The organism is Arcanobacterium wilhelmae (assembly GCF_029632765.1).
GTDB classification, from domain to species: domain Bacteria; phylum Actinomycetota; class Actinomycetes; order Actinomycetales; family Actinomycetaceae; genus Arcanobacterium; species Arcanobacterium wilhelmae.
On sequence record NZ_CP121247.1, the window covers coordinates 1725288 to 1840630 of the forward strand.

The following is a 115343-nucleotide window of genomic DNA, read 5'->3' on the forward strand; positions in this document are numbered from 1 at the left end:
GGCACTCGAGGCGATCGTCGCTGGCGGCGGGGCGAACATGATCGTCACGCATCGCGACCGCCCGTCCGCCACCACACTGCTCGAGCAACACGAGCTGGCGCACCTCATTTCCGATATGGTCTGCGCGCCCGACGGCTTCCCCCGCAAACCCGACCCTGCAATGTTCCGTGAGATGCTCTCGCGCACCGGACTCGCGCCCGAGAAAGCGATCGCCGTTGGCGACCGCGAAATCGACATTACCGCCGCCCGCTCCGCTGGCCTGCGCGCAGCTCTCCTCGCTCCCGCCGGCCGCCGCGTTCGTACCGACGCCGACTGGACGATCCGCTCGCTCGCGGAAGTACCCATGCTCAGCTGAGCCACCGACGTCAACCCACGACCCACCGACGTCGGGCCACTAGTTACGTGCAGAACTCTGTCAGTTCGTCCAGGCGTTGCGCATGCAGCAACGCCTCGCCCGATTGATTGAGTTACGCACAAGCTACGGTTGCGCACCAGAAGCGCCCCACCGACGTCGACCCACGGCCCACCGACGTCGGGCGTGGCAAAGCCGGCGGAAGCGAACGCAACCGCCGGCTTTGATGCGAATAACTTACTTCAGCGCAGCAACGGCGGAATCGTAATCCGGCTCCTCGGTGAGCTCAGCAACCTGCTCGGTGTAGACGACCTTGCCCGCTTCGTCGAGAACGACGACCGCGCGCGAAAGCAGACCAGCGAACGCGCCTCCCTCGAGAGTCACACCGTAATCCTCGCCGAATGTGGAACGGAAAGCCGACGCCGGAAGCACATCCTCCAGCCCCTCAGCCACACAGAAACGCGATGCTGCGAACGGCAGATCCATTGATACGCACAGCACCACAGTGTTATCCAGCGAGGAAGCAAGCTGGTTAAAGCGGCGGACCGACGCCGCACACGTGGACGTATCCAGCGACGGGAAAATATTGAGAACAACACGCTGACCCGCAAAATCCGCAAGCGTCAGATCAGCCAAATCCTGGCCAACCAGCGTGAAATCAGGGGCCGATGAGCCGACCTCGGGAAGAGAACCAACGGTAGTCGCGGCATTGCCGCCAATGGTAATCTGTGTCATAGGTCCTATGGTAGGAGTGCGCCAACCAAGGTGTGAGCCGTGAACGCCAAGAGCGTATTTTCACATCGCTCGCGCAGAAAAAGAGCGTGTCTTATACCATAGGGAGATAGCAGTGGCGCGGAGTGCGCGCGACATTAAGGAGCCTAACGTGACAACCCAAAATAACCCCACGCCCGGTTCGTCCATCGGCGAGCTGGTTGCGAAAATCACCGCACAGTTCTCCGCGCTCGTGCGCGACGAACTCAAGTACGCCACCGTCCAGCTCCAGGCGAAAGTGACCAAACTCGGTGTCGGCGGCGCGATCCTCGCCGTCGTCGGCGTGCTCGCCTTCTACCTGCTCACGCTCCTGTTCGGCGCCGCAGTGGCAGGCTTCGCTACCATCATGCCGGTGTGGGCATCTTTCCTCACCGTGGCAGGCATTTTGCTCCTGATCATGATTATTCTGGCGCTGGTCGCGCTGGCAAAAATTAAGTCGTCGAAGCAAAACGTTGTCGACCCGAAGGCGGGCCTGACAAAAGACGTCGACGCAGTAAAGAAGGGATTTACCAAGTGACTGAAGCAGCGAACAAGGTGCAAGCAGCCGCCGATGCGGCTCGCAAATCCGCCAAGGATTACGAAGTCCACAACGACGCACCGGATAACCGAACGCCCGAGCAGATCGAAAAGGATATGCAGCGCGTGCGCGAGGAAATGACCGCCACCGTGAACGAACTCGCAGCGAAGCTCGATCCGAAGCGTCTCGGCGAAGATGCGAAGGCCGCCGCTTTCGCGAAGGTCGATGAGGCCAAGGCAAAGGCCACCGGGCTCGTGGACGACGCCAAGAACGGCGACCGCAAGGCCATCGCCATCCTCGCTGCCGCCGGCACCGTGGTGCTCGGCCTGGTTGCCCGAGCAATCTTCAAGAAGTAACGCACCGAACGCTACTCATTTCGAGACAGTTCGGCCCTGGCGAACATCCCACGTAGAGTTCACGCGCGGAAACGAGTAAACTGGGGCCGGAAATTGATGTGAAACATTTGGGGTGTGATGCCCCTTCGAGAGTTGAGGGAGGTCGAGCCTATGGGGCGCGGCCGTCAGAGAGCCAAGCAGCGTAAAGTGGCACGCGATCTAAAGTACTTCAGCCCAGAAACCGATTACCAGGCACTCGAGCGCGAACTTACTTCCCACAATGAGAAGGACGAAAGCGCCGACGATTGGGACGAGTACGATCCGGATCGCTACGAGGTTCCCCCAGCAACTGATGACTGGGATGACGACGACTGGAAGTAATTTCCGATCGTGCTGACGTGAGTGGAGGGCGAGGCCTGTTGGCCTCGCCCTCCACTACATTCACATCCGAGAGCCCACATATGCGGTTGAGCATTCAGCCAAGCACGCTCGCGACGCGCCCTAGCTTGCTTCACGTACATGTGGTTGGGCCGGCTAGAACCGGACCAACCACTCAAATTCCGAGCTGTGCCGGGCCGAATAACGGCATGTACGGGCTCAAATCCGCACGATTCCCCGAATGCGAGATCGCGAACTCGTCCACCTCGCGCCCCAGAACCAGATCAAGCCACGTCTGACCGGCCATCTCCACCACATTCGGCGGCGTACCACGGCGATGATTCACACCCTCAATTGCCTGCACAGCGCCAATCCACGGTACGCGGATCTCCACCGCATGCCCCGGATGACGCTCCGCAAACTCCTCGAGAGCAAACCGCACCGCCGTCGCCAGCGTCTGCTTCGACACCTCTCCCCCGCGCACGTACACACGCAAAGCCTCCAGTCCTTCCTCGGAAGAAATCCGGCGCTTCATTACATAACGCCCTGGGCGAGCATCGCGTCCGCAACCTTGATAAACCCGGCAACGTTCGCACCCACCTGGTAATCGCCCGGTGCACCAACCGCATCCGCGGCCTCCAGCGACGCCGAATGAATATCACGCATGATCTGATCGAGCTTGCCCTCGACCTCCTCAAACGACCACTTCGCGAAGCCCGCATTCTGTGCCATCTCCAGCGCCGACGTCGCCACGCCGCCCGCGTTCGCCGCCTTACCCGGCGCATACAACACGCCAGCAGCCTTCGCGGCGTCGATTGCTTCGTTCGTCAACGGCATGTTTGCACCCTCAGCCACGAGCTTCACACCACCCTGGATCAGCGTAGCCATATCAGCCTCGTCGAGCTCGTTCTGGGTAGCGCACGGAAGCGCGACGTCGACGTCGGCCGCTCCCCACGGACGTGCACCCTCGAGATACTGGGCCGAGCCGCCAAGGCGCTGCGCATAATCCAACACGCGCCCGCGCTCGACCTCCTTGACCTGCTTGAGAAGCTCGACGTCGATGCCGGCCGGATCGTAAACAGCACCCGCCGAATCCGACACCGTCACCACGGTGGCGCCCAGCGCCTGCGCCTTCTGCGCCGCATAAATCGCCACGTTCCCCGAACCCGAAATCGCAACCTTCTTGCCGTCCAACGAATCACCCTTCGCTGCGAGCATCTCGCGCGCAAACATCACCAGGCCATAACCCGTGGCCTCCGTACGCGCCAGCGAGCCGCCCCAATCCAGGCCCTTGCCCGTAAGCACGCCCGCCTCGAAACGATTCACAATCCGCTTGTACTGGCCATACAGGTAGCCGATCTCGCGGCCGCCCACACCAATATCGCCCGCGGGAACATCCGTCAGCGCGCCGATGTGGCGATGCAGCTCCGTCATAAACGCCTGGCAAAAACGCATCACCTCGGCATCCGACTTCCCATGCGGATCGAAATCCGAGCCGCCCTTGCCTCCGCCAATCATCTGGCCCGTGAGCGCGTTCTTGAAAATCTGCTCGAAGCCCAGGAACTTCACCACCGACAGGTTCACCGAGGGATGGAAACGCAGGCCGCCCTTGTACGGGCCGAGCGCCGAATTGAACTCGATACGGTAGCCGCGGTTCACCTGGACCTGGCCGGCGTCGTCCACCCAGGCAACACGGAACATGATTTGGCGCTCCGGCTCCACCATACGCTCAAGGAGCGCGCCATCCGCGTACTCCGGGCGCTTGGCCAGCAGGCCGCCAAGCGAATCCACAACCTCGCCCACGGCCTGAACGAACTCCGGCTGCGAGCCGTTGCGGCGCTCGATACCTGCAATGATTTCTTCGCGAATAATCACGCTGTCTCCTTCACTCTTGGGGTGCTGGGTTCAGCCTAAAACATCGCGCCGGCGCGCGCCTGAGCTTCCACATCGTGGAAGCGAAAACCGACCATACATTGCCTACCTAAAATTTTGGTTCGAAAAATGGCGCCTCGAGCCGATATACGGCTCGAGGCGCCAAAAAAGCGACGTAAATTTTAGGAGCCCCAAGTATGCGGCGTTCTGGCCGCCGGCCGCGGGCCAGCACTCACCCGAGGGCAGACGCGATCATCGAGGCCACCAGATCCGCCATTTCCTCGGCGCTGAGCTCCACGAGCGCACGATCCGCCTCAGCCGACAGTGCGCCATCCCCACGCGCCGCCTCCTGGCGAGCCCGCAACCACTTCTCGCCCACGCCGCGCACAAACGACACCATCCCCACAGCCCACACGCGTGAACGAGCATCACCCAGCACGCCGTCGCCCGCCAACACCTCAGGAACAGCCGCCGAAATCGTCAACAGAAGAGGCTCGTTACTCTCACCAACGAGAGCCGCAACCGCTCCGTGTTCCACCGGCGCCGACGTCATAAAAATATAGACCTCCGGATCGTCAGCAAGCATCGTGAAATACGACAACAAGGAACGGCGCACCAGCTCCGCAAGCGACACACCATTGCGGTAATCCTCCTCCAAGGTGGCCTTCCACTCCTCGACACAGCGCATTGCAACCGCGCGCTGCAAGCCGAACTTATCCCCGAAATAGCGGTAAATAATCGACTTCGACGTGCCAAGTTCCTCCGCCATCTGGTCCATTGAAACCGTGGCGCCGTTCTGACGAATCACTTCCATCGCCTGGGCGATCAGGGTCTCGTAGCGTTCCTCGCGGTGCTTTACCCAGCGTACACTTCGGCGATCAATGCGCTCTTGTGCCGTATGCGCGGCTTCGGACATGACGAAAAACTCCTTGTGAAAGCGAAAAGACCAATTAATTCTACCGCCCGTTTCACCTATTCCCCCCTCCGCCCTGAGCAGGAGGCTACGTGTTGGTATCGCCAGTCAGGTAGAATGAATGAATTGCTGGCAAAACCAAACGTCGGCAAAATACGCCTACCTCACGAAAGGACCCCCATGGCTTCCAAATGGCTGAAAGCCGTCGCGATTGCACTCCCAGCAGCTCTGCTGTTCGGCGCTTGCGATGCCAACGTCACCATGCGATTCAACGAGGATCGCACCGCCTCGGCCATCATGGAAATGACCGACACCGACGGTTCACTAACGAAGCTCGCTGCCGGCAACGTCAACTGCGATATGTTCAAGCAGCAGCTCGAGAACCTCCCCACCGGCCGCGATGCGAAGTTCGACGTCGAAGATCTCACTAACGGCGGGAACCTCCACTGCAAGCTCACTGCCACCTCGAAGATCGATCCGAAAGTGGGCAAAGCTCAAGGATTTACAGAGACCGACACCACCTACGTTTACGAAACCCCCAAAGACAAGATGCCCTCGGGTAACGAGCTCGACCAGATCGAGAACCTCCCGTTCCCGATGAACCTCTCCCTCACGGTTGAGACTCCAGGCGAAATTGTCTCCGCTTCGGAAGGCGCGGAAATCAACGGAAACCGCGCCACCTTCACAGATCTCAAGACGATCGCGAAGGGCATCCGCGTCGAAGGTAAGAAGACAGCCTCAGCTAGCTCGAAGATCGGCCTGTGGATCGGCATCGCCGTTGCAGTGCTCGTGATCCTTGGCATCGTGGCGTGGCTGGTGCTCGCCGCGAAGAAGAACAAGAACAAGGCCGCCGGTAACTACGTTGGCCCAGACGGTGCGGCTGCGCCCGCCGCGGCGCCATTCGCTCCAGGCGCGCCGCTCCAGGGCGCGACGCCGGCTGGTCCGGCCGCACCCGCACAGGGCACCGCTCCGGGCGCGCCGGTTGTTCCGCAGGCACAGCCCACCGACCCAACGGGCGTGGCTCCAGCTCCGGCAACCCCAGCGACCCCGACGGCGACGCCGTCAACCCCGGTTCCGGGCGAGGGCGCGGACATGCCGGGCGCTGCCGAGGCTCTGGCCGAGGCTCCGGCAGAGGCTCCGGCAGAGGCTCCGGCCGATGCCGAAGCTTCCCAGCCGGATGTTGCTTCAGCTCAGGCTCCGGAGGCTGCTCAGGCTGAGAATCCGGGTACTGTGATGGATCAAGGCCACAACGACAATCCTTTCCTGCGCTGATTGATACGCGAAACGGTGTGGGGGCTGCGGAAAATTCCGCAGCCCCCACACCTTTGATGTCACTTCCCGAGATGCCCGCGGATCACCATTTTGGTCATCGACAGGTTGAAGCCCACGAACTTTGCCAGCTGCAACGGCAAGCAATGGCGTGCACGCAATGTGCCCTTAGTGGGCAAGGGCGCTTTCGAAATGTCCACAACAGGCTGCGGATTCTTCACCTCAGACATGTCAACTCGTTCCTTTCCGTCTCTGACATTAATTATTCAGGGATGAGTTGCCATCCCGGCAACGCCTTCGCCTTATAGATGAACAGGTAGTGGAGCATGAGCTTCACCCAGTGCCCGTAGAGGCCAATCTGCCCGGTGGTCTGCTTCATGTCGCGCCCGGTCTCGTATGTTTCGTAATCCTTGACTACCGGGTACATGGTCATTGCAGCAGCAGTACCCTTGCGCAGGCCCGTGCCAGCCGACGCGACACATGCGGCACCCATGTGCGCCATCGAGCTCTTCTGAGCAGCCGCCTTCGGATCCTTGATCCGGTTCGCGATCGTCACAGCCACAGCCTTGCCGATCATGCCCGACGGCATTCCCGTACGCGGCGGAGCCGGCGCAATCACCGTGCCATTCGGCGACTTCCCCGGCTTCGAAATCTGGTGCGGGGGTGCGAACGCAATACCAGCAGCGAACATATTCGGATAGCCCGGCACCTCGTAAGTCTCCGGCCAATCCTCGGCACGCCACTCCTCAAACGGCTTCGGCGAATAATCCGCATCCACCTTCATAAAACCGCTCGGCGCAAAAATCTCCGACGTAATATCGTTCCCCTCACGATCGTACGCGTTGAACGGCTGACCTGAGAACGGCGGGATCAGCATCGAGAAATCGAACTCGAGCTCATGCTTTTCACCATCGATCGTCTCGTAGAAGATCTTCCCCTCCTCCACGCGCTGCACGGCGGCAGCCACGATCGGCTCAACCCCACGCTCGCGGAACAGGGAAGACGTCCACAGCTCCGACGTCGTCTCGAAGCCGTTCTGCTTGAACGTCATGCCACCGACGCCGAAATCGCCGAGCTGGTGCTCGTTCGTGAGGTAGATGATCCGGGCCATATCGCGAAGGCCGGCCTCGCGGATCTCGTGCTCCACGTTGAACAGATATTCGAACGCGGCGCCCTGGCAGGTGCAGGTGCCGTGGCCGGTGCCGATCACGATCGTCTGCTTCTTCCCGGCACGCATCGCGTCCATCGCCTCGGCAAGGCGCTTCGCCGCCTCCACCGCATGGTCGGCGGTACAGACGGACACGGTAAAACCGTCCGGGCCGAGCCCCTCCGTGGCCGCGAAGTTCAGGCGCGGGCCGGTGGCGTTCACGAGATAGTCGAACGGGATTCGCGCAAGCTCGCCACGATTCGCAGAGCTCGTGCGCTCCACCTCGACGAAACCACGATCGCTCGCCGAATCCCCCTGCGGGTGAATCGCGAACGCCTTCGCCTGAACGTAGTTGATTTTCTTGCGCTTGTAGATCGGCGCAAGCGGGAACACCACCTTCTTATGCGGCATCTTACCCACACCAACCCAGATATTGGACGGGATCCAGTTGTAATGAGAATTCGGGGTGACGACGGTGACGTTGTGCTCCTGGCCCACCAAACGCCGCAGATGGAGAGCTGCGGTGTGGCCGGCGACGCCAGCGCCGAGGACGACGATGTCTGCCATATTCTAACCTTTGACTCGACCAGCATCCTTGCTGGTAGTTGTAGCTTTTAGGGTGACGTGTGGAGCTTGGGCTCCCCGTTCCTTCCAGCAGGAATTGTGCAATCCGGGACCCGGAAGGCGCGGTACGAAAGTCCTATCTGCTCTTGTGGCACCCATCATACCCCCATGGGTATAAAAGGCAAATCAGCTGGGTGAGGATACCCACTTCCGGAACACGACCACACAACGTGCACAAAAAACGGGCGGGCACAAAAAACTGGGCGCGCACAAAAAACTGGGCGCGCACAAAAAACTGGGCGGGCAGAAAAAACTGGGGGCTGCGACGAATCGCAGCCCCCAGCCTGTTAAGCGCTAGCTCACTTCATCTTGGTGCCGGTCGAGCCGAGGCGCTCGCAAGCCTCAACAACGCGAGCAGCCATGCCGGCTTCAGCTTCCTTGCCCCAAGCGCGCGGATCGTACTTCTTCTTGTTGCCAACCTCGCCGTCAATCTTGAGCACGCCGTCGTAGTTCTTCAGCATCCAGTCCACAACCGGGCGGGTGAACGCGTACTGCGTATCGGTATCCACGTTCATCTTGATGACGCCGTTGCGCACTGCGGTGGCGATTTCCTCAGCGGTGGAGCCGGAGCCGCCGTGCATCACGAGATCGAACGGCATCTCCTTGCCGACCTTGGCGCCAACCTCGGCCTGGATCTCGCCGAGGAGCTCCGGGCGGAGCTTCACGTGGCCCGGCTTGTAGGCGCCGTGCACGTTACCGAAGGTCAGAGCGGTGATGTAGCGGCCGTTCTCGCCCATGCCGAGAGCATCGATGGTCTTGAGGGCATCCTCAGCGGTGGTGTACAGCTTCTCGTTGATCTCGCCAACAACGCCGTCCTCTTCGCCGCCAACAGCGCCGATCTCGATCTCGAGGATGGTGTTCGCAGCCTTCGCCATAGCGAGGAGCTCCTTAGCGATCTCGAGGTTCTCCTCGAGCGGAACAGCCGAGCCGTCCCACATGTGCGACTGGAAGAACGGAAGGCGGCCAGCCTTCACTTCCTCAGCCTCGAGCTCGAGGAGCGGGCGGAGCCACGAATCGATGTTCTGCTTGGCGCAGTGATCGGTGTGAAGCGCAATGTTCACATCGTAGTTCTTGGCGATTTCCTTGGCGTATGCCACCATGGCGAGCGAACCGGCAACGCGATCCTTCACCGTGGAGCCCGACCAGTACTCGGCGCCGCCAACCGACACCTGGATGATGCCGTCCGACTCAGCGTCCGCGAAGCCCTTGATGGCTGCGGAGAGGGTCTGCGAGGACGTCACGTTGATCGCCGGGTATGCGAACTTGCCCGCCTTAGCGCGGTCGATCATCTCGTTGTAAACTTCAGGGGTTGCGATAGCCACTTGAGTGAGCTCCTTTATCGACTTTGTCTGACGCCCTCTATTATTCCACGCTTTCGCACTCTTTCCCACACCTCAAAGTCCCAGACGCCTGTTTGGCTTCCCACTCCCTCACGATCCCGACGCCGGTGCCCGGCTTGGGACCGCGCGCCTAGTCGCGTGCACAACTCAATCACTTGCGCGAGGCGTTGCGCATAGAGCAACGCCTGGCTGGATTGACGGAGTTGTGCACGGGCCCCGCCCCACGCCCGAGCCCCAATCCGCCCCACGCTCGCAACGCAGGCCAGCCCTCCACCACATCCCCGGGCGTAGACTGGCCCCACAGCCTCACACCAGCGCTGGCTGCGTGCACAACTCAATCACTTGCGCGAGGTATTGCGCATAGAGCAACGCCTCACGCGATTGACAGATTAACGCACGGACCCCAATACAAAAGGAGGCCACCATGTTTTTCGAGGACGCCCAGGAAGCCGCCCACGCACTCGCTGCGTTCCTGGAGGGCAAGCGCACGATCGTCGTCTCGGGTGCGGGAACGTCCACCGACGCCGGCCTGCCGGATTATCGCGGCACGGGCACTACCCAGGAGCCGTCAATCGACTTCAACATGTTCGTTACCGACCCGGTGTGGCGAGCGTGGGTGTGGCAGCGTAATCACGAAACGTGGCGCCAGATGTTGCGCATGCAGCCAACGCCGGCGCATCATGCGATTGCAGCGTTGGAGCGCGCGGGCCTGGTGAGCGGCAACGCCACACAGAACGTGGACGGCTTAGACCGTGCAAGCGGCCAGGACAACGTGTGGGAGTTGCACGGCTCGTTCGCCACCGTGGATTGCATCGATTGCAGCACCCGTTTCCCGCGCGAGGAGTACGGCGAACTGCTGAGCGCACTGAACCCGGGTTGGCCCGAGACGGACGAGTTACCGGTGATCTTGGCTCCCGCACGCCGCGCCGACGCCGAACGTTCAACTTTCCGCGTCGCTCCCTGCCCGCGTTGCGGCGGGATCGTGAAACCGTCGGTGGTGTTTTTCGGAGAGGGGTTGCCGAGCGAGGCGATGGATGGCGCGATGAGCGCGGCGACCGCGGCCGACGCAGTTTTGGTGGTTGGCACGTCGCTCCAGGTTTCCACAGGGATGTGGGTGATGCGTCAGGCGTGGGCGCAGGGTGGCCCGGTTGCGATCGTGAATCGCGGGGCGACGGCGGGCGATCGTTTTGCGGATCTGAGGGTCGACGCCGGGGCGAGCGAGGTGCTGGAGCGTACAGTCGAGCTTCTGGGCGCGTAGCGAGAGGTGAGCACCGAGAAATGTAAAACGCCCTGGTGAGAGCGCCGCGGAAAAACGGGGATGGGCTGGAAGCTTGTGCTTCCAGCCCATCCCCGTTATTACTCAGCTCACTCAGCTGTTCTTGCGGCGGCGAGCCACCACAACAACTGACATGCCCATCAGGCCGAGCGCTGCAGCCATGACGCCCATGGACGCCGCGTTCGAGCCGGTCATCGGCAGACCCTCATGCTTCGGGGCAGGAGTCTGCGGAGCCGGAGGCATCGAGTGCTTGCCACGCTTCGGAGGAACCGGAGCCGGGTTCGGCTTGGGCTTGTCCGGCGTCGGCGGAACCGGCGGAACCGGAGGCGTCGGCGGAACCGGAGGCGTCGGCGGAACCGGAGGCGTCGGCGGAACCGGAGGCGTCGGCGGAACCGGAGGCGTCGGCGGAACCGGAGGCGTCGGCGGAACCGGAGGCGTCGGCGGAACCGGAGGCGTCGGCGGAACCGGCGGAACCGGAGGCATCGGCGGCGTCGGCGGCGTCGGATCCTCAGGCTTCGGCTTCTCCGGATCAACCGGCGGCTTCGGATCCTCAGGCTTCGGCTTCTCCGGATCAACCGGCGGAGTCGGCGGCTTCGGATCCTCAGGCTTCGGCTTCTCCGGCGTCGGCGGTACCTCAGGCTTTGCGGAGTTCAGTACCCACACGTAGCCCGCGGCGTGCTCCACGGCCGGCTTGCCAGCCAGGTCCGTGTAGTCCACGCGAACCTTGAAGATCAGCTCGTCGCCGGTCTTGGCGCCCTTCGGAGCGGTGACGGTGACGTCGCCAGTCTTCGGATCTACCACAACGGTCCATCCGGCCGGAACCTCGGACTCGAGCGAGTACTTCGCGTCGGCCGGGATCACACCATCCTTGAAGGTCGGGTGGGTGGTGTTTGTCAGAACCTTCGCCACCTCAGGCTGCACCTGGGAGCCGTCGTATTCGGGGTTGATGAACCCGAAGGCTGCACCCACGAGCACGACCTCGTTGGTCGGCGGGGTGGTCACCGTCCACTTCCCGGTGTTCGGATCCCAGGTCTGCTTACCCGGAACACCCGGGGTCTGGACCTTGGTCTGCCCCACTGGCAGGGTCGGATCGAACTTGATCTCAGTCTTGAAAGGCACGTCGGCGGTTGCCGGCTGGCCTGGGCCAACTTCGATGATCTGCTTGACCGGAGCCTTCTCGTCGGTCAGCGTCGGATCACCCTTGGTGACCGTGCCGTCCGGGTTGAAGGTCAGGTGCTGGGTGTAGGTCTGCTCACCCGGCACGCCTTCCTGCACCGTCTTGGTTTCGCCCGGCTTGAGGTTCGGGTTCACGCGAACCTCTACCTCGAACGGAACCTGCTTGGTGTAGGTCACGTCGGACTCGCCGCCCTGCTGGAGGGTGCCGACGGTGATGATCTTCTTCTGCGGCGCCTTGGTCTGCTCCCACTTGCCCGTTTCCGGGTTGTAGGTTTCGGTGCCAGGCACGCCCTCCTGGGTCACCTTAGTTTCCCCGGCCTTGAGCGTGTTGTCGTACTTGATTTCGACGTCGAACGGAACCGGTCGCGGCTCAACTGCTGCCGGCTGGGTGCCGATCACGACGACCTCGTCCACCGGAGCCTTGGTCTGCTCAGTGGTCTGGGTCGGATCGCCCACGGGCTGCGAGTTGTTGAGCTTCTGGGTCCACGTGGTGGTCTGCTCGCCGGCCACGCCGGGGGTTTCCACTGTGTACGTGCCGGCCGGGACGGTCGGATCGTACTTGTAGACAACCTTGAACGGGATCGGCTCGGTCCAGGTCTTGGTGACCTCGCCCGGGTTATCCACCGGCGGACCCACCTCGACGACGGCGTTCACCGGGTCGACGTGCTTGGTCGGGTCCACTGCCGGGTCCGACGTCGTCGTGGTGCCGTCTGGGTTGAACGTCACCTTCTGAGTGTACGTATCCGAACCAGGCTTGCCCTCGGTGACGGTCTTAATCTCGCCGGGCTTGAGCGCCGGGTTGATACGCACCGTGGTCTCGTACGGAATCGGCTTCACGTAGGCGATCTGCTGCTCGCCGGTGGCGGGCTTGGTACCGACCTTGACCACGCGGGTGGTGGGCTGCTCGGTCACGGTCCACTTACCGGTTGTCGGATCGTAGCTCTGGGAGCCGTTCTTACCGGCGGTGGTTTCCTGAGTGGTACCAGCAGGCAGGTTCGGATCGTATTCAATCTTTGTCTCGAACGGAACCGGGATCGTGGTTGGGATCGGGTCGGTCACGTTCGAGAACGAAGCATTCACCGTCGCCGTGTTGCCGTCCTTGTAGGTGACGGTAACCGGCACGTTGATCGCCTCGCCGTTCTTCACGGTGTTATCCGCCGTGGCGGTGACGACGCCGGTATCCGGGTTGATCTTCACGGTCCAGCCAGCCGGAGCCTTGTAATTAGCCGGCAGGGCGTAGCCGCCCTTGTCCTGAACGTTCTTCGCGTTTGTCACATCAGGCTGCGAGTCGACCGGAGTTCCTGGCTTCACAGTCTTGTGCTCGTAGACCGGTGCCGCAGGGTCCTGCTCGTTGAAGGAGTTCGCGAACGGTGCGTTCACTGTGGCCTTCGTGCCGTCGGCGAAGGTGACTTCAACTGGCACGTTGAGGGTGCCACCGTTCGGCACATTCTCATCCGCGGTCGCGGTAACCTCGCCGGTGCTCGGATTAAGCTTCACCGTCCAGCCATCTGGGGTGGAGTAGGTGCCGTCGCCGTTATCGGTCCAGTCCTTCGGCGTAGCAAGCGCGTACGGGTTGTCCGTTGCCACGTTCTTGCCACCGTCAGGCGCGTTGCTGGTACGCGGCTCGTTCGGTGTCACAGCGGTCACAACATACTCCGGAGGGAGGTTGGTGTAGGAGTTCGAGAACGAAGCGTAGACGGTGGCCGTGGTGCCGTCCTCGTAGGTGACGGTCATCGGCACGTTCAGCGTCGCACCGTTGGGGACGGTTGCATCCGGGGTGGCGTGAACAGTGCCGTTGGGATCGACGGTCACAGTCCAGCCTGGAACGTCCTTGAAGTCAGTGCTCTTGGCGATGGACTTCACGTTCTTGGCGGCATCAGTCTGCGGTGCGGACGTTGCCTCCTGGCCAGGCGTGGTGGCCTGGTGGGCGTACTCCGGCGGCACGTTTTCAAGCTGGTTGCTAAAGGACGCGACGACGGTGGCGACGTCACCATTGTTGTAGGTGACCTTCACCGGCACGTTGATCACCGCGCCATCCTTAACGGTCTTGTTAGGCGTTGCAGTGACTTTGCCCTTGTCGTCGATCGATACGGTCCAGCCAGCGGGAGCGGCGTAGCCGTCCAGCTCGTAGGACTTCACGTTCGCAGCCTGCTCCTCGTTCGGCTCAGAGGCTACTGCCACACCCGGGGTCGTTGCCATGTGCGGGTATGCCGGCGGCTGGTTGTTGTAGCTGTTCGAGAACGTCGCGTTCACAAATCCCTTGGTGCCATCTTCATAGGTCACCTGCACTGGAACAGCGATGGTCGCACCGTTTGGCACGGTGGCATCAGCGGTCGCGTGAACTGTGCCATCTTGGTCGACTGTGACAGTCCAGCCTGGGAAGGTGATCGGATTACCCTCAGCGTTAGTGGCCAGCGAGTAGCCGTCCGCCTTCACATTCTTAGCGTCCTGCGTGTTCGGCTTCTGAGTCGCCTCTTTACCCGGAGTTACCGCGGTGTGCGTGTACGTCGGCGGCTGGTTAGCCACAAACGAGTTGGAGAAGGACGCAAAGATCTCTGCCGTGGTGCCGTCCATGTAATGGACCGTTACAGGCACGTCGAGGATGCCACCATTGGGAACGGTCTTGTCCGGGGTAGCGTGAACAATGCCATCACGGTCAATGGAAACCTTCCAGCCATCAGGAGCGGTCCAGCCCTCGCGAATGGTAAGCCCATTGTCACCAAGGACATTCTTCATGCCCGTAGTAATCGGCTTGTTCAGCGCCTCCTTTTCAGGCGTGGTTGCCACGTGTTGGTACTCCGGGGGAACGTTCTCGTACAGCACGTAGAAGTCCGCACGAACCGTCTTACCAACGCTCTCGTGGGTTGCGGTAACGTAAACGCGCAACTTCGCACCATTCAGTGCGTCAGCCGGAGGAGTGGCTGTCACGGTGCCGGTGGCAGAATCGATTTGAACCTGCCAGACCTTGCCCTGATCATCTTTGTACTGCGCATACTGCTTACCGTCTGCGCCAACAGTCCAGTCGGTCACGTCGGCGTAGACAGGGTTGCCGTTGACATCCTTGTTGCCCGTATCCACCGAGAGCTTGAAGGTGGTCCCCTGAGGAACGCTCGCTACCTGCTGGTTTGCACTCGGGATCAGAGGCTGCGTGATCTTCGAGTTGTAATCCGGGTAGAAGTCCTTGATACCGAACAGGGCGGGCGTGATGTAGTCGAAGTCTTGGATACCATCGCCGTTTTCGTCATAGAGGGCGTGCACAGCGACCGAGATGGTATCGCCCGGGAGTGCAGTCTCTGGTGCTGTTGCGGTCACCTCGCCGGTCGTTGGGTCAATGGTGACGGTCCAAACGTTGCCACGAAGGTCAGTCACAGTACCAGTGGTAATGGGCTTATCCAGAGTGCCACCGGGGAGCGAATACTTGATTACAGTCGCGCGACCGTCACCAGGAACGGCAGGGTCGGCGAATTGCACTAACTGATCCTGCTTAACGTTCGGATAGTCCACCTCGGTGCCGTAGTTCGGGATCACGTAGCGTGCTGCGAGGTTCGGATCCTTGTAAACGTGCAGGATGGAATACACCAGATCCTGTGTGTCGTCGGGGTAGGTCACGAGCACTGGGACTGCGGTCCACTGGCCATCGGGCGCAGTCGACGGCGTCTTGTAATCAACGGTGCCATCCGGGCCGACGGTGATAGCCCAGCCAGCGGGCGGGGTGTAGGTGTTCAGGATCTCGTACTTCGGCGCGATAGCCGGAGTGAGGTCATTCGGCGGATTCTCGCCGTTGTACGGCGTATCGCCGTCGATGTTCTGTACCTTGCCGCCGTCGACTGTGTTGGCTGGCCAATTGACTTTGTCAGTTGCGGTTGCGCCAGCACGAATCGTCTGCTCGGTGTACTTCGGCTGGTAGAGGTTCGCATACTGCGTGGAGGCGGTGAACGTCACCGAATCTAGACGCGCAGAGGAGTCCTTTGTGCCTGAAATAGAGGAATCCACAACGCCGGTGGTATTCGGGTCGCCGACCGGGAATCCATCTTTCGTGACGGTGTCGGGGTAAATTGCCAGCACTGGCACGGTGATCTTCTGATCATTAGGCACGGAGAAGTTCGGCTGGGCAGTGATAGAGCCATTGCGCTTGTTAATGGTGATAGTCCAGCCGCCGCCGGTCCAGATACCGGAACCAGGCGCCGTTTCGGCGACATTCAGCTTGGTACCGTCACTCAGAGTAATGCCATTGCGGGTATCCAAAATGAATTTGGCACCCGTAGGTAGCGGGGAGACGACGCTATCCGGTGCGCTCTGATCAAACGAAGGCACGGCGACAGCCTTGGTACCCGGTGCCACAACGAAGGAATCCTCGGGGTAGGCGAAACCGAAGTTCGGGGCCTGCCAAATTGCGGGGGTGACGGCATCCGGCGAATCGACAAATGCGCCGGTGATGAGGTTGTAATACCTGTTGTAGTTGGTGCCGTCCTTGAGGATCTCGTCACCTTCGTTGTATCGATTACTATCCACGTTTTTCTTGCGCGGGGTGAGATAGGATTTCACCTTCAACTCACCACCGTTGATGACCGCGCCTTTTTCTATCTCAATCGAGGCGCGGTAAAGAGGATCTCCCCTGCCATCAGTACCGATAGACACTTTCACGGTAATCCCGTTTTTGGATGTGGTATAGAAAAGTTCGTTGGTTACCGGATCAGTCTGTTCTTGCCCAGAGCTCCAGTTGCCCGGATCAATGATGTCTACGTCCGAGAACAACACGTTGCCCTTCGGGTCCGTTACGCTGAACTTCCAGCGTGTAAAATCAATGCCCGTATAGCTATCATGAATGTTCGCAGCGGCGGCACCCTGACTCTGGTCAGTGGTGAAATTGTTAAGGTCGAAGCTGATGGTAGAGTTGAGTGGAGTGCCATCCGTCATGAAGGCCGATGGATTGCTGGTGTACTGCTGGTTGAGCACGGCGCCACTATCGGCTTCATTCGGATACGGCAACCACTGCGTTCCACGAGCAAACGAGGCGGTGAATTGCCCATTCGTTGCGTAAAAAGCGGAGCAGCTGTGTCTGTAATCTTGTAGGCCACAACCCCAGGATTGATTGTCTTATCAGAGTTCAAAAGCCGCTCGCCGACACTCCATGTGCCATTCTTAATGGTGCCGCTTGTTCCACCCGATGACGCTAAAGGCAAACCCACAACGGAAGCAGTCGTTTGGATCGTTTTCGTTGTGTTATCCGGTAAATGAATGGGAACATTTTGTCCGGCGCCCAAAGGAGTGATCGTCGGAACGCCAGCACCAAAGGTCGGAATGTTGCTGAACTCTAAGCCAATACCATCTGCCATGCGGTTCGGATCGCTGATATTACTGGCATCTACCACCAGGTACCCATATTGACCGCCTCCATCGGGGTTGTTATTTACGTCCACGCGCACCCACGACAAAACCACCCCGTTGCCCATTCGAACAGAGGCCATCTGATCTTTGAGGTTAAAACTTTGACTCGTGAGATCTTGATTAATATTGCGCCCATAGTTATTACCTGTATTGGACGGCGGCTCCACGTAGGCCGCTGCCGGGCTCACGCCCGCCGCGGCCATCGTGGCCGCAATCGCACTCGCCAGCAGAATGCTTCCGCCGCGATAAATCTTCTTGTTCATGTGTGTCCTTACTGTGATTCGCCGAGGCGCCAGTGGTGGTGCACCCCGTTGCGTGTCATTTGTGTGATCACCGGCAAATCCATGCCACTCGCACTACCTTCATTCTCATGCAACATTAATGGCACTCCCAGGTAAATCGCAATCACTCATTTGTTCAGACGGCGCCCTTGCCGCCGATCATCCGGGAAACCACCACCCCCATGACCTGCAGAAACATCACCACTCCCGGTGTTTCCCCAGGTCACGAGGGTGTGAACATAATTTCAGACGTGGAAAATGTGTTGCACTCCATTTTGGCGAAAAGACGGCAAAATACCACACATCTCACGTGCTCACTCCCCCACCCTAAACACGAACGGACACACCAAAATTTCTCCACATCGTTCGCGGAAAATGTCCACATCTCGGACATGGGAACGAGAATCACAAACGATGCTGACGCATCCACTCGTACTGAACCACAGCGGCAGCCGCGGCAACATTCATCGAACGAGTCGAGCCAAACTGAGGAATGAACACCTTCAACTCCGCGAGCGCCTGCAACTCCTCGGAAAGGCCCGTCGACTCCTGGCCAAACACCAACACACACTTCTCTGGCAGAGCCGTAGCCTGGAGCGGAGTGGAACCGGCCGTATTATCCACCGCAACCACCGTGTAACCGGCGTCGCGCGCCCACTCGCCAAGAGAGGCGGCGTCGGGATGGTTGTGGACGTCCATGTAACGGTCCGTCACCAACGCGCCCCTACGATTCCAACGCTTCTTCCCCACAATATGCACGCCCGCCACGTTAAACGCATTACCCGTGCGCACAATCGAGCCGATGTTCAGATCATGCGCCAAATTCTCGATCGCGATATGGAGCGCGGAACGCGAAAGATCCAGATCCGCCTTAATCGCCTCCACGCTCCAATAGCGGTACTTATCGATCACGTTGCGACGGTCACCATTCGCCAGAAGCTCCGGATCAAAACGCGGATCGTTCGGGAGCGGGCCCTCCCACGGGCCCACCCCCACCAACACCTCTTTATTGAAATCAAAACGCAACGGCTCGACATCCGTGCCGCCCGACGCCTCTGAGGCTTCGGCGGCTGGGGTGGGCGCTTCGTTCGGGTTCGGCGTCGTATTCATCAGGGCTCCTTCAGACAAAAACAGCGAAATAACTCTCACGTGGCTCGGGCACCGGCGTCGGCGCGGGGTAGACGCGGCCCGGGCACCGGCGTCGGCGCGGCTAGGCGCCGTACACGTCCTTCTCAATCGCAACATAGAGCGGGATCGGGGCGTCAATATCCTCATCAGCGCCACCGAAACTCCCCACGTAACCCGGCCAGCCCAGAATCGCGATCGCCAACGTATTCGCATTCGCGTTATACAAGCGCCAGGCCAGGCGCGTCAAAAAATCGTTCGGAGTGGCGCCCGTATCGTCGATGACGACGTCGGCGCCGTCGAGACGCTCCTCGCCGATAATCGGCAACTCCGGGGAAGCAGGATCCGGAACATGCCCCAGCGCCACGTGATAACCCAAGCCACGGGCCGCCGCCGCAGCCTGCACCTGCATCGCAAGCAAACCCGAGCCTTCACCAACCGCCACAACCACCTGCGCCTCCTCAGGGCCGGCGCCATTCTCCTCCAGGAGATCCAACAGGACATGGCCCGCGAGCGGGCCCAGCTCAGAATCGAAAACAATACGTGGGACGATCTCGTCCGCCGAAGTGAGCGGCTCCATCGCCGCGCTCAAGCGAGCCTTCAACGGATCATTCGTTGAGAGAGACATTTGTGGTCCTTTCTTGGGAGGCTAGTGGCGGGCGATCAGCGGGCGCGGGTTCGACGCAACACACCCACGAAAGCCGCACGAACACGAAACGCAAGCACCGGCGTCGGGCACAATTGATGGCCCACGGAAGTAACTCTACCCGCGTTCGTGTGACAAACCGGTGACACAGCGGGAATGATGTGCCAAAAAAATGGCACACCATTCCCAAAAAGTCACCGTTTCGTCTGAGCAGGGCAAAAAACTAAGATTCGCGAAATGGACCGCCGCCGCCAAAAAGAGCCATTACGCCTGCTCAATGTCTCGGGCCCAACTCTGTACCAGGCTCAAAGCGGACTCTAGAGTCAGAACCACACCTGCCGAGTCCGCAGCATCCACAAAGCTCGAACTCCAATGTGGGTAGGCAACAATATTCGGAGGCCACACACGCGGCGAGCGACCTAAGGTCTTCGCCTCCTCCGCACGCACACGAAACACAGCTTCACAAGCTAAGCGCACTTCACGATCTGAAACCTCAGCCGCTTTGCAAAGCTCACGAAGCAGAACCAGGTCCATCAAATCGCGAGCGCGATCATTCGGTTCATCTGGCGGACAATGCGGATCCGACACCGCATGCAGCTTCTGAGCCACCTGATATGCAAGCGACAAAGCCATCACCTGAACGCGCGCATCCAAACCAAAACCCTTGAGCGAAGGAAGATTCACCAACTCTGGCACCTCACCAGCCCCTGCCTCGTCTGAACCGATCTCAATCTGAACACGGCGCCATCTCACACCCCGCAACTTCAAGACCATGTCAAATCGGCGAGGGTTTACTAGCCTCGACGGCACCTCGATTTCCTCAACGTCCGTTCTTTCAACATCAAACGGTGGCCAACCATGTGCAATCACTCCATCAAGACGAGCGAAAAAATCTGCAAAATCGCCACGAACCAAACCATCAAAATCTCGCGTCGTCCGCCCCGATCCACCCAAGCGGTACTGCAATGCGGTGCCACCTTTAACGAGGAAAATTGGCACACCGGCGTCGTCGACAACTTCCCCCAAAATCGTTGCAACTATCGACGATGCAACAAGCCAACCGAGCCTCGGACCAGCCATCCCAAAACGACGGCTCGCCTGAGCAATCCACGTCTCCAAAACTCTCGCAGACGCAGGTACTTTACCTTTCGGCGCAAGTCCACTCACCTGTTCAATCAACTGCCGCTCAGACATTTGCATCCCGCTCCTCGCACTGGCGCCGCAGATCACGCGAAACTACAGGCGAAATCAGCCGCGCCTTCACTGCCTTGCGTAACGACTCCTTCACCAAATAGGTAGGGAAACCCGAGACAATAACTTGTTTCAGCGCGACCTGAGGACGGACCACACGAATCCCCTCGTGCCACGTCATATCCGCCTGGAGGAGGTCTTCAAAATGCACACGAACCATGCGGCCACCCGCACGCCGAAGACGGGTTTTAGTAGGAAGAACTACATCAACCACATCTGGCAACGCATCTGTTACGCCCCACAGGTTCAATGCGCTCACATGGCTGACAGCCGATTCGGCATGGCCTGTCCACAGCAGAGCCCGCTGATAGTCACCGAACTCGTGTTCCGGCGTGCCCGGAATCAGATAAACGCCACGCTCCACGCGCTCAATACGGCCACGAGCAACCATCTTCGACAAATCAGCGTCTGTAACCCCCAGTTCATGCGCTTGAGCAGTTGCAACGTAACCGTGCTGATCCAGCGCAATCTCGCGAAGTTCGTCAATCTTTCCCATGTCAAAACCTTACTATTTTGGTAAGGTTTTGACATTCACTCCTATGGGTGAGGATCAGTTTCGGCCCGAGAGAGACGGGCCTGCAACGCGGCGCACCAGAGCGCGCGGCATCGCGCGCAGCGCCGCCGACGCCACCTTGTAGAGAGGGGTGGGCGTGGTAATGACGCGGCCCGCGCGGGCGGCGTCGAGCGCAGCGGCAACCACAGTTTCCGGCTCCGCAAAAACAAAACCCGGCCACTGCGAGGCGTCCACATGACTACGCTCGTGGAACTCCGTGCGGATCAAGCCCGGCGTCACGGCCGTAACATGCACGCCACGCGGGCCCAGCTCCGCCGCAAGCCCCTCAGAAAACGTGCGCAACCAGGCCTTATGTGCACTGTACGTGCCCTGCGCCGTCAGCGACGTCAGCGACGAAACGTTAATAATCGCGCCGGCGCCGCGGGCCGCCATCGCGCCTGCTGCTGCGTGGGAAAGAACGAGCGGCGCGCGCACCATCACGTCCAGAGCGTTGAGCTCGCGCTCCAGATCGCCACCCACAAAATCTTGCCCCAAGCCGAAACCCGCATTATTAACCAGCAAACCGATAGGGGAGGATTCGGAGCGAAGGCGCTCGGCCACGCGTGCGAGATCTACAGGGTTCGCGAGATCCGCCGGGAGGGCCTCGGCGGACGTGCCAAGCGTGTTGCGGATCTTCCCAGCGAGCTCCTCCAGGCGAGCGGCATTCCTCGCCACCAACACCACATCCGTATGCTCCGCCGCCAACTGCCACGCAAACTCCGCGCCAAGCCCCGCGCTCGCGCCCGTAATCAAAGCTGTACCCATACCGGCAAGAGTACCGCAGGGGGTGGGTCAGGCGACGGGAGGTGGGGCCGGCAGGGAACCGCGTCAACGGGAGCCGGGGCCAGCAGCGCCAGCCGCGCACCGGCGTCGGCGGGTAGGCTGGAGCCCATGAAGATCGCAACCTGGAACATCAACTCAATCCGCACCCGCTGGGAGCGCGCGCTGGCGGTGCTCGAACGGCACGAGCTCGACGTACTCGCCCTGCAAGAAATCAAGTGCAAACCCGAGCAGTTCCCGCTCGCAGCCTTCGAAGAGGCCGGCTACCACGTAGCCGCCCACGGCCTCAACCAGTGGAATGGCGTAGCACTGATCGCGCGCGAGCCACTCGAGGACGTGCGTACCGAGTTCCCCGGTCAGCCCGGGTTCGTGAAAGGCGAGGTTACGGGGACGGACCGCGAGTCGGCCGGCTACCTCGCCGGGCCGCTCGAGGCGCGCGCGATCGGGGCGCGCGTTGGCGGCGTGGACGTGTGGAGCGTGTACGTGCCCAATGGCCGCGCCGTCGGCGACCCGCACTACCACTACAAACTCGACTTCCTGCGTGCGCTGCGCGAGGCCGCCGCCAGCTGGCTTGCCGCCGACGCTGAGGCGCAGTTCGCGATCGTCGGCGACTGGAACGTGATCCCTACGGATGCAGACGTGTGGGACCCGGCCGCCATGGACCACGGGCTGTATTTGACCGACGCGGAACGCGAGGCATTCTTCGCATTCGAGCAGGTGGGCTTACAGGAAATGAGCCGCGCGTTCGCAACGAACTACACGTTCTGGGACTACCAAAAGCTGCGGTTCCCCAAGAATGAGGGAATGCGGATTGATTTCTTGTATGGATCGCCGGCGTTGGCCGCGCGTGCCGTTGCAGGCGAGATCGACCGCGACGAACGCAAAGGCAAAGGCGCCTCAGACCACGTACCCGTAATCGTCGAGTTCGAGTAGGCCACCTAGGTGCGCACCCGCAGGACGAGACGCCGCCGGATTCGAGGCGCGAAAAGCGAGATACTCCGACTACCTAAAATATTGGTCGCAAAATCGACGCCTCGAGCACTATATGGGGCTCGGCCCTTCAAAAAACGAACCAAAATTTTAGGTGCCCGGAGTATGGCCGTGAAACCGCTCGCTAGTCGAGTCGGATGCGCGGGTGGCCATCCGTGAGCGGGCGGCCATCATTCCACAGAATCGGCGCGAGATCCGCGAGCCACGTTTGCGCCGCTTCCTCGGGCGTGAGCTGGGGATCCAGGTGATAGGTCTGCGGATCAAACCAGATCGCGTCCGCCTCAACCGCGATCATGCCGTAGCTCAGGTACGGTCCATATCCGGGGATCGGCTCCTCCCAGTTCGCAGTAGACTGCGCGAGCGCCTCCTCCTCGGCCGAGAGCCTGGAACCCGAAGGGAATTCCGGGCGGGAGACAACCAGTGTGAAGATCCGGCGCTTCAACGGAGCGCGATAGTCCGGGGAAATGTACTGGCCATCCCAATCCTCCCCCGGGTTCCAGGTGCCAGCAGACTCGGCGGCCTCCAGCCCATCCGCAATCTCACCAGCGCGGTGCCCATCCCAATCCGCACGTGCCTCCAGCAGGCGGATCATCATTCCGTGGCGCGCCACGTGCACCACCGCTCCCCCGCCAATTTCGCTGCCCTGGATGAGGACCTCGCCGGGGGCGAGCCGCTCCGGCTCGCCCCCGGCCCCAAACACCTGCAACGCGTCTTCAAGCGCGCGCACCACACGGCGCACGAACTTCCCTTCCTCCGTGGGGCGCGGAAGTGAACGCGCGGCCGTACGCACAATCCGCGGGTCGAGATCCTGCTTCACTTCCCCGATCTCGGGCAGGTAACGCCGCTTCGTGAAGTTGTACCGCGCCACCCGGTAGTCATTCGCGAACGGCTCACGGTAGCGGGTGGCCCAAAACATGAGGTCCGGGGCGCGCTCAGCCGACGCCGACGCCGACGCCCCACCCAACTCCACATCGTCCAGCGCTTCCACGGCAGTTTTCGGGGTATCACTCCCGGCCAGGTCATCCTCGGGCGTTTCCTGCTCGGGCGCTTCATCGATCGACATCAGCAGGTCCACCGGCTCGAGCATTCCGTGGCTCTGACCGCGGTACAGATCCGGCCCGTACCCCAGATCAATCCACGCTTCAAAACGCGGCCCGTTGATCTGCGAAAACATACCATAATCTAGCGGAGGTTCGTCGCCCGATTCTTCAGCGCTCGTCTGTGCCCACTCCGCCGAGCGATCCCGCCACGGCCACGGCACACTCCGCAGCGCCATGTGCGTCTTCAACCGCCATTCAGTGCTGAGTTTCGGCGCCACAGAGACGAGATCCGTCCCGAACCCTGCACCAGTGCAACTCGAAAATTCGCCAACGAACCTCGAGAAGCTCCCATCGTTGCCGTAATGCACGAGCACCTGCCCCGCCGGGAAAATCGGGCGGCGCGCACCCTCCAGCTCCGGCCACGGCCGAAACGCGTGCCCCAGAAAAGCTTTGTTGCTGTAATCGGGCATCCCTGCCTCCTCGCAGTGGAACAACAATTTCCGCCCAGCATACACGAGGGGGCGAGGAAGCCTGAGCTTCCTCGCCCCCTCGCCTCAGTCAGGCACGAGCTTAGTCCCCCGCGAGCTCAGTTCCCGAACGCCGGGATCACAGCGCCATCGGCGTACTTGTCCTTGATGAACTTCGCGACCTCCGGCGAGTGCAGCAGCTCATCGAGCTTCTTCACGGCAGCCTTCTTCTCCGCCGGCGCATCCGCCTTCCACGCAAGGAAGTTCGCGTACGGGTTGTCCTTGCCGTCCTCAAGGGCGATCGCGTCCTTCGACGGCGTCAGCCCGCCCTGCAGCGCAAAGTTACCGTTAATCACCGACGCGTCCACCGAATCAAGCGTGCGCGGCAGGTTCGGCGCCTCGATCTCCTGGAAGCTAATGTGCTTCGGGTTGTCCTTCACATCGTGAATCGTCAGGTCCTTCTTCCCCTCGTCCACAGTGATCAGCCCCTGCTTCGCGAGCAGCACGAGCGCACGGTTCTGGTTCGCCGGATCGTTCACGATCGAAATCGTCGCACCATCGGGCAGATCCTTCAAATCCTTGACCTTCTTCGAGTAGACGGCGTACGGCTCAATATGCACACCCTCGCCGTGCTCGAACTTGTAGCCGAACTCCTTCACCTGCGACTCGTAGTACGGCAGGTGCTGGAAGTAGTTCGCATCCAGCTGGCCGTTGTCCAGATTCTTGTTCGGCAACACGTAGTCCGAATACTCCACAATGTCGATGTTCAGCCCGGCCTTCGCCGCGAGGTTATCCTTGACGAACTTCAGGATGTCGCCGTGCGGCACCGGGTTCACGCCGACCTTGAGGGTCACGGCATCGCCGGCCGCCGCCGAGCCCGAGGCTCCCGACGACGACGAACTTCCACACGCGCCCAGCGCGAGAGTAGCAGCGGCGAGAGTAGCGACGATAGCAAGCTTGCGGTTCATTATTTTTCTCCTATGAGTTTCGGCGGGCTCATCGCCCGTTTTCAGGTGTGGGGGCTGCGCCCCGAAACAGTTTGTTGGTGTGGCCCACCAGGTGGAGTTCTCCCCTGGGAAACGGGCCGGTTGCAGTGAACGCCAAACGCACACCGGCGTCGGCGGATTGCCGCGCCCACGAGGGCCGGCAGCGGATAAACCGATCCCGCTGGAAGTGCGGCCGCAGCCGCGAAGAAGGGATCCCGGTATGTCGCTCAGCGGTGGTCGACATACCGGCTGAGCATGTCTCCAACCATCTGGATCATCTGCACGATCACCACTATCACCACGATCGTGATCACCAAAACGTCAATCATGTAGCGGTTATAGCCGTAGTTGTAGGCCAGGCCGCCCAGGCCGCCGCCGCCAACCGCGCCACCCATCGCCGAATAGCCCACCAGCGTAATCAGCAGCACCGTGATCGACTGAATAATGCTCGGCAACGCCTCGCGCACCTGCATCCACAGGATCGACCAACCGGTAGCGCCCATCATCTCCAGGCCCTCGATCTTCGACGGATCCACGGCCACCATGTTCGACTCCACGAGGCGCGCGAAGAACGGCACCGCCGCCACCGTGAGCGGGAAAACCATGCCCTGCCAGCCCAGGTTCGTCCCCATGATGATCAACGTGAGCGGGAACAGCACGATCAGCAAGATAATAAAAGGAATGGAACGCCCCAGGTTCACGATAAACCCGAGCAGGCGGTTCACCAGCGCGTTCGGCGCGATCCCGTCCTTACGCGTGGCCACCACAGCCATACCGAGCGGCACGCCGAGCACCACGGTTGCAAGGCCCGAAAGCCCCACCATCAAGAGGGTTTCCCAGATCGACCACAGAAGCGAATCCGTGATCGCCGGGTTGTTCAACCACATCTGGTCGTTCATACTGCCGCCCTCTCTTCTACGTTCGCGCCGCGATCACGAAGCGCCGCAGCGATCTGCGTGGCCTGCGCCCCCGGCACCGATAACACCAGGCGCGCCACCTGTGCCTTCCCGACGGTCTCGAAACGGCCGGACGTGATATCCGCCCCGAGTTGCGCCGCGAGCTCCAGGATCGCCGACGCGGCCGGCTGGCCCGGAGTTGCGGAGAACGCGACGTCCAGTAGCGCAGTTTCCGGCGCAACGACGTCGGGCGAGACCCGCGGAGGCGGCACAAGTTCCGCGCCGAGGCGGGAGGTGACGTCCGAGACGACCTCTTCCACGCGACCCGTTTGCACGATCTTCCCGCGATCGAGCATGGTCACGTTGGTACAGATCTCGCGCACAACTTCCATCTCGTGCGTAATAATCAGCACGGTAACGCCGGTGCGCTCGTTGATTTCCGAGATCAGCTGGAGGATCTGGTAGGTGGTGGCCTGATCGAGAGCCGAGGTGGGCTCGTCGCACAGCAGCACCTTCGGGTTTGCTGCGAGCGCGCGCGCAATCGCGATGCGCTGGCGCTGGCCACCTGAAAGCTGACGCGGATACACGTTCCCGCGATCGGGCAGGCCCACAAGTTCGAGTAGCTCCGCCGCGCGTGCCTTGCGTTCCTCCTTCGGAACGCCCGCGATTTTCATCGGGTAGGCGATGTTCTGCGCGTTCGTGAGGGAATCGAGCAGGTGGCCGCCCTGGAAAACCATGCCGATCGCGCGGCGGGCGTTGCGCAGTTCGCTTGCGGAAACGGCTGCCAAATCCTGGCCGTCCACAACAATCCGTCCCGATGTTGGGCACTCGAGCGCGGTCAAGCAGCGGATCAGTGTGGATTTTCCTGCACCCGATTCGCCCACAATTCCGTGAATCTCACCGGCGGCAATCTCGAGCGAAATACCGCCCAGCGCCACAACCTCTGGGCTACCAGGGTAGACCTTGGTGACTGAATCGAGTGTGATCATGTCTTCCTCCATCGGTCCTAGCTGTAGCACCGCTCTTGCGCGGTTGCTGTAGCGTCATTGAGCTAGGTCTCTCAGCTACTCTTGATGGTCAAGTGGTTCCAGGTTAGGCACGAGGTCCTGGGGTGTCAAGATGTGGGGCAGAATCGTCCACATCTTGGACTGCGGCGGGATGGCAGGTTGCACTAGAGGGCGCGCATTGCGTTCGTCAGCGCTGGCCAGTTGGCCTGGTAGATCTCACCAAACGGCTGTGCGCCAACGAAAACTCCCGCCTTGCGCACGGCTGGATCCACGAACACGAACGAGCCCGACTGCCCAAAATGCCCAAACGTTTCGGGCGAGAAATCGCTTCCCGTCCAGTGCGGGGACTTGTGGTCGCGAATCTCCAGGCCCAGCCCCCACTGGCAATCCGCGTGGCGGCCATAACCAGGCACGATCCCAGAAAGGCCCGGCATAAACGGCGTGGTGGCACGTTCCACCAGCTCAGACGGCAGAAGCGTTGGGCTCAGGAGTTCGGCTGCAAACTTTGCCACATCGTCGGCAGAGCCGCGCGCGTCTTTCGCGATCGAACCACGCATCTGCGCCGTCGCCATGCCGAGCGGCGCGAAAAGCCGTTCCTCCATCCACGCCTGCGCACTCACACCAACCTCACGCTCGAACGCATCGGCGAGGAGGTCGTACCCGTAGTTCGTGTAGATACGCTTGGCGCCCACCCGGCCAATCGGCACCGTCGGATCCGGACCAACGCCCGAAGCGTGTGCAAGCAAATGCGCAATCGTAGAGCCCTCCGGCCCAGCGGGCGCTTCAAGCGAGAGCTGCCCCTGCGCCACGGCGATGAGAATCGCCCACGCCGCCATCGGTTTCGTGACCGAGGCCAGGGGAAATACTTGGTCCGGGTCGCCACAGATGGCCGTCACGCCTGAATCGTCAAGCGCGATATAGGCATGATCGAAGGGAAAGTTGTCGCCAGGAAGTGGTGTGGTACGCATGCTGGGATTCTACCGCGGGGCGGACTGCCGACGCCGGCAGGCGACTCCGCAGGACAATTTCCATGAGTCCAGGAGCAGCCTCTACGAGAGTGATCACCCTGGCGGCGCCATCACATGGCAGACTTAGCTCATGAACGAAAATCTCCCTGGGACCACTTCCCCGGCCCCCACCCCCTCACTCACTCCCGCCGGCGTGCTCGCCGAGATCGCCGGCTGGCCGAGCACACCGAACACCGGCCACAGCTCGCATACGCCTGCGGATTTCGCGGCCCTGGTCCGCGAGCGCGGCGAGGGCGCGCTATTCAAGGGGATCGACGAACGCCATCTCACAGCGTCGGCGATCGTGCTCAGCGAGGAGCTGGATCGCGTGCTACTCGTGTTCCACAAGAAGGCGCTGATGTGGTTGCAGCCGGGCGGACACCTCGAACCGACGGACGGCTCCCTGCGCGACGCCGGCCTGCGCGAGGCCCGCGAAGAGACCGGCCTGCGCGAGTTTTCGCAGGTCCTTCCAGTGCCTGCAGACATCAACGTCCATCAGCTCGGAGGCGGCTTCACCGCGTGCCGGGAGCACTGGGACGTCGGCTTTGTTGTGATCGCCTCCGCCGACGCCGATCTGGCGATTTCCGACGAGTCGGCCGGCTTGCGCTGGTTCCCAGTGGACGCGCTACCGGAGGGCACCGACGTCGGCGGGCGAGTACGCGCCGCCCTTACAGTCGCTCAAGCCGCCGAACGAAGGTATATCGATTCGATCGTCGCTGCCCGCGCCGAGGGAATGAGTAATGGGTCTGAAACGCTCGAATGGTGACATCACCACTCAAATCACCATTTCCTCAATGTGATCAGCGGCGGGTTGTTGCTTGTGCAACAACCCGCCGCTTCCATTTCACTTCACACGGAGCGTGAGCTCGTGCTTCTCGCCGCCGAAGCCGAGGGCATTCGGGCCCTTCGCCTCGAGCGCGGACGTATCGAGATCCGCCGGCTCCACCACCACGGTTGCACCGTCGGCAACCTGGCCGGCGAGGAGCATGCGAGCCAGCTGGTCACCGATCTCACGCTGGATGAGGCGGCGCAGCGGGCGTGCACCGAACGCCGGAGAGTAACCACCGAAGGTGAGCACATCGCGCGCATCGTCCGTCACCTCGAGTGTGATCCGCCGATTCTCGAGGCGCTTGGCGAGCTGGGCAACCTGCAACTCCACGATCCGCCCGATCTCGTTCACCGAGAGCGGCTCGAACACGATCACATCATCCAGGCGGTTCAGGAACTCGGGCTTGAAGTGCTCGTGTACCGCCGCCATCACGGCCTCCTGCTTGGCCGCCTCGTCCAGCTCTGCGTCCACAAGGAACTGCGAGCCAAGGTTCGAGGTGAGGATCAAGATCGTGTTGCGGAAATCCACGGTGCGGCCCTGGCCGTCGGTGAGGCGACCGTCGTCGAGAACCTGGAGCAGAATATCGAATACTTCCGGGTGCGCCTTCTCAACTTCGTCGAGGAGGATCACTCCGTACGGGCGCCGGCGCACGGCTTCCGTGAGCTGGCCGCCCTCCTCGTAGCCGACGTATCCCGGAGGCGCGCCGATGAGGCGGGCCACCGAGTGCCGCTCAGCGTACTCGGACATGTCGATACGGACCATGGCACGCTCGTCGTCGAACAGGAGCTCGGCGAGCGACTTCGCCAGCTCCGTTTTTCCGACGCCGGTGGGGCCGAGGAACAGGAACGAGCCGGTGGGCCGGTTCGGATCGGCAAGCCCGGAACGAGAGCGGCGAACAGCATCCGCAACCGCGGCCACTGCGCGCTTTTGCCCGATCAGACGATCCCCAATGAACTCTTCCATCTTGAGGAGCTTCTCGGTTTCGCCTTCCATCAGGCGACCAACGGGGATGCCGGTCCAGGCGGAGACCACCTCGGCGATCCCGTCCGCATCCACGCGCTCAGCGATCATCGGCTCAGCTTCGGAGGTATGCTCCGCCGCCTCACCTTCTGCGATTTGGCGCTCGACCGCTGGGATCTCGCCGTTTTGCAGGCGGCCCGCATCCTCGTAGCGCCCCTCGCGCAGGGCCTTCTCCAGTTCGGTGCGCAGCTCGTCCAACTTCACGCGCAGGTCGCCAACCTTGTTGCGCCCGGCCTTCTCGGCTTCCCAGCGAGCGTTGAGCGAGGCGAGCTCCTCGCTCTTGTCTGCCAGCTCGGCTTCGAGCTTTTCGAGGCGGTCCTTCGCGCCGGCGTCGAGCTCCTCTTCCGTATCCTCCAGGTAGGATTTCTCCATCTTCAGGCGGTTCACCTGGCGCTGGAGGGCGTCGATCTCCTCCGGGGAGGAATCGAGTTCCATGCGCAGGCGGGAGGCCGCTTCGTCGATCAGGTCGATCGCCTTGTCCGGCAGCTGACGCTCGGTGAGGTAGCGGTCCGAGAGCGTTGCGGCGGCCACGAGCGCGCCATCTGAGATCGTCACCTTGTGGTGGGCCTCGTACTTCGGCGCGATTCCACGCAGGATCGCCACGGTATCTTCCACGCTCGGCTCACCCACGTAGATCTGCTGGAAGCGGCGTTCGAGCGCAGGATCCTTCTCGATGTGTTCACGGTACTCATCGAGAGTGGTTGCACCGACGAGCCGCAGCTCGCCGCGCGCGAGCATCGGCTTGAGCATGTTGCCGGCGTCCATCGCACCCTCGCTGCCGCCGCCTGCGCCGACGACGGTGTGCAGCTCGTCGATGAAGGTGACCACTTCGCCGTCGGAACCCTTAATCTCTGCGAGCACGGCCTTCAGGCGCTCCTCGAACTCGCCACGGTATTTTGCGCCCGCGACCATGCCGGAGATATCGAGCGAGATCAGGCGCTTGCCGCGCAGGGATTCGGGCACATCGCCGTCTACGATTCGCTGGGCGAGCCCCTCAACGACGGCCGTTTTTCCGACGCCGGGTTCACCGATCAACACCGGGTTGTTCTTGGTGCGACGCGAGAGGACCTGCACGACGCGGCGGATTTCGCTATCGCGGCCGATCACGGGATCGAGTTTGCCTTCGCGTGCCATCTGCGTGAGGTCGGTACCGTACTTTTCGAGGGCCTTGTAGGTTCCCTCCGGATCGGCGCTCGTGACCTTCGCTGCGCCTCGCACGGCAGGCAGCGCCGAGGCGAGCTGCTCGCGGGAAACTCCGGCGGCTCGCAGGAGATCGCCGGCGCCCGACGTCGACGACGCGAGCGCCATCAGCAAGTGTTCCGTTGAAATAAAGGCATCTCCGAGGGCGGTTGCTTCCTTGCCTGCGTCGGCAAGGACGAGTGAGAGGTTGCGCGAAGCCTGCGGCTGAGCCACCGTGCTTCCCGACGACGCCGGTAGTGCGGCGAGCGCAGCCTGGGTGCGGCTCGCGATTGCGGCTCGGTTGGTGCCGACGGCGTCGAGTAGGCCGTTGGCCACTCCGCCTTCTTGTTCGAGCAGGGCGGAAAGAAGATGCACGGGCTCCAACTGCGGGTTGCCCGCCACCGTCGCCACCTGGATTGCGCTGGCGAGCGCCTCCTGTGACTTGGTTGTCAGCTTGTCCATGGATTCCTCCAAAATTTTCCCCGCGCTTCCCGCGCGGATTCATGCTTATCCGTTCTTCCGAACGCTTCTGAACTTGAGTGTATTCCGCTCAAGAAAAGATGTAAAGACCCAATTCAGCGAAGTTGCGGGCGTATCGTGTGTCACCCCTCGAGCCACGCTGATATCGAAGCACAGAAGAAATGCGATCATGAACACTCTTGCACTCTAGTGCATTTTTGCACTAGAGTGCAGATCATGGATCGCAGGACACATAGCGCGGCGGCAGAAATGCTGAAGAACACTCAGCCCGCGGATCACCCGTGGCACGAGGAAAAGTTCCTTGCCCGGCGTCGGGAAATCTCTCGCGCCGCAGTGAACCTCGCCGAGGAAACCCAATCGGTGGAAGCCGTATCGGTGGAGGAGATCGCCAAGGAGGCAGGGATCTCTCGGCGCACGTTCTTCAACTACCTCCCCTCGAAGATGGCGGCACTGCTCCTTCCTTACTTCATCGTGCGTTCAACCTACATGGGGATCGCAATTAGCCAGCCTGAGGAAGCTTCGGCACTTGAGGCCGTGCGGGCCGGCATCGAAGGGGCGATCGCACACGCGGACGATTTCGAGCTCGCCGCACGCTCCGAGCGGGTGTTGGCGTCGTTCGTTCACGCCGCAGGTTCCGGGGGCGAAATTCCCAACGCCGAGGCAACACAGTCGCATCTGCGAGCGCTCGAGGAAAACCTCGCAAAACGCGAGGGCGGGGAGAGCCCAATCGAGCTTTCTCTCATCATGTCGCTCGGCGATCACATCCTTCGCCTCGCACTCCGATCACATCTTGATGAGCGAGGGAAAAGCCCGTCGGAGGTCGTCGAGGAGGCATTCCTTTTCCTTGGGCGTTAGGTTCCCGTCTCTTTCCGAGAATCGCAGTGAAGAATGCGGTTCAGCGAAACTTTCACATCGGTCCACAGCCGTCATCACACCGGCAATCACACACTTCTCCCCTGCTCGATTCGCTACAACAACGAAGCGTCAGGGCGCGTTAAAGAATGGATACGCACATGACAGTCAAAAATCCGTGGCAAGCCCTCGCAACTGTGGTTCTCGGGGTGAGCCTGATCGTACTCGACGGCACGGTCACCTCGGTTTCGTTGCCGACGATCATTGCCGATCTCGGGCTCACACTCACTCAGGCACAGTGGGTCTCTTCCCTGTACACAGTGGTGTTCGCGGCCCTGCTTCTCCCTCTGGGCACGCTGGGTGATCGGATCGGGCGTAAAAAGATTTTCATCGCCGGGTTGCTCGTGTTCGCGGCGGCATCTGCGATGGCCGCAGCCTCGCGTACACCTGGTTTGCTGATCGCCGCGCGCGGGCTGCAGGGAATCGGCGGAGCGCTGGTACTTCCGTCTACCCTCTCCACGATCAACGCGATCTTCCGCGGCAAAGAACGCGCCACCGCATTCGGTATCTGGGGCGCAGCGATGGCAGGCATGGCCGCGATCGGCCCGCTGCTCGGCGGCTGGCTGACCACCGATTTCACCTGGCCATGGATCTTCCTCATCAACGTGCCGATTGTGCTTGTACTCGCACCGTGGGCGATGTGGGTTCTTCCGGAGAATAAGGGCGAGCGTGAACCACTCCATATCGGCGGAGCATTGCTTTCCACTGTGGCGTTCGCGCTGATCGTTTTCGGCCTGATCGAGGCGACCACCTACGGCTGGTTCACACCCAAGCAGACCCCATCGTTCGGCTCATTCACCTGGACTGACGCGATCTCCTTCTCAACGGCGGCACTGATCCTTGGGGTCGTCATGCTTGTCGCTTTCGTCATGAACCAAGTGGCCCGCAAGGGCGCGGGCATGCATGTGCTCCTCGATTTCTCCCTGTTTCGGATCCCTACGTTCTTCCGCGGAAACGTTGCGGCAATGACCGTTGCCACCGGCGAGTTCGGGATCCTCTTCGCTCTACCTCTCTTCCTGGTGAACGTTCTCGACCTGAGCACAATGCAGTCGGGCTGGATGCTCGCCTCTCTTGCGGTTGGTGCAATCGTCTCTGGTGGCGCGGCCCGTCACATGGCTCATGCGATCGGCGCAGTGGCGACGGTCGCGCTCGGCCTCGCCATCGAGGTGATTGGCATTGGGGTGACGGCGCTCCTCATCTCTCCCACAATCTCGTCCACACTGCTTGCCATCATGCTTGCGTTCTACGGATTCGGCACCGGCCTGGCGTCTGCTCAGCTCGCTTCTGTCGTCCTGGAGGACGTGCCGGTGGAAAGCTCAGGAATGGGCTCGGCGACCCAATCCACATTCCGCCAGATCGGCTCCGCGATCGGTGTGGCGCTCGCCGGAACCGCGATGGCCGCAAGCCTAGAAGCAAACCTTCCCGGAAAACTTGAAGGAGCAGGGGTGCCCTCGCAGGCCGTGGACGGCATGACTCAGGCGACGATCGATTCGGCCGGCGGAGCCATGGCAGCCCTCGCCAAGGGAAACGCTACGATTCTGGACGTCCTGCACGCAGCTTTTGCAAACGCACAGGTGGCGGTGATGCTCACGTGTGGAGCTTTCCTCCTCGTCGGTTTCATCGCCTCGATCTTCCTCCTCAAGGCAGATCGCGCATCGAAGGCTGAGCGGATCCATTCCGCACAGCAGCATCTGACTACCAACACAACCAGCGAAATAACGGACGCTCACAACACCGAGCTTGAAACCCACCAGGCGTTCCATGGCGCGCATCACAGCAAAGAGCGTTCGTACAGGCTGGACGCATAATTGACAGCCTTTTCCACCTGCGGCGCGATGAAGTGCGTTAGCACCTGCGGACACCCCGACCACCTCAACCACCGCGACATCGTCGAAGCAGACCTCGTCAGCCGCTCCTGCAACGTCAAACGCGCCTGAGGGTGAGCAGCAAGGTCAAGCACCCACGGGCGAGCGGCGCGCCCGATCGCACCGACGGCATAACACAGGCCTTCGTCGTCGCTGGCCTACACGGACGCGTCAAATCTCGGCTTGATGGGAATCGCAATGCTTAGCGTCACTGCTGGTGCCGCTATTGCGATCAACCGCCGGGCTAAGGACAACGCCTAGTCAATCACCGGATCGGACACTGGGGGCGGGGTTGGTTTTCACACCAACCCCGCCCCCGTTTTGCATATTTCCACCCTAATGTCACAAACGACACGCCGAAAACGTCCACAATTTCCGCCTATCCATTGACTACTTCTGTTTATCCTGGGACGATTGTGGAGTATGTGACAGCAGTGACCTCACACAATCACACGCACACAATAAGACGATAACGAATCAAGGATAAGTAAATGGCACGGACAAAAACCTTGACCACTGCGGCCGCCCTGGGCGCCGGCGTCGCGATGCTCGCACCGCTCGCGGCGCAAGCCGCACCCACAGCAGACAGCACAGGAAAGCTTCCGGTGGTGAACCCCTCACCGTCGAAGGCGCCGAACACTTCCAATCCCACGGCATCCACGACCACCGCCACGGAAACCGCACAACCCGTCGCATCGCCGTCGGCGGAACCGACACCCGAGCACCCCCTCACCCGTGCCGAGCTCGAGAAGGCGCTTGAGGAAGCGCAGGTCGCGCAGGCCGCAGCCCAGTCACGGTACGACGCCGCCGTCGCAGCAAACGAGAAAGCCCAGGCAGACGCCGACACGGCTCGCGAGGCCCTGACCGTCGCAAAGGAAAACCGAGATACCCTTGCCGCCCGCGTCCCCACCGATGAAGCCCTTGCTGCCGCACAGAAAGCCGCCGACGACGCACAGGCAGCGCTCAAGGCGAAGCAAGCCAAACTCGCCGACGCCGTCGCGAAGGCAGACGACACCAAGAAACTCGCACAGGCGGCCGAAAAAGAACAGAACACGCTCGCGGATTTGACGAATGCGAAAGCGGCTGCCGAGAAGGCCGCTACAGCAGCGAAAGCCGACGCTGCGAAAGCACAGGCTGCCGCCGACACTGCGAAGGCCACGATGGACGCGGCTGCCGACGCCGCCGACGTCGCCAAAGCTGCAATGAACGACGCCACCGCGAAGGCTGGCCCGAACGCGGGCAGCGCCGCCGTGAGCGCCGTGGCAGTGGAGGAAGCGAAGAAGCAGGTTACGGCCGCACAGGCGGCGCTTGACGCTTCGAAGGCCGCCGCCCAGGCTCAGCTCGCGAAGGGCTCACTCGGCTTCTTCCAGGAGCGCGCGAAGGCAGGCATCAACTCGGCGTCCCAGGCCGTGAAGGTACTCACGCAAGATACGACCTCAAAAACGGATGGCACCTCGATGCTGCAGTTTACCCGCATCGGCAAAGCGGGCGATGCCACGTCGCTGGAGAATATGCGCAAGGCGTTCGAACTGATCGAACGAACGAACGCGAAACGTGTGGCAGGCGGTGGCCGTGCGGGAGAAAACTTACAGCCACTCCTCGTCGATGATTACTTGACAGCACTGTCCCAACTCAACGCAAACTGGTCCAACAACCATCGCTGGGATCATGCGTTCCCACGCGCGTGGAAGGGTACGGAGAATCTCTCGCGCATGCAGCCAGATCCGGAAGGCGCGGTGAACTATTGGTATGACCGCGAGAAGGCGATCTACAACGCGATGCCGAATAAGGCCTCGCTCAATCGGCAAAGCTTCCTGGAGATTTACCGTTCCTCCCGCGATTTTTGGAAGATCGGCCACTACCTGAACATTGTTGATCCGACGCACACCGCGACGGGCGCGGGCTACTCCGGCAATTCCTCGAAGCACATCATGGGGATCAACAACGGCCAGTCCTCCTCCGCTGTGCCGCTTTCGCAGTACAAGAAGGAGTTCGAGGCGTACTATTCGCGCGTGACGGACGCTGCGAGGAACGGCTCGGCTGCCGCTCGCGATGCGCTCGCGACGGCGAAGAAGGCTCTTGCAAACACACAGGCTGGCACGACGCCTGAGAGTGTGGCGTTGGAGCGTGCGCGTGCGGCTTTCACCGACGCTGTGGCGAAGCGAGAGGCCGCCGCTGCGGAATGGAAGGAAGCGGACGCCGCGGCGAAGGCAGCAGCACAGAAGGCTGACGTTGCGGCGGCGAATGCACAGAAGGCCGCCGCTGCCGTGACGGCGCAGGCGAAGGTTGCGCGTGAGGCGACGGCCGCCGCGGATGCTGCGGCTGCGGCCGCTGGCGACGTCGAGGCGTATCTTCTTCCGCTTCGTCTCGAGCTGACGAAGGCGAACGACCAGCTCGCGGCGTTGCAGAAGGCTGTGGCCGATGCGAAGGCTGCGGATGCGGAGCTGGAGCGCCGTACGACGTCGGAGGCGAATACTCGCGTGACGGCTGCAGCCGCGAAGGAGACGCTGGCGACGGCTGCGTCCGCGCTCGACGAGGCGAACGCGGCGTTGAAGGCGGCGCGCGATGCGCTCGCAGCGGCGCCGGCCGAAGAGCCGGCAGCGTCGACGGAGCCAAGCGCCGAGCCGACGACGGAGCCGTCGGGAGAGCCAAGCGTCAAGCCGACGACAGCAGGCGCTGAATCGACGATGACAGCCACCGAACCGACCACCGAACCGACGACCAAGCCGACGGACGAGCCGACGGGCGACGTCCAGCAGGACGAGTACGCTGCAGATCCGGAGGAAACGCCGACGTCGGAGCCAACGCCGAGCCAGACGCCTACCGGAAACGCGCCAACCACACCAGCGCCGACTACCTCGGCGCCAGTAACGCCGGGCGCGCCGATGCGCGTGGTTCAGCCGAAGCGGGCACAGCTGGCGTACACGGGTGCATCGAATGTGGGGGCGATGTCGATGGCGGCAGTTGCCGGAGCGACCGGCTTGGGGCTGGTGGCGGTGCGCCGCCGGATGCGCCACTCGTAAAAATCGCACACGCAATCAACATAGGGAGCGGCGACTGGGAAACCAGTCGCCGCTCCCCATGACACACTGTTTGCCCAGTTTCTTTACCTTGGAAAAGTTTGTGAATTACACCCCTCGACCGAGCAGCCCTCCCCCACACCACACACCGCAAATGCGCACAACACACATTTCTCACCTGCGCATACGCATGAACTTCGCGCCACCCAACCATGATTGGAGCGGCTCCATTTTCGCCATCAACCTCAAACTGAACACCCAGCTTATTTCCAGCAATTGACGGAGTTATTTTCAATGTTCATAATTGTTTGTATTGTTGCAATTCACGCAGCAAGGTCCTGCCCGGCTTCACTCGGGCGTTAATTATGAAGGAACGCACATGGCACACAAGAAAACACTGACCGCCGTTGCCGCGCTTGGCGCCGGCGTCGTCGCCCTTGCTCCTCTGAGCGCAACCGCAGCACCTGCTCCAACTGCCCCCGCACCGTCCACTGACGAACAGTGCGTGGTCAACCCCGTCGATCAGGCCATTATCGACACACTGAACAAGGCCAAGGAGAACGCCGCCTCCGCTGAAGAAGATCTTGCGAAGGCTCAGGCCGAGACCGCGCCGGTGATGGAGTCGCATGCCGCCGCACAGGAAAAGGTGGGGACCACCGCCACCAACCAGGCGAAGGCACGCGAGGCCGCTGAAAAGAAGTACGCCGAGATTAAGGCCATGGCGAAGGCGAAGGCTGAGGCTGCCGCTGCAGACAAGGCCGCCGCACTCGCCGCACAGAAGGATGCCTTGGCTGCACAGGCCGCAGCGAAGAAGGCCGCCGATGAGGCTGCCGCAAAGCTTGCGAAGGCTGAGGCAGCAGCGAAGGCCGCCACCGAGAAGGCTGTGGACGATAAGACATTCCAGGCCGCGAAGAACGTGGAGTCTGAAACTCACGGCACATTCGACGAGGCGAAGGTCGCTGCCGAGAAGGCGCAGGCTGAGCTGGATGCTACAAAGAAGGCGAAGTCGGACGCCGACGCCGCCGTCAAGACCGCCACCGAAGCGAAGGCGGCGGCCGATAAGGCTCTTGAGGATGCGCGCGCGAAGGTCCCGGTGGCCGAGGGCGTGCTGGAAGATGCCAAAGCGAAGCTCGCCGAGGTCAAGGCAACGCTCGATAACGACAAGTCGTACGCCGAGGCTGACGCCGCTGTGAAGGCCGCTCAGGCGGAGCTCGACACCGCAAAGGCGGCTGAGGCTGAGGCTCAGAAAGTAGCCGACGCCGATGCCAAGGCTCTCGCTGACGCGAAGAAGGTTGCGGCTGAGAAATCTGCCGCTGCCGCTCAAGCCGGCGAGAAGTCCGACGCCGAACAGCAGAAGTTGCAGGATCTGCGCGTCGCCGCGCAGAAAGCTCAAGCCGCGAAAGATGCCGCAGATCAGAAGGTCACCGACGCCCAGAAGGCTGCGGACGGAACCGCAGTAAAGGAAGCCGAAGCGAAGCTTACTGAGGCGAATAAACAGCTGATCGAAGCACAGGCTACGCAAGACAAGGCCGAGGGAGAGGTAGAAGTCGCTGGCCAGGCAGTCCAGCAGGCTGTGGCCGAGCTTGAAGCTTCGAAAACCCCAGCCAAGGAGCAGCTCAAGAAGGGTTCCCTCGGCTTCTTCCAGGAGATGGCTGGCCAGGGTGAAGAGGCCGCAAAGGCCGCAATCGATGTCCTGACTGGGAACCCTGATCGGATTTCACAACTGACCGGAAAACCGTTGAGTGATGAGACGAACATCCTTGATCTTGAAGATGCGACAAACCTCGACAATGTTTTCAAATCGCTTGATGCGATCGACGCAGTGAACGCAAAGCGCGCTTCGGACGGCGGAATTGACGGGCGCAAGCTTTCGACCCCGAAGGTCAACGATTATGCGATGGCAGTCGCACAAGCAAATGCTAACTCTGCCGCGAATCACCTGGGGCATTCTTACGCCTACTCAGACCCTTATGAGAATCTCTACTGGGGATTCAGCGATGCTGGCAGTGCCGCACTCGATGGATGGTGGGACGAAGAGAAGAAGCTCTTCGATGACCTCCGCAGCCAAGGATTCAAGAGTCGTTCAGCGATGATGGCGGAACTTAAGAGACTCGGCAAGGACCAGGAACTTGCGGTCGGCCACTATACCAATCTCGTCGATGACCTTATGTGGACCGAGGGGCAAACAGACGATGACTCTAAGACTATCGGCTACGCGATTCGTTCTGCTGATGCTGGTGCAATCTTCGGCTCTGATTGGGCTGGACAAAAAGCAATTACGCAGGCTCTCGAACTGAGCTCGAACGAAGTCGGCACGTCCTACACCACGACTGAATACCGCGAGCGTCTCAACAAGTACATCAACAAGTACAAGGACGCGGCTGCGAACGGCTCGGCTGAGGCTAAGGCTAACTTCGACGCGGCGAAGAAGACGCTTACTGAGAAGCAGCAGGCGGCGAAGTCACTAGCTGCTGAGAGCTTCGCTAAGAGCGCGGCCGTCGATGACGCACAAAAGACACTCGATGCCGCAAAGCAGGCCGCGTCCACCGCCCAAGCGGATCTTGAGGCCGCGAAGGCCGACGCCGCTACGAAGGCGAAGGCCCTCGATGAGGCCAACGCCGCCGTCGCGGCACAGGAGCCAGTTGCAAATGCCGCGACCGACGCCGTCGAGTCGACCGAGCAGGCAGCGCAGGACGCAGCAACCGTCGTCGCGCAGAAGCAGACCACAGCTGACGCGTCCGCGAAGACTCTTGCCGACGCGAAGCAGAACACGGCCGCGAAGCAGGCCGCGCTCGCCGACGCTCAGAAGAAGCTCGACGCCGTGCTCGCCACCCTTGCGGACGCGAAGAAGGCACTTGCGGACGCCACCGAGGCCGAAAAGACGGCACAGGCTGAACTTGAGGCCGCGAAGACGGCTGTTGCCGCTGGCCAGAAAGCAGCAGCAGAAGCTGCCGCCGCCCTCGATAAGGCAAACGCAACAGCCACCGAGAAGGCAGCAGCGGTCGCTCCGGCCGAAGCAAAGCTCGCCGCCGCGAAGGCCACCCTCGCCGAGGCCGAGAAGGCAACCGACGAGGCCAGCGCGAAGGTCGCTGCTCTCGCCGCCGACCGCGCCGCCGCTGCTGAGGCTCGCGCCGCCGCAACCGCGGCCCGCGAGGATGCCGACGCCGCCGACTCGGCCGCGAAGGAAGCCGACGGCAACGTCGAAACCGCCGCGTCCGACGTCGCCGCCGCGACCGAGGCTGCCGAGCAGGCTGATCGCGACGCCGCCTACATTGCGAAGGTGCCGGGCCTCGACGCGTGGCTGCCCGAGCGCACCTCGTTCCTGCCGAGCGAAGCCGACGGCGTCTCCGCTGACGTCACGAAGGCCGCCGGCGACCTCGAGGCCCTCTACAAGGCATACGTCGCTGCGGTTGACGCAGCCGACGCCGCCAAGGCCGAGCTCGAAGCAACCCAGGCCGACTACGAGGCCGCGAAGGCCCGCGTCGACGGTGCGACAGCCGCGCTTGAGGCCGCGAAGGCGAACCTCGCCGCCGCGCAAGCCGCCTACGATGCGGCCGCCGCTCCGGTGTGCACGAACGTCCCGTGGGTTGCTGCGAAGAAGCCGGTGTTTGCCGATCACAAGGCCATCGAGGCGGCGCTTGCTGGTGGCCAGAAGCTCGTCGGCGAATACACCGTGACCCGCGGCCAGGCCGTGGCCGTCACGTTCACCGGCCTCAAGCCGAACTCGACCGTGTCGGTGTACCTGCACTCCAACGTCGTGCTTGTGGCCAAGGCCACCGCTGACGCGAAGGGTGTGCTCACCGTCAAGGTGCCCACCAACGCTGATACTGAGCTTGGCCTGCACTATGTGGTGGCCGCACAGGAGGCCGGCGCCAAGCGCACCACCTCCATCGCGAAGCTCCACGTAGCGCCGGTTCAGGCAGCGCCGAAGGGTAACGGCTCGGGTGTTGGCTCGATGGGCATGATGCACGGTAATGTTGGCGGCATGCACGTGGGCACGAGCACCGCGCGCGGGCTCGCCTACACGGGCGCGTCGAGCACCACGGCCATGGGCATCGCACTCGTCGCGGGTGCCACAGGCCTGACGATCGTGGGAGCGCGCCGACGCGGCAAGCACCACGAGTGAAGAATTGCGCACCAGTAGGTGCGCGGAAAGCTTGTGAGACCTTCGGGATTCACAAGAGGGCAGCAACAGCGTGGTAGTGAAGCGCGCTGGACCAGTTTCGGCTGGTTGCTGCTAGGTTGCGAAAGGGGCCGGCTGGGAAACCAGCCGGCCCCGAAACCATATCCGGCGACGTCGGGACTCGGGTTATGGCCAAAGCGTGGCCGACGCCGGGGCGCGGCTTGGAGCCGGGGTCGACACCGGGGCGTGGCCACACTCAAAGCGCCAATTTATGCGCATAACACAAGAAATATACGCATGAAACGCTCTGGTTTCGCATGTTGGACAGCCCACGATTCACCCTGAACTCTTGGATTTTCGCCATTTTCCGACAACAATGGAAAAGTGATTGAAAAGAATACTAATGAAGAGATGAGACAGACGCCGCCCGGCCACCACGCCGAAAACGCCGAAGCGGTACCCAACAAAAACCGAACGAACGCCGCCGCTGGCGCACCGGCGTCGTCGGAAAACACACACTCCCCCGCGCCTGAAAACGCACACACCGAACCCATCCCCGAGGGCGTGCACATCGACCCTGCAACCGGCAAGCCAGCGTCGGCAACCTCGGTGCTCGCCGCGATGATCTCCGCGGACGAGAAAGTGCACGTATCCGAATACCGCGAAAAGCCGATCGAGCTGGCGTCCGAGAACGAAGACGCCTCGATATCGTGGGGCGTCGTGCTCCCCGCGATGATCCTCGTGATCGCGCTCGTGGCAGTGGGCCTCACCGCGCCCGCAGCCTTCGCAGCCGCCTCTTCCGCCGCCTTTACCTGGGTAATCACCAACCTCGGCTGGGCGTTCGTCCTGTTCTCCACCGCGTTCGTCTTGTTCGTGGTGGCAATCGCCGCCTCCAAATTCGGCACAATCCGCCTCGGAGCAGCCGACGAGCAACCCGAATTCTCCAACGGCTCCTGGATCGCGATGATGTTCGCCGCCGGCATGGGCATCGGATTGATGTTCTTCGGCGCCGCCGAGCCGCTCGCCTTCTACAAGGACGGCGTGCCCGGCCACCAGCCGCAAGAGGTCGGCACCGCAATGGCCACCGCCATGTTCCACTGGACCTTGCACCCGTGGGCCATGTACACGATTGTGGGCCTCGCGATCGCCTACTCCACCTACCGAATCGGCCGCAAACAGCTGATCTCCGCCGCGTTTACGCCACTCCTGGGTGAGAAGGGCGCACAAGGCTGGGGCGGCAAGCTCATCGATTCGCTCTCAATTTTCGCCACCGTGTTCGGTACCGCGTGTTCGCTGGGCCTGGGCGCGCTGCAGATCCGCACCGGCCTGAAGGCCGCCGGCGTCGTCTCCAACCCAGGCTCGGGCATGATCGTGGGCATTGTTGTGGTGCTCACCGCGTGCTTCCTGCTTTCCGCAATGAGCGGCGTTGGCCGCGGTATCCGTATTCTTTCGAATACCAACATGGTGCTCGCCGGCGTGCTCGCCGCGTTCGTGTTCGTTGTTGGCCCCACGATCACTGAGCTCAATCTTCTGCCCGGCTCGCTGGGCGCCTATGTGTCGAACTTCTTTGAGATGGCTGGCCGAACCGCCGCCTCCGCCGACGGCACCGCCGGTGAGTGGCTCTCCGGCTGGACGATCTTCTACTGGGCGTGGTGGATTTCGTGGTCGCCGTTCGTGGGCATGTTCATTGCGCGCATCTCGCGCGGGCGCACGATCCGCCAGTTTGCGATCGGTGTGATGCTCGTTCCGGCTGGCCTTTCCACCGCCTGGTTCGCGATTTTCGGCGGCACGGCGATCACGATGGAGCAAAACGGCCAGTCGATCGCCGGTGCGGCGACGACGGAGGGCCAGCTCTTCACGCTGCTTCACCACCTCCCGGGCGGCACCCTGTTCGGTTTCGTGGCGTTGCTACTCCTGGCCACCTTCTTCATCACGTCGGCTGATTCGGCTTCCACGGTGATGGGTTCGCTTTCACAGGACGGCCGCGCGACGGCGTCGCCGTGGATTTCCGGCCTGTGGGGCCTGCTCACCGCGCTGATCGGCCTGGTGTTGCTGGTTTCGGGCGGTTCGGACGCGTTGAACAATATTCAGTCCGTGACGATCGTTGCCGCCACCCCGTTCCTGTTCATCGTGTTCGCGCTGATGTTCTCCCTGGTGAAGGACCTGCGCAATGATCCGATGTACCTCGATCAGCGCGAGCAGGAGCGCTTCGCCCGCCGCTTGGCACGCGAGCGCCGTCACCTGCGCGAGCGGGCTGAACGCGAGGCCGCCGCGAAGGCCCGTGCGCGGCTGCTGCACCCGCAGCACCGCACCCGCAAGCCCAAGACGAAGTAACGAGGTTTTGCCGTGGGCTAAATGCCCGACTCCCCATATACGAAACCGGCATTGCCAGATAAACTGACACCAGGCCGCGGGCTTCGCGGCGCACAACCGATAGAAAGGAGGCCGACGTTGGGTATTTTCGACAAGGCCAAGGAAGCACTCAATAGCGAGAAGGCGGAGGAGCTCACCGATAAGGCTCTCGACGCCGCCGAAGGCTTCGCTACCGACAAGCTTGGCGCGGACAAGGCCGATCAGGTCAAGGGTGTTCGCGATCAGATCGATTCGAAGCTCGGCAACGAGTGATCGCTCGCCGGCCGGCGTAGCACAGTGTGTGCGAGCCGGAACGGCAAGAATTGTGCTCGTGCGCTGATTGATTCAGTGCATCTGAAGCCTGGTGTGGGCGGGAGAAAGATCTCCCGCCCACACTTTTTGCTCTTTACCCGAGGAACGCGGCCGGACCGGCCTGCAGCGCGTCCACATCCAGTTCCCACGGTTCGCGCGGTAACGCATCCGGATCGAATACCTGCACAAACTCGCTCGCTCCCCGCACTGGCGGGAGGCCGAGCGAGAGCGCAAGTAGCGCGACGACGTCGGCGCTGCCCCAACCGAACTCGGCGAGCTGCGTGAGCGTCACTGCGCCGTCGCGCTTGGCGAGCCGTTGCCCACGCGTGTTGAGCACGAGCGGCACGTGCGCATATTCGGGGGGCGGCACGCCGAGCACCCGCTGGAGGTACACCTGGCGCGGGGTGGAGGGCAGGAGGTCGTCGCCGCGGACGATCTGGGTGACCCCCTGGTAGGCGTCGTCCGCCACGGAGACGAAGTTGTAGGAGAAGACGCCGTCGCCGCGGCGGATCACGAAATCATCGACGGCGCCTGTGTAGGCGCCGAGCTGGCGGTCGGTGACAGCGAGTTCGACGACGTCGGTCGCCAGGCGTAGCGCTGGGCCGCGGTTGAGTCCGGCGAGCTTGGCGCGCCCGGCCTCGCGCTCCTTGCCCGTAAGGTGGCGGCACGTGCCCGGGTAGGAACCGGGAGGCTGGTGCGGCGCGGAGGCCACCTGGGAGAGCTCCTTGCGGGTGCAGTAGCACTCGTACAGGGCGCCGGTTTCGAGAAGCCGAGCGGCGACGTCGGCGTAGCGCTCGACGTGTTCGTGCTGGAAAAGCACCGGGCCGTCCCAGTCAAGGCCGATCGCCTCAAGATCGCGTAGCTGTGTGGTGACGTACTGCGGGCGGGAGCGCTCGTCCAGATCTTCCATGCGCATCACGAACCCGCGCCCGTCGTGGCGAGCGAACGCCCACGCCAGGAGCGCGGTGCGGAGGTTGCCGAGGTGGAAATCGCCGGTGGGTGAGGGCGCGAACCGGCCGCTCATCGGATCATGAGCTTTCCGACGCCGGTGAACGGACTGGTCTCGCCGGCTTCGAAGAGTGTTTCGGTGGGCTCGAATCCGAGGGCCTGGTATTGCGCTTCTTGCTCGGTGCTGAAGGCCCAGGCTTGGGCGGTGAGATCACCCAATGCAAACTCGACGAGCTTCGCCGCCGCTTCCGACGAATCCGTGTTCAGCCAGTCCAGGGCGATAAGTGCCGCATGCCCGGGGCCGAGTGCGCTGACCTTCGCAGCGCCCACAATCTCGCCGCCGTCAGTTGCCACCCAGAACGTGGACGGGCCGCCGTGTACGATCGTCTCTTCGATCGCCGCGAGCGCAGCCTCCACATTATCTGGGGTGACCGCCTTGACGTCGGCGCCCATACGATCTGCGAGCGCCGCAATATCCAGTGCGTTTGCTTGCCTAATGAAAATCTGTGCCACGGTCCTATTATCGCACGCATGATGAGGGCCGGGGTGAGCGAGCGCTCACCCCGGCCCGTTTGCTTCCCGCCCGCGGCATTCTTTGCGCTGGCAGGTTAACGCGTGGTCGCTTTAGCTTTCACGACGGCGGAGCACCATGGCCACACCCGCGCCGAGAGCTGCGAGTGCAGCGAGCGCGAGGCCAGCAACGCCCGCTCCTGTGAACGCCAGGCCCTCGCCTTGCTGCGGCGCAGACTGGGAGCCCGAGTTGCCCGTGTTCGCCTGGCCCTCGGTGTTGCCCGTGTTCGGCTGGTCCCCGGTGTTGCCCGCACCCTCAGACTTCTGCGGCGCCGGAGTTGTCTTGTGCGGAGCGGGTGTGGTTTCCTCGGGAGCCGAAGTTTCGCCAGGTGCCGGGGTTGTCTTCTGAGGTGCCGGCGTCGTCTGCTCCGGTGCCGGCGTCGTCTCCTGCGGTGCCGGCGTCGTCTGCTCCGGTTTGGGCGTCTCGGCCGGTGTCAACGGCGTCAGATCCGTCTTTTTGACCAGGTTCAGCCCCACCTTGATCGGGTCGTGATCGGAGGAACGGTAGGCGCTCAGATCGAAAGTCTCAGCGAGCGGGTTGATCGTGGTGTGGTAGCGGGCGTACTCGAACGCCACCGGCTCGAGCGCGTTCACGTTCCACACATCCGCGCCGGTCACGAGGCCAAGTAGCTTCGAGTTCACGAGCGCATGATCGAGCGAGCCGAGCACACCGCCGTACTGGTAGGACAGGTTCGTTACGCCGAACTTCTCCGCAACGGACGTGTAGCCGGCGTCCTTGATCGCCTCCACCGGAGCTTCTTTCGAGTACGAGTTCAGATCGCCAAGGATAATCACCGGATCGTTCGGATAGTTTTCCTTCACCCAGGCGGTCATTTCCTTGGCCTGGTTCACACGCAGGAGATTGTTATTGCCGGCGAGGGTCTGGTTATCGCCGTCGACGAGCGGATCCTTTGTTCCGGCCTTCGTTGCCACTGAGCCCTTCGACTTGAAATGGTTGACCACGGAAACGAACTCCGTGCCGACCTTCTGGCCCCCTGCCACCGGACTCCACTTCTGGGCAAGCGGCTGGCGGGCCCAGCCGTCGAACCACTGGTTCTTCACGAGGATCTTCGACTCGCCCACCGGGGCGACCTTGTCCTTTTGATAGATGTAGGCCAGGCGGATCACATCTTCGGTATCCACGGCCGGGCGCTGCGACTGAGGCGGCGAGGGCACGTACGCCCACTTCTCAGCGCCGGCCTTCTTGTTGAGGGCCGCCGTGAGGGTTGCGAGTGCCGCGTCGCGATCATGGCCGAACTTGGCCGAGTTCTCGATTTCCTCAAGCCCGACGACGGTTGAATCCAGTTCCGTGATCGCTTCGACAATCTTGGCCTGCTGGTTGGCGAACGCTTCGGCCGAGTATGCGCCGCGGACGGTGCAGTAATCCGTCGTAAGCCCCTTCATATCGACGTCGGGGTAGTACTTACAACCGTCCTCGTTCACGCCGAGGTCGGTGAAGTAGTTGAGCACGTTGAACGAGGAGATCGTCACGTCACCAGCGATCTTCGGTGCCGCAGGGCGCGCGTTGTTCGACAGCGTGATCACGTCCCACGAGTGGTTTGTGAAAACGTCACCTGTCTTTTCTTGCACGGGCTGGCGCGGCTGGAGGTTCCACTGGAAGCGGTAGTCGAGGATCATCGGCTCGTTGAAAGTGACGTGCGCACCCACGCGCGCCGGGTTCGCGACGTCAACGTACGACGCCGGCCAGTCGGGCGCCTCGAAGTGCTCGGGCGTGCCGGTAGCCTTGTTGGCGTAGACCTTCTTCACGGATGTTTCGCGGGAGGCGCCGTCGTCGAGGGTGATCTTGTTTGCCATGTTCGCCGCGTCAAGCGCCTGCGCTTGCGGGTCGTTTTCCGAGAAACGCTCAGTGGGCTGGTAGAACGGTTCGGCGCCTGGCGCGAGGCCGATCTGGCCGTAACGGCCGGTTGAGTAGTTGTCCGTGATGGTGTGTGGGCCCGTGATGTGCACGAGCATGCCTTCGAGCTTCTCGCGCTCAGCGTCGCCTGCGGGGACACTTTCGAGTGTGACGGGAACCGGGGCGACGACGTCGGCGCGGTCGATCTTTTCAACCACCACACCCGAGCCGCCGATTTCCGTCATCTGCTGCTCAACCTTCTTGCCGCCGAACTCCATCACACGGCCGGTAACTTTCACGAGCGTTCCAAGCGGCAGCTGCGCAATTTTCGGGCTGTAGACGAAAATGCCGGAAGAGGCAGCCCCATGCTTCTCGCCACCGCTGCCCTCAGTCTGGATGTAGGCACCGTTGAAACCGCCGTCCGGATAGGCTGCGGTGACGACGCCGGTGGTGGTGACGGTTGCGCCCACGTACGGGCTGGTTGCGCCCTCGCCTTGGATTTGCTCGATCGTGAGCGTCTCGCCCGAGGCCGGCGCGGGTGCCGGTGCAGCCGACGCCACCATGGGTGTCAAGAGCACGGCCAGGCCGCCGCCGAGCGCAGCTGCCTTGCTGAGTTTCATCGTCATTGATGTGTCCTTTCCCCCTCGAGGGATAGAGCCGATTGGGTGGCGAGCGTCACCCACGCAACCAGAGTAGCCCTTCCAGTGCTTCAATAACATGGTTTCAGTGTTTTCCCAGAAAGCCTTTAATTACCCAAAGTACGCGGTTTTCTCACTGTTCACTCAACCTTCACCGCCACCGCTATTCGAGTTGTTGTGCCACAATGCGAAACCGTGCGTTTGGTTATTGAGCGTGGCGAACATGAACGGGCCGGGTGGGCATCTGCCCACCCGGCCCGTGTGTGGCGTTCACTTGCTCACGCGAGTGACGCACGTGCGAGTTTCACTCGCGGCGTTTTCAGCTTTCACGACGGCGAAGCACCATCGCAGCGCCCGCACCGACAGTTGCGAGTGCTACGGCCGCGAGGCCAGCGACGCTCGCACCGGTGAATGCCAGTCCCGAACCAGTGTGCGACGGAGCCGAATGCATCGGCGCGCCCTGGTTCATCGGGGTGCCGTTGCCGGTGTTCGACTGGCCGCCCGTGTTGCCTGCCCCTTCGGACTTCTCGGGCTCCGGCGTCGTGGCCTCCGGTGCCGGAGCCTCCTTCGAGAGCACCTCAAGGGCGATTGCAGTGCGAGCCTGCTCGCCTGGCGTCGTTGACACGGCGACCACGTGGTGGAGGCCAAGGGGAGTCTCCAGAGTGGTCGGCACGGTAACGGTCAGCGCGCCGGTGGCGTCGGCCATTGCCTTGGTCACAAGCACCGGATCGGAGTAGAGGTACACGCGCGCCTCGGTGTTCGGCGTGAGGCCCGTGAGCGTCACGTCCACACTGCCGCCGCGAACCACTGTGTAGTGCTGTGCGAGAGCAAGCGTGCCAGCCTTCACGGCAGCCTCGATTTCCTCCGTGTTCGCGTACACCGGGCCGACGTTGGTGGCCAGGGTCAGCTCCGTCCACGGCGTCGACGCCGGGGCACTCGGCTCATCCGTCTCAGCCGGCGTCAGCGGAACCAACGGCGACGACGGTGTCTCCGTCGGAGTCGTCTCAGCAGGAGCGGGGGTCGTCTCTTCCGGAGCCGGAGCACTCGGCTCGTCCGTCTCCGCCGGCGTCAGCGGAATCAACGGCGACGACGGTGTCTCCGCCGGAGTCGTCTCTTCCGGAGCCGGCGTGGTTTCCTCAGGCTCTGCCGGAATCGACGTCGCCGGAACCAAATCCGTCCACGGAACCGCAACAACACCCTTCAAATTAGGATCGTTCACCGACGAACCACCCTCAACAGAACCCGACTTCGTCGCCGGAGCACTCGGCTCCGGAGCCGGGGTGGTCTCTTCCGGCTCTGCCGGAATCGGCGTCGCCGGAACCAAATCCGTCCACGGACCAACCACAATCTTGCCGTCCAAATTCGGATCGTTCACCGACGAACCACCCTCAACAGAACCAGACTTCGTCGGAGTCGTCTCCTCCGGAGCCGGAGCACTCGGCTCGTCCGTCTCAGCCGGCGTCAACGGAATCAACGGCGACGACGGTGTCTCCACCGGCATCGTCTCTTCCGGAGCCGGCGTGGTCTCCTCCGGCTCAGCCGGAATCGGCGTCGCCGGAACCAAATCCGTCCACGGACCAACCACAATCTTGCCGTCCAAATTCGGATCGTTCACCGACGAACCACCCTCAACAGAACCAGACTTCGTCGGAGTCGTCTCCTCCGGAGCCGGAGCACTCGGCTCGTCCGTCTCAGCCGGCGTCAGCGGAATCAACGGCGACGACGGTGTCTCCACCGGAGTCGTCTCAGCAGGTGCCGGCTTCTCGAGATCGTCGGGGATGAGGTTGAGACCAACCTTAATCGGGTCGTGATCGGAGGAGCGGTAGGCGGTGGTGTCGTAGGTCGTTGCCGGCGAATTCACCGTCGTCTGGTAACGGGCGTACTCGAACGCCACCGGCTCGAGGGCGTTAACGTTCCACACGTCAGCCTTGGTGACATGCTCGAGCAGCTTCGCGTTCACGAGCGCGTGATCGAGCGAGCCGATCACGCCGCCGAACTGGTACGACATGTTCTTGACCTTGAAGTGCTCGGCCACCGAGGTGTAGCCGGCCTCCTGGATCGCCCGCACCGGGGCTTCCTTCGAGTACGAGTTCAGATCGCCGAGGATGATCACTGGATCGTCCGGGAAGGTCTGCGCCACCCAGTCGGTCATCTCCTTGGCCTGACGCACGCGCAGAAGATTGTTATTTCCGGCGAGAGTCTCGTTGTCGCCCTCAATCAGCGGCTTCTTGCTCCCCTTCTTCTCCGACGCAACCGAGCCCTTGGACTTGAAGTGGTTCACCACGGAAACGAACTCGGTGCCAACTTTCTCACCGTTCACCACGGGGCTCCAACGCTGAGCGAGCGGCTGGCGAGCCCAGTTCTCGAACCATTCGTTCTCCCGGAAGATGAGCGAATCGCCAACCGGCGTCACCTTGTCCTTCTGGTAAATGTAGGCAAGCCGGATCACGTCTTCCTTCTTGCCGAGCTTCGATTCCTCGGGCGACCTCACATAATCCCACTTCGCGGTGCCGGCCTTCTTGTTCAGCTGCTCGGTCAGATGCGCCAAAGCGGTGTCGCGTGGCTTGTCGAAACGCGCCGAGTTCTCGATCTCCTCAAGCCCGACGACGGTCGAATCGAGCTTCGTGATTGCCTCGACGATCTTCTCCTCCTGGCGCGCGAACGCCTCCGCGGAATATGCGCCACGGCGCGTGCAGTAGTCGGTGGACAGCCCCTCGCCCGTGATGGACGGGAAAAAGTTGCAGCCGTTTTCTTCTGCACCAAGATCAGTGAAGTAGTTGAGCACGTTGAACGAGGAGATCGTCACGTCGCCCGGGATCTCCGGCACGGCGGGACGCTCGTATTTCGTCAACTCAATCACATCCCACGAGTGATCCTTGAAGGTCTCACCCTGCTTCTCCTGCACCGGGAATCGCGGTTGCAGGCTCCACTGGTGACGGAAATCGAGGATCATTGGCTCCTTGAATGTAACGTGCGCGCCCACGCGCACCGGTTTGTTGACATCGAGCCATGACGCCGGAAAATCCGGCTTCTCATAGTGGTGGACGCTCGGCTTGCCCGGCTCACCGTTCTGCTTGAGCTTCTGCACCGTGAAGGTGAGAACGTCACCATTCGGGCCACCGCGAACGCCACGCTCTTTCTTCGCCTTCTCGGCACGCTTAGCCTTCGCCTGATCCTTCGTGTTCGAGCTCTCGTAGACCTTCTTGACCGAGGTCTCGTAGGAGATTCCGTCGTCGAGCGTGATCAGGTTCGCCTTGTTTGCGGCAGCGAGGTCTGCCGCCCGTTCATCATCCTCCGGGTATTTCTCGGTGGGCTGGTAGAACGGCTCATCGCCAGGCGCCAGGCCGATCTGACCAAACTGCGCCGTCTTGTAGTTCTCCGTGATTGTGTGCGTACCCGTGATCTTCACGAGCATGCCCTCGAGCGCTTCGCGCTTTTCGTCGCCTGTCGGGATCTGAGCAAGCTCAACCGGTACCGGAGCGACGACGTCGGTGCGCTCGATCTTCTCCACATCCACCTTGCCAGCGATCTCCGTCAAACGGGTGACCGGGTCCGGCTCTGTCTTCTGATTCGCCTTCTTGCCCGGATACTCCGTCACCGTGCCGGTGACCTTGACGAAATCGCCGATCTTCATCTGCGCGATCTTCGAGCTGTAGACGAAAATAGCGCTCGACGCGTCGCTGTGCTTATCGCCACCACTACCCTCGGTCTGGATGTAGGCACCGTTGAAGCCCCCATCGGGGTACACGGCAGTGATCACGCCGGCGGTAGTGACGCGCTTGCCGAGGTGCGGGCTGAGGAAGTCCGTCCCCTGGATTTCCTGGATCGGGAGAATATCTCCCGACGCCGGGGGCTGGTTCTCCTCAGACTCTCCCGGAGCGTCCGGCACGGGATCCGTGCCCGGCGTCGTCGTTCCTGGATCGCCCGGAGCCGGTTCGGCCGGTTCGGGCGCCGGCGCAACTGTGCCGGAACCTTGGGGGCTCAGCTCTCCAACAGTGAAATCCTGAGCATTGTTATCGGTGTCGGCGCCGTTCTCGCCGCGGTGAAAAGAGGTGGAGTCATCCGTTTTCTCGGTGACGGCGGCAGTCTCGTACCCCTTCGCCGTTTTACCAATACCAACAACGTCGATGTAGCCAGGTTTTCCAGCGAAATCGCCATCAAGTGGCGCTGAAAGATCGGCTCCCTCCGCTACGAGAGCCGCAATGGTTCCCGTCTTCGAACGAGCGAAATCGAAATTTCCCTCCTGATCAGCCTTCGCTCCGTCCCGAAGATTCTTCAGATTTTCTGAATTCTGCGTCGACACAACAAGGAAATGGCCGCCAGGTGAGATTGTGCCCTTCAACGGAACCTCTTTACTCACCTTACCGCTCTTGGCAGTCGCCTGAACGAGAGTGATTCCGTTGAGATTTACCGGCTCGTGCGTTGGATTGTAGAGCTCGACATAATCTGGATTGCCGTTATTCTTCGTCCCCTCGACGTAAATCTCATTGATGACCACATTCGTGGCAGCTGTTGTTGCACTCGCCATTGGCACCACCATCGGCGTCAATAGCACTGCGAGACCGCCCCCAAGTGCGGCCGTTCTGGTTAATTTCATCGTCATTGATGCACCTTTCCCCCGAAAGACAAAAACCCGTTGGGTGGCAAGCGTCACCCACACAAACAGGGTAACGCTTTCATTGCTTCAATAACTTACTTTTAGTATTTTTCCAGCATTGCGTTAAATGCTCGAAGTGTGCGGTTTTCCGCGGGTTCAACCTGTTTACATTCCCGCAACCATCACACCACACGTGCCACAATGTGAGACTTACTATTCCGTATCTTGGGCATGGGAATGGCTGTCATTTCCTACAGGGAAATTCACGCTCTCCATGCATACGATGCCCGCATCCACTCTCTGGAAAAGTTGGCTGACATTCCCTCTTCACTTCGACTAATTCGCTACCTTCACCCACCCCAACCCACGATCGGCCGGAATCACTGACGGACGGTAAGGTTGCGCTATGGAAACAATTTCGGGAGCTGTAGTGATCGGCGCCGGCGTCATGGGAAGCGCACTGGCGCAGCATATCGCCGAGTATGGCTTTCCCGTGTGGAATGCCGCGCGGCGGGCGGCGGGCGAGCTCGCCCGCGAGCTCCCCGCCGCGATCACAGCAGTCAACATCGCAGATATTAGCTCGCTCCCGGATGGCACGGCCGTCATTCTTACCATTCCGCTCTCAGCCGTGGCAACGATTCCACCCGAGGTGGGCGCTGGCCGGATCCTCATCGACGTCGCCAACTACTGGCCACGTCTCGATTCTGCGAGCGAGTTCGCCACACACCCACGTGATTCCTCGCTCGGTGTAGCCACACACTTCGCGCACGCACACGTAGCAAAAACCCTCAACCATCTGGCCTTCGACGCCCTCGCCTTCGATGCACGCCCGCCCGGCTCCCCGGATCGGCGCGCCCAGGCCGTTGCTGCGGACGATCAACGCGTGCGTAGCGCGGTAATGGATTTCGTCAATACCCTCGGATTCGATCCGGTCGATGCCGGCCCGCTCAAAAACGGGCGCCTCTTCGCGCCCGGCACCACGATCTTCAACGGAGGTTGGCGAGACGCCACATCAATGCGGCGTGTACTCGAACGTCACCTGCGAAACTCCGCCGGCACCTCTCGCCAATCGCTGTGATCCCACGGCTGCTCGGCCCCGTAGTCCCGAACAACCCAATCCAACACTCGCGCTGTAAAACCCCAGATCACAAGCCCGTCAACGATAAATGCTGGCCCGATCTGTACGCCGTCACGCAACGCCATAAACCGCCGCGCAGGATCCGCGAGCACACTCAACGGCACCCGATAAATCTCAGCCACTTCGGAATCGGACGGCATGACCTCACCTACACCATCCCAACGACCCAGCACCGGGACAATCGCAAGTGTGCGCGTGCCAGCCCTCGCTGGCTCCAGCTCGCCGACAATCTCCACCCATGCAGGATCCAAGGCGATCTCCTCGTTCGCCTCGCGAAGCGCGGTCTGAACCGCACTCTCCCCCGCCTCACGCATCCCGCCAGGGAAACTTATCTGCCCGGGCTGGCTGCGCAAAGTAAGCGCGCGGCGGGTGAGCACAACACTCGGATCCGCCGCGCAATCAACAAGAACAAGGACGGCAGCACGCCACTCCTCGTCCGCATACATCAGCGTTCATCCCCAGAATCCGCCGACTCCTCGTCAGCTGAATCTTCACTCTCTTCGTCAGCCGAATCCGCAGAACCGCCAAGCGCTCCAGCGAAATCTTCGACACCAGCGTCGGCAGAATCCGCGAACTCCTCCTCCGCACCGTCAACATCCACGATCAGGCGATGTCCCGCATCCATCCGCGAGCCAAACGACGGCTCACAATTTTCGTCGTACACCACGTAGTCATCGTCGCTCTCGAAGGATTCGAAATCGTCCACCGAATCATCGAAACCGAGCGCCTCCTGCGAAAAACCCGCATCCGCGAGCCCCTTCGCAGAAACCTCCGATTTCACTTCCTCGTGCGGCTCCATAGCCACCAAGCGGCGCGGACGGAACACCACCATCTCGTTGCCCGAATCCTTCCGAAGCGCCTTTCGTAGCTGGTCGATTCGCTCGGCAACCGTCACATCACCATCCGGCCCGGCAGCGAACACACGCTGCTCGGTAGCCCGATAGCGCGCGATTTCCTCGCCCATGTACTCGCCCAGCGCCTGCATTTTGTCCAGATCACGCTGCAGGCGCTTGTTCGCGCGCGTCAGCTTCGCAACCTTCTCCGTCAGCTCCAAAATCCGCGAAATACCTGCCAGGTTGATGCCATCTTCCTGGCTCATCCGCTGAATCTCCACGAGCTTATCCACATCCGCCAGCGAATAGCGGCGACCGCCGCCCTTGGTGCGCTTCGCCACCACCAGGCCCAGCCGGTCATACTGGCGCACCGTCTGCGCATGCATGCCCGCCAGCTCAGCCGCCACCGACACCGACAGAATCGGGGAAGTCTTCGAAACCTTCGCCATCATTCCTCCTTACAGAGCGGCCATCGAACGGAACGTTGCCCGCGGATCCGCCTCCGACGTCGCCGCCCGGAACTGCTCCACGGCCGCGCGAGCCTCGTCGGAGAGCCGCTTGGGCACCACCACGTGGAACTTTACGTACATGTCGCCATGAGCACCCTTCGGCCCCGCAATCCCCTTGCCGCGCACACGCTGATACTTTCCGTCAGACAGGCCCGCCGGCACCTTGATCGTGACGGTCGTACCCGCGATCGTCGGCACCTCAACCTTACCGCCGAGCGCGGCTTCGTCGAAGGAAACGGGCACGTCAATGTAGACGTCGTAGCCCTTCACGTCGAACACCGGATGCGGCTCCACCGTGACCTCGACGAGGATGTCTCCAGCGGCGCCACCGTTGCGGCCCGGCTCACCCTTGCCCGCGATGCGGATCTTCTGGCCGGATTTCACGCCGGCCGGGATACGCGCCGTGACCTGGTTCAAGCCCGAGCCCACCTTCACTGTGGTGCCCGAAACGGCTTGCGAGAGCGGGATCGACACCGAGGCGTGAACATCAGCGCCTTTCTCGCGCCTGCGCGAGCCGAAGCCTCCGAAACCGCCAGCACCCGCGCCGCCGCCGAACATCGAGGAAAACACGTCCTCGAATCCGGGGCCGCCAGCGCCGCCCTGGCCAAACTTCACGTTGCCGCCGAACGGATTCGCCCCGCCACCGCCGAACATCGAGGAAAACACGTCCTCAAAGCCCGCGCCGCCGCCACCGGCAGAGAAGCGCGCACCCCCGCCCATCGCGCGGATCGCATCGTACTGTGTGCGATCCTGCTCGTTGGACAGCACCTGGAAGGCCTCAGAGACCTCCTTGAATTTCTCCTCCGCGGCCTTATCCCCCGGATTCTGATCCGGGTGATACTTGCGGGCCAGCTTGCGGTAGGCCTTCTTGATGTCGTCCTGGGTGGCGGTTTTTGCAACGCCCAGTGCGGCGTAAAAGTCTTTATTCATCCAATCCTGGCTTGCCATCACGCCTCACCTCTTTCTTTGCGTGCACCAGTTTCACTCGGGCGACACCACTCCCACGCGCGCCGCGCGCAGGAGCTTCTCGCCCATTTTGTAGCCCGGCTGGATCAGCTGGGCAACCTGCTCGGCTTCAACCTCGGCAGACGTCGAATGCATCAGAGCCTCGTGCAACTCCGGATCAAACGGATCACCTTCGGCCCCGAAGCGCTCTACCTTGAAGTTGGTTTTGAGCATGTTTTCCAGCTTGTCGACGATCAGCGCGGACGGGCCCTCGAGATCGCCGTGCTGGCGTGCCAGCGCCGCATCATCGAGTACGGACAGCAGAGCCTCAATCACCTTTGCCTGGCCGGATTCGTAACGGCTCATCCCCTCGGCTTTGGAGCGCTTCACATACCCGTTGTACTCCTGGCGCAGGTTGTATTCGGAGGCGTTCGCGCGCGCGAGCTTATCCTCCAAGTCGGCAACCTTCACCTCGAGTTCCGTCACGCGCAACAGCGCCGTATCGAGCGGGCTCAGCTCGTCCGCTGCCGGCTCGCCACCGGCGGCTTCCGTTGCATCCTCGCCCGGCTCCGTCGCGCCGGTTTCGTTTGCCTGCTCGACACCTGCCTGCTCGGCGCCCTCCGACGACGCCGGAGCGCTCGTTTCGTTCGCTCCTTCAGCGTTCTGCGCGTTGGGGTTGAGCGGCTCCTCATTATTCGCCTCATTGGGCGTGAAATCGCCTGTGCTCATTGCATGTCCTTTCCTGCGGGTTTTGAGCGGGGGCAGGAGCGCAGCTCCTGCCCCCGGCATCAATTCACGCGAGCGAAATTACTTCTTCTCGTTCTCGTCGTCGACGATCTCGGCATCCACGACGTCGTCGTCCGAGGAAGGAGCAGTACCCTCAGCGCCAGCGCCGGCACCTGCGGCCTGCTCCGCCTGAGCCGAAGCGTACAGAGCCTCACCGATCTTCTGAGCCTTCGTGTTCAGCTCCTCGAGCGCGGACTTGATTGCCTCGACATCCTCGCCCTTGAGGGCTTCGCGGACCTTATCATTCGCATCCTTCACCTCGGTGACAACCGAATCGTCGAGCTTGTCCTTGTTGTCGGTGAGGAGCTTGTCGATCGAGTAAACCTGCTGTTCGGCCTGGTTGCGAACATCGGCCTCCTCGCGGCGCTTCTCATCCTCAGCGGCGTGCTCCTCAGCTTCCTTCACCATGCGGTCGATATCCTCCTTGGAGAGGGCCGAACCACCGGTGATGGTGACCGACTGCTCCTTGCCGGTGCCGCGATCCTTTGCGGACACGTGCACAATGCCGTTGGCATCAATATCGAAGGTCACCTCGATCTGCGGCATGCCACGCGGAGCCGGAGCAATGCCCGAAAGCTCGAAGGTGCCGAGTAGCTTGTTGTCACGAGCGAACTGGCGCTCGCCCTGGTACACCTGGATCAGCACGGACGGCTGGTTATCCTCGGCGGTGGAGAACACCTCGGAACGCTTGGTGGGGATCGCGGTGTTACGCTCGATCAGCTTGGTCATCACGCCACCCTTGGTCTCAATACCAAGCGAAAGCGGAGTGACGTCGATCAGGAGAACGTCCTTACGATCACCGGTAATCACACCAGCCTGCAGAGCCGCACCAACAGCCACAACCTCATCCGGGTTCACACCCTTGTTCGGCTCGCGGCCACCCGTGAGCTCCTTGACCACTTCGGTCACGGCCGGCATACGAGTGGAACCGCCAACGAGCACCACGTGATCGATCTCGGAAAGCTTCACGCCCGCATCATCAATCACCTTCTGGAACGGAACCTTGGTGCGATCGAGTAGATCCTTCGTCATCTCCTCGAAGTGAGCGCGCGTGAGCTTCTCATCCAAGTGGATCGGGCCATTCTCGCTCATCGAAAGGTACTGCAGGGTGATGTTCGTGGAAGTCGCCGAGCTCAGCTCCTTCTTCGCCTGCTCAGCGGCCTCCTTGAGGCGCTGGAGCGCGATCTTATCCTTGGACAGATCCACGCCGTAGTTGTTCTTTGCCTGGCCGACGAGCCACTCAACGATGCGCTGATCCCAATCATCGCCGCCGAGCTTGTTATCGCCCGAGGTAGCGCGCACCTGGATCGTGGAGAAATCGTCCTCATCCTTACCCACTTCCAGGAGCGACACGTCGAACGTGCCGCCGCCCAGATCGAACACCAAGATGAGCTCATCTTCCTTGCCCTTTTCCAGACCGTATGCGAGCGCGGCTGCGGTCGGCTCGTTCACAATACGCTGAACGTTCAAGCCCGCAATCTGGCCCGCATCCTTCGTTGCCTGACGCTGAGCATCGTTAAAGTACGCCGGAACGGTAATCACAGCGTCGGTTACCGGCTCGCCCAGATACGCCTCCGCATCCTTCTTCAGCTTCTGCAGGATGAACGCCGAGATCTGCTGTGCATTGTAGCTCTTCTCGTCGATATCCACCTTCCACGACGAATCGCCCATGTGGCGCTTGACCGACGAAATGGTGCGATCCACGTTCGTCACCGCCTGACGCTTTGCGATCTCACCAACCAACACCTCGCTAGTCTTCGAGAAACCCACCACCGACGGGGTAGTGCGCGCGCCCTCAGCGTTCGCGATCACCGTGGGCTCGCCACCCTCAAGAACCGAAACAACCGAGTTGGTGGTACCAAGATCGATGCCAACTGCTCGTGCCATCTGAAAACTCCTTCTATCTGCGGCATTTCCACACCGCTCAATTCTTCAACTCCTTCATAGTGCCACATCCAATTACTTATGTCTAGACGCAACCGTTTTTCTTGAGCGAATACCACTCAAGAAAAAGACGCCTGCCAGGCTTACCGACGTCGCGCGCGGGCGGAGCCGGGCGCTTCGGGCGACTCGGGGTTAGCGAGCGCGTGGCGCCAGACACGCGCCTCGAGCGCGGGGTCCCCGCGCGAGCCCGTGCGCGTCCGGCGGAGCCCTCCAGATGCGTACGCAACCAGCGCCCCGGCGTCGGCAGAATGTTTCTCACTAAGTGGACACCCTTTGTCCGCATTTTTCCTACCCCGTAGACTTGCCCGCATGGATAAATACCTCCCTCTTGAAGAGTCGAACTCGTCCACGATGGAGTGGGTGGAATCGCACTCCAAACGCACACTGGATCATTTCGCCGGCCCGGATTTTGACGCCCGCCGCAGCGCGCTGGACGCCATCCTCTCGGCGTCGGATCACCTGGTCATCGCCACAAAACGCGGCGACTACGCCTACAACTTCCACACGGATGGCGCCCACCCGCGCGGCCTGTGGCGCCGCGCTCCGTGGGAGGCGTACCTGGCTTACGTTTCTCCGGAAACCGAGCCAGAGTGGGAAATCCTTCTCGACGTCGACGCGCTCGGCCGCGCCGAAGGAAAGTCGTGGGTTTTCCGCGGTGCACAGCTCCTGCGCCCCGATTACACGCGCGCCTTGATCACCCTCTCCGAAGGCGGCCAGGACGCAAGCATCACCCGCGAATTCGACGTCCCCTCGCGAGCGTTCGTCAACCCGTCGGACGCATTCGTGAAGCCCGAATCCAAAGGTTCGATGCAGTGGTACGACGCCGAAACGGTAGTCGTTTCCGCCAATTTCGAGAGCGTGGACGCCACCGACAACGGCCCGTACCTGACCGAATCCGGCTATCCGATCGCAGCTCGCCTGTGGTACCGCGGAATGACACTGTCCGCCGCAGCAGAAATCATCCGAGGCGAAACCACCGACGTCCTCGCCGGCGCCTACTACGATTCCACCCCCGGCTACGAACGCCTCGTCGCCTACCGAATCCCCGATTTCCGCACGTCGATCGTTTACCTTGTGGACCCGTGGACTCTCGAGAAAACCGAGCTCGCACTCCCCCGCACGGCCGAGGTTTCGCTGTGGCACGAATGGGCTCTCGCCGACCTTCGCTACGAGTGGGAGGTCGCCGGGAGCACCTTCCCGGCCGGCTCGCTCGTCGCAGTACCGCTCGAACAGGCACTATCGGGCGATATCACCGACGTCGACGCCCTATTCACGCCCACGCCCACAACTTCCCTTGCGGGAGTTTCCGCACTTCACACGGGTCTCGTGATCACCACGCTGGATAACGTGGCGAACAAACTCCACCTCGCCACACCTACCGCCAGCGGATGGGACGTGCAGGAGCTGGAAACCGACCTCGGCGAGTACTTGAGCATCTCCGTCGGCGCAGTTGAACCGGACGTCTCGGACGACGTGTGGGTCACCACCACCGGCTTCACCACCCCAACAACTCTCTTCCACGGCTCCGTCGAGGGCGGCAAGCTGAGCGTTCGCAAGCTGCGTAGCGCTCCCGCACGTTTCGACGCCGACGGGCTCGAGGTTCGCCAGCGCTGGGCCACCTCCGACGACGGCACGGAAATTCCGTACTTCGTGATCGGCCAGCCGGACGCGCTTGATGGCGCGGTTTCTTCGCGCACGCTCCTGGACGGCTACGGCGGCTTCGAGGTGTCGCGCCTGCCCGGTTACGTCGGAACGTACGGCAAGGTGTGGCTTGAACGCGGCGGCGTGTATGCCGTGGCAAACATCCGCGGCGGCGGCGAATTCGGACCCGCTTGGCACCAGGCGGCGCTACGCGAAGGGCGCCACCTCGCCTACGAGGATTTCGCCGCGGTTGCCCGCGATCTCGTGGCCACCGGCGTCACCACTGTTTCCCAGCTCGCCGCGATCGGCGGCTCGAACGGCGGCATGCTCATGGGCAACATGTACACCACCTACCCGGAGCTCTTCGGCGCGATCGTGTGCCGCGTACCGCTACTGGACATGAAGCGGTTCTCGCACCTGCTCGCCGGCGCCTCCTGGATGGATGAGTACGGCAACCCGGACACGGACGATTGGGAGTATTTAAAGACCTATTCGCCCTACCACAACGTCAGCGACGGGCCGCACCCGCCGATCCTGCTCACCACGTCCACTCGGGACGACCGCGTCCACCCCGGCCACGCCCGCAAGTTCATGGCCTTGCTCGAAGAAAAGGGGCTCGACGCCTTCTACTACGAGAACACCGAAGGCGGGCACGCAGGCGCGGCCGATCCGGTTCAGCAAGCGCTCATGCTGGCTCTGATTTTCACGTTCCTCGACGAAAAGCTCGCGTAAACGGGCCAGGAACTCGCGCACCGGCGTCGGCGGAGAAATCCACCGACGCCGGTTTGCGCACATGGGCCTTCCGGCGCGCCTCCGCCTGAAAATCCATGCAATAATTGCACCATGAGTTTCACGCTTGGTGTTGACATCGGCGGCACGAAGATCGCCGGTGGCGTCGTTAATGAAGACGGCGAAATTGTTGCAATGACCCGCAAACCCACCCCTGCGCTCGATCCGGACTCCACAGCAGACACCGTGATCGCAGTGATCGAAGAGCTCCGCAAGAGCTATGAGGTGGAAGCAGTGGGCATCGGATGTGCAGGTTTCGTGGCAGCGGACCATCGCACAATCGCTTTCGCCCCCAACCTGAACTGGCGAAACGAGCCATTGGCCGACAAGGTCGAGGCCGGCGTCGGGCTACCGGTTTACCTCGAAAACGACGCGAACGCTGCCGCGTGGGGTGAGTACCGTTACGGCGCTGGCCGTGACCATCGCTCGGCGGTTGCCGTGACCGTTGGGACCGGCATCGGCGGCGGAATCATCATGGACGGCAAGCTCATTTCCGGCTCGTTCGGACTCGCCGGCGAAATCGGCCACCTGAACATGGTGCCAGACGGCCTGCAGTGCGGATGCGGGCAGTACGGATGCTGGGAAGTGTACGCCTCAGGCAACGCGCTCGTGCGGATCGCCAAACAGTACGCGCTCGCTCAGCTCGACAAGGGCGAAGGCTCACACATCCTGGATCTCGCGGGCGGCGAAGTGGACGCGATCAACGGCCTGATGGTGACGGCCGCTGCCGCCGAGGGCGAGGCCGGCGCGATCGATCTGTTTAACCAAGTCGGCACCTGGCTCGGGCGCGGGATGGCCGATCTTTCCGCGATCCTGGATCCGGAAATGTACATCGTTGCAGGCGGCGTTTCCGAAGCCGGGAACCTCCTACTCGAGCCCACGCGCACCGCTTTCCAGAAGTATTTGACGGCCGCGAGCTCGCGCGAAGTTGCACCGATCGTTCAGGCCCAACTCGGTAACGATGCCGGAATGATCGGCGCCGCGGATCTGGCCCGCCAGCTCCTGGGCTGAGCGTCGACAGGATAAATTTCGGTAGTGGTGAGTTTTCTTTGTGAAAACTCGCCACTGTCTCATGTATGCACGATGAAAATTCTCGATAGTGTGGCACCGTACTCGAGGCATTGAACTTTTGGCCAACCTATATCGCGTTTTAGCCTTATATAGACATAAAGAGCGATTTAGGTCTGCGAAAAATCAGGCAGCGCGAGTATCAACTCGTCCGAGTACGTACCACACGGCGGCGGAGATCAACATCATCGCGCCAGTGATCGCGAAGGCCACTCCAAAGCCGGTCACGTCCGCGATCCAGCCGGCGGCCACCGGGCCGAGAATCTGGCCAAGATCACCGGCTTGCTGGAAGAACGAGAACACTCGCGAACCCTGGCGGGCCCCGACGACGTCGGCCACCGCGCCCTGCTGTGACGGCATCACGAACCCCGCGCCAATTCCCGCGAGGAACGAGGCCGCGATCAGCAACCACACCGAGCCGATCCAGCCGAAGCCGATCGTGAACACACCAGAAAGAGTGAGACCAGCGACAAGGAGCGGCCGGCGCCCGTAGTAGTCGCTCCACACGCCGGCGCGAATCAGCGCCAAACCGTTGCCCACAGCGAACGCCGTCATGATCCCGCCCGCAACCCAAGCCTGGGAAGTGACAGCCGCCGCGAGTAGCGGCACGAGCGAGACTCGCACGCCAAAATCCGTCCAACCCTCCGCAAACGAGCTCACCAAAACCGCACGGAAACGCCGATCCGCCCATGCCTCGCGCACGCTCATCGGGGAACGATTCACGCCAGTGCGAACCTCAGCCGCAGCGCGCTCACTTGCTGAAACCGCACCAGCTTCCACAGCAGATCGCTCTAGTCCCAGTGGATTCGTCGGATTCGGCGCAGAGGCAGCATGGCGGAACGTGAGCCGGCGAGCCGCACGCTTCACCCGAGCGCTCGCACGCCTCGCCCGCGCAAGTCTTCCAACCCTCGCGGGCCGAGCGCCGGCGTCGGGCCGAATCAGCACTCCAACCAAAAACATCGCCACAAACAATGAGCCCGCGTAGATAAAGAAAGGCGCGCGGTAGCCGAGGGGCGTGATGAACGCGCCGATTGCCGGGCCGCCGATATTGCCCACCAGCCAGCCGGCACCGTACAGCGCCGAGGCGCGGCCGCGAGCACCCGCAGGCGCAACTCGGAAAATCAGGCTCATCGCCGAAACCGAGAAGATCACGGAACCCACTCCGCCCAGGCCGCGGTAGAGCACGAGATGTGAGTAGTCGTTGGCAAGGCCCGCCGCCACGCTCGACACCCCCACCAGCCCGATGCCCAACATGTACATGGAGCGCTCCCCGAAACGGGTGGACAATCGGCCGGAAAGCGGCGCAAAAACGAGGCGGGTCAGCGCGAACGCGCTCACGACCACGCCCGCCTGGAAGGTGGTGGCCCCGAGCGTGGAGGCAAAAATCGTCAGCACGGGCGCCACGATCCCGAAGCCCAGCGACACAATCACGGCGGAGGCCACCAGCACCCAGATCTCACGCGGCATTGTTGTTTTCGGCATGTGCCCCATTATCGCACGGACGTACCGGTACAGCCCCGCAGATCGTGCACAACTCAATCAATCGGGCTTGGCGTTGCTGTATGCGCAACGCCCGCGCGAACTGACAGAGTTATGCACCGCAAAGACAGCCCCGCAGCTCGTGCACAACTCAATCAATCGGGCTTGGCGTTGCTATATGCGCAACGCCCGCGCGAACTGACAGAGTTATGCACCGCAAAGACAGCCCCACAACCGGCCCTGCCGACAGCAGGAAAACACAACCGGCCCTGCCGACAGCAGGAAAAGTGGGGGCGCCAGCCCAGCCAGCGCCCCCACTCCGGGCCCGCACACAGCCCTTGCCGTCGGGTGCTACCCGTCCCTGCGTCGCACTTTCGCAAGAACGGTCCCTGCTACAACCAGCACCACGGCCATCGCACCGATGCCAGCAGCAGACGCGCCGGTTATCGGGAGCTTCTTCGGCGACGGAGTGCTCTGCTTGTGCTCAGCGTCCGTCTCCCCCAGCTCAAAGTTCTTCTCACTCAACAACATCTGGCGATCCAGATTCTCCAGATCCTTACCCTCCGGAGCGGAGTTCTGTGGCTGTTCCCCCAGCTCAAAGTTCTTCTCACTCAACAACATCTGGCGATCCAGATTCTCCAGATCCTTACCCTCCGGGACGGAGTTCTGTGGCTTCGTCGACTCGATCTTGATCTCCGGCTTAGCCGAGTTAATCTTGATCTCCGGACGCTTTGACTCAATCTTGAACTCCGGAACGAACGTGGTCGTATCCTGGAAGTCGATGCTCAGAGCATCAGCATTCGGCAAATCGATCTTCTCGCCAAGCTCAATCTTGCCGTTATTGCCGAGCAGGTTGATCCACGGAGTTGACTTGATCCCGATTTCCGGAACGAACGTGGTCGTATCCTGGAAGTCGATGCTCAGAGCATCAGCATTCGGCAAATCGATCTTGTCGCCAAGCTCAATCTCGGTTCCAGGAAGAGGGCCGTTGTACTCCGGAAGCTCCGGCTCGTACTCAGGCTCACCGAAATCGATCTCCGGCTGATCCGGTTCGGCCTTCTTCTCGATGCCATCGAGAAGATCGGTCAGCTTGTTACCATTTTTGTCAGTAATGCCTGGGGAGGCGAGACCATTCTTGTCCGGAATCACTTCACCATCGGTCAGACCGGGCTGGAACTTTTTATCGATCACGCGCCCGTCCGGGCCGACCTCGGGAACAACCGACTCGGTACTGTTCGACCAGCCGTCGTTATCCTTGTCTTCTTCGCCGTCGTTCGTACCGTTATCGTCGGAATCGATATCGAACGGGCTGGTGCCAATCGCGATTTCGTCGTCATTGTTCACGCCGTCATTGTCCGCATCCGGATCGAACTGGTTGACGATACCGTCCTGGTCGAAGTCGTCGTTCGGACTGGTGCCGATACCCGGAAGAACCTTGGTCCACGCAATGCCAGGCTTCTTTGGAGCTTCCTCAGGCCCACCCTCGGAATTCGGGTTCGCAGCGAGGCCGCTCTTGGCAATCTCAACGTCGACGTAAACCTTGTCCCACGTCTTATCCGGGTAAGTTACCTTCACGATGCCCTGGAACTTGCCTAACGCCTGGGTAGCCTCTGGCGCGAATTCAATCTGCCCACTTGTCTTATCGATTGATGCAAAGCCCACCGGAAGCTCGAACTCGAACTCGGTCCCCTTCGGGAATTCGTTCTTCAGCCCTTCTGCTTCAGCACGCACGCCGATCGAGATCGATTTCTTCTCACCTGGCGTCACAGTAACGGGAGGATACGAGGGGTCATAGTAGGAAGCCTGGTCGGAAGCTAACCGAATATTGACACGAATATCATCGAGCGAGCCGTCGTCGTACTGCACAATGAGGTCGCGAGAATAATCTTTCGCTTCATCCGTGTAACGCGGATTAACTCGAAGTAAACCGCTCATGGGATCGATCGTTGCGAATGGTGTGACCTCAAACCACGAATCCTGCTCTTGCCCCGAATCCTTCACCGCAAAGTTGAACGGAAGCAACTGAGAATCATCTGCGTCAGTTGAACCCCCCAAAATTGCATGGGCCAACTTGGGCTCCTTTAAGAAGGCGCCAGGAACAGTGGAAAACGCTTGCTCGACTTCAAGCTCCTTTCCAGGCAAAACCGTCACGTTAATCGGAGCTGGCTCAAACATATCGGCCATGTTGGCAACCTTCACGCTACCATCCATCTGAGCACGCGTCCCATCAGGGAACTTCAAACTGATAGGAAGGGTGTATACCTCACCACGCTTGGCTGTTTTCGGCACTTCGAAAGTCAGTTCACCCGTCTTATCTTGGAATTCAAAGGTCGCCCCAGGAACATCGGTTTTCCCGATACGTGCAACGTCACCAACTCCAAGTTGTGCATCCTGATCGCGGGTTACTCCGTTAGGAAGCTCCTTAATATCCGGCTTCGCAAAGGTGGGGCGAACCACAATCTTGTCGCCCGGACGCGCAAGCTGCTGTTGGTAATGTGCCTCGTACGTCCGCTTCATATGGTAAACATTCGGATTCGTCGGCACGCCAGCATCAGTATCCGAAGGTACGGTCTTGCCGGTTGTGTGATCGACCTTGGTGTTCAGCTCTTCGCCGTCGTTCGTCTCATCCTTGTCAGTGTCGGCAATCGTCGGATCTGTGAGGAAGCCAGGGGTCTGAGGCTTCGTACGGGAACCAGGGTCGGTGAATTTGCCCTGCTCGTCGTACGGGTTCCAGTTGCCGTTCACTTCGTCGCCGTCGTTCACGCCGTCGCCGTCGTGGTCAGGGTTTCGCGGATCTGTATGATGCGTCGTCTCTTGAGCATTGGTCAGGCCGTCGCCGTCGATATCCTTATCAGCTTCGTTGATCGCAGTGGACTTTGCCACTGTGAATGTCGCGATGCCAGTTGCACGAATATCAGATGCGTACACGGAGTGCACGAGCGTAACTGGAATTTCAAGTTTCTCACCCTCAACAGCACCGATCGCAGGAATCACGCCAATCTGCCCGGTTACCCGATCGACGAAGATTGTCCCCTCCCGCTTCGAAGCATCGGCGTATTGACGGAAGGCGCCGAGATCGGCCACAACCTTATAGCCCGAGGGAGCTGCCACCGTATAGATGTAGTTAGCTCCAGGCTCTTTCTCCGAGGTGCCGGTTTCCTTCGGGGCAACAGTGTAGGTGTGCTCGTCCTTGTTAGCGGTGACCACATCGTAGGTCAGCTTGCCCACCTTTGACGATGCCAGATAACCTGTAAGTGCAGACTCTCGCCCAGCATCTTCTTCCGACGTTGGCTTGCTCTGCTCCATCACGCGAGGCTGCTCAGCCCCCTGGGCAATGAGCGTCGTGCCATCACCCAAGTCCGTAATGCGAGTTCCGCCAGCAGCGGGGTAGCGAGAGTTATTCTCCATTTCGCGAAGCTTCTCCGGGCCCTCAGCCTTGAGTATCGGCATATCCGATTGCGGGAGTCGCCCCTTCTGTGTATGGATAAGTGTGAGCCCGTTGGCGAGTGGGATCGTTTCACCACGCTTACCTGCTCGCTCCGTTTGCTCCATGGTCTCGTGCCGCCCCGGCGAGTAAACAAGCGTTTCAGCAGTCGGGGTTGTCGTGGTGGTTGTCTCCATCGGAAGCTCCGAAGCTACCGTCGTGGCGTACGCGGGGGTGCCCATCCCGAGGGCCACCACAGCCATGGCAGCGCCAATCGCGCCAAACTTTGTGGTGGACTTTGCGAACGAATACTGAAGGGTACGTGCGGGGGCCATGAGGACTCTCCATTTTTAGCGACACCCTGGCTCTCCAAAGTTCACCAATCTAGAGAGTCAGTTCATCTGTACGGTTTAGCCTGCGAAATTCCTGCCCTGATGCGCGTATCGGATGCGGAAACTTCGCGACTTTCATTGACGACAAAAATCTTCACACACCATGAGTACATGGTATCTACGCCCAAGGTATGAAGGTGTTGCCGTGCCGTTCACCTGAGATCTGATAGAGACATCAGACAAATCGACACAGCAATCGGCCATCCCTCCAGCAAAGCAGCGCAAGCTAGGTAGTCCGCCCCCGATCACAAGCGAGTATCACAGAACCCGCAGCGCGGCCCCTCGGCCGACTCGTAGGCGAACGCCACAGCCCCGCGATCCCAACGCGTCACACAACGGGGGTTTGGGCACTCATGGTTCACGCGCGCTGGCGGGCGTAGTCGCTCGGGTCGCACGCTCGCCCCCGACGCCGGGGCTCCAGTATCCCCCGACGCCGGTGTCCCGCTTTCAGTGCCGACGGCGAAGCTAGTTCCACCCTCGGCTCGCTTCCGCCGCGGCCCGTGCAGTGCCAGCCGCAGCCCGCCCTCGCGCAACAGAAAATCGATCAACGCCATGCGCATAAACATGCCGTTTTCTGCCTGTTCGAAGTAGCGGGCGCGCGGATCAGAATCCACATCCACCGCGATTTCGTTGACGCGCGGCAGCGGGTGCATGACGATCGTGTGCTCGCGGGCGTGCGCCATCACCGAAGCATCAAGCACGTAGGCATCTCTGAGACGCTCGTACTGCACCGGGTCACCGAAGCGTTCGCGCTGAACGCGGGTCATGTAGACGACGTCGGCACTGGCCACCGCCTCCTCGAGCGATTTCACTTCACGTACACGAACGCCCGCCTGGCTAAGCGCAGCGACCGTCTGTTCAGGCAGGCGCAGCTCCGCCGGGCTCACCGCGAGGATCTCGTTGCCGGAGAACCGCGAAAGTGCGGCAAGGAGCGAGTGCACGGTGCGCCCGTAGAGCAGGTCACCCACCACGGCCACCGTCAGACCGGAGCAACGTCCGAACTCGCGATGGATCGTGAGCAGATCGGCGAGAGTTTGGGTTGGGTGGAAGTGTCCTCCGTCGCCGGCGTTCACGAGCGGCACGCGCGAGGCTTCGGCCGCAACGAGCGCGGCGCCGTCCTTGGGGTGTCGCATCGCCACGATATCTGCGTATCCGCTGATGACGCGGGCGGTGTCGGCGAGGGTTTCTCCTTTGGATGCGGAGGACGCGGCGCCGTCGGCCATTGAGATCACCGTGCCGCCGAGGCGCGCCATCGCGATTTCGAAGCTGAGCCGGGTGCGGGTGGAGGGTTCGAAGAACAGCGAGGCGAGCACTTTGCCGCGGGCGCGGTCGGCCCAGGCACCTGGCTCGGCCGCGATCCGCTCGCCAGCGGCAATCAGCGCGCTGAGCTCGGCAAACGTCAGGTCGGCGACGTCGATGACGTGGCGCATCACAGGCCCTTCCACTCGCGCGGGTTGCGACGGAAATCGAGCAGGCCGTCGACGTCGGCCGCCTCGATTGCGCCGGTTTGCGCGGCTTGCGCGACGACGTCGTCGAAGGTGGTCAGGGTGCGCAGCTCCACGCCGGCGTCGGCGAAAGCGGTGCGTGAGGCGTCCATCCCGTAGGTGAAGATCGCGGCCACTCCGAGAACCTCGGCCCCGGCCTCTTCGAGCGCGCGCACCACTTCGAGGACGGAGCCGCCGGTGGAGATCAGGTCCTCCACCACCACAACTTTCGAGCCGGGCTCGAGGCGGCCTTCGATGCGGTTGGTGCGGCCGTGGTCTTTCGCGGAGGAGCGCACGTAGCCCATCGGCAGGCCGAGCCTGTCGGCGGCGAGGGCCGCGTGGGCGATGCCTGCGGTCGCGGTGCCCATCAGGGCGTCCGCGTGTGGGAACTCCTCGCGGATAAGCTCGGCGAGCCCACCTTCGACGAGGTTGCGCGCGGCTGGCGCCGTGAGGATGAGGCGGTTGTCGGTGTAGATCGGCGAGATGATGCCGCTCGCCCAGGTGAACGGCTCGCGCGGGCGGAGGAAGACGGCGTCGATGTCGAGTAGGGCGCGGGCGACGTCGCTGGCGCGGGTTTCGGCGGCGGTTGCGTTGGCGGGGGCGTTAGTCATTGGAGAACTCCTTCGATGCTTGCAGGTAGGCGGCCACAGGATCAGCGGCCGCGGTGATGGGCCGGCCCATCACGATGTAGTTGGAGCCCAGTTCGCGGGCTTGGGCGGGACTGGTGATGCGGCGCTGATCATCAGCGGCGGCACCCGGAAAGCGCACACCCGGGGTGACGGTGAGAAACTGCTCGCCGAGCGCTTCGTGAACGACGGGCGATTCGTGCGGGGAGCACACCACCCCGTCGAGGCCTGCGGCTGCCGCGTTGGCCGCGTAGTGCGCGACGACGTCGGCCATCGTCCCCTCGATGAGCAGGTCCTCGTGCATCACTTGCTCGGAGGTGGAGGTGAGCTGGGTGACTCCGATGAGGAGCGGGCGGGTGCCGTCGGGGCGGGTGAGCCCCTCGATCGCGGCTTCCATCATGGGGCGTCCGCCGCCGCAGTGGAGGTTCGTCATGTCCACGTCTAGCCCGGAGAGCACGCGCATCGCGTTGGCGACAGTTTGCGGGATGTCGTGGAGTTTAAGGTCGAGGAAGATGCGGTGGCCGCGATCTTTGATCGCGCGGACGATCTGCGGGCCGGCTCCATAGAAGAGTTCCATCCCAACCTTCACATACGGGCGCTGCGGCAGCTCGGTGAAGAGATCGAGGAACTCTTCGGTTCGGGCTTGCGAGGAGAAATCGCAGGCGATGATGACGTTGCTCATTACTGGTTCCTTTCCTAGCGGTTGTTGATGTTAGCGAGTGACGTAATTCCGTATCGGCGCATCGCTTCGGGCAGTTCGCGTGCAATGTCGCGGCAGGCGTAGGGGTTGAGGAGCGACGCCGTTCCCACCTGCACCGCGGCGGCTCCGGCTTGCATCATTTCGATCACGTCGTCGGCGCTCATCACGCCGCCGATTCCGACCACCGGGATGTTCACACTTCGCGACACCTCATATACCGCACGCAGAGCCATCGGCAGCACGCCCGGTCCAGAGACCCCGCCCGTGCCGTTGGAGAGAATCGGCGCGCCGGTGCGGCGATCGAACCGCATTCCGACGAAGGTATTGATCAGCGAAACCCCGGCCGCGCCTTCTGCCTCGCATGCCTGCGCTACTTGCGCCATCGGCGAGGCCGGCGCGAGCTTCATGATGATCGGTGTGTCGGTAACCTCTCGGATCGCGCGGCACACGGCCGCCGCCGATTCCGGGGTGTCGGCGAAGGTCGCGCCGCCGGCGTGAACGTTCGGGCAGGAGATGTTCACTTCGAGCCAGGCCACCTGCTCGGAGCGATTGAACGCCGCCGCGACCTGCGCATACTCCTCCAGCGAGAAGCCGGCGACGTTCGCCATCACCGGCCCGTCGAAGTAGCTCGCGATGCGCGGAAGCTCCTGCGCTACCACGGCTTCCACGCCCGGGTTGGCGAGGCCGATCGCGTTGAGCATCCCACCGGGGGCGTCGGCGACGCGCGGGGTCGGGTTCCCCGCGCGCGGGGCGAGCGTTGTGCCCTTAAAAGAGAAGGAGCCGATCTCGTTGATATCCCATAGCGCGGCGAATTCCGCGCCAAAACCGAAGGTTCCCGACGCCGCGATCACCGGATTTTTGAGACCCACTCCCGCAAGCTCCACGGCCGTTTCCAACGACGCCGGTGCCGGATTTTCGTTTGTGCGCAGGCGAACCTGAACCTCCGGTTGGTCGATGAGTACTTCGCCGGCGTCGAAGACTGGGCCTTCCACACATACGCGCTTCGGGCCGCGAGCGGTATCCACCTTGCAGCCCAGGCATGCGCCGAAGCCGCAGCCCATATGCGCCTCGAGGCTCAGCGACGCCGAAACTGAGCGCTCCCCCGCCCAGGTTTTGACCGCGCGGAGCATGGGATCCGGGCCGCAGGCGTAGACGTGGGTGGCGCCGTCGTCGAGAACGTCGGTGACCAGGCCGCGCGTGCCGGCCGAGCCGTCCTGGGTAGCCAGGCGCACCTCGCAACCGGCGGCCTCAAGCTCCCCCGCACCAAATACGGCCTCCCCTGTGCGAAAGCCGAGCGCCACGATAGGCCGCGCACCGGCGTCGAGAAGGGCGCGGGCGAGGAACATGATCGGCGGCACGCCTGTTCCGCCGCCAACCAGCACCGGGCGTTCGCCGGCCGCAGCGGCGTCGAAGCCGTTGCCGAGCGGGCCGAGTAGCGCCACCTCGGCGCCAACCTGAATATCAGCGAGTGCCCGCGTTCCTGTGCCAACTTTCGCCACGATTACCGCGATCCGGCGCCCATCCTGGCGGGCTACCGCGAATGGGCGGCGCAGGAAAAACCCTGGCACCGACACGTTCACGAACTGGCCGGGCAGCGCGTTCATCTCGCGCTCGCACTCGAGCTCGAGCTCGAACACATCCGCCGTCAGCGAGCGCACCGCGCTCACCTGCGCGCTCATCTCAATCTCGCTGTCACACATCTTGCGTCCTTTCTCCTCTCTCAGTCCCTGGGCCCGGGTGCGCCAGGCTCCCGCCCGGCGCACCCAGGCTCCTCACGAAATCCCGTGCCTCAGCGCCCGGCCACCAGCCCGGCGTCTGCGTCGGCGTCGATCGTGGAGATCGGGATCGTGATGTCCTCGAGTACATCGAGCAGGGCGCCAACCGTATCGAGCGAGGTCAGGAGGGTCACAGCGTGCTCGGTGGCGGCGGCGCGGATGCGCACGCCGTCCGAGAGTTTCGAATCGTCCAGCCCGGAAGTGTTCACGATGTAGCTGATTTCGCCGCGCATAATCGCATCCTCAATGTCGCTCGAACCCTCGGAAATCTTGCCCATCGCGCGCGTGCGGATGCCGTTTTCCTTAAGGAACTGCGCGGTTCCAGCCGTGGCCGCGATATTGAAGCCGAGCTCGTAGAAGCGGCGCACCAGCTCCAGTGCGCGCGGCTTGTCGTGATCGGCGATCGTGGCGAGCACCGTACCGTGGCCCGCGAGCTTCATGCCCGCCGCTTCGAGCGCCTTGTACAGCGCGCGCTTGAGCGAAGAATCGTAGCCGATCGCCTCGCCGGTGGACTTCATTTCCGGCGAAAGCACCGCGTCCAGGCCCTTGATCTTGTTGAAGGAGAACACCGGCGCCTTGACAAAGAACCGCTGCGGCTCGTTCGGGTAGAGCGTGAAGATCCCCTGCTCCTTCAAGCTTTCGCCGAGGATCACGCGAGTAGCGATCGCCGGAAGCGGCACGCCCGTCACCTTGGACAGGAACGGCACCGTGCGCGAGGAGCGCGGGTTCACTTCGATAATGTAGACGTTCTCGGCCGCGTCCACGATGAACTGCACGTTGAACAGGCCGCGGATCCCGATCCCCAGGCCGAGGGCCTTCGCGTAGCGCAGGATCGTTCCCTTCACGGCGTCGGACACCGTGAACGTGGGGTACACCGAGATCGAATCGCCCGAGTGGACGCCCGTGTGCTCCACCAGCTCCATGATTCCGCCGACGAACACGTCCGTGCCGTCGCAGATCGCGTCCACTTCCAGCTCCTTGCCGGCAATGTACTTGTCCACGAGCACCGGGTGGCCGGGCGCGGCGGCGAAGGCTTCGCGCAGGTAGGTGGCGAGGGCGTCGTCGCTGGCGACGATGCGCATCGCGCGCCCGCCGAGTACGAACGACGGACGTACCAGCACCGGGTAGCCGACGCGCGCGGCGACCGCCAGCCCGGCGTCGACGTCGGTGACGGCCTCGCCCGGAGCCTGCGGGATGTCGAGCGTGCGCAGGAGCTTTTCGAAGCGGTCGCGATCCTCGGCACGTTCGAGCGCCTCGAGCGACGTTCCGATCAGCGGCGCGCCGCGCTCGGCCAGGCCGGCCGCTAGGTTGATCGCGGTCTGCCCGCCGAGGGAGGTGATCACGCCAATCGGCTTTTCCGCCTCCACGATCTCCATCACGTCCTCCACGGTGAGCGGATCGAAGTAGAGCTTGTCGGCGGTGGTGTAGTCGGTGGACACCGTTTCGGGGTTGTCGTTGATGATGATCGCCTCGTAGCCGGCCTCGCGGATTGTGCGCACCGCGTGCACCGAGGAGTAGTCGAACTCCACGCCCTGGCCGATGCGGATCGGGCCTGCGCCAACCACCACGATCTTCTTGCGGTCCGTAATGATCGAATCGTTGGCGCCCGCGTAGCTCGAATAGAAGTAGGGGATGTAGGCGCCGGATTTGAGCGTGTCGACCATGCGGAACACCGGGCGGATTCCCGCCTCGGCGCGTGCGGCCGCCACCTCCGTTTCGCTCACGCCTGCGAGGCGTGCGATCGCCGAATCAGCGAAGCCCATTTCCTTCGCTTCGCGCAGCACCCCGACGACGTCGGTGCCCGGCTCTCCCCCAACGCCCGGCTTTCCTGCCAGCGCAAGCTGCGCACCGGCGTCGGCGATCCGCTTCTCCATCGCGACGATGCGCGCGAAGGACTCGAGGAACACCTCGGTAATCGCGGTGAGTTCGTGGACGTCCGCGATCGGCGCGCCGCGGCGCAGCAACTCGGCAACCGCGAAGAGCGTATCGGAGCGGAAGTCGGAAAGGTACTCGCGCAGCTCGACGTCGGAGAAGCCCGCGAACTTTGCCATCCACAAGTGATCGACGCCCGTTTCGAGCGAACGCACCGATTTGAGCAGGCACTCGTCGAGCGTGGAGCCGATGCCCATCACCTCGCCGGTGGCCTTCATCTGCGTGCCGAGTTTCGCGGACGCGTCCGTGAACTTGTCGAACGGGAAGCGCGGGAACTTTGCCACGAGGTAGTCGAGTACCGGGTCCTTCGCGGCGGTTGCGCCCGCCACCTCGATCTCGTCCAGGTGCATGCCCACCGCGACCTTCGCGCTCACTCGCGCGATCGGGTAGCCGGACGCCTTCGACGCCAGCGCGCTCGAGCGCGAAACTCGCGGGTTGACCTCAATAAAGTAGTACTCGCCCGTTTCCGGATGCACCGCGTACTGCACGTTGCAGCCGCCCCAAATGTCGAGCGCGCGGATGATCGCGAATGCGGAATCCACCAGGCGTTTCATCAGCGGCTCGCTCACCGACAGCGCCGGCGCCACCACCGCCGAATCGCCCGTATGCACGCCCACTGGGTCAATGTTTTCCATCGAGCAGATGCACACCACGTTGTCGGCGCTGTCGCGCATCACCTCGAACTCGATTTCCTTATAGCCGAGCACCGACTTCTCCACCAGCACCTGGCCCACCGGCGACAGCGCCAGAGCGTTGACCATGAGCTCGGTGAATTCGGCGTCGTCGTGGGCGAAACCGCCGCCCGTGCCGCCGAGTGTGAACGCCGGGCGCAGCACCACCGGGTAGCCGATTTCGTGGGCCGCCGCGAGGCCTTCCTCCAGCGAGTATGCGATCTGCGAGGCGATCACCGGCTCACCGATGCTTTCGCACATTTCTTTGAACTTGGCGCGGTCCTCGGCGCGGGCGATCGACGCCGACGGCGTCCCGAGCAGCTCCACCCCGCACTCGGCGAGCACGCCCGATTTCTCCAGCTCCATCGCGAGGTTCAGGCCGGTCTGCCCGCCGATTCCGGGCACGAGCGCGTCCGGGCGCTCCTTGCGGATAATTCGCGAGACGTACTCGAGCGTGAGCGGCTCCATGTAGACGCGGTCGGCGATCCCGGCGTCGGTCATGATCGTGGCCGGGTTCGAGTTCACGAGGATCACCCGGTAGCCCTCTTCCTTCAGGGCGAGGCAGGCTTGCGTGCCGGCGTAGTCGAACTCGGCGGCTTGGCCGATCACGATCGGCCCCGAGCCGATGATGAGCACTGTGCGGATTTGCGTGTTCTTGGGCATGGGTTTCTCCTTTTTGTTGGGGTTTGTGTGGGGGTAGGTTGGTGGGGTGGGTTCGGTTGGTGGTTCCCGACGCGGGCCGCGCACCGACGTCGTCGGCTTACTTGCGCCCGGGCTCGGCCGGGCTCCCGACGCCGGTGTACACCTCGCGGCCGGCCGCAAACGTTGCGAGGCAGCGCGCGCGGACTTTCCAGCCGGCGAACGGGGTGGCGCGGCCCTTGGAGGCGAAGTCGGCGGGGTCGATGGTGGCATCCGCGCCGAGGTCCCAGATCGTGAGGTCACCGGCACGTGCGGGGATGTTGAAGCGCGCGCGGGGCGCGGTGGTGAACAGCTCAACCGCGCGCTCGAGCGTGATTCCTCCGGTTTCCACGAAGTGCGTGTCAATCAGTGCGAATGAGGTTTCGATACCCACAATCCCGAAGGCCGAGCCGGCCAGTCCGCGCGCCTTTTCTTCGGCGGTGTGCGGGGCGTGGTCGGTGGCGATGAAATCGATGGTGCCGGCCGCGAGCGCGTTCGCGATCGCCTCGCGGTCGGAGGGCTTACGCAGCGGCGGATTCATTTTGAAGTGGCCGTTATCGCCCGGGATCTGCGATTCGTCGAGGAGGAGGTAATGCGGTGCCGTTTCGCAGGAGACGTTCAGGCCCTCGGCCTTCGCTGCCGTGAGGAGTTCCACCGATTCGGGGCAGGAGACGTGGCACACGTGGTAGGCCGGGAAAATGTTCTCTGCGGCAAGGCGGCGCAGGATCTCGAGGTCGCGCGCGATCTGGGCGTACTCGGCTTCCTTCGGGATTCCGATGAGGCCGAGCTTTTCGGCGAGTGGGCCGGCGTTGATCGACGAGCCCGCTGGGCGCAGAGCGCCGTCTTCGGCGTGGATCGCGATGATGGAGCCGGCTTTCGCGATTTCGCGTAGCGCAGCCTCCATCAGATCCGGATCGTCGAGGCCGTGGCCATCATCGGAAAATCCGATCGCACGCTGGGCGAGCTCGCCGATCGGCGTGATCGCGGCGCCCGCCTGCGTGGTGGTGGCCGAGGCGTACGGCAGGGTTTCGATCACGGCGTCGCGCGCGATGAGTGCTTCTTCGAGCGCGAGGTTTTCGAGGGTATCGGGCACCGGATCGAGGTTCGGCATCGCGCACACCGTGGTGAAGCCGCCGCGGGCCGCGGCGCGCGTGCCCGTTGCGATGGTTTCCTTGGCACTCTGGCCCGGTTCGCGCAAGTGAACGTGAACATCGCAGAAGCCTGGGAACACGGCAACGTTTTCGCTCACCGAACCACGGGCCTGAGCCTCGCGGATCCTCGCAACGGCCTGCGCGGCGAAGGGAAGCTCAGCGGCTTGGTCGAGCGTGACCACCAGCGAGTTGGCGAAGATCGCATCGCGAGGTGTGGCCGCGCGGGCCGCTTCGCTTGCCCGGCCGGCGTCGCGAGCCATACCTGTTGCGCCACTTGCTCGGCCGGCGTCGCCAGCCGTGTCGATGACGCGACGTGCCTGGTGGGCGTCGCGAGACGCGCCCGCTGTGCTGCTCGAACGATCGGCGTCGCCGGAACCAACGAAAATCTCAGTCATTGCGCGAACCTTTCTTCCCGGCCGCGGCCGAAAAAGGGGACAAAAAAGCCTTGGCTGAAAAGCCAAGGCGAAAAATAAAACCAAAACCGAAATCAATCGGCGAAATAACGGGAAAACCGGATCGCCGAAACACCCGAAAACGGGAATCGGGGCACCAGCCCAAAATAAAACCGGAAGCGGCACACATGCGATTCATGTGATCCTCCTTCCGGCTCATTGTGCGGCACCTCGTGCCGTGATCGGAGAAGACACTAGCGCACTTTCGCACGCCCGCGCAAATCCCCTGCTCAGCCGCCTCTACTCACCGCCCACGCCCTAACCGATGACAAATCAGGGGGTTGGCTGCCAAAAAATGGCGGCCAACCCTAGAAAACACACCATTTAGGAAGATGAGTCTTCGATCACGCGTGGTTGCGGGCGTAGTTCGCGAAGTACGGCAGGTCGAAACCCACCACGCCACGCCGACGTTCGCCAGCTACTTGACCCACATCAAATTTTGGATTGTTTTTTGGCGCTTCAGCCCCTATATCGAGGTAAGAGCCAGTTTTTGCGACCTAAATTTTAGGTCCCCCGAGTACTGTGCCCGCAACAACACCTTCCATGAGGTCCCCCAACACCGCCGGTCCGTGATGTCGCCAAATCGAGAGTCATCCACAGGACCACCTCAGGGGAAGCGGTCTTCTCAGTTCTTCTCAGCGCTTCTCAGCAGTTCTAAGTTCTTCTAAGTAGTTCTAAGTTTCTCTAAGTTTGGCGCTTTTCATTGGTATAGCGACGATTCAAAAAATACGGATACGGAAAATGCGGCTTCAGCGCCCACAGATCCCAGCCACAGCCATCGCTCTTGGCGCCGCAATACAAAATGCGGGGGACGATGGCTCCACCATCGCCCCCGCATTCTGAAACGCACAATCAGAGCCGCGTGTCGCAAAAACCGCAGCGCGCCCCTTCCGGCGACGCGTACGCGAACGGCACGGCGCTACGATCCGAGCGCGTGATGCACCGCGGGTTTGGACAGTCACCCGCCGGCGCCTGCTCGCGAATACGCTCGGGGCGCACTTCCGGCTCCGTGCGCGCCTCCGCATCGCGAAGCAGGAAGTCGATGAGCGCCATGCGGATGAGCATGCCGTCGCGGGTCTGGCTGAAGTAGCGGGCGCGCGGATCCGAATCCACATCCATCGCGATCTCATTCACGCGCGGCAGCGGATGCATCACGATCATGTCGGGCTTCGCGTAGCGCATCACGTCCGCATCGAGCACGAACACTTCCTTGAGGCGCTCGTACATCACCGGATCACCGAAACGCTCCTTCTGGATGCGGGTCATGTACAGGGCGTCCGCCTGCGAAACGGCCTCAGCAAGCGAAGAAACCTCGATCACTTCGGTTCCGTTCGCGCGCAGGTGGCGTACCGTGCGCTCCCCGAGCGCCAGCTCCGGCGGACTCACCGCCACAATCCGATTCCCCTCGAATCGCGAAAGCGCGGAAATCAGCGAATGCACCGTGCGCGAATAGTGGAGGTCGCCCGCGAACGCCACGGTTAGATGCCCGAATCGGCCAAACTCGCGGTGGATCGTGAGCAGCTCGGTGAGGGTCTGCGTGGGGTGGAAGTGCCCGCCGTCGCCGGAGTTCACCACCGGAACAGTGGCTGCCTCGGCCGCAACCAGCGCCGAGCCGTCGGCCGGGTGGCGGATCGTCAGCAGGTCCGCATACTCGCCCACCACGCGCGCGGTGTCTGCAACAGTCTCACCCTTCGCCGCGCCCGACGAGCCGCCGTCCGCCACCGAAATCGTTGCGCCGCCAAGCCGCGCCATCGCCGCCTCGAAGCTCAGGCGCGTGCGAGTCGACGGCTCGAAGAACAGCGTGGCAAGCAGCTTGCCGCGAGCGCGATCCGCCCACGCCCCCGGGTTCGCGGCGATCTCCTCGCCCGTGGCGATGAGCTGGCGAATCTCCTCAAGCGTGAAATCCGCAATGTCAATAATCGAACGCATCCGTTCTCCTCTCCCTCAGCGCATCGCGCCGACGCCGGTGCACAACTCACGCTCTCCGGCCGGCGCATCCGCGCACATCAGCGTGACTTTAACAGCTCCGCCCACCCCAAACAACACTTTTACGTTGCAGTTTCGCAACGGTTCGACGACGTCGGTGCGCTCTGCGCGTGAGTACCGCACCGGCGTCGGGGGAACTTTTCAGCAAGCGCGAGCCGCGCTCCCAGGCTCGCCGGCGCACCCCGTACTAAACTGGAGCCATGGCCACACATATTTTGGAGCCGCTGCGGCGGATGGCGGACGGCACGATCAAGCAAATCAACCCGTTCTCGGGAACGGAAGTTTGGACGGTGCCGGGGCGCGCAAACCGCCCGATCGCGCAGCCGGTTCAGAACCCGCAGCCGATTAATCCTGACGAGCTCGGGCACTACTGTATTTTCTGCACGCAGCGCGTACTCCAAACCCCGCCAGAGAAATCGCGCATCGTGCCCGGCTCGGGCGAAATCGTGCACCATGCGGGCGTGGATGTACTCAGCCAAGAGTGGCAGTTCCGGCGCGTGGCCAACCTGTACGAGATTCTCACCTTCGATTATTGGGCGAAAAACTACGGCTACCAGCTGCCGCGCGATGTACAGTCCTGGATGGACGCCTACCTTGCCGACCCGGCCGGCCGCGCGCACGTCACCGGCGTGCTGCGGGCAAAGTTCGCGGGCGAGGATTTCGATGCGAAAACTGATTCTGAGCTACACGACGCCGCCCTGTCACTTTTCGGCGGCGGACACGATTTGATTTTGGCTCGCCGGCACTTCGTGAAGGGGGCGAAGGATACGTCGCAACTGGCGTCGTCGGGAACGCTCACCCCCGAGGAGCATGAGGCCTACTTCCGCCTCACAACCGACGCGATGCGCGATCTGTATCGCAACCGATACGTGCGCTACGTGCAGGTTTTCCAGAACTGGATGAAGCAGGCCGGCGCCTCGCTCGATCACCTCCACAAGCAGCTTGTGGCGATCGACCAGCGCACCCCGAACCAGGCGTATGAGATCGAGCGCGTTCGCGAAAACCCCAACTATTACAACGAGTGGGGCGTGGATTACGCCGGGTACCAGAACCTCACGATTGCGGAAAATGATTACGCCGTGGCGATCGCCGGGTTTGGCCACCGCTATCCCACGCTCGAGGTGTGGTCGAAATCTGCGGCCACGCAGCCGTGGGAACATTCGGCTGCTGAACTTCGCGGAGTATCAGACCTCGTACAGGCGATGCACGCGGCCACCGGGCCGGACGTGCCGTGCAACGAAGAATGGTTCGCCACACCGATCGATTCAGATGTGGATATTCCGTGGCGCATCCTCATCAAGTGGCGTGTTTCCACACTCGCCGGGTTCGAGGGCGGCTCGAAGATCTACGTGAACACGATCGACCCATGGGCGCTGCGCGATCGCGTGGTTCCGCGCCTGCTCGAGCTACGCGCCGAAGGCAAGGTGGCCTCGAATATCAACATCGCCACCGAATGCCAGGTAGAACGTAACTCTCTCAAATACAACCGGTTCCTGCAAGCGTAAAAGAAGCGGCCGGCGTCGGGAATTTCCCGATGCCGGCCGGCGGTTTTGTGCCCGAAAATACCTGTTTCGCGTGCACAACTCAATCAGTTCGCCCAGGCGTTGCTACATATGCAACGCCCAGCAGGATTGACAGACTTACGCACGGGTTGGCGACGCCGACGGCGGCGTCAGGTTCAGGAGTCGGCCTTCACCTGGCGGCCGGCGTACCATTGCTGAGTTTTGCGGCGCATCGCCTCGGTCACCGCGGCGTTCACCGCGGCCGTGACCACCGCAAACATCAGCACCTGCGACGCCGACTTCTCCAGATCTGTATCGTCACCAGCCGGCTTCTGCTTGCCCAGGCCCTTTTCCCAGATCACATCCGTGATCTTCTGCGCCACGAAACCTGCCGCCGCGCCCGTCGCGAGCGAAATCAGCTTCCATCCAAGATTCATTGTGTCCTCCTTGAAAAACCTATGGCTCATCGTATCGCGAGCGTAGCGGGCACCGCTCGCAGTTCGCGCCCCGCTTACCGCATGTGAACGCGACGCCGGCACACAACATCCGCCCCGACGTCGGGACTGTCACCAATCTTCCGCAAGTAGGAATTCGGAAATCTCCCGGTGCTCAATTCCTGCTCGTGGCCGCAGGAGCGGGTCCATCGACACCACCGTTTTCGGATAATTGTCCGAAATCCGCTCGAGCGCACCGAATTCACGTTCCTCGTTACGCGCATCAGCCATCAGATACGTCACTTGGATATAGCGCGTGAGACGGTCTTTCTTCAAGACAAAATCGACTTCCCCCGCCGGTAGCACCCCCACCTGCACGTCGTAACCGCGCCGCATCGCCTCAAGCGCCACAATATTTTCCAACACTCCCTGAATCTGAGCATCGCCGTCGCCAACAATTGCCCCGCGCAACGCGTGGTCAGCCGCGTAAAACTTGGAAAGGGTTTTGAGTTGCTCTTTCCCGACGACGTCGAAGCGGCGAGTTTCGTTCAACAGGTAGGCTTGCGTGCAGTATTCAAGGTAGTTGAGCACGGTTTGCGTGGAAACGCGCACGTTCTCGCTCTTGAGAAATTTCGTCATCGAACCCGACGAAATCACGTTCCCCGTGTTGGCCAAGGCGAACGTTGAGATTTTTTCGAAGAGGTGAATATCGCGTATCGCGTGCCGGGCAACGATATCTTTGAGCACAACAGACCCGTAGATGTCGCGAAGATAGATGGCGTTGCTATGCGAATCGAGCTCCTTGGTAGCGAGATAGGGCATACCACCGACGTCGAGATAATCCCGGAACGTCGCCGAGGCCAGGATCGTCTGACGCGCGTGAACAAACTCCTCGAACCCGAAGGGATAAATCGTGAACTGCACGTAACGACCCGCGAGGTGGGTTGCAAGTTCCCCGGAAAGAAGGGCTGAGTTTGAGCCGGTGAGGTAGATATCGGCGCCCGTTGTGGCACGTAGCGAATTCACCACACGCTCGAAATTGGACACCTCCTGAATTTCGTCGAGAAAGACGTACGCCCTTCCATTCACTTCAGCAATCTTTGCCGCCAGGTATTCGTGGAGGGCGTCTGGCCTGGTGAGGGAACGGAAATTATAGTCTTCAAAGTTCACGGAAATGAACTGGTTTTCCCGAACGCCATGCTCGCGCAACCAACGTTGGATGAGCTTGAGCATGCCGGATTTCCCGCTTCGACGCAGGCCGCTGAGCACTTTCACCACGTCAGTTTCGATGAAAGGCTCGATCTGCGCTATGTATCGAGGGCGCTCAATCAACCCCAGGGCACGTTTTTCTTCCATACAAAAATATTAGCGCAAAATTCTGAATTATTCTTTCATAGAAAAATAGTTTTTAATTTTTCAAAAACTTTCTCCTATGGAAGAAGATTTCGGACCATTTATTCTATAGCTTCCCGTTCAAACACGATTCGCAATCACTGGCGCTCGGTCGACTCGAGATCCTCCGCTAGCTCGTCGATTGCGTACGCTTCCCTGTCAACGCGTCCGGTTCGATACGCGGCACGGGCCAGCAGGTGCGCCGAAATCGGTGCCGTGACCAGCTGGAACACGATCACCAGCAGCATCGTCCATGTGATCTGCGGGGAACGAACCACCAGCGCAATGCCCACGAAATACAGCAGAAGCGACAGGACTTGCGGCTTCGTGGCCACGTGCTGGCGCGCCAACAGATCTCCGTAACGCCACATTCCCAGCGCCGCGATCAGCGTGAGCACCGCGCCGAGCGTGATCGCACCCACGCCGACGACGTCCATCACGGTTTCCATCATCGGTCCGCCTCCGTTCCGCTTCGCCCAGTTTCGCCCGGCTCAGCCTGGCTCAACTCTTTCTGCACTCGCCCGGCTGGAACCTTGCCTTGTTCACTGACGACGACGTCTGGTTCGCCATCCTCGAGAGCAGGCACTGCTTCGGACGGTAACCCAAGGAGATCTCCAGCATCGATATCGTGGACGGGGGCGTCGTCGTCGGCGTTGTGGGCGAGGAACTCGGCATCGGCGGCGGCAACTTCCGCCTTCGTCAACACACGCTTCTCCTCAGCCTTCGGCGCCTTCGCAAACCGTGCGAGCGCAGTCGAGCCAACGAAACCCACCACCGCGAGAACCACCAGCAACGGCATCAAATCCGCGCGCCGCGTCAGTGCCGCCATGATCGCCACCGCGCCGATCAGTACGGACGTGAGCATATCCACCGCAACCGCACGGTCCAGCGTGGATGGGCCGCGCGTCAGCCGCCACAGTACCGGCACCGCAGCAACAGCTAGCAGCGCCCCGCAGATCGCAAGAACCTCACTCATCGCTCCCCCTCCTCGCCTGTCACCGGCGCAAACGGGGTAGGCAGGCGGCCGGCGCTCGTGCGCGAGCCGGGCACAAAACCCGCCGCGAGTAGCTCATCGTGCGAGGCGAACGCGCGCAACACGTGCTCCTCCACCTCCAACACCGACCGGTGCACACCCTCAATACCGCCCGCCTGTCCGACGTCGAACACGTGCACGTACACCGTGGACGTTTCGCGATGCGTCTCGATCACCACCGAGCCTGGGACGATCGCCGTCAGCCCAGCAACCATCGCAAGGCGGAAATCCGAATGCCCTCGCAGGTGAACACGAATCACTGCGCCGTGCGGCTCGCGCCCGCGCAAGATAAACCAGGCGAGCTGCGCGGAGGAAACCAGCACGTCACGCAACAACGCCCACAGCAAAATCGCCACACCGAGCGGGCGGAAGCGACCGTCGAACGGCGCCGTGGGGAACGGGGTCACCGTAGTGACCAGCAGCGCCACCAGGAATCCGGCCACCACGTTGCCGGTCGACGGATCTCCCCACAGGAACACCCACACGGCCGTGAGCCCGATCAGCAGGCCCACCGAGGCGTGCGGGAAGCGGCCCGGGCGCCGGGTGGCGTAGCGGATTGCGTCGCGCGCCTTGCTCATCGTGCGTCTCCTTCCCGGCCTGCGGGCGCCTGCTCGGTCGGCGATTTTCCGCCGGCTACTTCACTGACATAAAATTTTGGTTCGTTTTTTGGCTCCTCAGGCCCGATATGGAGCTGAGAGCCAGTTTTTGCGCCCAAAATTTTCAGTCCCCCGAGTACAGTGCCCTCGGCAACGCCTTTCGGTCGCTCCCACGGTTCGGCCGCCGCCTTGTATTCGCCCGCGCCCTGACCGCGATCCGGCAACACTGCCACAATGTAGGGCGAGCGGGCGAAGAGGCGGCCGGCGGTGGCGTCCGCATAAGCGTTCATCGGGCCGGCCGCCAGCGAAATCCCCACGGAGATCGCTACGAGCGTGCCGGCAGCCGCAGTCATCAGCGGCGGGATAGGCTTCGACTCAAGCTTTTCAGGGGCATCTTGCCAGAAGGTCATGTTCCATGCGCGGGTCACGGCGTAGAGCGTGAGGAGCGAGGTGATCAGGCCAGCGGCGATCAACACCCAGTCCGCGGCCCAGCCACGGTCCGCGCTCGCCGCGAGCAACCCCACCTTTCCGAAGAAGCCCGACAGCGGCGGGATACCTGCCAAGTTGAGCGCCGGAATCAGGTACAGCGCGGCGATCCCGGGCGCGAGCTTCGCAAGCGAGCCGAGCTTGGCCAGGTTCGTGCTCCCGCCTCTGCGCTCCACCAAGCCGACTACCAGGAAGAGCGCGGTCTGCACGGTGATGTGGTGGATCGCGTAGTAGATCGTGGCGCCGATCCCGCCTGGTGATGAGGTGGAAATCCCCCACAGCATGTAGCCAATATGCGACACGAGCGTAAAGGACAGCAGACGCTTAATGTCCTGCTGGGCCACTGCGCCCAGGATGCCGATCACCATCGTGGCGATCGCGAACACGCCAAGGATCTGATCGAGCTGCGGCCCGGGGAAGAGCAGGGTTTGCGTGCGGATCATTCCGTACACGCCCACCTTGGTGAGCAAGCCTGCGAATACGGCCGTCACGGGCGCGGGCGCCGTCGGGTAGGAATCGGGCAGCCACGCGCCCAGCGGGAACACTGCCGCTTTGATCCCGAAACCGATCAGCAGCATCACCTGGATCGTCACCGCGAGGGCCGGATCAATCTCCGGCAGGCGTAGCGCCACCTGCGCGAGGTTCACCGAGCCGACCGCCGCATACACCAGCGCGATCGCGATCAGGAATACCACGGACGAAATCAGGGAAACCACCACATACACGGTTCCCGAGCGCACACGATCGCGCGTGCCGCCCAGCGTGATCAGCACGAACGAGGCACACAGCAAGATCTCGAACCCCACGTAAATGTTGAACAAATCGCCGGAGAGGAACGCGTTGGAAACTCCGGCCGAGAGCAGGAGGAATGCTGGATGGTAGACGGCGATCGGGGCTGCGCGTTCGCCGTCGGCGGCGCCTTGCGCCAGCGAGTAGACGAGCACGAGGAGCGTCACGGTGACAGATGTGAGCAGCATGAGCGAGCTCAAGCCGTCGGCCACGAGCACGATCCCGATCGGCGCGGCCCACTGCCCGATGTTCAGCACCACCGGGCCGTTCGCTGCCATCACCACCAGTGCGATCGCCACAGCGAGCACCGCGGCGAGCACCCCGCCCGAGACCCACGCCTGGTTGCGGCGCGCCCGCCCGCTCACGAGCGAGACTCCCGCGCCGAGTAGCGGCAACACCACCGGGAGGGCGATTAAAAAGTTCCAGTTCATCGCGCGCCTCCTTCAGTTGGCGAGTTTGTGCCGACGCCGGCGCCAGGCTCACGCCCATCCTCCCCGGTGTGCTGGCCGGATTCCGCAAGCGCGAGGTCCGCCCCTTCGCCGGGCACACTTTCAGCACTACCGGAGCCGTCTTCGTCGAGGCAGGTGGCCTCCGGATCGCCGGGAACACCGAGCTCGCCGTCGGCGTCGGGATCTCCTTCGGTTTCGTCGTGGGTTTCGGCGGCGTCTTCCTCAACGGTGGCGTCAGCATCGGCGCGGGCGGCCATCTTTGCGCGCTCCGTGATGCGCGCAACGCGGCGATCCTCGGGATCGTCTTGTACCTCGTCGTTACCGGTGAGCTGCCAGCTACGATAAGCGAGCGCCAGCAAGAATCCCGCCGCCCCCAGTGAAATCACGATCGCGGTGAGCATCATGGCTTGGACCAGCGGGTCTGCCATTTCCGACGCCGGTGCGGCCCCGACGAGCGGCGGCTTTCCGGAACGCCCGCCGGCGATCAGGAACAGGATGTTCACGCCGTTCGTGATCGAGGTGAGGCCGAGGATAATGCGGGTGAGCGAGCGTTCGAGAACCAGGTACACGCCTACGCCCACCAGCACCGCAGCCAAGAAAATCAGCGCAACAGAAACGCTCATCGCGCGCCTCCTTCCTTGGCCGCGCCAGCCGGCCCTTCCGGCGATTGTTCGCCAGATACTTCGCCTACATAAAATATTGGTTCGTTTTTTCGCGGGTCAGCCTCGATATTGGGGCGAGCGCCAATTTTTCCGCCCAAAATTTTATGTCCGCCGAGTACGCTGCTCTCCGAGGTGCCTTCGGCTCCGGCGGCGGTGGCCGCGTCGAAGCGTTCGAGGCGTGAATCGGCAGCCGGTGTGAGGCGCACAGCGTCGTCGTCGCCGATTCCCTCAAGTTCGCCGTGACGGTCGATTTCCGCGCCGAGCGAGCGCAACACGTCCAGAATCAGGCCCACAACCACCAGGTACACGCCGATGTCGAAGAAGATCGCGGTGGCGAGGTGCACGTGTCCGAACGCTGGGAGCACGAAATCGAGTTTCGCGGTTTGGAGGATTGTGCCGCCGAGCGCAAGCGGAGCGAGCGCCGCAGCGCCCGCGATCACCAGCCCCGAGCCCATGAGGTGGCCAGGGTGAAGCGGCACGGCCGCGCCGAGCTCGTAGCGCCCGGCTGCGAGGTAGCGGATCGTGAGCGCGATACCGGCGAGCAGCCCGCCCGCGAACCCGCCGCCCGGCTGGTTGTGCCCGCTGAACAGGAAAAATACGGAGACCACGAGGATCGCGTGGTAGATCACGCGCGTGCCAATCTCGAGGATCACGCTGCGCGAGCCTTCGCGCAGCGCCTCCGTTCCCACGAGCCACAGGCGCGCCCGCCCGCCCGACGTCGGTACCGCGCCCGACGTCGTAGCAGCAGCCGACGCCGGTGCCCGGTTAGTGTCCGAGCTCCGTGCCGGAGCTGCCGCCGCGCCAGAATCTGCCGCGTGTGCGGGCGACTCCTGCAACCCGCGATTCCCCCAGAAGAGCCGTCCGGTTGCCCCGCCGGCACTGGCGCCGCGCACTGACCCGCCGGCGTCGCCGTCACGCGCCCTTGCACCGGCGTCACCAAAATCGGCTTCGCGCCGGAATCCGGCCCGCTCGCGCACATCCACCGGGATCGCCACGTTACGCAGGCGATCCACGCGCCCCACGCGGTCGCGGATAAACAGTAGCGACGAAATCCCGATCGCACACGCCACGAGTACGGTCAGCTCACCCATGGTGTCCCAAGCTCGGATATCCACGAGCGTCACGTTCACAATGTTTTTGCCGTAGCCGTGGCTGTAGGCGAGGTCGTGGAAATCGCGAGCGATCGGCGTGGCAACTCGCGCGCCAGCCGCGAGCGCGCCGATGACGGCAACGGCCAGCCCGGCCGCCGCGCCGAGCCCGATCCGCCACCAGCGGGTGAGCGCGAGCGGCCTGTTAGAAAAATATGCCGGCAGGCGCCGTAGCACCAGCACAAATACCACGAGGCTCATGGTTTCCACGAGCACCTGTGTGAGCGCCAGGTCTGGCGCGCCATACAGTTCGTACACGAGCGCCACCCCGTAGCCGGCGATTCCGAGCAGGAGCACGGCTTTCATGCGGTGGCGGGCTCGCGCCCCGAGGATTGCGGCGAGCGCGGTAATTGCGACGACGACGGCCTGCGCTGGCGAATCCCAGGCGCGCAGCTCCGGCCAGTGGCCAGGACCGATGATGAGAAGCGCGCCCGACGCCGCAACCAGTATAAACACCATCATCGTGGCGATGTAGGCAGGTAGCGAGCCGCGCTGGGTGAGCGCGGTGGTTACGCCCGAAGCGTTCTCGAGTCCGCGGATCGTGTTCGCGTACGCTCCCGACGCCGAGAGCGGGAACTCGAGCCGGCGGGTGACCTTTTCGATCAGCGCAGTTCCGGCGAAAATGAGAGCGCCTGCCGCCCACACGGCTGCCGAGATGGCGAGTGGCCAGCCGAAGTGGATCGCGGGCGTCAGGTGCGGCACATTCTCGCCCACGATCCCGCCGTGCGTGAGGGCATACCCTGCGAAACCTCCAGGGGCGAAACCGGCCAGCGCATGCGGAGCCAGCACTCGATCCAGCACGCTCCCTGCCAGCCCGAACGCTAGCGACGCGCCTGCGAGCACGAGGATCGGCGCCGTCATGATCGCGTGCGTCTCGCGCACCGGCGTCTCGCCGGCGGGCGGATCGTACGGGGTGGCCGGCTCGGCCACATCAGATACCCCGGCGTCTGGCACGTATCCCCAGCTAGTGAACGCGCCGAACCAGTAGCGCAACGTGTAGGCGACCGTCAGCGCTGAGCCCGCCGCGATCGCCGCCCACGTCACCGTATCGAGCGCGCCGCCGCCAACGAGCGCAGTCAGTGCGCCTTCTTTCGCTACGAAACCTGCGAAACCGGGCAGGCCCGCCATCGAGGCGCCTGCGAGCGCGGCCGCGCCTGCCGTCGGCCACATCGCCGAACCAACGCCGAAGAGTTTGCGCAGGTCACGTGTGCCGGTGGCCCAGTCCACTTGCCCGACGGACAGGAACAGTGCGGCCTTAAACAGCGAGTGCGCCACGAGCATCGCCAGGCCCGCTAGCATCATCGCCGCCGTCCCATACCCCACCATCAGCGTGATCAGGCCGAGCTGCGAGACCGTTCCGAATGCAAGCACGAGCTTGAGATCGTACTGCTTCAGCGCGCGATACCCGCCCAACATCAGGGTGTAGATCCCCAGCGGCACCACGATCCACTGCCATACCGCCAGCTCAGAAAACCCGGGAGCGAGCCGCGCCACGAGATACACTCCGGCCTTCACCATCGCCGAGGAGTGCAGGTACGCGGACACTGGCGTGGGCGCAGCCATCGCGGCCGGCAGCCAGAAGTGGAACGGCACGAGCGCCGATTTGCTCACCGCTCCGGCGAGCACCAGCGCCACGGCCGTCGCGATCAGCGCCGGCGACGCCGATTCCACGGCGAGCGCCGCCTGCCCCAGTGTTCCTGCCTGCGCGGCAGCCACCAGTTCCGACAGGCGATACGATCCGCCAGGCACCTGCCCCAGAATCACGATACCGGCGAGCATCGCCAGCCCGCCCGTCGTTGTCACCGTCAGCGCCTGCATCGCCGCGCGCCTCGAAGCCGGCTTGGAGAAACTGTGCCCGATCAGCAGGAAGGAGAAAACGGTGGTGAGCTCCCAAAACATGTACAAAGCGAGCGTGTTGTCGGTGGTGACCAGTCCGAGCATCGCGCCTGCGAACCCCGTAAAAACGGCGGCGAACCGCCCCAGTCCTGCCGCCGACGAGGAAAAGTACCGGGTCGAATACACCAGCACCAGGGTGCCCACTCCCGTCACGATCAGCGCCATCACCCACGAGAGCACGTCGAGCTGGAACGTGAGCTCGAGGTGTACTTGCGGCGCCCACGCCCAGTTCTCCACAGGGAAGACGTTCGCAGGTGCCCCGCCGACCGCCGCTGTTGCCTGCGCGTTTGACGCTCCGTGTGCCCCGACGTCGGCGAGGGCGTGCGGCCACGGCGCGAGTTTCGCCGGATCAATGATGCCGCGGGCCGCCGCGAAAACTTCCGGGCCGCGCGTGGCAACATACCCGAACGCCAACGCCGGCACCGCCGCGAGCGCTACGAAGCCGAGCCGCCCTCTGCGCATCACGAGCGGAGCCAGTAGCGCGGCAAGCGCGAACAGCGCAAGAATGAAAAGCATAATCCTCCCGGTGCGAACGTTTGCGTGAGCACCAGGAGCTCCCCTTGTGGAAACTAAAGAGAAAGCCAGGGGTTGCCCGCCCGGCCGGTCACGGCGCTACAGCGTCGACTCTCCAAGTATAGCGAGTGGGCGGGTCAAAACCCGCCCACTCAAGCCCGCGGCGAAACTCCTCCGATCCGAGCGCGAGCGCCACTGCACTGACATCAGCCCGTGCCAGCTAGCCACCGCTCTTTCAATTTCAGGGCCCGTGCTAGCGTCGAAAGGTTAAAACTTATTGTCCTGATTCCTGTCGAAGGTTGCAGCTTTTGTTTCACGATGTTGGTCGTAAAAATCCGAGCGTTTCGCGAGTTCACTATTCAAGAATTCCACGCCCTTCTCGTCAACCAACGTTTTCTTTCCCGAGTACAGGTTCACCCCCATACCCAGCCGATCACCATCGATTTTTGCACCAATGGAGGCCAAAATCGTGGGGAAAAGATCGAAGGGCGCATACTGACGGTTGTTCGTGATCGATTTCGGCAGATCCGTTCCCTGGACAGGGTTAAGGATCATATTCACAACGGTACGGTTATAGCTCTTGTCCCACTTCTTAAAGAAGTTCTTGTCCATGGAGCGGTGGTCGCCGGTGATGACGATCGTCGTGTCCTTCGCCCACGGCTGCGATTGGATCCAGCGCACGAGCTTGACGGTTTCACGCTGCGAATAGTGGATGACGTTCTCGTACTGGGTAGCAAACGGTTTCTCAGTCATGCGTGGAGAGGGATAGCCGTTCGGGAAGTGCGTGTCCGCATTTTCCAAGATGAAATAGAACGGTTTGCCTTCACTGCCGCGCTTTGTCATGAGTTCCTTGGCGTACTCGTAGAGCTTGTCGTCTTCCACACCCCACCACACTTTGTAGTTGCGCGGGATCTTCTTCTGATCCTTGAAGGTGGTGAGGTCGTGAACCTCAAAGTTGCCGTGGCGGCGGTAGTAGTCGCCCAACCCTGCCCAACGAGAGTCGGATCCTACCATGAAATCAGTCGCATAGCCCGCCTTGGAGAGGAAATCACCGATCGTGGGGAAATCCGGGAACGACATCTGTTTACCGTTGCCCGCTCCCGAGGCCAGCATCGGCACGCCCGCCTGCATTGAGATCATTGCGGCAACCGAATGCCCCGTGGCATAAAGTTGCTGCGGGCCACCATACTTGTCGGTGTGTGAAAACGACACACCTTCCTTCGTCAACGCCGCCAGTTCCGGCATCACGTCGTGATCCAGGTAGCCGCCCATGTCGCGCGAGTAGAACGAGTTTTCGATCGACTCCATATAAATATGGATAAGATTGCGCTTCTTTTCGGGGAGGTGAATCTTGTCGTCTGTTGGCATCACAAAGTTGTCTTGCACAACCGTCGAATTTTCAAAGTACACTTTCACGAGGTCACCAAGCGGCAAACGCTGGGCAGCATAGCCCATCGAGGCGCCGAGCATACCGACCATAGCGACCATCGCCGCCCCGCGCACGAACGGGAACCGGAAGGCTTTCGGCGACGTCGGTGCAACAGCTCGCGTTACGGGTGCGGGTGTACCTTGGTCGAGTGTGCCTGGATCGTCGTGCGACGTCGGTCCATCGGCTTCTGGAGTCTCCTCGCCGCGCTTCCAGACAAAGTCAGAGCGGATTGTGCCCACGCCAGCGCCGACAAGACCGATCCAGATGATCGGCGCCACCATGTAATTGTAAAATTCGAGGGTCTGTTCAACGGTGGTCTCGCCGTTGCCCTGAGTGAGAATGAAGAGAATCTGGTCGGCAGAAACAGTATCGACGGAATCGGCCACCGTCTTCGTGATGAAGAAAATCGCGCCGATGAGCAGGCCGAGGAACGCACCGCCAAGGATCGGCAACAGTTGGCGCCATGTCCACGGCTTTTCCTTGCGCTCGAGCACATCGCGGTGGGCGAGCGAGAGGAGAAAGAGCATGGCGAAGCCGGCAACCAGGGTGACACCGAGGAAAAGCACCATGAATTTCGGGCTCGCGGTGGCCCCGTAGAGGAACTTGTGCCGGGTTCCGTAAACAACGCCAATGAAGGCTCCCGCGTTCGCGAAAAGTCCCACGGCGGCGCCGCGCGCAACAGCTGCCTTATTGACCCCAAAGGTCAGGAAAGCAAATCCGATAAGGATCAGAATCGACAACACATGTAGAGACAGAATCACAAATCAAAATCATAACTATTCCAGTTAACTAAAGTGATCCCACTCGAGCGTGATCTTCCTCTAATACTTTTCCCAGGGATTGTGTATAAATTTCCTGTTTTCCCAGCCTTCAGCTAGAGCTTGTCGTCCTGGCGCCGATCCGGAGTCGCTGCAACGGTTTCGCGGTGCTTGTCGTAGAACTTCGAAGTCTTCGCGAACTCTTCGTTCATGTGCGTGGCCCCGTCGCGTTCTACAAGGGTCTTCTTCCCAGAGAAGAGGTTCGTTCCGAGCCCGAGGCGCTCACCGTCGATTTTCGCACCAATGGACGCCAAAATCGTCGGGTAGAAATCGAAGGAGCCGTACTGGCGATTGTTTGTTATCGACGTCGGCAGGTCGGTTCCTTGCACAGGGTTAAGGATCATGTTCACGACGGTGCGGTTGTAGTCCGGATCCCAGTCACGGAAGAAGTTCTTGTCCATGGAGCGGTGGTCGCCGGTGATGACGATTGTCGTGTCCTTCGCCCACGGCTGCGCCTGAATCCAACGGACCAGCTTCACCGTTTCCTTCTGCGAATAGTGGATGACGTTCTCGTACTGGGTTCCGAACGGTTTTTCCGTCATCAGGGGCGAAGGATAACCGTCCGGGAAGTGCGTATCGGCGTTCTCGAGAACAAAATAGAACGGCTTACCCTCGGCACCGCGCTTTGCCATGAGCTCCTTGGCGTATTCGTAGAGTTTGTCATCTTCTACGCCCCACCACACGCTGTAGTCGCGCGGAATGCGGCCTTCGTCCTTAAAGGTGTTGAGGTCATGCACGGTGAAGTTGCCGTGGCGACGGTAGTAATCGCCGAGGCCTCCCCATCTCGAGTCGGAGCCGAGCATGAAATCGGTGGCGTAGCCGGCAGAGTTCAGATAGTCGCCGATCGTTGGGAAATCTGGGAACGACATCTCCGTGCCGTTGCCGGCGCCCGACGACAGCATCGGGGTTCCCGCCCACATCGCTACCATCGCGGCCACCGAGTGGCCGGTTGCGTACATTTGTTGCGGACCGCCGTACAGATCCGTATTCGAAAACGACACGCCTTCTTTGGTGAGCTCGGCAAGCTCGGGCATCACGTTGCGGTTGAGGTATCCGCCCATGTCGCGCGAGTAGAACGAGTTTTCGATCGATTCCATATAGATATGGATGAGGTTGCGCTTCTTTTCGGGTAGCTGGACGCTCTGCTTTGTGGGCATCACCCAGTTGTCGGCGACGTAGGTTGACGTGTAGAGGTGCTGGCGGACGATGTCACCCAGTGGCAGGACTTGGAACGCGTACGTGACGGAACCGACGACGAGCGCGAGCATCGTCCCCATCGCCACCCCACGCACGTACGTGAAACGACGCATCGCCGTCACGCCCGACGTCGGGGCCAGGTTTTCCGCCGACGACGGAGCCGGGTTTTCGGAAAATTGCTCGTTTTCCGCCAACGCCGGTGGGTCAATTTCTTGCAGATCCGCGCTCGTGTTTTGCGGAGCCTGTGGTTCGATGGTTGTGCCGTCGACCGCCTGAGTTCCTCGGCGACTGAGAAGGAGGTCCGTGCGGATCGCGCCCACGCACATGCCAACTAGTGTGAGCCAGATAATCGGCGCCACCATGTAGTTTGTAAACTCCCAATTGTTCGCTACAGTTGTCTCCCCGTTGCCTTGGGTGACGATAAAGAGTAGCTGCGCAGCTGTCACTCCATCGACGGATTCAATGATCGTCTTCGGAACGAAGTAAAACAGGCCAATGAGCGCACCAAACACACCGCCGATGACGATCGGAAAGATGTCGCGAATCCGCCATTTCGTTTCCGCCGGTACGAAACGACGCTTCAGCGCGATTCGCATCAGCCACAGGACGCCGGCGCCGACCACCAGGCCGACCACCAGGTACAGCACGGGGAAGGCAACACCATGTGGGTATTCGTAGACGAATGCGTGGCGCGGCCCGAAGGTGACAGCCATGAACGTCACCGCGTTCGCAATCACGCCTGCGCACACTCCACGAACAACCGACGCCGCAGTACGGCCAAAAAGGCGCCACGCAATCAACGCGAGAACTACGATCAAGACAAGATTTACGGCAATCATCACAATACTCAATCGTATCTGTACTAGGTACGATTACTGTCATCTTCTGGAATGACGATTCATCGTACACCGACGCAATTTTGCCGCCGCCAGGGCTCACCCAGGCGCCCTGAGAGCGGTGGAGCAACAGAATAGTGGACCCCGCCCCCACCTCGCGATTCGAGGGGCGTGAACGGAAATCCACTATTTTGCCCTGCGCTGGGCGCAGGATTGCACGCACGCCAGTAACGGATCAGATGCGCTTGAGACCAATCACCATCATTTGCGAGTCGCCAGGGAGGCATGTCTGCAGGTAGGCATCGTAGCCACGCGGTACTACTCCCGCGTTATCGCCGTGGCGGACCACCAGGCGCGTCACTACCTTGTAGGTTCCTCCAACTGCCCCACGCAGTTGCACGATTTGGCCAACTCGGAGGCTCAGGAAACGTGCGCCTCCACATTCGCGGTGTTGGGCGATGAACGGTGCGCCGAGCCACGCAGAGACCGCCGACTCGCGGATTGCGCCCACGCAACGATCGATTTGGGCTTGGCCGCCGCTTCCGGCGACGTTGATAGCCATCGAAACGCGTGGCCTTGCCGGAGTAACCTTCTTGACCGGCGTGACTCGCTTTACGGGCGCCGCCGTTGTGACTTGCGTAGCCTTTTTGACCGGCAGAGCCTTCTTCACAGCAAGCTCTGCCTGGTTCGCAGGGGCGGCTTGCTTCACAGCTGGAGGCTTCGCCTTCTGGGCAGGCGTCGCCTTTGCTGCTTGCGCGACGCGCGCAACCGGCGCTGCGGCCGACTTCTTGGCTGGCTTAGCTAGCGTACTTTCCTTCACCGGCGCCGGCGTCGTCTGCAACGACGCCGAAGCAGCCGGCTTCGTAGGTGCAACCGACACCTTGGGGGCTACCGTAGCCGCCGGGCTCGACGTCGGTCGTGCGACGTCGAGATACGTCGCCCGCGACGACGGTGTGCGGTTTTCCTGGAGCGTCTCACCACGCTCGAGGATGGTGGTGCCGGCAGGGGCGGCCTCACCTTGTGGGGCGGCAGGTGCAACTGACGGGACAGCGAGCGCGCTTGCCGTTGCCAAAATCCCCGCGAACAAAATATTCACGAGCTTCTTATTCATTTTTATTACCTCCGGTGCGTACGAGAGGTTGTGTGCGTGCACGGACGATGGTGCGTCCATCATCCGCCCGAACTCCGGCGTGCGTTCCTTCGTTCGGTAACTACATTATATCGCTGTGACACACACCACCCAAGACCGGCGACACTATTGACCTTTTTGTAATTTAACGGGAGATTCGCACAATGACACGTTTCTGACACAGGATTTTCCCATGTGTTATATATAGGCAGGTCATGAGGGTAGCAAGAACAAAAAGGGAACAACCGACACGCGCGGATTTCGCAGAAAACACGCAAATCAGCCGAAAAAGTCGCAGACTTTGTTACGACACATTCCGGTTTTCCGTATTTAACCCGGAATAGCCCAAGAGAAAGACCCCCAAAAAAGGGGTCTTTCTCTTTCTGAGCGGGCGACGGGAATCGCGTGTGCTCCGCACCCGCATCTACTCGGGGACGCGCGCCCTGCGCGCCCTCGCGCCAGCCGCGGGAAAACACCCCACTGGGGTGTTTTCCCATCCGCGTCTGCGTTCCGGGTTCGATCCCCTTCCAACACCAGATTAAAAGGAAGACCCCCATCCGGGGGTCTTCCTTTTTAGAGCGGGCGACGGGAATCGAACCCGCCTCTGCAGCTTGGGAAGCTGCCATTCTACCGATGAACTACGCCCGCGTAGCGCTCAGCACCCAGAAATTCTATCCATTCTCATCACAACGAGCAACCGCACCCGCCACTCACGTGCAGCACCGGCGCCGGCATCACGTCCACATCTTGAAACAAAAAAGAGCCATATATTGGCGGGCGTTCCCAGAATTCATACCTGTGTGGTATTTTGCAATAGTGAACTCGGCGAGCCAACGGCTCCCAGCAGGAAAAACGGATCGATTCTAAGAAGAAGGCGATAGCGAAGCGTCAACGCTCGCACGCGTGGTTGATCCGCAAGCTTTCCGAAACGGAAAGAAACGCGCACCCACACAATTCTGGGTAGCACAGCAAAAAGTTTCCTTTCGGGGAGCTTTCCCTATTTTTTGAGAAGAGGTAGAAATGACGATCGAATTTACGATGGTCCAGTCGATTGGTTTCGCAGTGATTTTGCTGCTGATCGGCCGATTTTTGCGCAGCCATATCAGTTTCTTTGAACGCTTCGCGATCCCTTCCCCTGTGATCGGCGGCTTCCTCTTCGCACTGATCAACCTCCTTTTCCACTACACGCACTGGGTCAACATCACGTTCGACACCACGCTCCAAGCGTTCTTCATGGTCTTGTTCTTCACCTCCATCGGTTTCGGTGCCAGCCCGGTAATTCTGAAGAAGGCCGGCCCGAAGGTTGCAATCTTCTTGTCGGTGGCGATCGGCCTCGTCATCCTCCAAAACCTCGTGGCGGTTGGCCTTGCCCCCCTCCTGAACGTTCCCGGCCCGATCGCACTGATGACAGGTTCAACAGCGATGACGGGCGGCCACGGCACTTCCGCAGGCATTGCTCCACTCGTTGAGGCTGCGGGTCTCAAGGGTGCGGAATCTGTCGCCTACACGGCAGCTACGTTCGGCCTGGTCGCAGGTTCCCTCATCGGCGGCCCGATCGCAGCACGCCTGATCCGCTCAAAGAACCTCGCCAACGTCCACGACAAGGATAAGAAGGACTACTCGTTCCTTCGCGAGAAGATGCATCCGCTCGATACCGAGCGCATGACCACCGCCTTCATCTGGCTCCTTGTGGCCATGTTCTTCGGCTCCTACATCACGGATGCGATCAATAACGTGATCCAGGGCTGGACCTCGATGGCACAATTCCCCTCCTACCTTGGCCCGATGATCTTCGGCGTGCTCGCACGCTGGTTCTCCGATCGTCGCTACGCCCGCAAGGGTGGTGTGGAGATCGTCGCACACCAGGAGATTGAAGTTGTGGGCGCAGTGTCGCTGAGCTTGTTCCTGGCGATGGCGCTGATGAGCGTGAAGCTGTGGGATCTCGGCTCGCTTGCGATCCCGATGATTGCCCTGCTCGCCGCACAGACCCTGCTCGCCTACTTGTACGTCCGTTTCGTCACTTTTAAGGCGATGGGCTCCACGTACGACGCCGCCGTGCTCCTTGCGGGCCACGCGGGCTTCGGCATGGGCGCCACCCCGAACGGCGTTGCGAACATGGAATCGGTGACACGCAAGTTCGGCCCGTCCCCCACAGCGTTCTTCGTTCTCCCGGTTGTGGGCGGTATGTTCATCGATTTCTTCAACGTCTTCATCATCACCCTGTTCCTGGCGCTCGTCTGATCGCTGGATCCCATCACACGATGGGAGCTCGAACAGCGCCTGAAGGCGGCCCTGGGCCAAAAAAGGCTGTGCCGGATGCTACCGCGAATAACCCGCGACACGCCCGCCCCAGACACACTTTTTGGCCTTTAAGCCGCCCCAGACACACTTTTTGGCCTCTTAGCCGGCCAGGCACAATAGTGGCGAGTTTTCGCGGATTACCTCCGTGAAAACTCGCCATTATTGTGATGAATGGAGTGTCGGCGTCGAGCAGTTTCCTCGTCGGCGTCAGAGCCCTCCGACGCCGTTTCTTCACGGGCTTCGTCGAGCGATCCCGACTTGTCGAAGATTTAATTCTCGTCCATACCGTCGCTATCGACGTCGTCCCTCATCGGGAACCGACGCAAGCCGCGCTTGAGGAGACTATTTCGCCTGCGCCAGAGCTCACTTGTCGTCGCCGAACACCTTGTCGGTAAGGCGCTTTGCGCTCTCCTTGACGGTTGCGGCAACATTGTCGACCTTATCCTGCGCGTCGGCGAGGAACTCCTTGACCTTGCCTTCGCCCTGATCGGCCTTGCCCTCGGCTGCCAGATCCTTGTCGCCGGTGATATTTCCGAGTGCTTCCTTTGCCTTGCCACCGAGCTCCGTTACCTTGGCTTCTGCCTTCTCTTCGAATCCCATGATTCCTCCTTCGCTTTTACTGTCTTTTCCAGCCTAGGGGGAAACACCGTAACGTTCAGCCATTTTCGCGCTGAGGGCAATCCGCAACGCCGGTGCGCCAGTTGCGCACTTTCCCACCCGACGCCGGTGCGCCAGTTGCGCACTTTCCCACCCGACGCCCATACACACGTCGCCCACTCTCCAAACTCGACACCGCCGCGCAGGTTGCGTGTAGCAAACTCGAGGGATAGTGCAGGGGAAAATGGCTACCGCTCGAGCTCATCGATGCCCCGGCCACGCGTCTTACGCTCCACCAAGTACACCAGTGCACCCACCACCAAGTGCACCAGCACCCCGCTCAGAGCCGGACTACCCCTCACCCAGCCGATCAATCTCCACACCCCGCGTCTCACGCGCCGCTGAGTACACCACCGCGCCAGCCAGCAACCGGACTATCCCTCACCCAGCCGATCAATCTCCACACCCCGCGTCTCACGCGCCGCTAAGTACACCACGGCACCCGCGGCGAAAAAGGCCGCAAAGAGAACGAATGCGACTCCAACGGCGCTGAGCACGCTTGCGGGAGTCGTGTGCTCGGTCCCGACCAGCAGACCAACCAGGAGAGGACCAATAACTTTCGCGCTCGCCCCAATTCCATAGCTAAGCCCGAGCCCGGTGCCACGAACAGCGGTCGGAAATTGCTCTCCACCGAAAACGTTGAGAATGCCGAACGCCCCATCTCCGAATGCCATCGCAATGATAATGCCGGCAATGAAGATCCCCGCGGCGGGAGGGGCCGACGCGGCCCCTCCCGCCGCGACCAGGCAACCGAGCGCGCCAAAAAATCCGAAAACAACCAGCACCAGTTTGCGCCCCAGACGATCCGCGAGCCACGCAGCGAGTAGCCGCCCTGCTAGATCGACTGCGGACAACACCATGAAAACACGCGCCACACCGTCAACCCCGATCCCATAGCCGTCGTGCAAGACCGTTTGACCCCACGATTGGATCGCAAAAGAGCCAAGAATGAAAGCGAATGAGCCGACGGCTACGATACCTACCGACCGCCGATGCTCACGCCACAACCGCGCATACGCGCCGATGCGCCCGTCCGCACGGATACTCGAGACGCCTCCGACGTCGTCGAGTGTCACATCAGTTTCCGGAACCATCCACGCCCACGCCAGCGCCTTTTGTGCGCCAACAGAGTCGCCTCGCGAGAGGAGGAAACGCGGCGACTCGGGCACCCACCCCAGCCACACCAAAAGGAGTCCTGGGAGGGCACCGAGCGCCATCAGGACACGCCAATTCTCGCCGGCCGCCGCCTGCGCCACACTCCCGAGGAACAGACCGAGAGGGACGAACGCCGACGCGAGACCGGTAAGGAACCCGCGTCTCCTGGCCGACACGAACTCTGCGACGTACGGGATCGACACAATATTCAGGCCACCAACACCCGCGCCGACGACGACGCGGAGGAACGCCAGCGTTCTCCAGGATCCTTCTGGGAGCGCGACTGTGGCCAGGGTGAACACCGAAAGCAGCGCAATACACCTCGCCATGGCCCGACGCCGGCCGATCGTATCCGCGGCGCGGCCCCAGCCGATCGCGCCGAGGACTGTTCCGAGCCCCGAAGCCGCCAGAATGATTCCGACTTCGAGGCCACCGAGCTGCCACTGCCGGGACAACAGTGCGACGACGAACCCGATGAGGAACATGTCGAAAAATTCAGCGACATTCGCGATCACGACGAGGGCGATCAAACTGATTTGATTGCGTGTCAGGGTGCTGCGCAAAACCATAGTGAAATCGTATTGTGGACGCGGTTGTGAAACCAAAAGAAGAAGCCCGCGCGCGAGCGGCGGCTATTGTTAAACACGCAGTGACAACAGAGTTGTGGCTTGCGCGCTGGCTTGGCTGGGGATGAAAAAGTCCCCCGCGTGTGCGGGGGACTTTTTATGAAGTTTGATGACGGCGGTGTCCTACTCTCCCACACCCTCGCGAGTGCAGTACCATCGGCGCTGGTAGGCTTAGCTTCCGGGTTCGGAATGGGACCGGGCGGATCCCTACCGCTATAGCCACCGTCAAACGGGTGGAGCAAACACTGTGTGTTTGGTGGTCCAGAATTGTATAGGGGACGCGAGGCAATCTCGTTTTATCTTTTTTGTCAGTGGTTGGCCATTAGTACCAGTCAGCTCCAGCAATTACTTGCCTTCCACGTCTGGCCTATCAACCCTATCGTCTTTAGGGGGCCTCACACACCACGAAGGGTGTTTGGAAACCTTATCTTAAAGCAGGCTTCCCGCTTAGATGCTTTCAGCGGTTATCCCTTCCGAACGTAGCCAACCAGCCATGCTCCTGGCGGAACAACTGGCACACCAGAGGTTCGTCCATCCCGGTCCTCTCGTACTAGGGACAGCCCTTTTCAAGTTTCCTACGCGCGCAGAGGATAGGGACCGAACTGTCTCACGACGTTCTGAACCCAGCTCGCGTGCCGCTTTAATGGGCGAACAGCCCAACCCTTGGGACCTACTCCAGCCCCAGGATGCGACGAGCCGACATCGAGGTGCCAAACCATGCCGTCGATATGAACTCTTGGGCAGGATCAGCCTGTTATCCCCGGGGTACCTTTTATCCGTTGAGCGACGGCGCTTCCACAAGCCACCGCCGGATCACTAGTTCCTGCTTTCGCACCTGCTCGACCTGTCAGTCTCACAGTCAAGCTCCCTTGTACACTTGCACTCGCCACCTGATTACCAACCAGGCTGAGGGAACCTTTGAGCGCCTCCGTTACATTTTAGGAGGCAACCGCCCCAGTTAAACTACCCACCAGGCACTGTCCCTGAACCAGATCATGGTCCAAGGTTAGACATCCGGCACAACCAGAGTGGTATTTCAACAATGACTCCACACACACTGGCGTGCATGCTTCACAGTCTCCCACCTATCCTACACAAGCCGTACCAAACACCAATACCAAGCTATAGTAAAGGTCCCGGGGTCTTTCCGTCCTTCTGCGCGTAACGAGCATCTTTACTCGTAATGCAATTTCACCGAGTTCGCGGTTGAGACAGTGGAGAAGTCGTTACGCCATTCGTGCAGGTCGGAACTTACCCGACAAGGAATTTCGCTACCTTAGGATGGTTATAGTTACCACCGCCGTTTACTGGGGCTTAAATTCACAGCTTCAACACACGTGTTTAACCGTTCCTCTTAACCTTCCAGCACCGGGCAGGCGTCAGTCCGTATACATCCACTTACGTGTTCGCACGGACCTGTGTTTTTGATAAACAGTCGCTTCTCCCTGGTTTCTGCGGCCATCACCCCTAGCACGCAAGGTGCTTCAAGGATCAGGCCCCCCTTCTTCCGAAGTTACGGGGGCATTTTGCCGAGTTCCTTAACCACGATTCTCTCGAACGCCTTAGCATACTCTGCTCGACTACCTGTGTCGGTTTAGGGTACGGGCGGCTCGGACCTCGCGTCGAGGCTTTTCTTGGCAGCACAGGATCACTCTACTTCCCCACCACTGTGGGTCATCATCCAGCCTCACCCTGAAATTGTTTCCCGGATTTGCCTAGGAAACGGGCTGCGCTGTTAAACGTGGCAAGCCATTAGCCACGCGGAAGCTACCACTCTGCGTCACCCCTGTTAACACGCTTGCCTACACACAAGTTCAGGTCCCACGCTCCCCACAACCCCAATCCCGAAGGAAAAGAGCGTGGTTTGGATGGTTAGTATCACAAGCTTCAGCATTGGACGGTCCTTCGCCGGTACCGGAATAACAACCGGTTGCCCATCGACTACGCCTGTCGGCCTCGCCTTAGGACCCGACTAACCCAGGGCGGAACAACCTGGCCCTGGAACCCTTAGTCATTCGGCGGACGGGATTCTCACCCATCATTCGCTACTCATGCCTGCATTCTCACTCGTACGAAATCCACAACCAGTTCCCTGACTGCTTCACCTCACGCACGACGCTCCCCTACCCAAACAAAAAATTGTTTGCCGCGGTTTCGGCGGTGTACTTAGCCCCGCTACATTGTCGGCGCAGAATCACTTGACCAGTGAGCTATTACGCACTCTTTCAAGGGTGGCTGCTTCTAAGCCAACCTCCTGGTTGTCACAGCAACTCCACATCCTTTCCCACTTAGCACACGCTTAGGGGCCTTAACCGGCGGTCTGGGCTGTTTCCCTCTCGACTACGGAGCTTATCCCCCGCAGTCTCACTGCCGCGCTCAACATTGATGGCATTCGGAGTTTGGCTGACGTCAGTACCCGGGTAAGGGCCATCAGCCATCCAGTCGCTCTACCTCCACCAAGCAACACGCGACGCTGCACCTAAATGCATTTCGGGGAGAACCAGCTATCACGGAGTTTGATTGGCCTTTCACCCCTACCCACAGCTCATCCCCTCCATTTTCAACTGAAGTGGGTTCGCGCCTCCACACGCTCTTACACGTGCTTCACACTGGCCATGGGTAGATCACCCCGCTTCGGGTCTAGGACATGCAACTCAAAATCGCATTTTAAAACTCGCTTTCGCTACGGCTCCCCCACACGGGTTAACCTCGCTACATGCCACTAACTCGCAGGCTCATTCTTCAAAAGGCACGCCATCACCCCCACCAAGAAGGCTCTGACGGATTGTAAGCGTCCGGTTTCAGGTACTATTTCACTCCCCTCCCGGGGTACTTTTCACCATTCCCTCACGGTACTCATTCACTATCGGTCACATAGAGTATTTAGGTTTACCCAGTGGTCTGGGCAGATTCACACGAGATTCCACGAGCCCCGTGCTACTCGGGAACACCACAACAAGCCAACCACATTTCACCTACGGGACTCTCACCCTCTGCGGTACTGCTTCCCAACAGCTTCGACTATATGGCTGGTTTCTCACTTGCTAGAAAAACGTCGGTTTTTCCTAGTAGGTCCCACAACCCCGATCATGCAACACCCGACGGCTATCACACACAACCGGTTTAACCTCATCCGCTTTCGCTCGCCACTACTCACAGAATATCTTTTCCTCCGGGTACTGAGATGTTTCACTTCCCCGAGTTACCCCCAACTACCCTATACATTCAGGCAGCGGTCACCAGAAACAACTCTGGCCAGGTTTCCCCATTCGGACACCCTCGGATCACAGCTCGTTCGCCAACTCCCCGAGGCTTATCGCAGGCAACAACGTCCTTCATCGGCTCTATGTGCCAAGGCATCCACCGAACGCCCTTGAACACTTACAAAAAACCAAAAGATGCTCGCGTCCACTATACAATTCTCAACCACCACACCAACACCACAACCACACACAACCACAACGGCCGCAGATGATCACAGGTAGCACAGGGTGTTACCCCAGAACCCAACAGCATGCCAACTTCCCATGTTCCACTAGAAAACCCAACCCCACAAACACTCAATCCATGAGGCCCCCTCGAACACTAGACAAAAACCGAGGAGAAAATAGGCTCCTTAGAAAGGAGGTGATCCAGCCGCACCTTCCGGTACGGCTACCTTGTTACGACTTCGTCCCAATCGCCAATCCCACCTTCGACCGCTCCCCCCACAAGGGTTAGGCCACGGGCTTCGGGTGTTACCAACTTTCGTGACGTGACGGGCGGTGTGTACAAGGCCCGAGAACGTATTCACCGCAGCGTTGCTGATCTGCGATTACTAGCGACTCCGACTTCATGGGGTCGAGTTGCAGACCCCAATCCGAACTGAGACTGGCTTTAAGGGATTCGCTCACCCTCACAGGATCGCAACCCTCTGTACCAGCCATTGTAGCATGCGTGAAGCCCAAGACATAAGGGGCATGATGATTTGACGTCGTCCCCACCTTCCTCCGAGTTAACCCCGGCAGTCTCTCGTGAGTCCCCACCATCACGTGCTGGCAACACAAGACAAGGGTTGCGCTCGTTGCGGGACTTAACCCAACATCTCACGACACGAGCTGACGACAACCATGCACCACCTGTACACCAGTCCGAAGACGCACACATCTCTGCATGATTCCGGTGTATGTCAAGCCTTGGTAAGGTTCTTCGCGTTGCATCGAATTAATCCGCATGCTCCGCCGCTTGTGCGGGCCCCCGTCAATTCCTTTGAGTTTTAGCCTTGCGGCCGTACTCCCCAGGCGGGGCACTTAATGCGTTAGCTACGGCGCAGAACCCATGGAAAAGGCCCCACACCTAGTGCCCAACGTTTACGGCATGGACTACCAGGGTATCTAATCCTGTTCGCTCCCCATGCTTTCGCTCCTCAGCGTCAGTAACGGCCCAGTAACCTGCCTTCGCCATCGGTGTTCCTCCTGATATCTGCGCATTCCACCGCTACACCAGGAATTCCAGTTACCCCTACCGCACTCTAGTCTGCCCGTACCCACTGCAGCCCCGGAGTTAAGCCCCGGTCTTTCACAGCAGACGCGACAAACCGCCTACGAGCTCTTTACGCCCAATAATTCCGGACAACGCTCGCGCCCTACGTATTACCGCGGCTGCTGGCACGTAGTTAGCCGGCGCTTATTCAACACCTACCGTCACTTTCGCTTCTTCAGTGTTAAAAGGAGTTTACAACCCGAAAGCCTTCATCCCCCACGCGGCGTCGCTGCATCAGACTTGCGTCCATTGTGCAATATTCCCCACTGCTGCCTCCCGTAGGAGTCTGGGCCGTATCTCAGTCCCAATGTGGCCGGTCACCCTCTCAGGCCGGCTACCCGTCGACGCCTTGGTAGGCCATCACCCCACCAACAAGCTGATAGGCCGCGAGCCCATCCCCCACCAGAAAAAACCTTTCCAACACCAACCATGCGGCCAGCGCAGAATATTCAGTATTAGACCCAGTTTCCCAGGCTTATCCCAAAGAAGGGGGCAGGTTACTCACGTATTACTCACCCGTTCGCCACTAATCCACCAAAAGCAAGCTTCCGGCTTCATCGTTCGACTTGCATGTGTTAAGCACGCCGCCAGCGTTCGTCCTGAGCCAGGATCAAACTCTCCAAACAAAAACCAAAACCACAAGGGTTCCAATCAATAATTCAGAAAACCAATCGGCTCCAAAAAAACCAGACAAACTGGCATAAAAACAGCCCAACCAAACCCACAAAAACGCGAGCCCAGCCAGACCAAACAAAAACCAACCCCAACCAAAAACAGTCAAGGTCAGACATAAAAAGCTGACACACTATTGAGATCTCAAACAACACACTCACCCCCGACAACCAGACCCACAACCAGGACCCAGCCCCCAAGGAAGCAACTTCGCTAGCCTACCAAACCCTCAAACATCCTGTCAAACCAGAACCCCAAGAACCTTGGAAAACCAACCCGCCAGAAACTCACTCGCTCCCGGCGACAGGTAAATACTTTACGAGCAAAACCCACCCAGGTCAAAGTATTCGGGCGTGTCCTGAGACACATTCATTCTTTTAATAGCGAACATTTCTGCTAGAGGCTGTTATATCAGCGAATTTTCGCTCGTTTGTGAGCCGCATTACCACCTTCGACGACACCGAGCATTTTGCGAGCAAGCAGTTTCGTTCTGAAGAAGAAGCGTGGGGGCGTTCCGCTTTTGCGGAACGCCCCCACTGTGGATTCAATCAGCGTGAATCATTTACTCAGTCAACATCATGAGTTCGCTTGGTCGCGATCACTGATTTCGTAGCGATTATTCACTTCGAGCGATACATACTCACGAGCGGCGCTTGCGATTTAGTCGCGGCGACGCTTGACGGTTGCCACGGCACCGGCAAGCAGGAGCACGCCACCGACAACGGCGAGGCCGGCAACATTCGCACCCGTGTAGGACAGCTGACCGGCATGATTCGGATTCGCATTCGGCGTTGCGGATTGGCCGCTCGGCTTGTGCTTCGGATCCTTACTCGGATCGGACTTCTTCACCTTCGGCGCCTTCTCCGTGAACTTCCACGAGGACGCGACCTTCTCATCGAGCACGTAGCCCTCGAGTGCCTTCGCAGTAACCTCTTGGGTCTCGCCGAAGTTGAACAGGTACTCGCCCGGCTCAACCGCGGTGCCGTTGATCAGGTACTGCACACCCTCAACCTTCGGGATCGTCAGGTACGGGCGGCCAGACTCCGGAACGGTTGACTTCGGGAACACCGGGGCAACAACCTTCAACTGCGGCTCCGGCTGAGGAGCCGGCGCTGCAGCGCCCTCAACGTTCAGGCTCGGAAGCGCCACTTCAGTCACGTCACCAGACTCGGTGCCGTCATCGGCGGTGACGATTACAGTAGCCACACCACCCGGGAAATCAGCAGGAAGCTTGACACCCACGATTGCCATGCCAGTCTCGTCGTAACCCTCCGCGTTTGGAGTCGCGTCCACAGTTGCCGTTCCTGACACCGTCACGTCACCGTGAGCAACCGTGACCGTGACCGCCTTCGGAGCCTTCTCGCCTGCCGTCATTGCAAGCGACGACAAGTCAAAGACCAACTCTTCGCCAGCCTTAACCTCAGTTGTATATGGCGCAACGCCCACCGAGCGCTGCGTGTAATCCACGTGCAACGGCTTATCGGCCGTGAAGTTCTTGAGGTAATCGTTGAACGCCACGTTGTCGATCATGCCGGTATCGATGAAGTTCTTGCCTTCCTTGAGCACCGTGAAACCATCGCCACCCTCGAGAACGAAGGTGTTCGAAGCGAGGCGGTACGTACGCGAATCATCGTTGGCAACCTTCTCACCATTAACGAAGATCTCGGTAATGTGCTTGCCTTGCTCCGCCGTCGGATCGTAGGTGTACACAACGTTCTTGGACAGACCCAGGCGCAGCACCGGATGCGAGGCGCTCGGATCCTTCCACTGCTGCTCGAGCAGCGTGTAGAGCTGAGCACCCGTGATCTCGATCGTGCCAAACACGTTGCCGAATGGCTGAACGGTGTTCGACTCACCCTGGGTCACGAGGCCGTCCTTATCGGTCGGTGTAAGCTCCGTGTTAGCCGCGTAACGGAAGTCCGCACGCACACCACCCGGGTTCATCACACCCAGATCCGGCTTATCCTTGAGCGTCTGACCGAACTGGTAGAACGCATCCGCAAGCAAGTTGTTCGCCGGCGATTCGGTGCCACGGTTCGAGCCCGGAGCATCGGCACCCGTGCGAGAGCCACGCAACGCGTCGCGATCGATGTACCCCACCGGCGTCGCGCCCAGCTCCTTCGCCTTCTCAGACGCAGCCTCGAACATCGCCTTGATATCCGGCGACTCGTTGTCGAACACCTTCAGCGGCTTCTTCGGATCCTTCGGGTTCGCTACCTCATGCTTGGGCAGCTCAGCCACCGCACACGACGCGGTGATCGTGCCATCGGCCTTCTTGGTGACGTTCGCCTTGATGAACGCCATGCCATAGTTGATCGGCTCACAAACCGGCGCGCCCGACGCCGTCTTGCCGACACCCTCGATATGCGAGTGTCCACCGAAGGCCAGATCCACGTTCTTGTTCAGCTTCTGTGGGCCCAGCTCGCGATCCTTGTGCATGAGTGCAATGACGACGTCGGCCTCACCGTTCGCCGCATCCCCATCCTTGAGTTGATCGGCGATTGTATTGGTTATAGCAACCGGATCCTCGAACGTGATACCAGCAATAGCGCTCGGGGAGACGAGGGTGGTCATCTCGTCCGTGACCGTGCCAATGTAGGCAACCTTCACGCCGCCGATCTCGACCAGCTCGTAGGGCTTATTGATTGCATCCGCACCCTTGGCGTTTGCGGCCTGGATCGGGGTGGGCGCCAAGCCCGGAAGGATACGATCCTTGAGATCGCTGTACCCCTTGTCGAACTCGTGGTTACCGGACGCCGAATAATCGAGGCCCATCGCCTTGAGAATATTGATGGTCGGAGTGTCGTTGTCAACAGCCGAAATGTAAGCCGAACCGCCCACATTATCGCCCACCGACAAGAAACGCGTGTTCGGATTTGCTGTGCGCATCTGATCGATCTGGTAATCGAGTGCCGCAGCATTCTCGATGTGTCCATGGAAATCGGAGATCACCGCGAAATCGAGCGAAACATCGCCGTCTGCCGCGAATGCGGGCGTGGCCGCAGCTCCAAATCCAATCGACGTTAATGCCAGCGCCGCCGCAGCCCCCACCGGGCGGCGAAGATTCACCTTCTTCATATACTTTCCTCTACGTCGAGAAATACTGACATTCCAAGGCTACGTCGCCTGGGCCACAATGTCGCTGGAGTTTCCCAAACCTTCACCAAATTTTTCTTAGGGCGCCCTAATTTTCAAAGGCGCATTCAATACCCCTTCCAACGACGCCGGTGCGCGGTGCGCGAGGGGGGTACGAGTTACGCGATTCAGGCATAAAAACGGTGGCTGCGGAAATTTTTCCGCAGCCACCCGTGTGGGATTCATTAAAGCGAGACGAGTCACTCCGACTTGTTGAGGAAGTGATCCACCGAGTACTTACCCGGGCCCGAGAGGAAGATCGTCAGGCCGATAATGAAGTAGAACAGCGAAGACTCGAAGGAAAGACCGCCCTGCTTGCCAATCAGACCCTGCGACGGAATGTTGACCGCGAAGATAATGAACGTAAAGAGCAGTGCGAGCAGGCCACCCGAGATACGGGAGAAAAGGCCGATGAGCAGTGCGAGCGGAAGTAGGATCTGGCCTGCGACCACGAGAACCGTGAAGAAGGTCGGAGCGAGGCCGCCAATCGGGTTCGGAACCATTGCCTTCTCAACGAATGCCGAGAAGCCCATTGCCTTGTGGACTCCATGGAAGATCAGGGCGAGCGAGAGCACGCGCAGGATCAGCAGGGCTGTATCGCGGTAGTTGAAGTTCGGGAGGGTGAGCTTCTCAACGAAGCCCATAAAGCCAGAATTCTGGTTGTTCATGATTGATCTCCTAGTGCGTTCCAGGCTCACCGATGAGCCAGAGAGTTATCTTGACCAGTTCAGATTATCGCCGAGGGCGGACAGCCTTCCACCCAAAACCGATAATTAATACAAACACGTTGAGAATTTCTCTCACGTGGCGACGTTTATGGGGACGAAAGTCCCAAACATGGCGACGAAAATAGTTTGCTACTCGAATTTCCCTTAGGGGACCCTGAGTAACCCCGCAAACACTCCGCAATAAAACAATCACTCCATGGCGACACCATGTGACGGAAATTCGAAATGTGTCTGAAACTGACAGTTCGTTTCTCTACCGCCGATTCCATGGTCCGGCACACCCGAAAGATCCTCTGCAGACGTTTCGCATGACACAAGAAGAGTGGCGAGGGTATGAAACCCTCGCCACTCTTGAATCAGGAAACACGCTCCCGATTACTGCTCCTCACGGCGCCTGAGCACCAACGCTCCGAGCAGGACCAACACCGTCGCTAGAGCAACCGGCCCCATCACCGAGGCTCCCGTGAAGCTCAGCTGTTCCCCGTTCGTTGCCGGCGGCTGGGTCTGCGCCGGAGCTTGTGGCGCGTCTGGGCTCTGCGGACCGTCCGGCTCGTCGGTACCGGCCGGCGGCGGCGTCGCCGAGCCAGCTACGCACCCAAGATCGGTGAGCTTCGGAGCTGTCCACGTCCACTCAGTCTGAGCGCCTTCGGCTAGCTGGTATCCCTCGGTCACCGTGGCAACAACCTTCACTGTCTCGCCGTAGCCGTAGCTGAAGGTGTACAGATCGCCGTTCTTCGTGAACTCCTCGACCGGCTTGCCGTTCGCCTCCACGAAGTAGGCGACGCCATCCATCGCCTTCACCGTGACAAACGGCTTGACCGTACACAGCGCTGGATCGTCTGCGCTCGGGAATACTGGCGCCTTCGGAGTAACGATCCTCGGAGCAAGTTGTGACGGGACGTCACTCTCGTTCGGTGTCGGAGACGGATCGACAGGCGACGTCGGGGCCGGCGACGGAGTAATCGGCTTCGCCGGAATCAGATCCGTCCACGGAATCCCCTGGTCCGCCGACGGGCTCGGCTCTGCCGGCGACGTCGGAGACGGAGCCGGGCTCTCGCTCGGCGCCGGCGACGTCGGAACCTCCGCCGACGGAGGCGCAGGCTCAACCGGAGCATCCGTCGGAATCGCCGTCTCAATTGGCTCCGGGCTCGGCGACGGAGTAATCGGCTTCGCCGGAATCAGATCCGTCCACGGAATCCCCTGGTCCGCCGACGGGCTCGGCTCTGCCGGCTGGGTCGGAGACGGAGCCGGGCTCTCGCTCGGCGCCGGCTGGGTCGGAGACGGAGCCGGGCTCTCGCTCGGCGCCGGGCTCGGCTCCGGCGACGTCGGAGCCAGGGTAGTCGGCTCCGGAACCGGAGCCGGATCCGTTGGCACAGGCGTCGGTTCAGCAGGAACCGTCGTCGGCACGGGAGCCGGAGGCTCAGTAGTTAACGGAGCGCTCGGCTCGGGAGCCGGCTGCGTCGGCTCCGCAGACGGCGACGGGCTCGGCTCCGGCGACGGGCTCGGCTCGGGCGCAGGTTCCGGATCGGGAACCGGAACAACCTTCGCCAGCACGCGGTACGTGCGGCTCAGTACCTCGGAGACGTTGCCAGAGGCGTCCTTCGCCGTGTAGGTCACCGTGTAGATACCCGGCTCGTCGGCGTGAACCGCGCCGCTCACCTCGATATTCGGCTGCGAATCACCGGCGTCGGTAGCTGTCACGCCCGCGAGGAGATCCGGAGCAGGATCGCCCGCGGTGAGCTCGACGACGTCGGGCGAAACCGCGAGCGCGGGAGCCTTCGTATCGACCACGTGGTACACGCGAGCCGCGTTCGACTCGTTCCCTGCCGCGTCCTTCGCGGTGTAGGTGACCGTGTAGTCGCCAGGAGCCGTGCCAACCTCACCCGCGGAGGTCAGCTCAACCGCACTGCCCTCAGCATCGGCGGCGCTGACGCCAGCCATCACATCGGGCAGCGGATCGCCCGCCTCCACTGTGACAGCCTGCGGATCCAGCGTAATCACCGGCGCGCCCTGATCCGACACCGTGTAGGTGCGGGTGGCAGTGGCGGTGTTGCCGGCCGCGTCCTTCGCCGTGTACGTCACGGTGATCGTGCCGGGCTTCGACGTATCGCCGGAAACCTCGGCGCTCACCTTCACGTCGCCATCCACGGCGTCCGTGGCGCTCACCTGCGCGAGCACGTCCGGGAGCGCCTCGCCAACCGCGAGCGCGGCCGGCACATCCCCCACGGTGATCACCGGTGCGACGCGATCGACCACGTGGTAGACGCGCGTAACCGGTTTCGACTTGTTGCCTGCTGCGTCAGTAACGGTGTAGGTGATCGTGTAGTCGCCCGGCTTCGCAGTGTCGACGGCTCCAGCCGCGACGACGTCGGAGGCGACGAGCGCGTCGACGTTGTCAGCTGGCGTCACGCCCGCGAGGAGGTCCGGAGCCGGCGCACCGGCATCGAGAGTCACCTCAGCCGGGTCGACGCTAACCGTCGGCGCGGTTTGGTCGGTCACCTGGTAGGTGCGCGACGCCGTGGCCGTGTTACCGGCCTTATCGGTGGCCGTGTAGGTGACGGTAAACGTACCGGGCTTCGCGGTGTCTGCGTTGCCTGCTGTCACCTCAGCCTTCACGTCAACCGCGCCGTCGACGGCGTCCTTCGCGCTCACGCCATCGGCGAGCTGCGGGAGCTTGTCCCCCACTGCCAGCGTGACCTGGGTCGGATCCACCGTGATCTCAGGCGCGCCCTTGTCCGACACCGTGTAGGTGCGGGTAGCCGTGGCCGTGTTGCCTGCCTTATCGGTGGCGGTGTAGGTGACGGTGAACGAGCCCGGGCGGTCCGCGACGGCGGCGCCCGCCGTCACCTGAGCCTTCACATCCACCGTGCCATCGACGTTGTCCTTCGCGATCACGCCAGCGAGCAGATCCGGAACCTGATCGCCAACCGCGAGCTCCACTGCGGCCGGATCCACCGTGATCTCCGGCTTCGCCTGGTCCGTCACCTTGTAGGTGCGCACGACGTCGGTGGCCGGGTTACCAGCCGAATCCTTCGCCGAATACGTCACCGTGAACGAGCCAGGCTGGGCGGTTGTTGCGCCGTCGGCAACCTTCGCATCGATCGTGACTTGCGCGTCGACGTCGTCGGTGGCGGTGACGCCGGTGAGCCACTCGGTGCCGGTGGGGAGTTTATCGCCCACCGCGAGCGTCACTTCCATCGGATCGGCCGTGATCGCCGGGCCCTTCTGGTCCGTGACCGTGTAGATGACCGTGACCGGATCGGCGGCGTTACCGGCCGCGTCAGTTGCCGTGTAGGTCACCGTGAACGTGCCCGGCGCCTTCGTGTTCGCACCGTCCGAGAGTGTGCCGGTTGCCTTCAGCGCCTGGTCGACGTTGTCCGTGACCACTGCGCCAGCCGCGATCTGCTCCGCGGTGGGGAGCGGATCGCCGACGGCGAGCGTCACGTTCGCAGGCTCGGCCTTGATGACCGGCTTGTCCTGGTCGGTGACCTTGTACGTGCGAGTCACCGGATCGGAGACGTTCCCGGCCGCGTCCTTCGCCGTATAAGTGACCTTGTATGTGCCAGGAGCCGCCGTCGCAACGTTCCCCACCGGCGTCGCGGTGCCGCCGTCAATCTTCTCGATTGTGGCCGTGATCGACGACGCCGGCAGCGGGCCGTCGGTCTCGTCCGTTGCGGCAACGTTCGCCATCACGTCCGGCTCAGCTGCACCAACAGCGACCGTCACCTCGGCCGGATCGGCCGTGACCACCGGCGCGACTTCGTCCTTGAACTGATCCTCGACCAGCACGGCAACCGTGCGCGGCGGGATCGTGACCGTTCCCGACGCCGAATCGAACGTGGTGTTCTTGACCACCGAATCCACGCCGTCGGCCTGCACCGGCGAGAGTGTGTAGTTCAGGCCCTTGAGCTCGTCGATCGACTTCGTCATCTGTTGCGGGCTTGCGTTGAACACCACGAGCAGATCCGAAACGTTCGGATCGATGTCCGTGCCCGTGGGCAGCTGCGTATGGATCAGCGACTTGCCGGCACCCACCGTGGCCGGAGCAGTACCCGGCTTCGGATCCTTAATACGCATCATGATCAGGCCCGGGGTCTCCAGGCTGCCCGCATCCGGGAAGGAGACGCGCTCCTTGATCAGCGAAGCCGAACCGAGGGTGAACAGCGGCGAGGAGGTGCGCAACTTGAGCAGCTCCTTCGCCTGACCGAACGCCGTCGAAATATCGTTCGGAGAAGGCTTGAGCGCAGTGTTGTTCAGAAGCGGGGTCATGTCCGCCCACTTCATGTTCTCGCCCGAGTTGTTATCCCACGCCGGCGGCAGACCCACGCCGAAGTTGTTCGACTGCATCGACCAATCGAGCATGTTGAAGTGGTCGCCCGAATCGTAGGAGTTACGATCCAGCGACTTCGAGCGCAAGATATCTGTGCCCGCATGCCAGAACATCGGCGACTGGCCAAGCGCCACCGTGGCGAGCTGGAGCGTGTTCATGCGAACGCGATCCGACATCGACGTATCGACTGGCAACTGCCACACCGACATGTCGTAGAGGGTCTCGTTATCGTGAGCGTCGACGTAGTTCACGGACTCGTGTGGCTGGCTCGCGAAACCGGCCGGGTGGCCGTCGAACTGGTAGTCGCCGCCCTTGACAAAGGTGCCGTTGCGATCACGCACCGCGTAGTCCGCCAGGTTACCCGCAAGGCCCAAGCGAATCAGGTAGCTTGCCGACGCGTAGTCGATCTTCGTGTCCTGCGGCTTGCCATTGTTCGCTGTTCCCAGGCCGGTGCCGTAGCCTTGCGTGAACTTGTTGTTGCCGTGGCCGTGGACGCCGTCGCGAAGACGATCGTTGAACGAGCCGATTCCCGTGCCCGACAGGTTGCCCTGACGTGCCTGCATGAAACGCGAATCGTTCTTGATCGAGCCGAAGTTCCAGCCCTCGCCGTACATGTACATCTTTGTGCCGTCGATACCGCCATTCTCAGGCGTGAGCGTATCGAGGGCCGTTCGGATCGCCTCCATATTGTGGCGCGACTGGAAGCCCATCAGATCGAAACGGAAACCATCGACGTTGTAAATGCGCGCCCAGTTCACGATCGAATCGACCATGAGATCCTCAGCCATCGCATGCTCGGTGGCCACTTCCTCACAGCACGGATCCTTCAAGGCAACGCCCGTATCGACCGTCTGGCGGTAGTAGTAGCCTGGCACGATCCGCTCGAACACCGACTTCGGATCTTGGTAGGCCGAGTAGGTGTGGTTGAACACCTGATCGAGAATCACCTGGTATCCCGCCTCGTGCAGGCCCGCCACCATCTGACGGTACTCCTTGATGCGGTCGCCGCCGTACTGGTTGCCCTCCGAGGCGTACGAGCCTTCCGGAGCGGCGTAATGGTACGGGTCGTAACCCCAGTTGAAGCCGTCCTTTGCGCGAGCTTCGCCGACGGCGGCCTGCTGATCCTGCGATGCCGGGCCGGCGTTCGGAATCTGCGGGTTGGTCTGCTCTGAACGCAGCTCGGGGATCGAACCGATGTCGTTCGTGGGCAGGATATGAACCGTGTTCATGCCCGCGGCCGAGAGCTCCTTGAGGTGCTTCATGCCGGCGGAATCTTTCTGACCGAAGGCGGCGTACGTGCCACGCAGCTCGGCCGGAACCGACTGGTCCGAGATCGAGAAATCGCGAACGTGCAGCTCATAAATATTGTGCTGCGAGAAGTTGTTCAGCACTGGAACGTTCGCGCGCGCAGGCCACTCG

At 61.6% G+C, this 115343-nt stretch carries 75 protein-coding genes, 1 tRNA gene, 3 rRNA genes and 1 riboswitch (2 of these 80 cut by a window edge); of the genes, 19 read left to right on the forward strand and 60 right to left on the reverse strand.

All coding sequences use genetic code 11. The annotated features are described in order from the left end of the window. Window positions 1-355, forward strand: partial view of an HAD-IA family hydrolase gene (locus P8A24_RS07710; protein WP_278058038.1) — the 3' portion only. Its footprint begins 263 nt before the window's first position; 355 of the gene's 618 nt are visible here — the last part of the coding sequence; its start codon lies off the left edge, out of view; it ends in the stop codon at window positions 353-355. A gap of 234 nt (window positions 356-589) precedes the next feature. Here the strand turns inward: P8A24_RS07710 and tpx are convergent, their stop codons facing one another. Then, on the reverse strand, window positions 590-1087 hold the full coding sequence (gene tpx / locus P8A24_RS07715) for a thiol peroxidase (protein ID WP_278058040.1): 498 nt from the start codon (window positions 1085-1087) through the stop codon (window positions 590-592). 148 nt (window positions 1088-1235) lie between these two features. Here tpx and P8A24_RS07720 point away from each other — a divergent pair, with 148 nt between their 5' ends. The 3 genes from P8A24_RS07720 to P8A24_RS07730 all read left to right on the forward strand — a co-directional run bounded on the left by P8A24_RS07720 (window position 1236) and on the right by P8A24_RS07730 (window position 2356). Continuing rightward, on the forward strand, window positions 1236-1640 hold the full coding sequence (locus P8A24_RS07720; RefSeq protein WP_278058043.1) for a phage holin family protein: 405 nt from the start codon (window positions 1236-1238) through the stop codon (window positions 1638-1640). Then, window positions 1637-1996, forward strand: coding sequence for a DUF3618 domain-containing protein (locus tag P8A24_RS07725; protein ID WP_278058045.1), 360 nt, complete (start codon window positions 1637-1639; stop codon window positions 1994-1996). Before P8A24_RS07720 ends, P8A24_RS07725 begins: the two co-directional genes overlap by 4 nt. Before the next feature lie 150 nt (window positions 1997-2146). Further along, window positions 2147-2356: a DUF3073 domain-containing protein gene (locus P8A24_RS07730; RefSeq protein WP_278060241.1), complete on the forward strand. Its 210-nt coding sequence runs from the start codon at window positions 2147-2149 to the stop codon at window positions 2354-2356. A gap of 172 nt (window positions 2357-2528) precedes the next feature. On the opposite strand, the gene P8A24_RS07735 is transcribed toward P8A24_RS07730, so the two are convergent. From P8A24_RS07735 to P8A24_RS07745, 3 genes are all read right to left on the reverse strand, one after another. Beyond that, window positions 2529-2888, reverse strand: a complete 360-nt coding sequence (locus tag P8A24_RS07735; RefSeq protein ID WP_278058047.1) for a sterol carrier family protein — start codon at window positions 2886-2888, stop codon at window positions 2529-2531. Beyond that, the gene (gene gdhA, locus P8A24_RS07740) at window positions 2888-4228 is read right to left on the reverse strand and encodes an NADP-specific glutamate dehydrogenase (protein ID WP_278058049.1); all 1341 of its coding nucleotides are present in this window, start codon (window positions 4226-4228) and stop codon (window positions 2888-2890) included. Before gdhA ends, P8A24_RS07735 begins: the two co-directional genes overlap by 1 nt. 229 nt (window positions 4229-4457) lie before the next feature. Further along, window positions 4458-5141 carry a TetR/AcrR family transcriptional regulator gene (locus tag P8A24_RS07745; RefSeq protein WP_278058051.1) on the reverse strand — a complete coding sequence of 228 codons (684 nt, stop codon included), beginning with the start codon at window positions 5139-5141 and terminating at the stop codon, window positions 4458-4460. 177 nt (window positions 5142-5318) lie between these two features. On the opposite strand from P8A24_RS07745, the gene P8A24_RS07750 reads away from it, so the two are divergent. Beyond that, a complete protein-coding gene (locus P8A24_RS07750; RefSeq protein ID WP_278058053.1) occupies window positions 5319-6410 on the forward strand; it encodes a hypothetical protein in 1092 nt (363 codons plus the stop codon). A gap of 59 nt (window positions 6411-6469) precedes the next feature. On the opposite strand, the gene P8A24_RS07755 is transcribed toward P8A24_RS07750, so the two are convergent. From P8A24_RS07755 to fbaA, 3 genes are all read right to left on the reverse strand, one after another. Then, window positions 6470-6637 (reverse strand): hypothetical protein, encoded by a 168-nt coding sequence (locus P8A24_RS07755; RefSeq protein ID WP_278058055.1) that lies wholly within the window; start codon window positions 6635-6637, stop codon window positions 6470-6472. Between the two features lie 32 nt (window positions 6638-6669). Then, window positions 6670-8121 (reverse strand): NAD(P)/FAD-dependent oxidoreductase, encoded by a 1452-nt coding sequence (locus P8A24_RS07760; protein ID WP_278058057.1) that lies wholly within the window; start codon window positions 8119-8121, stop codon window positions 6670-6672. 356 nt (window positions 8122-8477) lie between these two features. Continuing rightward, the gene (gene fbaA / locus P8A24_RS07765) at window positions 8478-9518 is read right to left on the reverse strand and encodes a class II fructose-bisphosphate aldolase (RefSeq protein ID WP_278060242.1); all 1041 of its coding nucleotides are present in this window, start codon (window positions 9516-9518) and stop codon (window positions 8478-8480) included. 424 nt (window positions 9519-9942) lie between these two features. On the opposite strand from fbaA, the gene P8A24_RS07770 reads away from it, so the two are divergent. Further along, the gene (locus tag P8A24_RS07770; protein ID WP_278058059.1) at window positions 9943-10776 is read left to right on the forward strand and encodes a Sir2 family NAD-dependent protein deacetylase; all 834 of its coding nucleotides are present in this window, start codon (window positions 9943-9945) and stop codon (window positions 10774-10776) included. 111 nt (window positions 10777-10887) lie between these two features. Here the strand turns inward: P8A24_RS07770 and P8A24_RS07775 are convergent, their stop codons facing one another. From P8A24_RS07775 to P8A24_RS07805, 7 genes are all read right to left on the reverse strand, one after another. Further along, the gene (locus P8A24_RS07775; protein ID WP_278058061.1) at window positions 10888-16926 is read right to left on the reverse strand and encodes a YPDG domain-containing protein; all 6039 of its coding nucleotides are present in this window, start codon (window positions 16924-16926) and stop codon (window positions 10888-10890) included. Further along, window positions 16884-17621: a hypothetical protein gene (locus tag P8A24_RS07780; RefSeq protein ID WP_278058063.1), complete on the reverse strand. Its 738-nt coding sequence runs from the start codon at window positions 17619-17621 to the stop codon at window positions 16884-16886. Before P8A24_RS07780 ends, P8A24_RS07775 begins: the two co-directional genes overlap by 43 nt. A 423-nt stretch (window positions 17622-18044) precedes the next feature. Then, a complete protein-coding gene (locus tag P8A24_RS07785; protein ID WP_278058065.1) occupies window positions 18045-18749 on the reverse strand; it encodes a TrmH family RNA methyltransferase in 705 nt (234 codons plus the stop codon). Window positions 18750-18849: 100 nt separating this feature from the next. Beyond that, entirely contained in the window at window positions 18850-19392 is a 543-nt protein-coding gene (locus P8A24_RS07790; RefSeq protein WP_278058067.1) for a hypothetical protein, read from the reverse strand. A 282-nt stretch (window positions 19393-19674) separates the two neighbouring features. Further along, window positions 19675-20604 (reverse strand): nucleotidyl transferase AbiEii/AbiGii toxin family protein, encoded by a 930-nt coding sequence (locus P8A24_RS07795; protein ID WP_278058069.1) that lies wholly within the window; start codon window positions 20602-20604, stop codon window positions 19675-19677. Then, window positions 20597-21157, reverse strand: a complete 561-nt coding sequence (locus P8A24_RS07800; protein ID WP_278058072.1) for a type IV toxin-antitoxin system AbiEi family antitoxin domain-containing protein — start codon at window positions 21155-21157, stop codon at window positions 20597-20599. Before P8A24_RS07800 ends, P8A24_RS07795 begins: the two co-directional genes overlap by 8 nt. 54 nt (window positions 21158-21211) lie before the next feature. Further along, window positions 21212-21979, reverse strand: a complete 768-nt coding sequence (locus P8A24_RS07805) for an SDR family NAD(P)-dependent oxidoreductase (protein ID WP_278058074.1) — start codon at window positions 21977-21979, stop codon at window positions 21212-21214. 126 nt (window positions 21980-22105) lie between these two features. Here P8A24_RS07805 and P8A24_RS07810 point away from each other — a divergent pair, with 126 nt between their 5' ends. Beyond that, entirely contained in the window at window positions 22106-22927 is an 822-nt protein-coding gene (locus tag P8A24_RS07810) for an exodeoxyribonuclease III (RefSeq protein ID WP_278058076.1), read from the forward strand. A 181-nt stretch (window positions 22928-23108) separates the two neighbouring features. Here P8A24_RS07810 and P8A24_RS07815 read toward each other — a convergent pair whose 3' ends face one another. The 5 genes from P8A24_RS07815 to P8A24_RS07835 all read right to left on the reverse strand — a co-directional run bounded on the left by P8A24_RS07815 (window position 23109) and on the right by P8A24_RS07835 (window position 28348). Beyond that, window positions 23109-24494, reverse strand: a complete 1386-nt coding sequence (locus tag P8A24_RS07815) for a hypothetical protein (RefSeq protein WP_278058078.1) — start codon at window positions 24492-24494, stop codon at window positions 23109-23111. A gap of 116 nt (window positions 24495-24610) precedes the next feature. Then, window positions 24611-25459: a MetQ/NlpA family ABC transporter substrate-binding protein gene (locus P8A24_RS07820; protein WP_307014328.1), complete on the reverse strand. Its 849-nt coding sequence runs from the start codon at window positions 25457-25459 to the stop codon at window positions 24611-24613. A gap of 245 nt (window positions 25460-25704) precedes the next feature. Continuing rightward, complete coding sequence (locus tag P8A24_RS07825) at window positions 25705-26376, reverse strand: methionine ABC transporter permease (RefSeq protein ID WP_278058080.1); 672 nt, start codon at window positions 26374-26376, stop codon at window positions 25705-25707. Continuing rightward, a complete protein-coding gene (locus tag P8A24_RS07830; protein WP_278058082.1) occupies window positions 26373-27362 on the reverse strand; it encodes a methionine ABC transporter ATP-binding protein in 990 nt (329 codons plus the stop codon). The genes P8A24_RS07825 and P8A24_RS07830 overlap by 4 nt, the downstream gene beginning before the upstream one ends. 5 nt (window positions 27363-27367) lie before the next feature. After that, window positions 27368-27453, reverse strand: a riboswitch (SAM riboswitch). Window positions 27454-27544: 91 nt separating this feature from the next. Continuing rightward, window positions 27545-28348, reverse strand: a complete 804-nt coding sequence (locus P8A24_RS07835; RefSeq protein WP_278058084.1) for a serine hydrolase domain-containing protein — start codon at window positions 28346-28348, stop codon at window positions 27545-27547. Window positions 28349-28478: 130 nt separating this feature from the next. On the opposite strand from P8A24_RS07835, the gene P8A24_RS07840 reads away from it, so the two are divergent. After that, window positions 28479-29153, forward strand: a complete 675-nt coding sequence (locus tag P8A24_RS07840; RefSeq protein ID WP_278058086.1) for an NUDIX hydrolase — start codon at window positions 28479-28481, stop codon at window positions 29151-29153. A gap of 78 nt (window positions 29154-29231) precedes the next feature. On the opposite strand, the gene clpB is transcribed toward P8A24_RS07840, so the two are convergent. Then, the gene (gene clpB, locus P8A24_RS07845) at window positions 29232-31877 is read right to left on the reverse strand and encodes an ATP-dependent chaperone ClpB (protein ID WP_278058089.1); all 2646 of its coding nucleotides are present in this window, start codon (window positions 31875-31877) and stop codon (window positions 29232-29234) included. 234 nt (window positions 31878-32111) lie between these two features. On the opposite strand from clpB, the gene P8A24_RS07850 reads away from it, so the two are divergent. The 6 genes from P8A24_RS07850 (at window position 32112) to P8A24_RS07875 (ending at window position 44440) form a co-directional block, all read left to right on the forward strand. Beyond that, window positions 32112-32750, forward strand: a complete 639-nt coding sequence (locus P8A24_RS07850; RefSeq protein WP_278058091.1) for a TetR/AcrR family transcriptional regulator — start codon at window positions 32112-32114, stop codon at window positions 32748-32750. A gap of 158 nt (window positions 32751-32908) precedes the next feature. After that, on the forward strand, window positions 32909-34615 hold the full coding sequence (locus P8A24_RS07855) for an MFS transporter (protein WP_278058093.1): 1707 nt from the start codon (window positions 32909-32911) through the stop codon (window positions 34613-34615). Window positions 34616-35163: 548 nt separating this feature from the next. Next, window positions 35164-37695, forward strand: a complete 2532-nt coding sequence (locus P8A24_RS07860; protein WP_278058095.1) for a CAP domain-containing protein — start codon at window positions 35164-35166, stop codon at window positions 37693-37695. Between the two features lie 376 nt (window positions 37696-38071). Beyond that, on the forward strand, window positions 38072-41818 hold the full coding sequence (locus P8A24_RS07865) for a hypothetical protein (RefSeq protein WP_278058096.1): 3747 nt from the start codon (window positions 38072-38074) through the stop codon (window positions 41816-41818). Between the two features lie 381 nt (window positions 41819-42199). Next, window positions 42200-44149, forward strand: coding sequence for a BCCT family transporter (locus tag P8A24_RS07870; protein ID WP_278058098.1), 1950 nt, complete (start codon window positions 42200-42202; stop codon window positions 44147-44149). Window positions 44150-44266: 117 nt separating this feature from the next. Then, window positions 44267-44440, forward strand: coding sequence for an Rv0909 family putative TA system antitoxin (locus P8A24_RS07875; protein ID WP_278058100.1), 174 nt, complete (start codon window positions 44267-44269; stop codon window positions 44438-44440). A gap of 133 nt (window positions 44441-44573) precedes the next feature. Here the strand turns inward: P8A24_RS07875 and gluQRS are convergent, their stop codons facing one another. The 4 genes from gluQRS to P8A24_RS07895 all read right to left on the reverse strand — a co-directional run bounded on the left by gluQRS (window position 44574) and on the right by P8A24_RS07895 (window position 53093). Next, the gene (gene gluQRS / locus P8A24_RS07880) at window positions 44574-45503 is read right to left on the reverse strand and encodes a tRNA glutamyl-Q(34) synthetase GluQRS (RefSeq protein ID WP_278058102.1); all 930 of its coding nucleotides are present in this window, start codon (window positions 45501-45503) and stop codon (window positions 44574-44576) included. Further along, entirely contained in the window at window positions 45500-45940 is a 441-nt protein-coding gene (locus P8A24_RS07885; protein ID WP_278058105.1) for a GNAT family N-acetyltransferase, read from the reverse strand. The genes gluQRS and P8A24_RS07885 overlap by 4 nt, the downstream gene beginning before the upstream one ends. Before the next feature lie 111 nt (window positions 45941-46051). Beyond that, the gene (locus P8A24_RS07890) at window positions 46052-48478 is read right to left on the reverse strand and encodes an ExeM/NucH family extracellular endonuclease (protein ID WP_278058107.1); all 2427 of its coding nucleotides are present in this window, start codon (window positions 48476-48478) and stop codon (window positions 46052-46054) included. Between the two features lie 331 nt (window positions 48479-48809). Then, window positions 48810-53093 (reverse strand): ExeM/NucH family extracellular endonuclease, encoded by a 4284-nt coding sequence (locus P8A24_RS07895; RefSeq protein ID WP_278058109.1) that lies wholly within the window; start codon window positions 53091-53093, stop codon window positions 48810-48812. Between the two features lie 400 nt (window positions 53094-53493). On the opposite strand from P8A24_RS07895, the gene P8A24_RS07900 reads away from it, so the two are divergent. Beyond that, window positions 53494-54165 carry an NADPH-dependent F420 reductase gene (locus tag P8A24_RS07900; RefSeq protein WP_278058111.1) on the forward strand — a complete coding sequence of 224 codons (672 nt, stop codon included), beginning with the start codon at window positions 53494-53496 and terminating at the stop codon, window positions 54163-54165. On the opposite strand, the gene P8A24_RS07905 is transcribed toward P8A24_RS07900, so the two are convergent. From P8A24_RS07905 to dnaK, 5 genes are all read right to left on the reverse strand, one after another. Continuing rightward, on the reverse strand, window positions 54123-54671 hold the full coding sequence (locus tag P8A24_RS07905) for an NUDIX hydrolase (protein WP_278058113.1): 549 nt from the start codon (window positions 54669-54671) through the stop codon (window positions 54123-54125). The two genes, P8A24_RS07900 and P8A24_RS07905, sit on opposite strands and share 43 nt — an antisense overlap. After that, window positions 54671-55510 carry a heat shock protein transcriptional repressor HspR gene (locus tag P8A24_RS07910; RefSeq protein WP_278058115.1) on the reverse strand — a complete coding sequence of 280 codons (840 nt, stop codon included), beginning with the start codon at window positions 55508-55510 and terminating at the stop codon, window positions 54671-54673. Before P8A24_RS07910 ends, P8A24_RS07905 begins: the two co-directional genes overlap by 1 nt. Window positions 55511-55516: 6 nt before the next feature. Then, the gene (locus P8A24_RS07915) at window positions 55517-56515 is read right to left on the reverse strand and encodes a J domain-containing protein (protein ID WP_278058117.1); all 999 of its coding nucleotides are present in this window, start codon (window positions 56513-56515) and stop codon (window positions 55517-55519) included. A gap of 33 nt (window positions 56516-56548) precedes the next feature. Continuing rightward, the gene (locus tag P8A24_RS07920) at window positions 56549-57241 is read right to left on the reverse strand and encodes a nucleotide exchange factor GrpE (RefSeq protein ID WP_278058119.1); all 693 of its coding nucleotides are present in this window, start codon (window positions 57239-57241) and stop codon (window positions 56549-56551) included. Window positions 57242-57319: 78 nt separating this feature from the next. After that, window positions 57320-59185 (reverse strand): molecular chaperone DnaK, encoded by a 1866-nt coding sequence (gene dnaK / locus P8A24_RS07925; RefSeq protein ID WP_278058122.1) that lies wholly within the window; start codon window positions 59183-59185, stop codon window positions 57320-57322. A gap of 366 nt (window positions 59186-59551) precedes the next feature. Here dnaK and P8A24_RS07930 point away from each other — a divergent pair, with 366 nt between their 5' ends. After that, entirely contained in the window at window positions 59552-61615 is a 2064-nt protein-coding gene (locus tag P8A24_RS07930; RefSeq protein WP_278058125.1) for a prolyl oligopeptidase family serine peptidase, read from the forward strand. Here the strand turns inward: P8A24_RS07930 and P8A24_RS07935 are convergent. Beyond that, a complete protein-coding gene (locus P8A24_RS07935; protein WP_278058127.1) occupies window positions 61587-61712 on the reverse strand; it encodes a hypothetical protein in 126 nt (41 codons plus the stop codon). The two genes, P8A24_RS07930 and P8A24_RS07935, sit on opposite strands and share 29 nt — an antisense overlap. A 14-nt stretch (window positions 61713-61726) precedes the next feature. On the opposite strand from P8A24_RS07935, the gene P8A24_RS07940 reads away from it, so the two are divergent. Next, entirely contained in the window at window positions 61727-62683 is a 957-nt protein-coding gene (locus tag P8A24_RS07940) for an ROK family glucokinase (protein ID WP_278058129.1), read from the forward strand. A gap of 183 nt (window positions 62684-62866) precedes the next feature. Here P8A24_RS07940 and P8A24_RS07945 read toward each other — a convergent pair whose 3' ends face one another. The 10 genes from P8A24_RS07945 to pyrB (P8A24_RS07990) form a co-directional block, all read right to left on the reverse strand. After that, window positions 62867-64222: an MFS transporter gene (locus P8A24_RS07945; RefSeq protein ID WP_278058132.1), complete on the reverse strand. Its 1356-nt coding sequence runs from the start codon at window positions 64220-64222 to the stop codon at window positions 62867-62869. A 348-nt stretch (window positions 64223-64570) separates the two neighbouring features. Next, on the reverse strand, window positions 64571-67978 hold the full coding sequence (locus tag P8A24_RS07950) for a YPDG domain-containing protein (RefSeq protein WP_278058134.1): 3408 nt from the start codon (window positions 67976-67978) through the stop codon (window positions 64571-64573). A 302-nt stretch (window positions 67979-68280) separates the two neighbouring features. Next, window positions 68281-69465, reverse strand: coding sequence for an aspartate carbamoyltransferase (gene pyrB / locus P8A24_RS07955; protein WP_278058136.1), 1185 nt, complete (start codon window positions 69463-69465; stop codon window positions 68281-68283). After that, a complete protein-coding gene (gene pyrE, locus P8A24_RS07960; RefSeq protein WP_278058138.1) occupies window positions 69465-70130 on the reverse strand; it encodes an orotate phosphoribosyltransferase in 666 nt (221 codons plus the stop codon). Before pyrE ends, pyrB (P8A24_RS07955) begins: the two co-directional genes overlap by 1 nt. After that, window positions 70123-70827, reverse strand: coding sequence for an orotidine-5'-phosphate decarboxylase (pyrF, locus tag P8A24_RS07965; RefSeq protein ID WP_278058140.1), 705 nt, complete (start codon window positions 70825-70827; stop codon window positions 70123-70125). Before pyrF ends, pyrE begins: the two co-directional genes overlap by 8 nt. 14 nt (window positions 70828-70841) lie before the next feature. Continuing rightward, window positions 70842-72545 (reverse strand): dihydroorotate dehydrogenase, encoded by a 1704-nt coding sequence (locus P8A24_RS07970; RefSeq protein WP_278058142.1) that lies wholly within the window; start codon window positions 72543-72545, stop codon window positions 70842-70844. An 89-nt stretch (window positions 72546-72634) separates the two neighbouring features. Next, complete coding sequence (gene carB, locus P8A24_RS07975; RefSeq protein WP_278058145.1) at window positions 72635-75886, reverse strand: carbamoyl-phosphate synthase large subunit; 3252 nt, start codon at window positions 75884-75886, stop codon at window positions 72635-72637. Between the two features lie 97 nt (window positions 75887-75983). Further along, complete coding sequence (locus tag P8A24_RS07980) at window positions 75984-77447, reverse strand: dihydroorotase (protein WP_278058147.1); 1464 nt, start codon at window positions 77445-77447, stop codon at window positions 75984-75986. Beyond that, window positions 77440-77643 carry a hypothetical protein gene (locus P8A24_RS07985; protein WP_278058148.1) on the reverse strand — a complete coding sequence of 68 codons (204 nt, stop codon included), beginning with the start codon at window positions 77641-77643 and terminating at the stop codon, window positions 77440-77442. The genes P8A24_RS07980 and P8A24_RS07985 overlap by 8 nt, the downstream gene beginning before the upstream one ends. 713 nt (window positions 77644-78356) lie before the next feature. Further along, window positions 78357-79433 (reverse strand): aspartate carbamoyltransferase, encoded by a 1077-nt coding sequence (pyrB, locus tag P8A24_RS07990; RefSeq protein ID WP_278058150.1) that lies wholly within the window; start codon window positions 79431-79433, stop codon window positions 78357-78359. A gap of 257 nt (window positions 79434-79690) precedes the next feature. On the opposite strand from pyrB (P8A24_RS07990), the gene P8A24_RS07995 reads away from it, so the two are divergent. After that, a complete protein-coding gene (locus tag P8A24_RS07995) occupies window positions 79691-80995 on the forward strand; it encodes a DUF4921 family protein (RefSeq protein WP_278058152.1) in 1305 nt (434 codons plus the stop codon). Window positions 80996-81168: 173 nt separating this feature from the next. Here the strand turns inward: P8A24_RS07995 and P8A24_RS08000 are convergent, their stop codons facing one another. The 12 genes from P8A24_RS08000 to P8A24_RS08055 all read right to left on the reverse strand — a co-directional run bounded on the left by P8A24_RS08000 (window position 81169) and on the right by P8A24_RS08055 (window position 96447). After that, window positions 81169-81429 carry a DUF4235 domain-containing protein gene (locus tag P8A24_RS08000; RefSeq protein WP_278058153.1) on the reverse strand — a complete coding sequence of 87 codons (261 nt, stop codon included), beginning with the start codon at window positions 81427-81429 and terminating at the stop codon, window positions 81169-81171. A 129-nt stretch (window positions 81430-81558) separates the two neighbouring features. After that, complete coding sequence (locus tag P8A24_RS08005) at window positions 81559-82782, reverse strand: ATP-binding protein (RefSeq protein WP_278058155.1); 1224 nt, start codon at window positions 82780-82782, stop codon at window positions 81559-81561. 134 nt (window positions 82783-82916) lie between these two features. Beyond that, window positions 82917-83270 carry a monovalent cation/H(+) antiporter subunit G gene (gene mnhG / locus P8A24_RS08010; RefSeq protein WP_278058157.1) on the reverse strand — a complete coding sequence of 118 codons (354 nt, stop codon included), beginning with the start codon at window positions 83268-83270 and terminating at the stop codon, window positions 82917-82919. Continuing rightward, entirely contained in the window at window positions 83267-83794 is a 528-nt protein-coding gene (locus tag P8A24_RS08015) for an MrpF/PhaF family protein (protein WP_278058159.1), read from the reverse strand. The genes mnhG and P8A24_RS08015 overlap by 4 nt, the downstream gene beginning before the upstream one ends. Next, window positions 83791-84429, reverse strand: a complete 639-nt coding sequence (locus P8A24_RS08020; protein ID WP_278058161.1) for a Na+/H+ antiporter subunit E — start codon at window positions 84427-84429, stop codon at window positions 83791-83793. The genes P8A24_RS08015 and P8A24_RS08020 overlap by 4 nt, the downstream gene beginning before the upstream one ends. Beyond that, the gene (locus P8A24_RS08025) at window positions 84426-86153 is read right to left on the reverse strand and encodes a Na+/H+ antiporter subunit D (RefSeq protein ID WP_278058163.1); all 1728 of its coding nucleotides are present in this window, start codon (window positions 86151-86153) and stop codon (window positions 84426-84428) included. The genes P8A24_RS08020 and P8A24_RS08025 overlap by 4 nt, the downstream gene beginning before the upstream one ends. Further along, complete coding sequence (locus P8A24_RS08030) at window positions 86150-86794, reverse strand: Na(+)/H(+) antiporter subunit C (RefSeq protein WP_278058165.1); 645 nt, start codon at window positions 86792-86794, stop codon at window positions 86150-86152. The genes P8A24_RS08025 and P8A24_RS08030 overlap by 4 nt, the downstream gene beginning before the upstream one ends. After that, on the reverse strand, window positions 86791-90393 hold the full coding sequence (locus P8A24_RS08035; RefSeq protein ID WP_278058167.1) for a Na+/H+ antiporter subunit A: 3603 nt from the start codon (window positions 90391-90393) through the stop codon (window positions 86791-86793). Before P8A24_RS08035 ends, P8A24_RS08030 begins: the two co-directional genes overlap by 4 nt. A gap of 264 nt (window positions 90394-90657) precedes the next feature. Next, window positions 90658-92562, reverse strand: a complete 1905-nt coding sequence (locus P8A24_RS08040) for an LTA synthase family protein (protein WP_423190681.1) — start codon at window positions 92560-92562, stop codon at window positions 90658-90660. 131 nt (window positions 92563-92693) lie between these two features. Beyond that, window positions 92694-94673, reverse strand: a complete 1980-nt coding sequence (locus P8A24_RS08045) for an LTA synthase family protein (protein ID WP_278058172.1) — start codon at window positions 94671-94673, stop codon at window positions 92694-92696. A gap of 232 nt (window positions 94674-94905) precedes the next feature. After that, window positions 94906-95781: a hypothetical protein gene (locus tag P8A24_RS08050; protein ID WP_278058174.1), complete on the reverse strand. Its 876-nt coding sequence runs from the start codon at window positions 95779-95781 to the stop codon at window positions 94906-94908. Window positions 95782-96376: 595 nt separating this feature from the next. Continuing rightward, window positions 96377-96447: transfer RNA gene (locus P8A24_RS08055), tRNA-Gly, on the reverse strand. 372 nt (window positions 96448-96819) lie between these two features. Here P8A24_RS08055 and gltS point away from each other — a divergent pair. After that, a complete protein-coding gene (gltS, locus tag P8A24_RS08060; RefSeq protein ID WP_278058177.1) occupies window positions 96820-98040 on the forward strand; it encodes a sodium/glutamate symporter in 1221 nt (406 codons plus the stop codon). Window positions 98041-98463: 423 nt separating this feature from the next. On the opposite strand, the gene P8A24_RS08065 is transcribed toward gltS, so the two are convergent. The 8 genes from P8A24_RS08065 to pulA all read right to left on the reverse strand — a co-directional run. After that, window positions 98464-98700 (reverse strand): CsbD family protein, encoded by a 237-nt coding sequence (locus tag P8A24_RS08065; protein ID WP_278058179.1) that lies wholly within the window; start codon window positions 98698-98700, stop codon window positions 98464-98466. A 431-nt stretch (window positions 98701-99131) separates the two neighbouring features. After that, window positions 99132-100481, reverse strand: a complete 1350-nt coding sequence (locus tag P8A24_RS08070) for an MFS transporter (RefSeq protein WP_278058180.1) — start codon at window positions 100479-100481, stop codon at window positions 99132-99134. 167 nt (window positions 100482-100648) lie between these two features. Then, a 5S ribosomal RNA gene (gene rrf, locus P8A24_RS08075) occupies window positions 100649-100765 on the reverse strand. 76 nt (window positions 100766-100841) lie between these two features. Then, window positions 100842-103925 (reverse strand): 23S ribosomal RNA (locus P8A24_RS08080). Between the two features lie 233 nt (window positions 103926-104158). Beyond that, window positions 104159-105685: ribosomal RNA gene (locus P8A24_RS08085) — 16S ribosomal RNA — on the reverse strand. The 16S, 23S and 5S rRNA genes sit together here, the layout of an rRNA operon. 706 nt (window positions 105686-106391) lie before the next feature. Continuing rightward, on the reverse strand, window positions 106392-108809 hold the full coding sequence (locus P8A24_RS08090) for a bifunctional metallophosphatase/5'-nucleotidase (protein WP_278058181.1): 2418 nt from the start codon (window positions 108807-108809) through the stop codon (window positions 106392-106394). 257 nt (window positions 108810-109066) lie between these two features. Beyond that, window positions 109067-109534 (reverse strand): DoxX family protein, encoded by a 468-nt coding sequence (locus P8A24_RS08095; protein WP_278058182.1) that lies wholly within the window; start codon window positions 109532-109534, stop codon window positions 109067-109069. Window positions 109535-109969: 435 nt separating this feature from the next. Beyond that, window positions 109970-115343 carry the 3' portion of a pullulanase-type alpha-1,6-glucosidase gene (gene pulA / locus P8A24_RS08100; protein ID WP_278058183.1) on the reverse strand. It continues 3941 nt past the right edge of the window, so only the last 5374 of its 9315 coding nucleotides appear in the window; its start codon lies off the right edge, out of view — the gene reads right to left on this strand; its stop codon occupies window positions 109970-109972.

What these genes read in the sequence shown, in the direction of transcription:
- P8A24_RS07840 (WP_278058086.1), top strand. Translation starts at nt 28,479, where the DNA reads ATGAACGAAAATCTCCCTGGGACCACTTCCCCGGCCCCCACCCCCTCA.
- P8A24_RS08050 (WP_278058174.1), bottom strand. Translation starts at nt 95,781, where the DNA reads ATGAATAAGAAGCTCGTGAATATTTTGTTCGCGGGGATTTTGGCAACG.
- P8A24_RS08065 (WP_278058179.1), bottom strand. Translation starts at nt 98,700, where the DNA reads ATGGGATTCGAAGAGAAGGCAGAAGCCAAGGTAACGGAGCTCGGTGGC.
- P8A24_RS08025 (WP_278058163.1), bottom strand. Translation starts at nt 86,153, where the DNA reads ATGAACTGGAACTTTTTAATCGCCCTCCCGGTGGTGTTGCCGCTACTC.
- P8A24_RS07865 (WP_278058096.1), top strand. Translation starts at nt 38,072, where the DNA reads ATGGCACACAAGAAAACACTGACCGCCGTTGCCGCGCTTGGCGCCGGC.
- P8A24_RS07985 (WP_278058148.1), bottom strand. Translation starts at nt 77,643, where the DNA reads ATGAATCGCATGTGTGCCGCTTCCGGTTTTATTTTGGGCTGGTGCCCC.
- P8A24_RS08015 (WP_278058159.1), bottom strand. Translation starts at nt 83,794, where the DNA reads ATGAGTGAGGTTCTTGCGATCTGCGGGGCGCTGCTAGCTGTTGCTGCG.
- P8A24_RS08045 (WP_278058172.1), bottom strand. Translation starts at nt 94,673, where the DNA reads ATGATTGCCGTAAATCTTGTCTTGATCGTAGTTCTCGCGTTGATTGCG.
- pyrB (WP_278058136.1), bottom strand. Translation starts at nt 69,465, where the DNA reads ATGCGCCACGTCATCGACGTCGCCGACCTGACGTTTGCCGAGCTCAGC.
- P8A24_RS07855 (WP_278058093.1), top strand. Translation starts at nt 32,909, where the DNA reads ATGACAGTCAAAAATCCGTGGCAAGCCCTCGCAACTGTGGTTCTCGGG.
- P8A24_RS07895 (WP_278058109.1), bottom strand. Translation starts at nt 53,093, where the DNA reads ATGACGATGAAATTAACCAGAACGGCCGCACTTGGGGGCGGTCTCGCA.
- P8A24_RS07995 (WP_278058152.1), top strand. Translation starts at nt 79,691, where the DNA reads ATGGCCACACATATTTTGGAGCCGCTGCGGCGGATGGCGGACGGCACG.
- P8A24_RS07835 (WP_278058084.1), bottom strand. Translation starts at nt 28,348, where the DNA reads ATGCGTACCACACCACTTCCTGGCGACAACTTTCCCTTCGATCATGCC.
- P8A24_RS07940 (WP_278058129.1), top strand. Translation starts at nt 61,727, where the DNA reads ATGAGTTTCACGCTTGGTGTTGACATCGGCGGCACGAAGATCGCCGGT.
- dnaK (WP_278058122.1), bottom strand. Translation starts at nt 59,185, where the DNA reads ATGGCACGAGCAGTTGGCATCGATCTTGGTACCACCAACTCGGTTGTT.
- P8A24_RS08090 (WP_278058181.1), bottom strand. Translation starts at nt 108,809, where the DNA reads ATGAAGAAGGTGAATCTTCGCCGCCCGGTGGGGGCTGCGGCGGCGCTG.
- gluQRS (WP_278058102.1), bottom strand. Translation starts at nt 45,503, where the DNA reads ATGAGCGGCCGGTTCGCGCCCTCACCCACCGGCGATTTCCACCTCGGC.
- P8A24_RS07980 (WP_278058147.1), bottom strand. Translation starts at nt 77,447, where the DNA reads ATGACTGAGATTTTCGTTGGTTCCGGCGACGCCGATCGTTCGAGCAGC.
- P8A24_RS08000 (WP_278058153.1), bottom strand. Translation starts at nt 81,429, where the DNA reads ATGAATCTTGGATGGAAGCTGATTTCGCTCGCGACGGGCGCGGCGGCA.
- P8A24_RS08020 (WP_278058161.1), bottom strand. Translation starts at nt 84,429, where the DNA reads ATGAGCAAGGCGCGCGACGCAATCCGCTACGCCACCCGGCGCCCGGGC.
- pyrF (WP_278058140.1), bottom strand. Translation starts at nt 70,827, where the DNA reads ATGAGCAACGTCATCATCGCCTGCGATTTCTCCTCGCAAGCCCGAACC.
- P8A24_RS08005 (WP_278058155.1), bottom strand. Translation starts at nt 82,782, where the DNA reads ATGGAAGAAAAACGTGCCCTGGGGTTGATTGAGCGCCCTCGATACATA.
- gltS (WP_278058177.1), top strand. Translation starts at nt 96,820, where the DNA reads ATGACGATCGAATTTACGATGGTCCAGTCGATTGGTTTCGCAGTGATT.
- P8A24_RS07820 (WP_307014328.1), bottom strand. Translation starts at nt 25,459, where the DNA reads ATGAACCGCAAGCTTGCTATCGTCGCTACTCTCGCCGCTGCTACTCTC.
- P8A24_RS07745 (WP_278058051.1), bottom strand. Translation starts at nt 5,141, where the DNA reads ATGTCCGAAGCCGCGCATACGGCACAAGAGCGCATTGATCGCCGAAGT.
- P8A24_RS07760 (WP_278058057.1), bottom strand. Translation starts at nt 8,121, where the DNA reads ATGGCAGACATCGTCGTCCTCGGCGCTGGCGTCGCCGGCCACACCGCA.
- P8A24_RS07815 (WP_278058078.1), bottom strand. Translation starts at nt 24,494, where the DNA reads ATGCCCGATTACAGCAACAAAGCTTTTCTGGGGCACGCGTTTCGGCCG.
- clpB (WP_278058089.1), bottom strand. Translation starts at nt 31,877, where the DNA reads ATGGACAAGCTGACAACCAAGTCACAGGAGGCGCTCGCCAGCGCAATC.
- mnhG (WP_278058157.1), bottom strand. Translation starts at nt 83,270, where the DNA reads ATGATGGAAACCGTGATGGACGTCGTCGGCGTGGGTGCGATCACGCTC.
- P8A24_RS07805 (WP_278058074.1), bottom strand. Translation starts at nt 21,979, where the DNA reads ATGGGTACAGCTTTGATTACGGGCGCGAGCGCGGGGCTTGGCGCGGAG.
- P8A24_RS07905 (WP_278058113.1), bottom strand. Translation starts at nt 54,671, where the DNA reads ATGTATGCGGACGAGGAGTGGCGTGCTGCCGTCCTTGTTCTTGTTGAT.
- P8A24_RS07860 (WP_278058095.1), top strand. Translation starts at nt 35,164, where the DNA reads ATGGCACGGACAAAAACCTTGACCACTGCGGCCGCCCTGGGCGCCGGC.
- P8A24_RS07970 (WP_278058142.1), bottom strand. Translation starts at nt 72,545, where the DNA reads ATGTGTGACAGCGAGATTGAGATGAGCGCGCAGGTGAGCGCGGTGCGC.
- P8A24_RS07910 (WP_278058115.1), bottom strand. Translation starts at nt 55,510, where the DNA reads ATGATGGCGAAGGTTTCGAAGACTTCCCCGATTCTGTCGGTGTCGGTG.
- pyrE (WP_278058138.1), bottom strand. Translation starts at nt 70,130, where the DNA reads ATGACTAACGCCCCCGCCAACGCAACCGCCGCCGAAACCCGCGCCAGC.
- P8A24_RS08070 (WP_278058180.1), bottom strand. Translation starts at nt 100,481, where the DNA reads ATGGTTTTGCGCAGCACCCTGACACGCAATCAAATCAGTTTGATCGCC.
- P8A24_RS07780 (WP_278058063.1), bottom strand. Translation starts at nt 17,621, where the DNA reads ATGAACAAGAAGATTTATCGCGGCGGAAGCATTCTGCTGGCGAGTGCG.
- P8A24_RS07950 (WP_278058134.1), bottom strand. Translation starts at nt 67,978, where the DNA reads ATGGCCCCCGCACGTACCCTTCAGTATTCGTTCGCAAAGTCCACCACA.
- P8A24_RS07850 (WP_278058091.1), top strand. Translation starts at nt 32,112, where the DNA reads ATGGATCGCAGGACACATAGCGCGGCGGCAGAAATGCTGAAGAACACT.
- pyrB (WP_278058150.1), bottom strand. Translation starts at nt 79,433, where the DNA reads ATGCGTTCGATTATTGACATTGCGGATTTCACGCTTGAGGAGATTCGC.
- P8A24_RS07900 (WP_278058111.1), top strand. Translation starts at nt 53,494, where the DNA reads ATGGAAACAATTTCGGGAGCTGTAGTGATCGGCGCCGGCGTCATGGGA.
- tpx (WP_278058040.1), bottom strand. Translation starts at nt 1,087, where the DNA reads ATGACACAGATTACCATTGGCGGCAATGCCGCGACTACCGTTGGTTCT.
- P8A24_RS07945 (WP_278058132.1), bottom strand. Translation starts at nt 64,222, where the DNA reads ATGCCGAAAACAACAATGCCGCGTGAGATCTGGGTGCTGGTGGCCTCC.
- P8A24_RS07810 (WP_278058076.1), top strand. Translation starts at nt 22,106, where the DNA reads ATGAAGATCGCAACCTGGAACATCAACTCAATCCGCACCCGCTGGGAG.
- P8A24_RS07755 (WP_278058055.1), bottom strand. Translation starts at nt 6,637, where the DNA reads ATGTCTGAGGTGAAGAATCCGCAGCCTGTTGTGGACATTTCGAAAGCG.
- P8A24_RS08095 (WP_278058182.1), bottom strand. Translation starts at nt 109,534, where the DNA reads ATGAACAACCAGAATTCTGGCTTTATGGGCTTCGTTGAGAAGCTCACC.
- P8A24_RS07920 (WP_278058119.1), bottom strand. Translation starts at nt 57,241, where the DNA reads ATGAGCACAGGCGATTTCACGCCCAATGAGGCGAATAATGAGGAGCCG.
- P8A24_RS07730 (WP_278060241.1), top strand. Translation starts at nt 2,147, where the DNA reads ATGGGGCGCGGCCGTCAGAGAGCCAAGCAGCGTAAAGTGGCACGCGAT.
- P8A24_RS07750 (WP_278058053.1), top strand. Translation starts at nt 5,319, where the DNA reads ATGGCTTCCAAATGGCTGAAAGCCGTCGCGATTGCACTCCCAGCAGCT.
- P8A24_RS07915 (WP_278058117.1), bottom strand. Translation starts at nt 56,515, where the DNA reads ATGGCAAGCCAGGATTGGATGAATAAAGACTTTTACGCCGCACTGGGC.
- P8A24_RS07785 (WP_278058065.1), bottom strand. Translation starts at nt 18,749, where the DNA reads ATGAATACGACGCCGAACCCGAACGAAGCGCCCACCCCAGCCGCCGAA.
- P8A24_RS07795 (WP_278058069.1), bottom strand. Translation starts at nt 20,604, where the DNA reads ATGTCTGAGCGGCAGTTGATTGAACAGGTGAGTGGACTTGCGCCGAAA.
- P8A24_RS08035 (WP_278058167.1), bottom strand. Translation starts at nt 90,393, where the DNA reads ATGCTTTTCATTCTTGCGCTGTTCGCGCTTGCCGCGCTACTGGCTCCG.
- P8A24_RS07735 (WP_278058047.1), bottom strand. Translation starts at nt 2,888, where the DNA reads ATGAAGCGCCGGATTTCTTCCGAGGAAGGACTGGAGGCTTTGCGTGTG.
- P8A24_RS07800 (WP_278058072.1), bottom strand. Translation starts at nt 21,157, where the DNA reads ATGGGAAAGATTGACGAACTTCGCGAGATTGCGCTGGATCAGCACGGT.
- P8A24_RS07830 (WP_278058082.1), bottom strand. Translation starts at nt 27,362, where the DNA reads ATGATCACACTCGATTCAGTCACCAAGGTCTACCCTGGTAGCCCAGAG.
- P8A24_RS07790 (WP_278058067.1), bottom strand. Translation starts at nt 19,392, where the DNA reads ATGTCTCTCTCAACGAATGATCCGTTGAAGGCTCGCTTGAGCGCGGCG.
- P8A24_RS07825 (WP_278058080.1), bottom strand. Translation starts at nt 26,376, where the DNA reads ATGAACGACCAGATGTGGTTGAACAACCCGGCGATCACGGATTCGCTT.
- carB (WP_278058145.1), bottom strand. Translation starts at nt 75,886, where the DNA reads ATGCCCAAGAACACGCAAATCCGCACAGTGCTCATCATCGGCTCGGGG.
- P8A24_RS07770 (WP_278058059.1), top strand. Translation starts at nt 9,943, where the DNA reads ATGTTTTTCGAGGACGCCCAGGAAGCCGCCCACGCACTCGCTGCGTTC.
- P8A24_RS07890 (WP_278058107.1), bottom strand. Translation starts at nt 48,478, where the DNA reads ATGACGATGAAACTCAGCAAGGCAGCTGCGCTCGGCGGCGGCCTGGCC.
- P8A24_RS08030 (WP_278058165.1), bottom strand. Translation starts at nt 86,794, where the DNA reads ATGAGCGTTTCTGTTGCGCTGATTTTCTTGGCTGCGGTGCTGGTGGGC.
- P8A24_RS07930 (WP_278058125.1), top strand. Translation starts at nt 59,552, where the DNA reads ATGGATAAATACCTCCCTCTTGAAGAGTCGAACTCGTCCACGATGGAG.
- P8A24_RS07935 (WP_278058127.1), bottom strand. Translation starts at nt 61,712, where the DNA reads ATGGATTTTCAGGCGGAGGCGCGCCGGAAGGCCCATGTGCGCAAACCG.